Genomic DNA, 109849 nt, shown 5'->3' with positions numbered 1-109849 from the left:
CGGGCACCGGAACCGGTGCCGCAGGCGCCTCGGGTGTCGGCGCCGCCTCGGGCGACGGAGTCTTCTTCTTGAAAAAGCTGAACATGTGAATTCTTGGTGAGCCGATTGCCAAGCGTAGCCGGTTTCGTGGCTATAATGCGAGGCTGAGGCGCTTTAGCTCAGTCGGTTAGAGCGACGGAATCATAATCCGCAGGTCCGGGGTTCGAATCCCTGAAGCGCCACCAAACATCAAAGCCTCGCCGGTCCATGACCTGCGAGGCTTTCTGTTTTTCTCGCCTCGCGTCGCATGCGTCGCTCGACGGCGTCGCGCGTTCGCGGCCCCATCCGCACCGTCATGTGCATGGGCCCTCCCCCCGCGTCCCCGGGGGGCCAGCCTGCGCGAGTTCGGCAACGCGTGAGGAAGTTCACGGGGCTGCTGCGGGTTTCCACGTATCCTCGCGCCTCTTTCTGGAGGTGTCGAGATGAAACTGCTGTTGGGTGGCGCGCTGTGGGCAACGGCCCTGCTGTGGAGCGCCACCGCGCACGCCGAGGTGGCGGGAGCCGGGGCGTCCTTTCCGTCGAAGGTGTATGGGAAGTGGACGGAGCAGTACAAGCGTGAAGGCGGCGACACGGTGGTCTACAAGGCCACCGGCTCGGGCGACGGCCTGAAGCAGATCTCGGCCCGCACGGTCGCGTTCGCCGGCTCGGACAGCGCCTTGCAGCCGGCCGAACTGTCGAAGCGGCAGCTGGTGCAGTTCCCCATGCTCGTGGGCGGCATCGTGCCGGTGGTGAACCTCCCCGGCCTCGGTGAACGCGGCCTGCAACTCGATGGCCCGACACTCGCGGCGCTCATGCTCGGCACCGTGGCGCGCTGGGATGATCCGCGCATTGCCGAGCTGAATCCGGGTGTGCGCCTGCCCGCGCTGCCGGTGCGTCGACTCGTGCGCGCGGACAAGTCGGGCACGACCGACGGTTTCAGCCGCTACCTCGCGGAGGTCTCGAAGGACTTTGCCGGGCAGGTGGGTGCATCGCAATTGCCGAAGTGGCCGGGCGACGTGACCGCGGCCGAAGGCAACGATGGCATGGTCTCCGCGCTGAAGGCGACACCCGGCGCCCTTGCGTACGTGAGCTTTGATCGCGTGGCACGCGATGCGCTGGCGGCGGTGCGTCTGCGCAATGCCGCAGGGCAGTTCGTCAAGCCGTCGGAAGCGGGCTTCCGGTCGGCCATCCGCGAAAGCGAACTGGGTCGCTCCGGCAACGACCTCGCGAGCCTGCTCGACCGCCCGGGCGCCGAGACCTGGCCCATCACGACCGCGACCTTCGCGCTGGTGGACGCCAACCCCAAGTCGGCCGCTGGCGCAGCCCCTGCACTGCGATTCCTCTACTGGTGCTTCCTGCATGGCGACGACCTGACGCGCGGCACGGGCTTCGCGCCATTGCCCACGATCGTCCAGTCGCGGCTCGCTGCGCGATTCGCGAGCGTAAAGCCCCAGGACGGCCAGCCGCTGGACTACGTTCGCTTCAAGTGAGCCCGGGCGCCGGTGGCGCGCCCATGTGACCGGAGTCATGACGACACGGGCCGGAGCGGCAGTAGAGTCGCCGCTCCATCCACTCGGGTCGTACGCCATGTCCTCCTCGCAGCACGCAGTCCTGATCCTCGCGCTAGGCGCCGCCGTCCTGGCCAGCGCTTGCGGCAAGAAGGAGGCCGACAAGGCGGACACCGCGCCTGAAGCGCAAGCGCAAACGCCCGCCCCTGCTCCGGCCCCTGCGCCGGCGCCAGCCCCGGCGCCAACGCCCGCCCCGCCACCGGCTGCAGCCGCCTCGACGCCCGAGGAAGAGCAACGCGCCAAGCTGCAGGCCAAGCTCGACTACGCCACGATGGAAGACGGCTACCTGAACGACGCCCGCGCCCAATGGGCCCGCGCCGCCAAGGCCAGTTCGGGCCTGTCCGAGGAAGGCGATCGCCTGCCGAAGACGCCGGAGAAAAGCCAGGCCTGGCGGGCCACGGGCAAGGTGGACGGCAATTCATGGGTGAACAACACGCAGGACATCGGCTTCGATTGGCTCGAGCTGTCGTATGAGCGCCCCGTCAACGCCACCGAGGTCCGCATCGTTGCCGACGGCACCACGGTGGAGGCCATGTCCAAGCTCGAGGTGATCGACACCGACGGCAAGGCGCACACCGTGTGGTCCGGCCTCAGCGACGTGAAGCCCGAGAAGCGGGGTTCGCGCAGCTGGTTCGTCAAGTCGTTCGCGGCGACACCGTACAAGGTGCAGGCGGTCAAGCTCACGGTGGCGAACAACGTGTCGCGCGGCCACAAGCACGTCGACGCGGTCCAGCTCATCGGCGACTGACGCTTCACTCGATTCGCCGTCTCCGGCGTCTTCGTGACCGCGGCGCGCATGCCCATCGTCGGGCGATCGCATCTGCCGAAGTCACTCGGCAGGCCGCAGCGATTCGCGGGTGTGGGGCCGTCGCTGCTCGCGCCTGGCTGCTACCTGGCCGTGAACGGGTGGAGGGTGGCCGTGCGCGCCCTCAGTCGCCAACACGCGCGGCAGCAGCGGCGACGGCGCCGGGCTCAGCGCGCGTGAACGCCATCACCCCATCGTCGAGCCGGCCGAACCGCAGCGCCAGCAGGTCGCGCAGGTAGTTCTGGTGCAGGCGCCAAGGGGGCTGGGCGCCCTGGCGCGGCAGCCTGTCGGCGGCCCGCAGCACGTAGCCTGAACTGAAGTCGACGAAGGGCCGCGGCTCGATGTCAGGCCCCGCCGTGGGCGTGGCGATGGCCGTGCCCTGCCGGTCCATGTACCGCAGCAACCGGCACAGGTAGCGCCCGGTCAGGTCCGACTTGAGGGTCCACGAGGCGTTGGTGTAGCCGAAGGTCTGCACCAGGTTCGGCACGCCGCTCAGCATCATTCCCTTGTAGACGAAGCGGCGGTGCACATCGACCGACCGGCCATCCACCCGCAGCTCGACGTCGCCGAGCACGTTGAGCTGCAAGCCGGTGGCGGTGACGACGAGGTCGGCCTGCAGTTCCTCGCCGGTGGACAAGCGCAGACCAGTTTCGGTGAAGGCGGCGATCTCTCCGGTGACGACCGAAGCGCGCCCACCACGGATGGCCGTGAACAGGTCGCCGTCGGGGACCATGCACAAGCGTTGGTCCCATGGGTTGTAGTGCGGCGTGAAGTTGCGCGCCACCTCTTCCGGGCCGCCCAGGTGCCGGCCCGCCTCCGCGAGCAACCGGCGCCGCACCGGTTCGGGCCAGCGCCGCGCGAGCTTGAAGAACAGCAGGCTGAGCAGCACGTTCTTGGCCCGCACGATGCGGTAGGCCCACATGGCGGGCAGCCAGCGGCGCAGCCGCAAGGCCAGGGCATCTTGCGCCGGCAGCGCCACGACGTAGGTCGGCGAGCGCTGCAGCATGGTGACATGCGCGGCGTGCCGGGCCATCTCGGGCACGAGGGTCACGGCAGTGGCCCCACTGCCGATCACGACCACCCGCTGGCCTGCGTAGTCCAGGCCCTCGGGCCAGAACTGCGGATGCACGATGCGGCCACGATAGCTTGCCTCGCCAGGCCAGCTCGGTCGATGCGCCGCGTCATAGCGGTAGTAGCCGCTGCAGAAGTCGACCACCTGGCAGGTGAAGAGCAGCAGCTCGTCGCCGTGGCTCACCTCGAGTGTCCAGCGCGCCTCGGCCTTCGACCACGCGGCCCGGCGCACACGGTGCCCGTATCGCACCCGCGAGTCGATGCCGCGCTCCCGCGCCGTCTCCTCGATGTAGGCCCGGATGGAGCCGCCATCGGCAATCGCCTGCGCCCGCGTCCACGGCTTGAACGCGTAGCCGAGCGTGTGCATGTCGGAGTCGGAGCGGATGCCGGGGTAGCGGAACAGGTCCCACGTGCCGCCCATGGCCTCGCGCGCTTCGAGCAGCAGCACCTGCTTGTCGGGACAGCGCTGCTGCAGGTGCACTGCCGTGCCGACGCCGGACAGGCCGGCGCCGATGATGATGACGTCGGCATGGCCGGCGGGCCTCGCGGCGGGATCGGGGAATGGGGCCAGTGCCTGCGCATCAGTTCGCGATGCGTCCGGGGTCGGGTGTGGCAGCGGGCGCGGCGACACCTCCGCCGCTGCATCTTGCAGAAACCGGCAGGCCAGGGCCAACGATTCGCGTGACTCCGGCAGGCGCCACACCAACTGCCATCCGTGGTGCACCACCGGCCACACCTTCAGCGCCACCCGCACGCCGCTGGCCCGGGCCTTGTCGGTCAGGCGCAGCGCATCGTCGCGCAGCACCTCGTCGGCCCCGACGTGCACCAGCAACGGTGGCAGCCCGCCGAGATTGCCCAGCAGGGGTGACAGCTTCGGGTCAGCGGGTTCGGCAGCACCGCGGTACGCCGCGACCAGCGCTCTCACGTCGCCCTGCAGGACGGCATCGCGCCTCGCGTTCTCCCGCACGGAGGGACTGCTCGCGGTGAGGTCGGTGGCGGGTGAGAACAGCACCGCCGCCAACGGCAGGCGCGCGCCTTCGTCGCGCAGCCGCAGCATCAGGCCGAGTGCCAGGTTGCCGCCGGCGCTGTCGCCACCCAGGGCCAATGGCGCGTCGCGTTCGCTGTCGCACAGCGCCTGCCAGACGGCGCGTGCATCGTCCGGCGCTGCCGGGAACGGATGCTCCGGCGCCAGGCGGTAGTCCGGCACGAACACCCGCGCGCCTTCGAGCGCGAGCGCCGCGGTGATGGGTCGATGGGTGCGCGGCGACCCACCCACGAAGCCGCCGCCGTGCAGGTACAGCACGGTCAGCCCGCCGACCGTCGATCGTTCGGATTCCACCCACTCGCCCGCGACGCCGCCCAGCCGGGCCGGCGTGTAGCGCGCGCCGGGCGGCGGGGACAGCGGCGCGTCGAAGACGGCGCGGACGCGAGGGATGTCGCTCAGGTCGTCGAGCTGCCGCCGCACATGGCGTCGGACGATGAAGGTGGTGAGGCGCGCTTGCCAGCTCATGGCGTGTCTCCGACGGATCAAGGACGCGGGAGCCCACCCGCGGCACGCCGAGCCGGCCTGCGCGGAGCATTGTGCCGGCCCCGGCGGCCGTCCTCGGATCAAGCGCGCCGTGCGGGCAACGCGGCCGTCCAGGCGTTGGCGGCGAAGGCGTCGAAGAAGCGGGCCCGGGCCTCCGGTTCGAGCGCGTCGACGCCCGCGGCGCGAGGGCGGCCCGACCCGCCGAAGCGGGCGCACAGGAGATCCGAGCCGTAGGGCGAGGCCAGCGGTGCGCGCACGCTCACCATGTAGCCCTGTTGTCCATGCAGTCGCATGACCGCATGGGCGCGGTCCGGTTCGGCATTGGCCAGTTCATTGGCGTAGCTGCCCAGCACCCGACGGCTCCATGGCGCGTCCGGCAGCACGTGGATGCTGCCGGCCACCGACTCGGTGCGCTCGGCCAGCACACGCGCGCGCTCCAGGTCAGCGCGGCGCAGGTCGTCGATCTCGCCGGCGATGCTCTCGTGCACCAGCATCTCCCGCGGATCGGCGTAGCGCGAGAGGATGGTGTACAGGCGTGCCGGCGCGATGCGCACGTCGCCGGGGTCGTCGCCATAGGCGTTGTAGTTGATCGCCTCGCCCAGCAGCCGCAGCCGCGTGCGGTCGCCCGGGCCAATGTCCGACGCCTCCGCGAGCCGGTCCGCCACGTCGGGCAGGTTGTCGCCGTAGGCGCCGACCAGCGCCCATGCGCGGTAGGCGCCGCCCAGGTAGCGATCGACGAGCAGGCTGGTGCAGACATCGCTCGACCGGTCGACGTGGGCCTCGAGCAGCGGGTGGGCCGGGATGGCTTCCACCGTGTGGTGGTCGAAGTAGTTCACCCGCACGCCGGCATCGAGCAGCGTCTGCAGCGCCGTCAGGTTGCGCTGCATGGAGATGTCGAACACGTTGACTTCGGCGGGTGCCGCAGCGCCCGCGGGCACCTGCTCGAGCAGGGCGATCTCGCGTTTCAGCCCGGTCACCAACGTGGCGGCGCCGGGGCGATGCAATCGCCACTGCACCGCGGCACACAGGCCGTCGCTGTCACCGTTGCAGATGTCGTAGCGGCGTTCCATGGAAAGGCTCCTGGTGTGGAGCCGATCCCGCGGCGGGCCGAGCGGCCGGCCGGGAGGTCGGCGGGCCGGACCTAGGGGGCCGGCCGGGGTGGATCAGACGCGAACGCGGCGGACGGCGTCTTCCGCCTTTTCCTTCATGTCGTCGAGCTGGCGGCTCATGTCGTCGAAGGCGTCGCGCAAGGCGATGTAGACGTCCTCGTTGTGGACGCGGTCGACGTGGAGTTCCTGATGCGGCACGGTGACGCCGATGCGCACCGCGAACTCGCGACCTTGCTGCTGGTGCTTGGCGATCAGCTCGATCGTCACCTTGCAGGCCATGATGGAGGGATGGAACTGGTCGAGCTTGTCGGCCTTGGCCCGGGCGGCGGTGTCGATCGCTTCGGAAGATTCGAGGCCGAGGTAGGTGATCTGCAGAGGTTGTTTCATGGTCATCCGGTCCGTTATGGATCCAGTCTAGGAAGTTGGCGGCCGATCGTCTTGACCCAGAGCAAGCCCGGTCTATTCGTCCACGCCAGGGACAGCCAGCACCCGGCGCAACTTGCCGCCGCCGCCGAGCCGGTGGGCACGCCCGGGCTGGCAGTGCACCGAGACCCCGGCCACGCCGTGGCCGGCGAGGAAGCGCAGCAGGGCTTCACGCCCGCGCTCCAGCGCCGACTGCGCGTGAGGCCCGCAGGCGGGCGTACTGAGTCGCAGGCGGTCCGCCCCCTGCTGCAGCAGCTGGAAGTCGGCAAGCCCGGCCTCCTCCTCGAGCACGGTGGACAAGGCGAGCGGCAGCAGCCGCACGATCCGCCCGCCACGGCCCCTCAGGCCCAGCGTGTCGTCGCTGCGCCCCTCGACTTCGATCACCGGAAGGTGGGAGCCGCAGCCGCAGGCCCTCGAGTGCCAGCGCACCCGGTCTCCCAGGGGATAGCGGATGAGCGGTTGCACATGGTTGGCCAGGTGGGTGAGAAGCACCGAGGCCCCGGTCTCGCCTTCCGGCACGGGCCGCCCGGCGGCGTCGACCGATTCGAGGATCACCCAGTCGCTGTTGAGGTGCAGCGCGCCGCGCACGCACTCGGCTGCCAGCGGCAGGAACTCGGACGCGCCATAGCTCTGGACGACGCTGCAGCCGAAGCCTTCCTCTATGAGGCGTCGCATCCCCGGCGAGAGGGTCTCCCCGCCGGTCCACACCTCCTTGAGTCGCAGCTTGAGCCGCCCGGCCAGCTGTTCGCCGGCCAGCAGCACGGCAGCGCTGGGATAGGTGCTCAGCACGCTGGGCGACAGGGCGTGCAGTGAATCCACCAAGCGATCCACCGGCTGCAGGAAGGACACATCGTGCAGGCGCCGGGCCAGCGCGGGATTCAGGCGCCGCAATCGTTCGATCGACACCAGGCTGGCGAAGTGGCCGCCGGTGGCGCCCACGAAGGCAATGCACTCCCCGAGGTACAAGGGGTCGAGCAGGCGGGCCACCGGCGTGCGACGTCGCAGGGCCTCCAGAGCGTCGTACACCGCCAGGGCGGCGGCGTCCTGCACGAACACGCTCGGCTCCCCACTGCTGCCCGAGCTCTCCCAGACCGTGTAGCGGCCGAGGTACGGATCGGCGATGCGGGACGGGTCGGCGGTGAAGCGGCGCAGCCCGTCGAGGTGCAGTGCCGGATCGGTCACCCAATCGTCGAAGCGGGCCATGAGGTCGTGCTTCGAGAAGGTGGGCAGGTCCTGGAGCTGCGCTCGCGCTGCGTCCACGCCGCGCAGTTGCTGCGCATAGAGCGGCGACTCGCGCGCCGCCCGCGTCAGCAAGTTCGCGAGGCGGCGCGATCGTCGCGCCGCGAGACCCGCCGCGTCCGCATGCGTGGCGAGCAGCACCTCGCCCGCCGTTGTCCAGGTGAGCCAGGGATCGAAGGGGGGTGTGGACTTGAGCATGGCGGAGTGCGAACACCCGACGATCCGAACCTTGCAGGTCGTCTGTGGATGGGGCCGCGCCCGATGGTGCCACCGCCCGCGCGCCGGAGCTGTCGCTCACCCTTGCGGCGGGTCGACAACCCCTCGGCAGTCGAAGACCCGGAGCCACTCACTCGTGGCGAAAGACGGGCGGGCGCTTCTCGAGGAAGGCGGCCATCCCTTCCTTCTGATCGGCCGTGGCGTAGAGCGAATGGAACAGCCGACGTTCGAACATCACGCCATCGGACAGCGTGCCTTCGAAGGCCCGATTGACGGCCTCCTTGGCGGCCATCACCGCGATGCGCGATTGGCCGGCGATGAGCAGCGCCGCGGCCAGCGCCTCCTCGGCGAGCCGGTCCGCCGGCACGACGCGGCTGACCAGGCCCGACCGCTCGGCCTCGGCCGCATCCATCATGCGGCCGGTGAGCACCAGGTCCATGGCCTTGGCCTTGCCCACCGCTCTAGGCAGGCGCTGCGTGCCGCCCGCCCCGGGGATGACGCCGAGCTTGATCTCGGGCTGACCGAAGCGCGCGGTGTCGGCCGCGATGACGAGATCGCACATCATCGCGAGTTCGCAGCCGCCGCCCAGCGCAAAGCCGGCCACGGCGGCGATCACGGGCTTGCGCACGGCGCGGATGGTTTCCCAGTTGCGGGTGATGAAGTCGCCCTTGTATACATCGGTAAACGTGAAGCGCGCCATGGCGGCGATGTCGGCACCGGCGGCAAAGGCACGCTCGCTGCCGGTGAGGATGATGCAGCCGATGGTTTCATCGGCATCGAAGGCGCGCAGGGCAGTGCCCAGCTCGTCCATGAGGGTGTCGTTGAGGGCATTCAAGGCCTTGGGCCGGTTGAGCGTGATGATGCCGACCTGGCCGGCTTCGGTGCGAACGTCGAGGGTCTCGTAGGACATGGGGGCTCCGTGATCAGAAGGGGGCGTCATCGCCGTCGGCGCGCTGCAGCAGCGAGACGATGCTGGAGAAATCGAGATGGCCGTGGCCGGCCAGGCTGTGGGCTGCGTAAAGGCTGCGCGCCAGGCTGCCCAGCGGGGTTGCCGCGCCCACCTGCACCGCGTTGTCCTGGGCCAGGCCCAGATCCTTCAGCATCAGGTCGGTTCCGAAGCCACCGCTGTAAGCCCGCGATGCGGGCACGCCGTCCATGACGCCCGGGTACGGGTTGTACTTCTCGAGCGCCCAGTTGCCGCCGGAGCTGCGCCGCATGATCTCGGACAGCACCGTCGGATCGAGGCCGTTCGCAACGCCCAGGGCGAGTGCCTCGGACGTGCCGATCATCAGCACGCCCAGGAGCAGGTTGTTGCAGATCTTGGCGGCCTGCCCGGCACCGGCCGCACCGGCGTGAAACACGTTGCTGCCCATCTGCAGGAGCACCGGACGAGCCTGCTCGAGCGCATCGGCCTCGCCGCCGACCATGAAGGTGAGCGTGCCGGCGGCGGCACCGGCCGTGCCGCCCGAGACTGGGGCGTCGAGCACTGCCACCCCGCGCTGGCGGCCGGCCTCGGCCAGGCGACGTGAGGTGGCGGCGGCGATGGTGCTGCTGTCGACGACCAGGGTTCCCGCGGGCAGGTGGTCCAGCAGGCCAGGGGCCGCACCGTCGCCGAAGTACAGCGCCTCGACATGGCGGCTCGCAGGCAGCATGCTGATGACGAGGCGGGCGCCCTGCACTGCCGACGCAGGCGAGTCGGCGAGCACGAGGCCCGCGTCGGCGGCTCGGGCCCGCGCGTCGGGCGACAGGTCGCAGGCGCGCACGGCGTGACCCGCCCGGTGGAGGTTGAGGGCCATCGGCCCACCCATGTTGCCGAGGCCGATGAAGGCGATGTCCATGGCAGCTCCTTGTTTCGTCGAAGGCAGATCAGTCGAGATGGGCCAGCCGCGCCGGCAATTCGCCCCGCGGTTGCAGATGGTCTTCGACGAGGGCTTCGGTCACGTCGGCGAGTCGAGCGGGTTGCCACCTCGGGCGGCGGTCCTTGTCGATCAACAGGGCGCGGATGCCCTCGGGGAAGTCGGCATGGGCACAGCAACCGAGCGCGGCGTGGTACTCGAGGCGCAGCAGCTCGCCCAACGACCGACCCTCGGCGCGTTGCCACAAGGCGAAGGCCAGTGCGGCGGAGGTGGGAGAGCCGCGGGTGAAGGTTTCCCCCGCCGCCTGAAGCCAGGCGTCCTGACCCTGCATCGAGCCGAGGCGCGAGGCGATGTCGGCCAGCACCTCGTCGGCCATCAACGCGTCGATGGCCGCTCGATGCCGAGGAACCATCGCGTCCGGAAGGGCTGCGCCCTCGCCTGCCGTCCGCAGCAGGTCGGTGAGGCGCGCGCGATCGGCCGCCTCATCGCCCGCCCACTCGGCAGCGGCCAGCGCTTCGAGCACAGCGGCCTTGCGGGCGTGCGGCACGAAGGCGTCGGCAATGCCGACATGCAGCGCATCGGCGGCGTTCAGGGGCGCGGCCGTCAACGCGAGAAACAGTCCGACGCGTCCGGGCATGCGGCGCAGGAACCAGCTGCCGCCGACATCCGGGAACAGGCCGATGCCGATCTCGGGCATGGCCAGCCGGGTGGACTCGGTGACGACCCGGTGCGAGGCGCCCGCCATCAGGCCGACGCCTCCGCCCATCACGATGCCATGCGCCCAGGCGAGCACGGGCTTGGGGAAACGGTGGATCAGGTGATCGAGGGCGTATTCCTCGCTGAAGAAGGCTTCGGCCTCCGCGTTGCGCGCGGGGCCGGCCGCGCGGATAGCGGCGTACAGGCGGCGCAGGTCGCCGCCGGCGCAGAAGGCCTTGTCGCCCGCCGCGTCGAGCAGCACGCCCGCGATCTGGGGGTCGTCGCGCCAGGCGCGCAGCTGGGGGTCGAGCAAGCGAACCATGTCGGACGACAGCGCGTTCAGCGCCGAGGGCGCGTTGAGCGTGGCGACGCCGAAGCGATGGCCGCTGCGCGTGGGCAGTTCGCGGAAGCGGACCACCGGCTCAGGCGGTAACCGGGCGGTGCTCGATGTACCTGAGGTGGGTTCGGTCATGGAACAGTCGAAGGTGATTGGATGGAACGGACCGCGAGGGGCTCGCAGCAGCGGTCTGGCCGGCGCACGTGCGGCCCGTCGCCTTTCGCAGGCCGGCGCTCAGCGCAACTCGGCATCGTGGTCCAGCAGGCGACGGGCGACGATGAGCCGCATGATCTCGTTGGTGCCTTCGAGGATCTGGTGCACGCGCGTGTCGCGCACGAGCCGCTCGAGCGGAAATGCGTTGAGGTAGCCATAGCCGCCATGCAGTTGCAGCGCCTCGTTGCAGACCGTGAAGCCGGCATCGGTGGCGAAGCGCTTGGCCATCGCGCAATAGGCCGTGGCATCGGGACTGCCACGGTCGAGCTGGCTCGCGGCCAGCCTCACCATCTGTCGGGCCGCGACCAGCTCGGTGGCCATGTCGGCGAGGCGGAACTGCAAGGCCTGCTGACTGGCCAGGGGACGGCCGAACTGCTCGCGCTCGTGCAGGTAGCTTCTGGCCGTGTCGAGCGCCGCCTGGGCCGCGCCCACCGAACAGGTGGCGATGTTGATGCGCCCGCCATCCAGCCCTTTCATCGCGAGCCGGAAGCCTTCTCCCTCGGCGCCAAGCCGGTGGTCTTCCGGGATCTCGACGCCATCGAAGCTGACGCTGCGGGTGGGTTGGCTGTGCCAACCCATCTTGGGTTCGTTCTTTCCGTAGCCGACCCCCGGGGCGTCGGCCGGCACCACGAAGGCCGAGATGCCGCCTGCACCCGGCCCACCGGTGCGTGCCATGACAACCAGCACGTCGGTGGCACCGGCGCCCGAGATGAACGCCTTGCCGCCGTGGATGACGTAGCCCTGTGCCGTGCGCTCCGCGCGTGTCTGCAGCGATGCGGCGTCTGAACCGGCCCCGGGCTCGGTGAGGCAATAGGACCCCAGCTTGTCGCCGCCCGTGAGGGCCTCGCCCCAGCGGGCGCGCACCGCCTCGCCGCCCCAGGTGCCCAGCATCCAGGTCACCATGTTGTGGATGGTGAGGAATGCCGTGGTGGACGGGTCGGCGCCGGCCAGCGCCTCGAAGACGAAGGTGCTGTCCAGGCGGGACAGGGCGAGGCCGCCGATGGACTCGGGCGCGTACAGGCCGCAGAAGCCCAGCGCCGCGGCGCGGCGGATGGTCTCGCGCGGGAAGGTGGACTCGCGGTCCCAGGTGGCGGCATGCGGCGCCAGTTCGGCAGCGGCGAAGCTGCGAGCCGTCGCTTCGAACGCCTGCTGCTCTTCGGTCGGTTGGAAGTCCATGGTGCTCAGCGGAGGCGGATGGTGGTGTTGACGCCATCGGACACCATGGCGTCGTCGAACCAGCGGGCAGTGACGGTCTTGGTCTGCGTGTAGAACAGGACCACCTGCTTGCCGTAGGGGCCGAGGTCGCCCAGCTTGGAGGCGCGCGAGCCGGTGAAGGAGAACATCGGCGCGGGCACCGGGATGGGCACGTTGATGCCGACCTGTCCCACGTCGATGTCCTCTTGGAACCGGCGCGCCGCCGCGCCCGACTGGGTGAAGAGCGCCGTGCCGTTGCCATTGGGGTTGGCGTTGACCAGGGCGATGGCGTCGTCCAGCGTCGCGGCCTCGGCGAGGCACAGCACGGGGCCGAAGATCTCCTGGTCGTAGATGGCCATGCCGGGTCGCACGCCGGCAAAGACGGTGGGGCCGATGAAGTTGCCGCGTTCGAAGCCGGGCACCGAGGCCTCGCGGCCATCGAGCAGCAGCCGGGCGCCTTCCGCGACGCCCTGGGCGATGAAGGCGCTGACACGCTCGCGGGCCGCGCAGGACACGAGCGGCCCGACATCGACCCCGGGCTCGGTGCCGGCGCCGAGCGTGAGCGCGCGGGCGCGCGCCACCAGATCGGGAATCCAGTCGCGGGCGGCACCGACCAGCACTGCCACCGAGACCGCCATGCAGCGCTGCCCGGCCGCGCCGAAACCGGCGCCGACCAGCGCGTCGAGCGTCGGCCCCTTGCAGGCGTCGGGCAGCACGACGGCGTGGTTCTTCGCGCCCATCATGCATTGCACGCGCTTGCCGGCCAGGGTGGCGCGGCGGTACACCTCGGTGCCCACCCGCGTCGAGCCGACGAAGCTCAGCGCCTTGATGTCGGGGTGGTCGCACAGCGCATTGACGACCGACTCGCCGCCATGAACGACGTTGAGCACGCCCGGCGGCACGCCGGCCTGCAGCGCCAGCTCGCACAGTCGCATGGTCACCATGGGATCCTGCTCGGAGGGCTTGAGCACGAAGGTGTTGCCGGTGGCAATGGCCATCGGGAACATCCACAAGGGAATCATGGCGGGGAAGTTGAACGGCGTGATGCCGGCGCACACGCCGAGCGGCTGCAGCAGCGTGTAGGTGTCCACGCCGGTGGCCACCTGGCTTGCCATCTCACCCAGCTGCAGGTTGCCGATGGCGGCCGCGTGCTCCACCACTTCGAGCCCGCGGAAGACGTCGCCCTCGGCATCGGCCAGCGTCTTGCCCTGCTCGGCGGTGAGCAGGGCCGCAAGCTCGCTCATGTGCTCGCGGATGAGTTGCTGGAAGCGAAGAAAGACGCGGGCGCGTGCGCCAATGGGCGTCTTGCGCCAGGTGCGAAAGGCCTCGCTCGCGGCCGCGACCGCGGCCTGCACTTCATCCGGGGTGGCGAAGGGAACGCGCGCCAGCACGGTCTGGGTGGCCGGGTCGACGACATCGCGCCACTCGCTGGACCGCGACTCGACGAAGCGGCCTCCGATCAGCAGCTTGACGGTGGGAGAGGAGGCAGGCATCGGCGTCGCTCCAATGGGGTGTGACCCATCCTAGCGGCGCCCGATGCCCTTCACAATGCCCCCGGACCCGAGGGCGGAACTCAGGTCACTTCCACTCCGCCGCGCGCAGGAGCGGGTCCACCGGCAGGCCGAAGGTCGAGCCGACCTTCGCACCGATGGTGCCTGGCGCGGCCAGCGGCGCGCTGCCACAGTTGCCGACGGTGGGCTTGATGATCGCCCACAGCATGGCGCCGTCGCGCGGGTTGCGCTTCGAACTGCTGCTGGCGAGCACGGCGCCGGTGTAGCGCTCCACCGAGTACGGTGCGTTGATGACGGTGCCGTACTGGTCTTGCAGCAGGCGCGAGCCTTCGCATTGCGCATCGGCGTTGTTGATGACGAGGTTGGCACCGGCCCAGCCTTCGGGCGCGCTCTCGAGGCCCATCGAGACGATGGTGCGAGCCGGGAACAGGTTGCGGTAGTCGTTGTAGGCCACCACACCGTCGTAGTGCTCGAAGCGGGCGTCATAGCTCATGACGTTGACCATGTCGAGCATGCCGGCGATGGCCGGGTACTTCAACACCACCGCGCGTTCGCGGCCGGCGTTGCCGCCCCAGTACGACAGCTTGCCGGCGCAGGACGGGTCGGCCGCGGTCTGGGCGGTGCAGTCCGCGCCCGTCGACCAGCCGGCCAGCGTGAGCAGGCGGCCACCGCCCGCCTGGTCGACGGCGGCACGCAGCGCCTTGATCGAGTTGGCGTAGCGATCGACGTCGCCATCGACCTCGTAGTCAACGTCCAGTCCATCGAAGCCCATCTCGCTGATGAAGCGTGCCAGCGCGCTGGTGATGGGACCGCTGCCACGCTGGCCTTCGGCCGCGAGCGGGCCCCAGTTGCCGTACGTCGCACCGCCCACCGCCAGGATGACCTTCATGTTGCGCTGGTGGAGGACGTCGATGGCGGCCTTGATGTCCCGCGGCGTGGCGTTGAAGCTCATGCCGGTGCCAGAGAAGGAGTTGGCGGCGAGGCCCGCCCACGAGAAGTTCGGGTCCGCGAAGGCGGCCATCACGTGCGTGTACGTCCCGGGGATGCGGGCGAACTTGCTGGCGCGGTAGACGTCATTGGCCGACTTGCCGGTGGCGTCGAACCAGTTGTCGCTCCAGCTCGGGTAGTAGCCGACGTAGACGCGCTTGGTCTGGACGGCCTTGACCGCATCGCCCACGGTGAGCGGGTCAGACGGGCTGGGTGCCGGGGCCGGGGCGGGGGTAGGCGCGGGTGCAGGCGATGGCGACGGCGACGGCGACGGGGAAGGAGCGGGTGCCGGTGCAGGCGTGCCGGCGCAAGCGCTCAACACGGTCCACGGCTTGCCACTGCCGGAGGGACCGCTCTGCGTGGCGGGGTCATCGCCCTGGGTCCACCAGTTGGCGCGGTAGTTGGTCCCGCCACGGGTCACGGTGGCTCCGCCCGTGTAGGCGCTCGCGGCCGACCAGGCCGTGAAGCAGGCGCCCGGTGAAGGGGCGGGCGACGGGGCAGGCGAAGGCGACGGCGAAGGCGATGGGGCGGGCGCCGGGGCCTGGGCGCTGGCGCGCCAGAGCGATGCGGTGGCCGCCGGGTTCCAGCCCGAGCCGGCCCAAGCGGTATGGCTGACGAGGGCGACGTAGTCGCGGCCGGCGTAGGTGACGACGGTACCGGCGGCATAGGCGACGCCTTCACGCCACGCGGTGGCGGCCTGCACCTGGCCCCACAGGCTGACGAGGGCGACGGCGAGCGCGGTGGCGCCCAGACGGTTGCGTTTCATGCGATTTCCTTCGATGCGAGACAAGGGGGTGGGCTGCGCCAAGGCTGGCGGACGCAGCAACGCCGTGGAGCCATGAATGCCGCGGCGGTTCATGGCGTGGCACGCTGGTAGACACGCACGTGGTCGATCTCCATGCGCTGCGGGAAGACGGTGCCCGCGTTGGGCGAGCCCGGCCAGTTGCCGCCCACCGCCACGTTGAGGATCATGTGGAAGCGCTTGTTGAACGGCGCCGGGAAGGCGCCGCCGCTCGACCACCATTCGGTGGCCGTGTGGTACAGCGCGCCGTCGACGTAGAAGCGGATCTGGTTGGGTTCCCACTCGACCGCGTAGTCGTGGAAGTTGTCGGCCACGCTGGTGGCCGGCGTGGTCTGGCCGCCCTTGTAGGTGTTGTTCGGCCAGGCGCCGCCGTAGTGCAGCGTGCCGTGCACCACGTTGCCACCGCTGCCACCGGTGTTCACTGCTTCCATGATGTCGATCTCGCCACTGGCCGCCCAACCGCCGTAGGCGTAGTCGCTCGGCAGCATCCAGATGGCGGGCCACAGGCCCTGCCCTCGCGGCAGGCGGGCGCGCACCTCCATCCGTCCGTAAAGCCAGTCGCCCTTGTTCAGCGTGCGCAGCCGTGCCGACGTGAAGTCGCGGCAACCGTCGGTGCTGCAGTAGCGTTCGCGCAGGGCCTGGATCGTCAGGCGGCCGTTCGAGACGAAGGCGTTCTCCGGACGCGCCGTGTAGTACTGCAGCTCGTTGTTGCCGCCGCCCGCGCCGTTCACCTCGAAGCTCCATTTGGCGGCGTCGACCGCGCTGCCATCGAATTCGTCGCGCCAGACGAGCGACCACCCTCCAGCGGGCGGGGGCGGCGGTGTCGCGCCACCCGCCGGCTCGAAGGCCCAGCGCTGGTTGGCCTGGTCGCCGCAGTCCCACTGCTGGAGCGCGCCACCTGCCGACTTGCTCCAGTCGCGAAGGTCGATGCAACGCCCGCTGTGCTGCGCGACGATCTGGTAGCCGCTGCCGGTGGCCTTCACCGCAAACCGCTGGTTGAGCCCGGTGGTGTCATGCCATTGCACGAGCGGCACGCCATTCGCCGTGGCCACGTTGGCAACGTCGAACGACAGGTGCGACACGGCATGCGAGAAGCGGTACGTGCCGCCCGCGTCGGCCAGCACGTCGAAGCGCTGCGCCGCGCTGCCGTCGCACACCGCTTGCACCACGGGCGCTCCCGCCGGGACGTTGCCGCCGCCGGCCAGGCCGACACACAGGCGGGAGTGGTGCGAGCTCACCGTGTACTGACCGACCGGCAATACGCCCCGGCCGGAGGCGCTGTGCGGATGGGCATGGAACTGCTGCGCAGCCATGCCGTTGCAGGTGGCCTGCTGGATGTTGGCGCCGTCGCCCAGCGCGCCGCCCGCCACGTCGACGCACTTGCCGCTGTTGACGTTGGTCAGCACGAAGCGATTGCCCTGCACCCGCGTGATGCGGAAGCGCTGGGCGTTGGTGCCGTTGTCGTTCCACTGCTGCACGTTGGCGCCGTCGGCCTTCGATGCAGCCGCCACGTCCAGCGCCTTGCCGCTGCCGGCGTTGCGCAGCACGTGGCCCTGCCCTTCGGGACGGAGGACGTCGAACACCTGGGCCAGGCTGGTGTTGCAGTCGGCCTGCTGGATGTTGGCGCCGTCGGCCCCGCTGGCACCGGCCACGTCCACGCATTTGCCGCTGTTGGCATTGACGAGCACGTACCGCCCCGGCGGCAGCAGGTCCGTGGATGCACCCGTCACGGCGTTGCCGCCGGACTCGGCCGCGTCGGAACCGGCCAGGGCCTTGTCGATCGGGGACTCGGTACTGGCCGTGGACGCGGCGGCGGTGGTCGGCGCGTCGCCGTCCCCGGAGCCGCAGGCACTCACCGCCAGCACGCAGGCCAAGGCCAGGCCGGTTCGAAGGAAGTCGTTCATGGCGTCTCCTGGAAGGGTTCGGGAATGCGGCATCACCAGCCGACGGTGACCGTCAGCGACCGAGGGGCCGGGTGCTCGAGCAGGCTGCTGTGTCCGCGCACGTCGTCGTAGCAGAAGCCGTAGGCCAGCCCGTCGATGCTGTGGGCGTGCCAGAAGCGGGCGTAGTGGTTGGCGGGGTCGCGCGGGTAGTAGCTCGCGGGATTGCTCCATTGGGCCGGATCCACGTTGAGCAGCAGCCCGCGGTTGAACGCGGCGGTCATCTGGGCTTGAAGGACCTTCTCGAGCGAGCTGCCCGCAGCCAGGTTGCCCGAGCCTTCGAGGATGGCCTGGGTGCTGGGCTTGCCACGGATGGCAAGGTTCGCCGGGCCGCCATCCTTCGAGAAGATGAAATCGTTGCCGATCACACGGCCCCTGAACGTACCGGCCTCGGCAGTGAACACGAGCTCCTGCGCCGCGTGGTGGCGCCACACGGCGTCGACATAGGCATCGAAGTAGCCGGCCTGCGGACGGCCGTGGTTGAAGTCGCCCTTGCCGGGCGCCACGATGCGATACGGCCGACGCACGAGTGAGCGGAAGGCGGCCGGCACCTCGGCCTCGAAGGCGGCGAAGAGGGTCGCGCGCGATTCCGTTTCGCCGAGCGTCCGGTCGTACCCGTCCAGGCCCACGAGACGGGTGCGCACGGGGAAGCCGAACTGGTCGACTCGCGTGGTGTTGCCGTGATAGCCGTACTGGTCGAGCGTGAACTCGACCCACTCGAAATGCACGTCCTGGTTCGGGTCCGACGGATTGCCGAGGTCGGGGCCGGCAAAGCCGACGCTGCCATCACCGGCGCGGTTGACCTTGATGTACATCGGCGAGCCCAGGCTGATGAACAGCCGGCCGGAATCGATGCGGGGCAGCGACAGGCCGCGCAGATCGCTCAGCCGATGGAAGTAGTTGGCGTAGGTCTGGCCCTGCTTGACGAGCCGGTTGGGTGCGTCGTTGTCGGCAGGCGTGGCAGGCACCAGCCGGCCATTGCGGTCGACGTGGACGAGGGCCCGGGTGGCCGGGTCGTAGCCAAGGATGGCGAAGTGGACCTGGTCGTCGCGGTAGGCCCCGCCGGTTCCGTTGACGAGGTCGAGCGCCATCGCACCTGAGCCGGCCGGTGGCGGAACCGGGGCGGCGGCGATGCGCAGCGAGGATGCGAGGTCGTTGAAACCGCGGGCCGGCAGGTCCGGTGTGTCGGAGGTCAGCACCAGTTCGCGGCCGCCGTGGCTTGCGTGTTCATAGAGCCGGACTTCGCGGCCGCCACCCACCTTCACGGAGGAGATGCGGTCGTTCCAGGCGGCACCCACGTAGGCGGACGAAGCATCGGTGCAGAACGAGGCGCCCTGGAAGTTCACATGCTCGAAGAAACAGACCGCGCCTTGCGCCGGCGTTCCAGGCGACGGCGCGGCCCCGACGGTGTACAGGAAGCGGGCGGTGTCCGCGGCGCCCGCAGAGCCGCCGTGGGTGAACGAATAGCCAAGGCGGTGGCCCGTGCTGACCGGCACCTGCTGCTCATGGCGCCCGGCCGTTGCCACGTGCCGCATGCGGAAGTTCTGCAGTCCGCCGCCGTTGAGGTCGTAGTGGATGTCCACCCAGGCCGCCGTGGCGGCATCGCCCTTGAACCAGACGGTGGCCACCGGACCGGCCACGTCCACGCCGTGCGTGAAGGCGGCTGCTGGAGCGGTGGCCACGCAGCCCCAGAACAGAAGAAAGCCCAACCATCGCTTGAAGATGCTGCCCATGAAATTGACGCCCTCGTGAAGAAGTGCGCGAATTCTCTTGGTGGGGCACGAAACCTGGTGCCGGTCGCTTGCAACAAGCCGCAACGCAACGATACGTGGCCCGATGGCAAGCGCGACGGTTCGACAAGGACCTGCCTGCACGACCGTCACCGGGCCCGGGCCGCCGCGCGAAGCGAATCGACGGCCGCTTTCAGGATCGGCCGCGGTGCAGCGAATGTTGCCGGGGCATTAGCCTCCGGTTACCAAACTTGCGCCTTGGTCTGAAACCGGTTCCAGTGAAAGCGCTGCCCGGGTTGATCCCCGTCAATCCGGATGCGGCTGCGCGGGGAAACGGGGCGTGTCAGCGCCGGCGCTCGCGGGAGGGCACCCTGCTGGATGCCGGACCGCTGGCGCGGATGCGCGCCTGCCAGGTCTTGAATGCGCTGGGCGTCAGTTCGCGCTTCAGGAGTTGGACGACCTGTCCATGTGACAGGCCGTGGCTGCGCAGTACCGCCGGAAAGGGCGGACGGTCATCCCAGGCGACGGCAATGATGCGCTGGATCTCTTCAGGACTGAGGCGGGGAACCGGTTTGGCCATGGCGGATTGTGAGGCTGGAGGCGATGAAAGGGACGGACGGCCCGGCGGCGTGTTACTGTATGGAACCACAGTTCGCTCCGCACGCAAGCCCCATGAGCCACGAAGAACCCGACGCGCCCGTCCACCAACCCACCCTCTGGCAGGACGATGGCTGGACCGCACGCGTCATCAAGAACGAAGATGACGACGGCTGGGCTGTCTCGATGACCCAGGACGGCCAGGCCGAGCCCGCACTGGTGGGCCCGTGGACCATGGGCCGCGACAAGAAGAACCCCAAGCCGCTCGACGCGCCCGCCTTCTTCACGCTGGTGAAGACGGCATCCGAGGTGCTCCGTCGCCATGAGCAGCAGCGCCACGCGGCGCTGCACCGCGAGATCGAACTGGACACCGCCCAAGGCCGCATGAGGGTGACGCTCGACATCACGCCCGACGACGATCACCCGAGTGCCGTGCTTTCCGCTTTCGACGACGGCGGACAGACGCTGGCGCGCTTCACCGTTCCACCGGATTTCCGGCTGACCCGCGGCACCGCGGCGGGCTGGATCGAGGGTGGGCTGCGCCGGCCGGGCTAGGCGTTTCGGCGCGCCCAGGCGTCGGCGTCCTACTGACAACCGGACGCCAAGGCAGGATGATGGTGCTGCAACGGCCGCACCTGTGGCCGCCCCGATGGAGACTGCCATGCCGAATTCACCTGATCCGGACCTGACCCCACCCCCCAAGCCGCCGTCGGCCGACCGATCGACACCCGAGGCGCCCGTTGCGCCGGGAGGCGACGAACGTCATCCACCCGGCACAGGCACGCCCCTGCTCCACCGGCAGGCCCCCTCTTCGGGGCAAGGCGGCGCCAAGAAGGGTTGACGGGAGCGAACGCCGCAAGGCTCGTGTGGGTGCGATCGTGGCCCCGGGCCGCAGACGCGGCGGTGGCAGGCCGGTCCGGCCCGGTTCAGCCGCAGGCCCTCGCCCGACTGGCGACTGGCGACTGGCGACTGGCGACGGCCGACGGCCGACTGCCGACTGGCGACGTGCGATAGGCAACGAGCGAGGCGGGGAGCCGTCGCCGCACCTCGCCAAATGACCGCCGGGACGCACCCGTAGGCGCGAAGGGCGGCAGCATGCCGGCCACCGGCGCTCGGCGCGGGCGTGCCGGACCTCGCCCGGCGGCATTCAGCGGCGGGCTGGCAGCGGTTCAGTGGCGGCTGGACGCCGATTCAGCGACGCGAAGACGGGCCTGGGCCGCGGCCTTCGATGTGGCGGAACGTGATGCGACCCTTGCTCAGGTCGTAGGGCGAGAGCTCGAGCGACACGCGATCGCCGGCCAGGATGCGGATGTGGTGCTTGCGCATCTTGCCCGCGGTGTAGGCCACGAGCGTGTGGCCGTTCTCGAGCGTGACGCGGAACCGCGAATCGGGCAGCACGTCGTCGACCTTGCCATTCATTTCAATCAGATCTTCCTTGGACATGGGCGCTTTCGGAGTGAAGGTTGGGAGGAGTGTGGGAAGGGCGACCCGGTCACAGGGCCACGGCAGAGGGCTGCCGCAACGCGTCGGTGATCCAGGTGGTGGCCTGCTGGAGAGCGTACGCCAGGGCGTCGCCCTCGGAATCGAAGCGAGGAGCCAGGCGCACCACCCGGTCGGTGGAGGCGCTGCCCTGGCCGCGGCGGATGGACACGCTCGCGCTGAATGCCCCGTCATCGAGACGGCGCGACAGGGGCGAGAGACGGCAGCGGCCGTCGAGGAGAGGAAACGGATAGGACATCGATGAACCTGTGGCCGCGGCCAGGCCGCGGCAGAAATCGGGAGCGGACCGCCCGCGATCATGACGATCCTGCGTGACGGCTGCCGGCACGGGCCGGCAAAAGGCAGATGGGCCCCGGCGCACGGCAGCGGCGCTGGTAAGGGGCGGATCGTGAGGGTGGATTGGCGCCGTTCGGTCGACGCACCCCGCACGGGGGCAGGCAACGACGACCGGCTCTGCTGCCAGATACCAGGCTTCACGGGGAGGCGTGGGACGCCTGTGGAGGGTCGCTGCGATTTGAGGATTCTATCACCGGATGGCCAAGGATTGCAGGCGCTTCCCCGGCGCCCGGCACAAGGCCACGGTGCAGGCCGGTTCGGCAGCGTTTCCACCCGCCGCGGCAGGCACCGCCCCGGTACACTTCGGTCCTTCTCGCCGCCCGTGCACCGCCGGGTGCGCTCGCTCCCGCTCCCGCTACACAGCCACTGGACGCATACCATGTACCGCTGTTTCATCGCCGTGGCCGCTGTTGCCGCCACCACCCTCGCCGCGCCGGCCTGGGCCCAGGTCGCACGCCAGTTCCCGGAAAACGCCCTGCGCGGCATCATCGCCTTCGGCCAGCCCCCGGTGATCGCGCTCAACGGCAAACCGACACGGCTCGCCCCGGGTTCGCGGATCCGCGGAGACAACAACCTCCTCGTCATGTCGGGTGAACTGATCGACAAGAAGGCCGTGGTCCACTACACCCTCGACGCCTCGGGCCTCGTGCGGGACGTGTGGATCCTGCGCACCGAGGAAGCCCGCGTCCGCCCCTGGCCCACCTCCGTCGAGGAGGCGCAGGCCTGGCGCTTCGACCCCGCCGCCCAGACCTGGTCGAAGCCATGAGCGATACCCGCCAGGCCGGCGGCGCCTCCAAGAAGGTCTTCATCAAGACCTTCGGCTGCCAGATGAACGAATACGACTCGGACAAGATGTCCGACGTGATGCGGGCGGCCGAAGGCTACGAGCCGACGAACGACCCGGAGCAGGCGGACCTGATCCTCTTCAACACCTGCTCGGTGCGTGAAAAGGCGCAGGAGAAGGTCTTCAGCGACCTCGGCCGCGTGAAGCACCTGAAGGAGCGCGGGGTCCTGATCGGCGTCGGCGGATGCGTCGCGAGCCAGGAAGGCGCCGCCATCATTCAGCGTGCGCCCTATGTCGACGTGGTGTTCGGTCCGCAGACGCTGCACCGCCTGCCCGAGATGCTGGCCCGCCGACAGTCCCAGAGGCGCCCGCAGGTCGACATCAGCTTCCCCGAGATCGAGAAGTTCGACCACCTGCCGCCCGCTCGCGTCGAAGGCGCGAGTGCCTTCGTGTCCATCATGGAGGGTTGCTCCAAGTACTGCAGCTACTGTGTCGTGCCGTACACCCGCGGTGAAGAGGTGTCGCGCCCCTTCGACGACGTGCTGGTCGAGGTGGCGGGGCTGGCCGACCAGGGCGTGAAGGAAGTGACGCTGCTGGGGCAGAACGTCAACGCCTACCGCGGCCCGATGGGCGGTACGGGCGAGATCGCCGACTTCGCGCTGCTGATCGAGTACGTGGCCGAGATTCCCGGTATCGAGCGCATCCGCTACACCACGAGCCACCCCAACGAATTCTCGCAGCGCCTCATCGAGGTGTACGAGCGGGTGCCGCAGCTCGTGAACCACCTGCACCTGCCGGTGCAGCATGGCAGCGACCGCATCCTGATGGCGATGAAACGCGGCTACACGGCGCTCGAGTACAAGAGCACCATCCGCAAGCTGCGGGCGGTGCGGCCGAACCTCGCGCTCTCGAGCGACTTCATCGTCGGCTTCCCCGGCGAAACCGACGACGACTTCGCCCGCATGATGAAGCTCATCGACGACGTCGGCTACGACGCCTCGTTCAGCTTCATCTTCAGCAAGCGACCCGGCACGCCGGCCGCCTCGCTCGAGGACGACACGCCGCACGAGACCAAGCTTGCGCGCCTGCAGGTGCTGCAGGCCCGCATCGAGGAGAACGTCGAGCGGATCAGCCGCGCCATGGTGGGTTCCACGCAACGGCTGCTGGTCGAAGGGCCGTCTCGCCGGGACGCCGGGGAGCTGATGGGGCGCACGGAGTGCAACCGCATCGTCAACTTCAAGGCGCCGCCGAGGCTCATCGGCCAGATGATCGACGTCACCATCACTGCCGCCTACGCCCACTCGCTGCGCGCCGAGGTGCCGATCACCGACGGTGCACTGACCCCGACGGCGAGCTGAACCTGCCGGCCGGCGCTCAAGTCGAGCGCCCGGCGGCCGATAGCCCGAGGGAGGTCCGTGCCGCGGGCCCGCACGGAGCGATGTGAACCTCGACCCGCAGACCCTGTTCTTCTCGCTGATGATCAACGTGACGCTGATGAGCGTCGCGCTGACCCTCGGCGTTCGCTGGGACTCGCGCTCCGGCATCCGGGCGTGGAATGTCGCGCTGGTGCTCCAGGCCCTGGCGTGGGCGGCGCTGATTGCCTCCTACCGCGCCTGGCCCCGGTCGCTCGCCACCGTCGGGGTGGCCTGCATGGTGACCGGGTTCGGCTTCGTGCACGTGGCCGCCAAGGCGTACCTGCACGAACCGGTCTCCCGAGCCTGGGCCTGGGGGCTGCCTGCCGTCGTGACCCTGCTGCACTGGCTGCTCTTCGGCGACTACGTCGCGCGCATCGCCATCACCAATGCCGGGCTGTCGCTGCAAATGCTGTGGCTGGCCGTCGTGCTGCTGCGGCCCCGCCCGACCTCCACGTCGTGGCGGTGGCGCTGGCTGGCCGGCGTGGCGTTGGCGAGCTCGGGACTGATGGTGCTGGGGCGCTTCGTGCTCGTCGTCGGATGGCCGGAGGCATACCCCCGTTTTGACGCGGCCCACTGGATCAACACCCTCGGCCTGATCATCAACAACGCCAACCTGACCGTCGGCACGCTGGCCTTCCTGCTGGCGCACCGTGACGAGGCCGAACGCGAGTTGCAGCGCCTGGCCACGACCGACGGACTCACCGGGGTGCTGAACCGACGCCAGTGGCTCGCGGCCGGACTGGATCACCTCAGGCTGGCCGAACGCCACGGGCAGCCCCTGACCGTGATGATGCTCGACCTCGATCACTTCAAGCGCATCAACGACAACCAGGGCCATGCCGCCGGCGACAGGGCGCTCGTCCAGTTTTCCCGCGCCTTGCAGCACGTGCTGCGCGGCCCGGACCTGGTCGGCCGGTACGGCGGCGAGGAGTTCTGCGTGCTGCTGCCCCAGTCGGGCCTGGACGCCGCCGAGGCCGTGGACCGTCGTCTGCGTGAACTCGTGGCCCGCGAGGTGGTGCCGACGCTCGGGTTTCCCCTCACGTTCAGCGCCGGCGTGGCGCTGCGGGACGCCGGCGACGCGTCACTCGAGCGCCTGATGGCGTCCGCCGACGAGGCGCTCTACCGCGCCAAGGCGGCAGGCCGCAACCGCCTCGAACGCGCGGTCAGCCGGGACGCCGGCCGAACGCCGCCCACCCCAGGCTGACGGCGCAGGCGACGACCATGGCCGCATAGGTGACCATCTTGCCGTCGCGCCCGGTCCAGAGGAGGCCGGCCAGCAGCGCGGCGGCGCTTCCCGCCACGGCCCAGGCCGCCAGACGGGACCAACCCACCGAGCGCAACTCCTTCCACCACAGCAGCTTGGTGGCGGACGCGGCCAGCACGCCGACGGCCAGTGCCGGCGCAAAGAAGTTCAACAGGTGCCAAAGACCGTCGAGCACGCCCACGGGAACTCCTCAAAAGGGTGGGGCGCTTGTCGCGCCGGGCATTTGACGGTCATCATGTGGCCGTCCGATGCAGATTTTATAATTCGCCTCATGAGCGTCTTCGCCCTCGGCCTGAACCACACCACCGCCCCCCTGGACCTCCGGGGACGGTTCGCGTTCTCGCTGGAGCAGCTGGCCCCGACGCTGCAAGCCTTTCGCCAGCGCCTGAGCGCCGCGCCGGGCGCGCCCGAGGTCGCCCTGCTGTCCACCTGCAACCGCACGGAACTCTACTGCGCGGCCGAGCCGGCACTCGTGCAGCCGGCGGTCGACTGGCTCGCCGGCTTCGGCGGCGTCGCCCCGCACCAGCTGATGGACCATTCCTATGTACTGCAGGGCGAGGCGGCGGCACGCCACGCCTTCCGCGTGGCCAGCGGACTCGACTCCATGGTGCTCGGGGAACCGCAGATCCTCGGGCAGATGAAGCAGGCCGTCCGCGAGGCCGACACCGCGGGCACCCTCGGTACGACGCTGCACCAGATGTTCCAGCGCTCCTTCGCCGTGGCGAAGGACGTGCGCACCTCCACGGAGATCGGGTCGCACTCGATCAGCATGGCCGCTGCCGCCGTGCGGCTGTCGTCCCAGCTGTTCGAGGACCTGACCGAAGCCAAGGTGCTGTTCGTCGGCGCGGGCGAGATGATCGAGCTCGTCGCCACCCACTTCGCGGCCCGGCAGCCCAAGGCGATGGCCGTGGCGAACCGCACGCTCGAGCGCGGCGAGAAGCTGGCCGGACGACTGGGCGCCGAGGCCATCCGCATGGCCGACCTGCCCGCCCGGCTCGGCGAGTTCGACGCCGTGGTGTCGTGCACCGCGAGTTCAGTGCCCATCATCGGCCTGGGCGCCGTCGAGCGCGCCCTCAAGGCCCGCCGGCATCGCCCCATGTTCATGGTCGACCTGGCCGTGCCCCGTGACATCGAGCCCGAGGTGGCGCGCCTGTCCGACGTCTATCTCTACACCGTCGACGACCTCTCGGCCCTGGTGCAGACGGCCGGCGAGAAACGCCAGGCCGCCGTGGAGCAGGCCGAGGCCATCATCGATGCCGGCGTGCAGAGCTTCGTGCATTGGCTGGGCCAGCGCGGCACCGTTCCGCTGATCCAGGCCCTGAACGCACAGGCAGACCGCTGGCGCGCCGGCGAGATCGCCCGCGCCCGCAAGCTGTTGGCCAAGGGCGAGGACATCGAGTCCGTGCTGGAAGCCATGTCGCGCAGCCTGACCCAGAAGATGCTGCACGGTACGCTGGCCGAGTTGCACGCCGCCGATGGCGACCATCGCGTGCAGCTGGCCCATACCGTGTCTCGCCTGTTCCTGCGCGGCAGTCCCCGCGACCCCGCCGAAGAAACCCGTTAGCGGCGCTCCTCCGCCTTCCCGGTGCGCAGCGGCCCTCGAGGCCCCGCCCGGCGTCCCTGCATTTCTGGAGCCCCGCATGAAAGCCGCCCTTCGCCAGCAGTTCGAGCGCCTCGGCCTGCGCCTGACCGAACTCGATGCCACCCTGGCCGACCCGTCCGTCGTTGCCGACATGAACCGCTTCCGCGCGCTGACCCGCGAGCATGCGGAGGTGGCCGGCGTCTGTGAACGCTTCAGGCATTACGAACAACGCGAGCGCGACCTGGCCGCCGCCCGCGAGATGCTCGCCGACCCGGACATGGCCGAGATGGCGGCCGAGGAAATCGCCTCGGCCGAGGCGGACCTGCCGCGGCTGCACCTCGCGCTGCAGACCGCCCTCCTCCCGCGCGACCCGGACGACGCACGCAACGCGTTCGTGGAAATCCGGGCCGGCACCGGGGGCGACGAATCCGCGCTCTTCGCCGCCGACCTGCTCCGGATGTACCTGCGCTACGCCGAGCGCCAAGGGTGGCGCACGGAGATCATGTCCGAAAGCACCTCGGACCTGGGCGGTTACAAGGAAGTGGTGCTGCGGGTCGAGGGCGATGATGTCTACGCGCGATTGCGCTTCGAGTCGGGCGGCCACCGGGTGCAGCGGGTGCCGGCCACCGAAACGCAGGGCCGCATCCATACCAGCGCCTGCACGGTGGCGGTGATGCCGGAGGCGGACGAGGCGGATGAGGTCAAGCTCAATCCGGCCGAGCTGCGCATCGACACCTTCCGGGCAAGCGGCGCCGGCGGCCAGCACGTCAACAAGACCGACAGCGCCATCCGCATCACCCACCTGCCCACCGGCATCGTGGCCGAGTGCCAGGACGACCGCTCACAGCACCGCAACAAGGCCAAGGCCATGGCCGTGCTCGCGGCACGCCTGCGCGAGAAGGACCGCAGCGAGCGCGCGGCGGCCGTCGCGGCCACGCGCAAGAACCTGATCGGCAGCGGCGACCGCAGCGACCGCATCCGCACCTACAACTTCCCCCAGGGCCGCCTCACCGATCACCGGATCAACCTCACCCTCTACAAGCTCGGCGCCGTCATGGAGGGAGACCTCGACGACGTGCTGGCGGCGTTGCAGGCGGAGCGTGCCGCGCAGCAGCTGGCCGAACTCGAAGGGCGAGGCGCATGAGCACGGTCGCGGAGGCCTTGCGCGCCGCGGCAGCGGCCGGGATCGACCGCTTCGACGCCCAATGCCTGCTGGGCCACGTGCTCGATCGGCCCCGCAGCTGGCTGTTCGCCCATGACGACCATTTGCTCTCCGCGGATGAGCGCGCCCGCTTCGGCAGCCTGAGCACCCGACGGGCGGCCGGCGAACCGGTGGCGTACCTGCTGGGGGAGAAGGAATTCCACGGACTGACGCTCGAGGTGTCGCCGGCGGTGCTGGTGCCGCGGCCGGACACCGAGACGCTCGTCGAATGGGCGCTGGACCTGCTGGCCCGCCGCGACGGCGAGGCACCGGCCGAGGTGCTGGACCTGGGCACGGGGAGCGGTGCCATCGCCCTGGCCATCCGACGCGGCGCGACCGGCGCCGCCCGGGTCGTTGCGACGGACCTCAGCCCGGCGGCCCTGGCCGTGGCGCGGCGCAATGCGGCGAACCTGCGCCTGGACGTGGAGTTCATCGAAGGCCCCTGGTGGCAACCGCTCGCCGGGCGCCGCTTCACGCTGGTGGTCAGCAACCCGCCCTACATCGCCGGCGACGACCCGCACCTGGCGGCACTGACCCACGAGCCGCGCCTGGCGCTGACCCCCGAAGGCGACGGGCTGCAGGCGATCCGCGACATCGTGGCCGGCGCGCCCGAGCACCTGGCGCCTGGCGGCTGGCTCCTGTTCGAGCATGGGCACGACCAGGCCGACGCAGTGGCGGCGTTGCTGCAAGACCACGGCTTCATCGACGTGAGTACCCGCCACGATCTGGCGGGGCATGGCCGCTGCACCGGCGGCCGTCGACCCTAGGGTTCAGGGGGTCGGACGGCCGGATTTCAGGCCGTTCGCGGTTCGGTTTTGCCCGCCAATCACCGGCAGGACGCAGTCAGTGACACACGGTCGGAATCTTCCGGCGTAGCATTCCACTCAAGGGGCCGGTTCCACCCGAAACGGTTGCCTGAAGCGAATCTCCACAAGAAGACGTTCCGGGAACGACCATGCGCCACGCCTTGTCCCTCGCCGCCTCGTGCGCACTCTGCACCGTGTGCGGGCTGTCACCGGTCCGCGCCGAGACACCGCCCTCGCAAGCCCTGGCTTCCCTGCCGGCCGCCTCGGCGGCCGACGCGGGTTCCAGCAGCAGCCTCTTCGACCTGAGCTGGAACCGCGTCCAGGGGCGTCTCGCCTTCTCCACCCACTCCACCCCGCTGCGCAGCCGGCCGGACGACAACGACCACGCATTCGCCCTGTCGGGCTTGAGCGTGATGGGCGACTACTACCTGCGCCCCACGCCGAACGCATACAGCCTGAGCGGCCTTCGGGCCACCGGCGGCTTCGTCTTCGGCCCGCGCACGTCCCTGTGGGGCATGTCCGGCGGTTCGCGTGCGCTGAGCATCGACCAGCGCAGCGGCGGCTACGACCCCACCGGCAGCGCCGCCCACAACGACCCGATGAGCACGAGCACCTACCTCGGCATCGGCTACAGCGGCGCGCGACGCAGCTGGGGCTTCTCGGCCGACGTGGGCATCATGTCCACCAACCCGGGCTCCATCGGGCGCGTGGGCCGCGCGGTGAACGGCTCGCGCAGCTTCGACGAGGTCGTGCGCGACCTTCGCCTGTCGCCGGTGCTGCAGTTCGGTTTCTCCTACGAGTTCTGATCCGCCGCAAAGGGCAGCACCCCCGCCAAGCCCCCGGCCGCCATGGCGGGGCCGCGATGCCTTATCCTTGTCGGTCCGACACGTTTTCAACCGGTTCGACCGGCTTCAGACCATGAGCGACACCCAACAACGCATCGACGAACTCGTCAAAGGCAACCGCGTCGTGCTTTTCATGAAGGGCACCGCGCAGTTCCCGATGTGCGGCTTCTCCGGCCGTGCCGTGCAGATCCTGAAGGCCTGCGGCGTGTCCGACCTCACCACCGTGAACGTCCTCGACGACGCGGAAGTGCGCCAGGGCATCAAGGAATACGCCAACTGGCCCACCATCCCGCAGCTCTATGTCGACGGCGAATTCGTCGGCGGCTCGGACATCATGATGGAGATGTACGAGGCGGGCGAACTGCAGCAGGTCCTGGGCAGCAAGGCCGCCTGAGCGCCGCATGACCGACCCGCGCGCCCGCGTCGTGGTGGGCATCACCGGCGCGACGGGCGCCGTGTACGGCGTGCGCCTGCTTGAGCGGCTTCGCGCCGCCGGACGCGAGACGCACCTCGTCGTGAGCCCCGCCGGGGTGCTCAACGTGCACCACGAACTGGGGCTGGACCGCACCGCCCTGGAAGGCCTCGCCCACACCGCGTACCACCCGGGCGACGTCGGGGCTGCCATTGCCAGCGGCTCGTTCGCCACGGCCGCGATGGTGATCGCCCCCTGCTCCATGAAGACGCTCGCCGCGGTGGCCCACGGCCTGTCCGACAACCTGCTGAGCCGGGCTGCGGATGTCACCCTCAAGGAACGGCGACGCCTGGTGCTGATGGTGCGTGAGACGCCCTTCAACCTGGCTCACCTGCGCAACATGACGGCCGTCACCGAAATGGGCGGCATCGTGTTCCCACCTCTGCCCGCCTTCTACCACCGGCCGACGAGCATCGAGGCGATGGTCGACGAAACCGTCGAGCGCGTGCTCGAGCTGCTGGGCGTGGCGTCCGCCGCCCCCACGGCCTGGACCGGCCTCTGAACTTGCGCCGGAGCCCCTACGCGGGCTTCCATTCCCACGCCTTCCTCGCCCCGAACACGAGGTTGGGGTACTGCGGCTTGCCCCGGCTGCCGTTGTAGCGGCCGAGCGCCATGTACATGTCGCCGCGCTCGCGGTCGAGGTAGTGGCGCAGGATGACGCAGCCGAAGCGAAGGTTGGTCTGCATGTGGAACAGTCGGGCCGGTTCGCCGTCGCCGATCAGGCGCGTCCAGAACGGCATGACCTGGGTGTAGCCCCGGGCGCCAGCAATGCTGATGGCGTACTTGCGAAAGCCGCTCTCCACCTGGATCAACCCGAGCAGCAACGCCGGCTCGAGGCCGGCCCGCTTCGACTCGTAGTACACCGTCTCGAGGAACTCGATGCGGGTCACGTTCTCGGACTTGCGCTTCTTGAGCCGGTTGCTCATCTCGCCCAGCCAGCGCAGGTAGACGATGCGGTCCTGAACGTTGTCGAAGGTCGGCTTGGGCGGTGCGTTGTTGGCGATGGCTGCGGACAGCACCGACCGCACAGAGTCGGCCAGCGGCTCCTCCGCCTGGCGGCCCGCATGGGCCACGTCGGGCAGGAGCCCGGCACAGGGCATGGCCACCGCCGACAAGGCCAACCGCCGCCGGGTGATGCCCGGGGCGGCCGTGAACAGCCCGCTCATCGGCCCAGTCGGGCCTTCACGAAGGCCACGATGTCTGCCAGGGGCACGTTGGTGGCCGCAGGGTCACGACGGCCCTGGTACTCGACCTGCCCTTCCTTGAGCCCGCGGTCTCCCAGCACCACCCGATTCGGAACACCCACCAGCTCCCAGTCGGCGAACATGGCACCGGGGCGCTCACCCCGGTTGTCCAGCATGACGTCGATGCCGAGCGCCTGCAGTTCATCATGCAGGCGGTCGGCGGCGGCCTGGACCTCCGGCGAACGGTCATAGCTGATCGGGCAGAGCACGACCTCGAACGGCGCCATCGATGCCGGCCAGATGATGCCGCGCTCGTCGTGGTTCTGCTCGATGGCAGCACCGAGGATGCGGGTGACGCCGATGCCGTAGCAGCCCATCTCCATCAGCTGCGGCTTGCCCTGCTCGTCGAGGTAGGTCGCATTGAGCGGCTTGGAATACACGGTGCCAAGGTTGAACACATGGCCGACCTCGATGCCGCGCTGGATGGCCAGCGCCCCCTTGCCGTCCGGCGACGGGTCGCCCTCAACGACATTGCGGATGTCGGCGACCAGGTCGGGCTCGGGCAGGTCGCGGCCCCAGTTGAGGCCGGTGAGGTGGAAGCCGGCTTCGTTGGCGCCCGAGATGAAGTCGCTCATGTTGGCGACCGTGCGGTCGGCCACCACCTTGACGGGCGCCTTGAGCCCGACCGGGCCCAGGTAACCCGGCTTGCAGCCGAAGTGCTGCTCGATCTCGGCCGTGGTCGCGAAGCGGAAGCCGCCGTTCAGGCCCGGCACCTTGCCGGCCTTCACTTCATTGAGGTCGTGGTCGCCACGCACCAGCAGCAGCCAGACGGTGGTGCCGGCGGCGTCGCCCTTCTCGGTCTTGTCGTCGGTCGCGAGGACGAGTGACTTCACGGTCCGCTCCAGGGGCACGGCCAGCAGTTCCGCCACGTCGGCGCAGGTGCTCTTGCCGGGCGTGGCCACTTTCTCCATGGCGGCCGTCGCGGCCGCGCGCTGGGCGAGCAGGGGCAGGGCCTCGGCCAGTTCGATGTTGGCCGCGTAGTCGGACTGCGGGCAGTAGACGAGCGCGTCTTCGCCGGTGTCGGCGATCACCTGGAACTCGTGCGACAGCGCGCCCCCGATCGCGCCGGTGTCGGCCGCCACGGCGCGGTAGGTCAGACCCAGGCGCTCGAAGATGCGGCAGTAGGCCGTGTACATGGCCTCGTAGCTCTTGATCGCCGCCTCGGGGTTGCGATCGAAGGAGTAGGCGTCCTTCATCGTGAACTCGCGGCCCCGCATTACGCCGAAGCGCGGGCGACGCTCATCACGGAACTTGGTCTGGATGTGGAAGAAGTTCTTGGGCAGCTGGCGGTAGCTGCGCAGTTCCTGGCGGGCGATGTCGGTGATGACCTCCTCGCTCGTCGGCTGGATGATGAAGTCACGGTCGTGGCGGTCCTTCACCCGCAGCATCTCCGGGCCCATCTTGTCCCAGCGGCCGGACTCCTGCCACAGCTCGGCCGGCTGCACGACCGGCATGAGGAGCTCCACCGCACCGGCCCGCGTCATCTCCTCGCGGATGATGTTCTCGACCTTGCGGATGACACGCAGGCCCATCGGCATGTAGCTGTAGATGCCGGCGCCCAGCCGCTTGATGTAGCCCGCCCGCATCATCAGCTTCTGGCTGACGACCTCGGCTTCTGCGGGCGCTTCCTTCAGGGTGGAGATGAAAAACTGGGACGCTTTCATGGGCAGGTCGCGGGGGTGATCATGGGTTCGGTGGAGGCACGGCGCTCCGTGCGGAGCGGGGTTATGCGGGGTTGATTCCCGTCATACCGGTGCAATAATGATTTCAACTAGAGATTTCGAGGTGATTATGCTCGACCGGGATGGGTTCAGACCCAACGTCGGCATCATCCTGCTCAACCCCCGGAACCAGGTGTTCTGGGGCAAGCGGATCCGCACCCACTCCTGGCAGTTTCCGCAGGGCGGGATCAAGTACGGGGAGACGCCCGAGCAGGCGATGTTCCGCGAACTTCACGAGGAAGTCGGGCTGCTGCCTGACCACGTGCGCATCGTCGCGCGCACCCGCGACTGGCTGCGCTACGAGGTGCCCGACCACTTCATCCGCCGCGATGCCCGCGGCCACTACCGCGGACAGAAGCAGATCTGGTTCCTGCTGCAGCTCATCGGCCGCGACAGCGACATGAACCTGCGCGCCAGCGACCACCCGGAGTTCGACGCGTGGCGGTGGAACGAGTACTGGGTGCCGCTCGAGTGGGTCATCGAGTTCAAGCGGGAGGTCTACCAGATGGCCCTCACCGAGCTCGCCCGCTACCTGCCGCGCAGCAGCGCGCACCACAACCGCTACCTGCGCTCCGGCATGCGCACCCACCATCGCGACGAGCCGCCAGCTGAGGAAGCCGCCCCGCGCGAGGGCGGAATGGTGCTCCCGCACGCGCCCCAGGACGAGGGCGACCCGTCGGGCTGAACCCTGCGGCCTGCGAGAGGCCGCGCACGACGTCAGGCATGGCCGGCGCCAGCCGGGCACTGCCGCGTCGTCACGCTCAGCTGAGGATCAGGTTGTCGCGGTGGATCATCTCGGGCTCGCCCGTGAATCCGAGCAGGCGCTCGAAGTCGGTCGAGGGATGGCGGGCGATGAGCCGCGCCTCGGACGCCGAGTAGTTCGCCAGGCCGCGCGCCACTTCGGCGCCCGCCGCATTCCGCACCGCGATCACGTCGCCCCGCAGGAACTCGCCGGCCACGCTCACGATGCCGATGGGCAGAAGGCTCTTGCCACCATCGCGCAGCTTGGCGACGGCGCCATCGTCGACCGTGACGGCCCCGCGCATCTGCAGGTGATCGGCCATCCACTGCTTGCGGGCCGTGGTCTTGGCCGTGCTGGCCGTGAGGGCCGTGCCGATGGATTCGCCGGCCGCGAGGCGGATCAGCACATCGGGTTCCCGGCCCCATGCAATGACGGTGGAGGCCCCGCTGCGTGCAGCGCGCTTGGCCGCCAGGATCTTGGTGATCATGCCGCCGCGTCCGAGGTTCGATCCGGCGCCGCCGGCCATGCGCTCGAGCTCCGGCGTGCCGGCGCGCGCCTCGTGGATGAACTCGGCGTTGGGGTCCTTGCGCGGGTCGGCCGAGTACAGGCCCTTCTGGTCCGTCAGGATGACCAGCGCGTCGGCCTCGATCAGGTTGGCGACCAGGGCACCCAGGGTGTCGTTGTCGCCGAACTTGATCTCGTCGGTGACGACCGTGTCGTTCTCGTTGATCACCGGCACGACGTTCAGCCGCAGCAGGGTCAGCAAGGTGGAGCGGGCGTTCAGGTAGCGCTCCCGATCGGCCAGGTCGGCGTGCGTCAGCAGCACCTGTGCGCTGCCCATGCCGTAGGTGCGCAGCTGCGTCTCGTAGATCTGGGCGAGGCCCATCTGGCCGACGGCCGCCGCCGCCTGCAGCTCATGGATTTCCTTCGGACGGCTGCTCCAGCCCAGGCGCTTCATGCCTTCGGCAATGGCACCGCTCGAGACCATCACCACCTCGCGCCCCTGTGCGGCCAGCGCCGCCATCTGGCGGCACCAGGTGCCGATCGCCTCGGCATCCACCCCACGCCCTTCGTTGGTGACGAGGGTGGAGCCCACCTTCACCACGATGCGGCGGGCGTTCTTGAGCGCGTCAGTCATGGGCGGCGTTCGGCTGGGCCCCTTCCGCGGCGGTCGGGGCATCGGGATCGGCAAAGCGGGGATCCGGATCGTCCGGCACCACGTTCTTGAGCTTGGACACGTGCTGGTAGACGGCATGAACCAGGCCTTCGCAGCCTTCGCGCGTGAGGGCCGAGATCTGGAACACCGGGCCTTTCCACTTGAAGCGCTTGACGAAGTCCTTCACCCGCTGCTCGCGCTCGTCGGCGGGCACCATGTCGAGCTTGTTGAGCACGAGCCAGCGCGGCTTGTTGTACAGCTGCTCGTCGTACTTCTTCAGCTCGGCCACGATCGCCTTGGCTTGCGCCACGGGGTCGACGGAATCGTCGAACGGCGCCATGTCGACAAGGTGCAGCAGCAGGTGGGTGCGCTGCAGGTGGCGCAGGAAGAGGTGGCCGAGGCCCGCGCCTTCCGAGGCCCCTTCGATGAGACCCGGGATGTCGGCCACGACGAAGCTCTGCTCTGCCGCGACGCGGACCACGCCCAGGTTCGGGTGCAGCGTGGTGAACGGGTAGTCGGCGATCTTCGGCCGCGCATTCGAGATGGCCGCGATGAGCGTGGACTTGCCGGCGTTGGGCATGCCCAGCAGGCCGACGTCGGCGAGCACGCGCATCTCGAGCTTCAGCTTGAAGGCCTGCCCCGGCCAGCCGGGTGTCTTCTGGCGCGGCGCCCGGTTCGTGCTGGTCTTGAAGTGCATGTTGCCGAAGCCGCCGTCGCCCCCCTTGGCCAGCAGCACCCTCTCGTCCGGCACGAGGAGTTCGGCGATCACGTTGCCCGTTTCCAGGTCGGTGATGATCGTGCCCATCGGCATGCGCAGGACGATGTCCTCGGCGGCAGCGCCGAACTGGTCGGAGCCCCGGCCGTTCTCGCCCCGGCGCGCTTCATGGCGTCGGGCGTAACGGTAGTCGATCAGGGTGTTGAGGTTGCGGTCGCCCACGGCGTACACGCTGCCGCCGCGACCACCATCGCCGCCGTTCGGCCCACCGAAGGGCAGGAACTTCTCGCGGCGAAAGCTCATGCAGCCGTTGCCGCCATCGCCTGCGACGACGTCGATCGTGGCTTCGTCAACGAATTTCATGACTGTTTGTCCACACACGGCGCCCCGGTGGGCCACCGTTCAAAAGAGGAAGCGGGGCTCGCGCCGATCGGCACGGGCCCGTGCGAATCGTAAGCCACCGGCTCCGTCTTCCGCAAAAAACAAAGCCCCGGCGAACCGGGGCTTCGTTCGGTCTGGCTGGCCGGGGCTGCAGAACAGCCCCGAAGCCCGCCTCAGGCCGCCTTGATGTTGACGGTACGGCGGTTGGCCGAACCCTTGACCGCGAACTCGACGGTGCCGTCGGTCAGTGCGAACAGGGTGTGGTCCTTGCCGATGCCGACGTTCACGCCAGGGTGGAACTGCGTGCCACGCTGACGAACGATGATCGAGCCGGCCGAGATGGCCTCGCCGCCGAACGCTTTCACGCCCAGCATCTTCGGTTGAGAGTCGCGGCCGTTCCGTGTGGAACCGCCGCCCTTTTTCTGTGCCATGGTTTAACTCCTAGAACTCGGATGGACTGCCAGACTCAGGCGTTGACGGCGCTGATCTGAAGCTCGGTGAAGGCCTGGCGGTGGCCTTGACGCTTCTGATAGTGCTTGCGGCGACGCATCTTGAAGATGCGCACCTTGTCGTGCCTGCCTTGAGCCACCACGGTGGCCACAACGGTTGCGCCAGCTACCAAGGGAGTCCCGACCTTCAGATCGGCACCGGCTCCAACAGCCAGCACCTGGTCGATCGTGATCTCTTGGCCAACGTCCGCAGCAATCTGTTCTACCTTGATTTTTTCGCCAGCAGCAACCTTGTATTGCTTGCCACCGGTTTTGATGAGCGCGTACATATCAGCCTTTCAGTGAATCGGCTCCGGGCGCCTGAACGCCCTGGAACTGCCCTGCTTGACACGCAGAGCCGAACATTCTAGCACGGCAGCCGGGGCCCGTGCCGAAAAATCGTGCACCCGGGCGGAGGTCTGCACGGGTGCGACGGCCACACCCCCAGGGCTGGGGGTCAGCGCCCGCTCTTCCTATAATTTGCGATACCCAATTGAGCCCAACGTGCAGCCGTCACCCTCCTCCCCTTCCGAAGTTTCCTCCAGCCACGCTGCGTTCGTCGCGGCGGAGATGCGTGAGGTGGATGCCGTCATCCGCCTGAGGCTCGCGTCCGAGGTTGTCCTCATCAACCAGATCTCGCACTACATCATCAGCGCCGGCGGCAAGCGCCTGCGCCCGATGCTCGTGCTGCTGTTCGCGAACGCGCTGGGCTTCCAGGGACGCGAGCGCTACGAAATGGCCGCGACGGTGGAGTTCATCCACACGGCCACCCTGCTGCACGACGACGTCGTCGATGAATCCGACCTGCGCCGCGGTCGCCAGACCGCCAATGCCCTGTTCGGCAACGCGGCCAGCGTGCTCGTCGGCGACTTCCTCTACTCGCGCGCCTTCCAGATGATGGTCTCGGTCAATCGCATGCGGGTGCTCGAGGTGCTGGCCGACGCGACCAACGTGATCGCCGAGGGCGAGGTCCTGCAGCTGATGAACATGCACGACGCCGACCTGGCCGTCGAGGACTACCTGAAGGTCATTCGCTTCAAGACCGCCAAGCTCTTCGAAGCCAGCGCTCGCCTGGGCGCCGTGCTGGCCGGCGCCAATGCCGAGGTGGAAGACGCCTGCGCCTCCTATGGTCGTTCACTGGGCACCGCCTTCCAGCTTGTCGACGACCTCCTCGACTACGAAGGCTCCACGTCGCAGCTCGGCAAGAACGTTGGCGACGACCTGCGCGAGGGCAAGCCCACGCTGCCGCTGCTCGTGGCCATGGAGCGCGCCAGCGAGGAAGACCGCGCCCTCATCCGCCATGCGATCGAGCACGGCGAGGTCACCCGGCTGGCCGAGATCGTCGAGATCGTTCGCCGAACCGGCGCACTGGAAGTGACGCGCGAAGCCGCCCGCGCCGAGGCCGAGAAGGCCCGCCTCAGTTTGTCGCTGCTGCCCCCTTCCGCCCACAAGGAAGCTCTGATAGAATTCTGCGTTCGGTCGGTGGACCGCTCTTCCTGAGAGCGCCAACCGCACCGTTGCGAACCACTGATGCGAGCGATGGACCCCGGCAACCGCGAGTGCGCCGCCAGAGCAGAACAACGCAAAGAAGAACGCAGAGAAATACGAAAAAACATCGGGGTGTAGCTTAGCCTGGTAGAGCGCTACGTTCGGGACGTAGAGGCCGGAGGTTCGAATCCTCTCACCCCGACCAATATCTGAAAGAAGCCCAAGTGCCCTCGGTGCTTGGGCTTCTTTGCTTTCCGGTAAGCAGTCAGGAGGCCCACGGAAGCACCTGCTCCGGAACGATTGCTCCAGCCCGCAGCATGAGCCGGACCAGCGGGAGCGCCAGCGCTTCGGCCTCGCTGCTGGCGTCGACAACCACGAAACGGGTCTGCGTGGGCGGCAATGTGAAGAACGCTGAACTCAGAACGCCGCAGCGGTTGGACGGCAGCAGCTTCGCCATCAGCAGCACCTCGAGCGGCACCTGCGCAGGAACCTCGAGCACGTCCTCTCCAAGCGCTCGACGCAGCGCATCGTTGTAGGCCGGATTCGCAGGATGCGCCTTGAAGCCGATGCGCGCTCCTTCGGGCAAGCGCCCTGACTCGCGCAACGCTTGCACGGTGCGCAATTGCGCCTTGCCGAGCCGCTCGTTGGGCGCCGCATCCCACGTGGCCGTTCCAGTGAAGAGCCACGCCTTCGGGTCGGACGCCCAGGACTGCAGTGCCGCACGCTCCGCCTCGCCGATACCGAACATCGACAGATACAGCCATCGCTGCGTCTCACTCAGTGATGCCCACTGATCCAGTTGCATGTCTTGCGCGCAGGCGGCGAACGCCTGATTCACCCGTCGTCCCGCCTCATCGCTGCACAAGAGATCGCGACGCAGCATGTGGTACGTGGTGTCGAACAACAAGTGCCATGCATGACTCTGGAGCACGTTGTTGGACGGCGCGGCCAGGCCCTGTATCGCGCGACCCAGGTCCAGCGCGGCGCGGCGCAACGCCTCGTCGAGGCCAGCCTCCGACTTGAGGGTCTCGCGCTGCATCACGCTCAATGATCCGTCGTCGTACAAATGCAGCCGAAGGGCGATGCCTGCCGCCTCGAGCGGGCCGACAAGGGCACGCATCAACGGCACGACCCCTCTCCACGCGTGGGTCTGGTTCGAATGGATCTCCACGAGCCTGATTGGATTGCCGACCACCAGGCTTCGCACGGAATCGACGAAGTCCGCCGACACGGCTGCCATCTGGGGCACATAGGCCGCGTTGTGCAGGATCAGATGGCGCTCCGGCACAGCGAGTCGAAGCCACGTGATGATCTTGAAGACGTTCGGGTCCTCAGCGCATTGAACGTAGTCGAACATCTGCTCAACCAAGGACAAGGACGTCGAGTCGACGTAGAGCTTCAAGATGTTGCCGTGGGCACCATCAGCGAGTGCAGGGGAGTCCATGGGCGCGTCTCATATTCCGGTGGTGCGGGCGCCAAGTGCGCCCCGATGGAGGCCAGTGTACGCACCGTCGGATGCAGGCTCCGACCAACACCCGCACACGGTTCGCCACGGATGAGGGCACGCGGCTTGCCGCCAGGGCATGCACATAGAAAGGAGTTTCCGCATGGCAGCCCGTTCCAATCCCTCCGCTCCTGACGTTGAAACACGCCCGTCAGAGGCCGGCAACGACACCGACGACAGCCCGCTCGACTCCCTCGGCAAGGCGATCGTCGACCCGGTCCTGTCCTCCCAGCCCACGACGCCCGCCGACATCGTTCACGACCAGCGGCACCCGGACGAGAAGAAGCGCTGACACGGCGCCCGGGGTCCGTGAGGACGGTCGGGCCGACGGATGCATTTCGTTGCAGGAAATCACCGGCCGAAAGCTGCTTTTTCTGGCAGTTCGTGAGGGTGGGCGATGTTTACAGGGTGGATCGAATCAGCGATCATGGCTCGGTACGCCCATTTCACGTTGTGACATCACGCCCTGCCTGTGGACACTCTTGCCGAAGCCCCTCAATCGTCCCTTTCCGGCGTCGCGCGGGTCCTCGTCCATGCGGGCAAGCTGAACGCCAAGACGGCTGAAGACCTCGTCAAGTCGGCCAAGGAAAAGAAGACCAGCTTCATCGCCTCGGTCATCGCCGGCGGCGCCATCTCGTCGGCCGACCTGGCCCACACCCTGGCGAGCGCCCTCGCGCTCCCGGTGATGGACATCAACGCCGTCGACCTGCAGCGCCTGCCGCGCAACGTCATCGACGCCAAGCTGACCGCGCAGTACCAGGTCCTGATCCTCAGCAAGCGCGGCAACCGGCTCTTCGTCGGCGGGGCAGACCCGACCGACCAGGAAGCCATCGAGCGCATCAAGTTCGCCACCCAGCTGTCGCCCGAGTGGGTCGTGCTCGAGCACGACAAGCTGACCAAGATTCTCGAAGCGGCGGGCGCCAGCGCCACTGAGTCGCTCGAGAACATCGTGGGCGGCGACTTCGAGTTCGACGTCAACGACGAGGAGAACTCGGCGCCCGAGCAGCACGAGGTCACGGTCGACGTGGAAGACGCGCCGGTGGTGCGCTTCCTGCAGAAGATGCTGATCGACGCGATCAACGCCCGGGCGTCCGACCTGCACTTCGAGCCCTACGAGTACCACTACCGGGTGCGCTTCCGCGTCGACGGCGAACTGCGCGAGATCACCCAGCCGCCGATCGCCATCAAGGACAAGCTCGCCTCGCGCATCAAGGTCATCTCGCGCATGGACATCGCCGAGAAGCGGGTCCCGCAAGACGGCCGGATGAAGCTGAAGTTCGGCAACAAGTCGATCGACTTCCGGGTGAGCACCCTGCCCACGCTCTTCGGCGAGAAGATCGTGATCCGTATTCTCGACTCCTCCAGCGCCAAGCTCGGCATCGAGGCCCTGGGCTACGAGAAGATCGAGAAGGACCGGCTGCTCAAGTGCATCCAGCGGCCCTACGGCATGGTGCTGGTGACGGGCCCGACCGGTAGCGGCAAGACGGTGTCGCTCTACACCTGCCTCAACATCCTGAACCAGCCCGGCGTCAACATCTCGACCGTCGAGGACCCGGCTGAAATCAACCTGCCCGGCATCAACCAGGTCAACGTGAACGACAAGGCGGGCCTCACCTTCGCGGCCGCCCTCAAGTCGTTCCTGCGCCAGGATCCGGACGTGATCATGGTCGGCGAAATCCGCGACCTCGAAACCGCCGACATCGCCATCAAGGCCGCCCAGACCGGCCACATGGTGATGTCCACCCTGCACACCAACGACGCGCCGACCACCCTCACCCGGCTGCTGAACATGGGCGTCGCGCCCTTCAACATCGCCTCGAGTGTGCTGCTCATCACGGCACAGCGGCTTGCGCGTCGGCTTTGTGAGTCATGCAAGGCGCCAGCCGAGTACCCTCGCGAGGCCATGCTCAAGGCGGGTTACCGGGAAACCGACCTCGACGGCTCCTGGAAACCGTACCGCGCTGTGGGCTGCTCGGCGTGCACGAATGGCTACAAAGGCCGGGTCGGCATTTACCAAGTGATGCCCATCACCGAGGAAATCCAGCGCATCATCCTCGCCGAGGGGACGTCGATGGACATCGCCGTGCAGGCGCAGCGCGAAGGGGTTCGCGACCTGCGCCAGTCCGGCCTGATCAAGGTACGGGCAGGCGCCACGACGCTGGAAGAGGTGATCGCCTGCACCAACGAGTGACGGTCAGGCCGCACTCCTTGAGGCATAGGCGCAACACCGAACGACAACCAACGGGACGAGGATAGAAGTTTCCTCGGAGAGATCATGGCAACTGCAGCCGTCAGAGAGAAAGAATTCGTTTTCGAGTGGCAAGGCAAGGACAAGAACGGGAAAACGGTTCGGGGCGAGCTGCGCGCTGGGGGCGAGGCCATGGTCAGCGCCACGCTGCGCCGCCAGGGCATCCTCATCACCAAGGTGAAGAAGCGCCGCACCAGCGGTGGCAAAGCCATCAAGCAGAAGGACATCGCCGTCTTCACCCGGCAGCTCGCCACCATGATGCGGGCGGGCGTGCCCCTGCTCCAGGCTTTCGACATCGTCGCCCGCGGCAGCTCCAATCCGCGCATGACCAAACTGCTCACCGACATCCGCACTGACGTCGAGACAGGCACCAGCCTCTCGTCGGCCTTCCGGAAACATCCGCTTCAATTCGACGCGTTGTACTGCAACCTCGTCGAAGCCGGTGAAGCCGCGGGTATTCTGGATACGCTCCTCGATCGCCTGGCCATCTACCAGGAAAAGACGATGGCGCTGAAGAACAAGATCAAGTCGGCGCTGATCTACCCGGTGGCCGTGCTGGTGGTCGCCTTCATCGTCATCTGCGTGATCATGCTGTTCGTGATCCCGGTGTTCGAGAACGTCTTCGAATCGTTCGGCGCAGACCTTCCCGCACCGACGATGTTTGTCATCGGCATGTCAAAGGTGTTTACCCAATACTGGTGGGCGATCTTTGGTTTCCTGGGCGGCGGCATCTACTTCTTCCTGGAATCCTGGAAGCGTTCCGAGAAGATGCAGCGCACGATGGACCGACTGCTTTTGAAAGCGCCCGTATTCGGCAGCCTGGTGAACAAGGCGTCCGTTGCGCGTTGGACGCGTACGCTGTCAACGATGTTTGCCGCCGGCGTGCCTCTCGTCGAGGCCCTCGACTCCGTGGGCGGTGCCGCCGGCAATGCGGTCTTTAAGGACGCCACAGAACAGATCCAGAAAGACGTCTCGACCGGCGCAAGCCTGACGGCCTCAATGGAAACCACCGGGGTATTTCCGGTCATGGTGCTGCAGATGTGCGCCATCGGCGAGGAATCCGGGTCGCTCGACGGCATGCTAGGCAGGGCGGCGGAGTTCTACGAAGATGAGGTCGATGAAGCCGTTGCCGGCCTATCGAGCCTGATGGAGCCCTTCATCATCGTGATCCTGGGCACCTTGATCGGTGGCATCGTCGTGTCGATGTACCTGCCGATCTTCAAGCTCGGCGCCGTCGTCTGATCGACGCCGATGGAATGGTTCGCGCTTGACATCGCCGCCACCCCCTGGCTCCTGGGCCTGGTAGGACTGTGCATCGGCAGCTTCCTGAACGTGGTCGTGCACCGGCTCCCGCTGGCGCTCGACCGCGAATGGAAGCAGGACAGCGCCGAGCTCCTCGGCGTCACCGTCGAGCTGCCCCCGCCCATCACCCTCTCCACCCCGCGGTCTCGCTGCCCGTCCTGCGGCCACCCGATCGCCTGGTACGAGAACATCCCGGTGCTGAGCTACCTCGCGTTGCGGGGGCGTTGTTCGGCGTGCAAGACCCGCATCTCGCCGCGCTACCCCTTGGTCGAGCTCGCCACCGGTCTGCTGTTCGCGGCCGTGGCGTGGCGCTTCGGCGAGCAGCCGGTGGCCTGGCTCTGGTGCGGCTTCGTCGCCGTGCTGCTGGCCTTGACCGGCATCGACTGGGACACCACCCTGCTGCCGGACAACCTCACCCTGCCCCTGCTCTGGGCCGGCCTCGTGGCCAGCGCCCTCGGGTGGACGGTGCCGCTGAGCCAGTCCCTGTGGGGTGCCGTCGTCGGCTACCTGTCGCTGTGGAGCGTGTACTGGCTCTTCAAGCTCACCACCGGCAAGGAGGGCATGGGCTACGGCGACTTCAAGTTGCTGGCGGCGCTCGGCGCCTGGCTGGGCGTCCAGATGATCCTGCCCATCGTGCTCGGGGCCTCGGTCATCGGTGCGATCGTGGGCATCGGCATGAAGATGGCGAGCAACCTGCGCGAAGGCCGCTATGTGCCGTTCGGCCCCTTCCTCGCCGGCGGCGGCATCGTCGTGATGCTGGCCGGCCCTGAACGCGTGCTGGGCTGGCTCGGCTGGCGCTGACACCATGCCCGCGCGTCCGCCGTCCGCCGCTCGGCCGCGCCGCCCGCTGCAGATCGGGCTGACGGGGGGCATCGGCAGCGGCAAGAGCACGGTGGCCTCCCTGCTGGTGGCCCAGGGCGCCGCACTGATCGACACCGACGCCATCTCGCGGGCCCTCACCTTGCCGGGCGGCGCCGCGATCGACCCGCTGCGCGCGGCGTTCGGCGACGCCATGATCGGCCCCGATGGCGCACTCGACCGTGCCCGCATGCGCGAACAGGTGTTCGCCGACCCCTCCGCCAAGGCGCGGCTCGAAGCCATCCTGCACCCGCTGATCGGCCTCGAATGCAACCGGCAGGCCGAGGCCGCCGGTGACCGCGTGCGGCTGTTCGACGTACCGCTGCTCGTCGAATCGACCCGGTGGCGCGCCCGGGTGGATCGCGTGCTGGTGGTCGATTGCCCGGAGGAGGTCCAGGTCGAGCGCGTGATGGCCCGCTCCGGCTGGACACGAGAGACCGTGCTGGCCGTCATCCGGCAGCAGGCGCCCCGCGCCGCCCGTCGCGCGGCGGCCGACGCCATCATCTGCAACCACGGCATCGGGTTCGACCAGCTTGCCGACGAGGTGGGCGCGCTATGGCGCCACTGGTGCCCTGTGGAACAATGTCACGGAAGCCCTCCGCGTTGATTCAACAGGAAGCCCACCCTTGGTCCTCTACGAATACCCCTTCAACGAAAGCATCCGCACGATGCTCCGCCTCGAACACCTGTTCGACCGGCTGGGCCGGCTGCTGCCGCGTGACGAAGCCGTGGACCACCACTACGCGCTCGCCACGCTGTTCGAGATCATGGACGTGTCGTCGCGCGCCGACCTCAAGTCCGACGTGCTCAAGGACCTCGAACGCCAGCGTGCCCAGTTCAACAGCTACCGCGGCAACCCGTCCATTGCGGAAGACGCCCTCGACGACGTCATCCGCCGCATCGACCATGCCTTCGACGGCCTCAACAAGCTGACCGGCAAGGCGGGGCAGTCGCTCAACGCCAACGAATGGCTGATGAGCATCCGCAGCCGCATCAGCATCCCCGGCGGCACCTGCGAGTTCGACCTGCCCGCCTACTACGCCTGGCAGCAACTGCCCGCGGCACGCCGCCGGGCCGACCTGAACCACTGGATCGGCACCTTGATGCCGCTGGCCGAGGCGCTCAAGCTCGTGCTCGCGCTGCTCCGCGATTCCGGCGTTCCCCACAAGGTGATGAGCCAGGGCGGCCAGTACCAGCAAAGCCTGCCGGCCGGCCGCGTGTACCAGCTGCTCAGACTGCGCATCGACCCGACCCTGCAACTCGTGCCCGAGATCAGCGGGCACCGCCTGATGGTGCTCGTGCGCCTGATGCGCCAGGACGCCGAAGGACGCCTCAAGCCCGCCGGCACCGACACCAGCTTCGAACTGACCCTCTGCACATGAACCCGCAAGCCCCGAGCACCGGCCTGCGTCGCATCGTCAAATGCCCCCGATGCCGGGGCGACAGCGTCTACGCACCGGAAAATGCCTTCCGTCCCTTCTGCAGCGAACGCTGCAAGAACGCCGACTTCGGCGCGTGGGCCAGTGAAGCCTATCGGCTGGATGCCAAGCCACCAGCCCCCGAGGACGACGACCCGGACGCTCCGGTCCACCCGTTGCGCTGAGCCCGCCCGATGGGGCGCGCCCCCTGCGAAGCCGGGCGCCCGCCCTGACGCTGTACCCTCGTGACCCTGCGGGCGACCCATTGCCCGTGCGACCTTTCTCCCAGGACCCCGCATGGCCTACGACTACAGCTCCGAATCGAAGCGGCTGGAACTGCCCAACCCCTACCAGTTGCAGAATCGCCTGCTGTGGTTCTGCGCTGCCGTGCTCGTCGTGGCCGGCGTGGTCGCCCTCTGGTGGGCGCGCGACGCCGTCCAGGCGCAGTCGCTCGGCCGCACGGTGGCACCCTTGCTGGCCGGCGTGTTGTTGCTGGTGGCGGGCCTCGCCTGCGCCGCCACGGCGGCGCGACGGCTGCGCTTCTTCTTCGGCCGAGGGCGGCCCAGTTCCCTGGCACCCGAAATCCCGAACGGTGCCGTGGGCAATTCCGCCGCGGCGGAAGCGCTCAAGGAAATGCTGCGCCAGGGCGGGATCTCGTACCCCGAGCCGCAGGGGGCGGTCGAGGGCCTGCTCTACCACCTCTCGCCCGCGCTCATTACCGCGCCTCATGAGGTGCAGTACCTCGCCCGCCGGCATGTGTTCAACCTCGCCGCCATCACCGCGACCCTGATCAGCTTCCTGATCTCGTGGTGGCTCTTCGGCGACGAGACCACGCGCCCGTGGATCGGCTTCCTCTACTTCGCCTTCGGCCTGTTCTTCCTGCTCAAGCCGCTGTTGAGCCAGCAACGCGCTCGCGTGAGCACGGCCTCGCTGGTCACGCTGATCGCCGGCGCGATCGTCGGCCCGGTGCTGGTCGCCCTGGTCGCGCCATCGCTGCCCTCGACGGGTGGGTTCTCGCTCAACACCCAAACCTTCGTGATGCTCGGCACCGCGCTCGTGGCCAGCGGCCTGGCCATGGCCGCCGTGCTCGCGCAGGTGGACCCCGCGCCGCAGACACGGGCCAGCGTGGAGCAGGGCCGCTTGTCGATGAACGCGCCACCGGCCTCCCTGATGGATGAGCTCGACCGCACGCTGCAGGACGAATGGACCGAGCGCATTCCCAACCGCCGGTACGCGCGCACCGAGCCCCTCACCCCCGCGTCCACCCCGTCGGGCAGCTTCGCCGGCGAGTTGTTCGAGGAAACGCAGCCCTTGCCGGTCTCCGGCACCAAGCCGCCCACCTTTGCCGAGGCGCTCGCCGGCCGCCGTCACCGCACGGTGCTGTTGCTGGACCTCTACGCCCTCGTCCTCGTCTGCATCGCCGTCGGGCTGGCGCTGCACTTCGTGCGCGGCTTCGAGGCCTTCGCCGGGGGAGCCGTCAGCCGGTTGTCACCGCTCGGCAGCGCGGTCATCCTGGCCTTCGTCGCCGCCTTCTGCTTCCAGTCGGCCGGTCGGCTCTGGGGCCGATTCAACTTCGAGTCGGTCCTGGTGTGGGTCGAGATGGCCGGCAACTGGCAGACCTCGCGGGTGGGCACGGGCAACAACTTCACGAGCCGGCTCAACACCGAGAACGACGTCGTGCGCACGGAGGCCATGACCCTGCGCGTCTGGCGCGCCCGGATCGAATCGGTGGTGTTCGGCAAGGACGCCGAGCGGCAGGTCACGGCGATGTTCTCGACCGAGCGCGAGGCCAAGGCCCTCGCCGCTCACCTCGCCCAGTTCGCACGTGGCCAGAGCGTGCTGGTCACGCCCGGCTCGGCCGAGGACCAGGCCCGCTTCGCCACCTTGCAGGCCGGTGAACAGGCGCTGGGTGCGCCCAACGCCGCCTTGCTGGCCCACCAGCAGCACATCGCCGCGGCGCTCACCGGAGACGGCGGCGGCAGCGGGGGCAGCGAAGCGGCGATCACACGCCACTGCACCCAGTGCGGTGCTGCCGCGGCAAGCTCGGAGGCCAAGTTCTGCGCCCGGTGCGGCGCGGCCCTGCCCACCTGAGACGCGGCCGGTCGCGCGTCTCCCGACCCGGCCCGCATGGCGCCTGCGTCGGCCTGCCCCCGGACGTGCACGGGGAAGATCCAAGGCCGCCCACCCGAACGGCCGCAAGGAACTCAGGCGCGTCGACGATCCAGCTGCAGGGCCTGTCCGGGCCACTGGCCGCCGAGCGAGCGCGTCGCGGTTTCAGCAGCGTTCACGAGCAGGCCGCTCATGCGTTGCACCGCCAGTTCGGAGAAGCGCTCCAGCGGGCCTGACAACGACAGCACGCCAAGCAGCAGGCCCGAGGGTCCGAACACCGGGCTGGCCGCCGCGCCACACAGCGGGTCGCGTTCGCCGAACGAGGTGAACACCAGCGGCGCAGGCGTCGAGGCGCCTTGCGAGGCGAAGGCGAGCAAGGCGCGGCCCCCCGCGCCCTTGTCGAGCGGCAGCACATCGCCCTCGCGCACGTGGTCGAGCGTCGAATGATTGGAGTTGATGCGGAACAGGCACAACCGCGTTTCCTTGCCGTGGATGACATGGAAGGAGGCGCTCTCGGTGCCGTGCTCCACCAGCCATTCGAGCACCGGGTGGATGCCTTCGCGCAGACCATAGGTCTGGTCGAAGGCTCGTCCGAACAGGAACGCCTGGGGCCCGAGCGCGTAGCGCTTGTCCGCCCGGTGCACCACCAGGCCGCTGCGCTGCAAGGAGGCCAGGAGCCGCAGCAGCGTGCTCTTGTACATGCCGGTGACGCGGGCAAGCTCGGCGAGCGTCAGCGTGGCATTGGCCTGCGCCAGGGCGGTGGCAATGGTCAGCGCGCGATCGACGGCAGCCACGCCGTCTCCGGGCACGAAGGTCACATCGAGAGGGGTCTTGGGCATGGCACCGTCCGGCTTGAAGGTTGCGTCCGCTCCGGAGAGTGAACGGGTGTCCAAAAATCAAGAATGCCAGACGCGGCGCTCCACTTCCCTCGGGACACACCCTGATGCGCTGCCGTCGCCAGTCCGCTCTCAACCAGCGCCGCGCGGGCTGAAGGTGCGGGGAAACACCACCGGTGCTTCCCGGTTCGCCAGGCGGTAACCCATGGGCGGTCGGCGGCTCCCGCGCGGAACGAGCCCCGCCTCGACCAGAAACCCGCCAGCGAGTATGCGTGTCCGGAAGCCGCTCTTGTCGACCGGCCGGCCCAGCACCACTTCGTAGGCCCCTTGCAACTCCGGCAGCGTGAAGGGTTCGGGCAGCAGGAAGGCCGGCAGCGAGGTGTACTCCACCTTCCCGCGCAGCCGTTCCACGCCGGCTCGCACGATCCCGGCATGGTCGAAGGCCAAGGGGTGGGCGCCACCGGTGCCGGCCAGCAGCTCGTCGGCCGTGAACCAGGCGGCGTCCGAGGCATTGGCCCCATGCCGCAGCGCCATGCCCTCGGTCGGGATGAGGGCCATGTAGGCATGGGTGGCCGACCAGCCGCGGGGATCACGCCGCGCACCGCCCCAACTGCCAAGCTGCTCCAGATAGGGACTCTGCACGCCGGCTTTCTCGTGGAGCTTGCGCCGTGCGCACGCTTGCAGGTCCGCGTCGAGGTCGATGTCGACGAAACCACCCGGCAGCGCCCACTGGCCCGCGAATGGCGCCTCGGCACGGCGCACCAGCAGCACCTGGAGCGCATCATCCCGAACCGTGAAGATCACGAGGTCGACGGTGGTGAGCGGGCGTGGGAAGTCGGGCATCTCCCCCGCGTCGGTCGGCGGAGCGCCCGAGCGCCGCCTGGATCCTGCTGCTGGCATGGCGTCAGTCGGCCGTGAGGTCGAGGAAGTGGTCCAGCATGTGGAAGTGGTCGTCGTGGAACTGGTCTTCCATCGCCGTGAGCGAGTGGATGGGCACCCAGTCCACCGCCTCCGCGTCGTCCGCCGCCTGCACCTCGGGCAGTTCGCGTTCGCCCAGGTCGAAGTAGTGCGCGTGCGTGATGGTCCGACCGCGTTGGCTGCGGTCGGGGTGGTCGAACACGGCCACGGACTTCAGCGCCTGCCGCATGGCGGTACCGAGCAGTTGCAGGCCGGTCTCCTCACTCAGTTCGCGCAGTGCGGACTGGTAGGCCGTCTCCCGTTGTTCGATGAATCCCCCTGGCAACGCCCACAAGCCCTTGCCCGGCGCCTGGCCTCGGCGGATGAGCAGCACGCGCTTCCCGCAGCGCACCACGGCATCGACCGTCACGAACACCGGCGGATAGGGCGCGACCGCCCAGGACGCACGGTAGTCGCGCATGGCGCGCCACTCCTGCGCCAAGGGCTCGAAGTGCGGCAAGGCGACCCAGGCGCGCAGGAAGTCGAGCGTGGAGGGGGGCGCCTGGTCCACCAGCGCCGCGAGGGTCGCATCGATGGGATGGCCCGCCGCGCCAAAGACGGCATCGCGCACGCCGGTGCCGTCGGCCAGACCGACGCGAGGAAGCGGCACCACCTGCCAGCCGACGAAGGCGCGCAGGTAGTCGCTCGTCGCATCCTTGAAGTGGCCGACGAGCGCGACGGCTGCGGAATTGCCCACCTGGGCCCGCACGCCAGTCTGCACGGCCGCGACCCAGCGGGCTTCGTCGTAGTGGTCACGCACGGGCAGGAAGTCGACGCGGGCGCGGTCGGCTTCGTCCAGCGCCAGCCGGACCATCTCCGCTCGCTCCCGCCAGGTGAAGGGGTTCTTGGGGGAGCGCGCCTGGTGGGCTGATCCAATCACTACCACGACCCGGGGCGCGAGCCGCAAGGCATGGTGCAGCAGGCCCAGATGGCCGAGGTGAAAGGGCTGGAACCGGCCGACGAGCACGGCCACGTCGCACGGCGTGGCCAGCGTGGAAGGGGATGAGGGTGTGGGGCTCATGGACGCTCAGACGTGGAAGGCGGCGATGGGCATCTGGCGCCCGCTGCCGAAGGCGCGCGACCGCACGCGAACGATGGGAGGCGACTGGCGGCGCTTGTATTCGCTGCGGGCGATCATCGCCCGCACGCGCTTCACCAGCGCCTGGCCTTCCGGCTGCTCGACAAGGCGATCGACGAAAGCCTGCGCCGCCGCCCGCTCCGCGGCCGGCAGCCGGTTGCCCTCGATCTCGATCTTGAGGATCTCGTCGAGCACGGGGTACGGCGGCAGGCTGTCGGTGTCCTGCTGGCCGGGTGCGAGTTCGGCCGACGGCGGCTTGTCGATGACGGCCTGGGGAATCAGCTCGCGTCCGGCCACCTCGTTGACATGCCGTGCCAGGGCGAAGACCTCCGTCTTGTACAGGTCGCCCAGCAAGCCGAGCCCGCCGTTGGTGTCGCCGTACAGCGTGCAGTAGCCGACCGAGATCTCGGACTTGTTGCCGGTCGTGAGCAGCAGGTGCCCGAAGTGGTTCGAATGCTCCATCAGGATGGTGCCGCGGATGCGCGCCTGCAGGTTCTCGAGCGGCAGTCCGCGCAGCGGGGTGGCGAAGGTCGCCTCGAAACCCCGCGCATAGCCCTCGACCAACTCCGCAATGGCATGCCGGTGCAACCGGATGCCGAGGTTGTCGCACAGCTGCACCGAATGATCGACCGACCCGGCCGAGGAGAAGGATGACGGCATGGTGATCGCCTCGACGTTCTCCGCGCCGAGCGCGTCCACGGCCAGCACGAGGGTCAGCGCGCTGTCGATGCCCCCGGACGACCCGACCACGGCCTGCCGGAAGCCGCAGCGGCGCGCATAGTCGCGCAGCCCGAGCGCGATCTGCGCCCGGTAGAAGGCGGAGGGCTCCAGCCCCTTGGGATTGACCGGCGGCAGGGCACTGCCATCGCGCGCGAGGAAGGCGCCGTTCTCGAAACGCAGGGTACTGACGTGCTCGACGAAGCGCTCTGCTTCGAAGGTCACCCCTCGCCCGGGCTCGACCGCGAACGACGCGCCATCGAACACGATCTGGTCCTGCCCACCCACCTGGTTCACATAGAGCAGGGGCAGGCCGTATCGGGTGCTGGCCTGCCCGAACACCGCATGCCGCTGCTCCCGCTTGCCCACGTTGGACGGGCTCGCGTTGATGGAGACGATGAGGTCCGGTGCCGCATCGGCCATGCGGGCGAAGGGGTTGACGAGGTAGTCCTGCCCTTCGTCGTTCCAGCCGTCCTCGCAGATCATCAGACCGACCTGATTGGTGCCGATGCGCAGCACGCGGGCAACGTCCGGACCGGGTGAGAAGTGACGGTGCTCATCGAAGACGTCGTAGGTCGGAAGCAGCTGCTTGGCGTACTGCGCGACCTGGCGCCCGCCCGCGAGGACAACCAGCGCGTTGTGAAGCTTCTTGCCCGGCCCCTCGCGCTGCAGCGGCGCCCCGAACACCCAGTGCAGTGCCGGCATCTCGCGCGACGCCTCAAGCAAGGCGGCAAGGCCGGCCTCGACGCGGTTGAGGAAGCCGGGCTCGTCGAGCAGGTCCCCCGGGTAGTAGCCCGTGAGCGAGAGTTCGGAGAACACGACGAGTTCGGCGCCGTCGAGCGCCGCACGGCGGGCCGCGTCGATCATCTTGCGGGTGTTGCCCTCGATGTCGCCGACGAAGTAGTTCAGCTGGGCCACGGTGATGTTCAGCATGGGAGCTCCTTCAGGTTCTGACGTTGAAGACCTGCCGCAGGTAGGCCAGGAAGGTCTCGTCCTCGCACAGCGTCTTGCCCGGGCTGTCCGACAGCTTGGCCACGGGCTGGCCGTTGCAGTGGGTGAGCTTCATCACGATGTTCAGCGGCGAGAGCCCGACATCGTTGCTCAGGTGGGTGCCGATGCCGAACCCGAGCTGCACCCGGTCGGCAAAGTGACGGTACAGGCGGAACGCCTCCGGCAGGTCGAGGCCGTCCGAGAACACGAGGCGCTTGGTGTTGGCATCGATGCGCAGCCGGGCATAGTGGGATAACGCCTTCTCGCCCCAGGCCACCGGGTCACCCGAATCATGCCGAAGCCCGTCGAAGAGCTTGGCGAAATACAGGTCGAAGTCGGCGAGGAAGGCGTCCATGCCGACCACGTCGGTGAGGGCGATGCCGAGGTCGCCCCGGTACTCCTGCACCCAGTTCTCCAGGGCGAAGCGCTGGAAATCGCGCAGCCGCACGTCGAATGCCTGGTAGGACTGCAGGTACTCGTGCGCCATGGTGCCGATGGGCACCAGGCCGAACTCCTGCGCGAGCCGCACGTCGGAGGTGCCCTTGAACCAGGTGGGCGCCCGGCGCTGCAAGGTGTCCACCACCTCCCGGTGCCACGCGCGGGAGAAGCGACGGCGCACGCCGAAGTCGAAGAACTCGAACGGATGGCGGCGTGTCGCTTCGGCTCCGAGGCCCTCGAGCAACGTGATCTTGGCCTCGAGCCGGCGGCGTCCCTCGGCCAGCGCCGACGTCTGGTCGAAGCGGCGGAAGTACAGCTCGTTGACGATCGCCAGCACGTAGATCTCGAATGCCATCGCATGGACCTGCGGTCCCTGCGCCACGATGCGCAAGGTGTCGCCGTCCGCCTCCGCCCGGATGAAGCGGCGCTGGAAGCGGAAGATGCGCAGGAAGTCGACGAAGTCGGACTTGATGTAGCGAAGGCCCGCCAGGTAGGCGAGTTCTTCCTCCGTGAAGGCCAAGGAGCACAGGTGGTCGAGCTGCGCGTTCACCTCGGGCAGCAGTTCGGCCAGCGGCCAGGCCGGGGCATTGCGGCACACGAAGCGGTACTCCGCCTGCGCCTGCGGATGCCGGTGCAGCATGGTCTGCCACATCGTGAACTTGTAGAGGTCGGTGTCGAGCAGGCTGTGGATGATGGGCGTCATGGAATTTCCGTCGGGCTCCGGTGGGCGGCGGCGTCAGCCGAGCAGTTCCTGCAGGACCTCGGCGCTGGTGGCAAGCCGTGCGCCCCGTTCGGCCATGCGCCGCAGGAAGTCATCGTGCTGGCGCTCGAAGCCGCTCACCGGGCTCATGCAGTCGGTGAGCAGCACCAGGCGTTCAGGCGCACCGCCCGGCAGGTGATCGGCCAGGTCTTCGGTGGTCGCCTTCACGCAGTGGCTGCCGGCTTCGCCGGCGATGAGCAGGCGCCCGGCGCGGTCCAGCGCGGCGAGCAGGGCCCGGTCCAGAAGCGTGGCAGCGTCGGCGGGATCAGGGACTTCGGCTTGCAGCGCGCTGTAGTGCTCGGTCCACAGGTTGGAACCCTTGCTCACCTTGCGCACCACCTTGAGCTCGCGCACTTCCCATTCGTTGTAGGCCGCGCGCAAGGCCGGGTGGACGCCGTGCCCCCAACTGCCGATCTCGCAGTGCACCGGCCACACCATGAGGGTGTAGCGGCCACGCGATTCGAGGGCATCGAGGTAGTCGAGCGCCCGGGCCAGAGCTTGCGGGTCACGCGGTCGGTACTGCCCTCCCCTGACCTGCCGCGCCGTGATCGGCGTAAACGGCTGCACGTCGGCACCGTCCCCGCGTTGCCAGAAGGTCGGGTGGGCGATATGGAGGCGGTTGTGGCTGTCGAGGGTGACCGTGATTTCGTCCAGTTGCTCGCCCGTTGCCCGCACGAAGTCGGCCAGGCGCAGCATGTCGGCATGGGCACCGGGAACCGGCAGCGCGGGCGCCACGGTGCCGTCGCGGAGCGGGTCGGCCGGACACCAGCCCGGCGGCAGGTCGCAGAAATCGTTCTGGGGATCGATGATGAGCAGTTGGGTCGAAAGCGACATGAAGGCTCCTGGTTGGCAATCGCAGTTTAACCAATAAGTTGTTCAGTGCCACTTATCTTTGCGCTGCGCACGGTCATTCGCACGCGACGTGGGCAAGCCCCGCGCCCGGGGCCGGCGGTACAGTGCCTCATCCCCCAGCCTGAGCCGCCATGACCGAGATCGAACTCAAGTTCCAGGTGCCCGATGCTTCCCGAAGCGCGCTGCTAAGCGCCGTGGCCACCAAGGGTGCCCACCTGACCCGATTGCAGGCCGTCTACTTCGACACGCCCGATCGACGGCTCGCCGCGGCCGGCATCGCGGTGCGCATGCGGCTGGAGGGCGACCATTGGGTCCAGACCGCCAAGGCGGGGGACCCGCATGCCATGGTCCGCCACGAACACAACGTGCCGGTTTCGGCCGCCCCCGATGGCGAGCCACCGGCACTCGACCTCGCCCGGCATGACGGCACACCCGCTGGTGCGCTGATCGGCCGCGCGTTGCGTGACGCCACGCCGGTGCCTCTGTTCCGCACCGACATCGAACGGACGCACCGCGTGCTGCGACTGAAGGAGGGGCGCGTGGAACTGGCGCTCGACATCGGCCGCATCACCGCCGAGGACCGCGAATGGCCGGTGCATGAACTGGAGATCGAACTCGTCGACGGCGACCCGCGCTGCGTGATCCAGGCGGCCTCCGACTGGGTGGCGCGGCATGGGCTCTGGCTGGATGTGCGGTCGAAGGCCGAGCGCGGAGACCGCCTGGCGCGCAATGAGCCCGGCAGCACGCCGACGCATGCGGCGCCCGTGCGCCTGATCGCGCGTCCGGACGGCCCCGCCCTGGTCCAGGCCCTGGTGAAGGAAGGCCTGCGCCACCTGCTTCCGAATGTCGCCGAAGTGGCGGGCGGCTCCGCCTCGGCCGAGCACTTGCACCAGGTGCGCGTGGCATTGCGTCGGCTGCGCCATGCCCTGCGCCTTGCCGAGGTGCTTCACGGCGGGGTCGGCTCGGCGTGCCTCGCTGCCCTGGCGGACGCCTATCACGGCTTGTCGGGTCTGCGTGACCGTGACGCCGTCGCGGCTTCGTGGTCGCCCCTGCTCGCGCAAGCCGGCGGGCCGGCCGTGGACCTGCCGCCCCTGCCTCAAGGTCCGTCGGCCGCATCGGTGCTGCGGGCGCCCGAGTTCACCCGGGCGGTGCTGGCCCTGCTGGCGCTCCAGCTTCGTCCCGATGCCGTCGCCGATGGGTCCGCGGTCCCCCACCCCAAGCGCGCCGCGCATGCCGAAGCGATCGATGCCCTCGCCGGGCAGCTCTCGCGATGGCACCGCCAGGTCAGGCGCGCCGCCCGCCATCCGAAGGAACTGGACGATGCGGAGCGCCATCGCCTGCGGCGTCGCGTGAAGCGGTTGGCCGACATCACGGAATTCGTGGCGGCGCTGTATCCCGGAAAAAAAGTGCGCCGCTACCTCAGGCGACTCGAAGCAGCGAAGCAGACCCTGGGCCAGCTGACCGACATCCAGGTCGCCAGCGCGCTGTACCGCTCCGCAGCAACGGACGATCCGCGGGCCTGGTTCGCCGTGGGATGGCTGGGCGCCCGGCAACAGGCCGGAGTTGCAGCCAGCACCGCCGTGCTCAAGCGGCTGGCGCGGGCCGAACCGTACTGGTGAGACAAGCGCCGGCGCCCGGCGAGCCGACGCGGCTCAAAGTCCGAAGGTGTGCAGCGCGCGCTGCAGCAGGGACAGGCGCGTGGGGCACACCGAGGCGCGGCCCGTGCCTGCCGTGTGCATGCCGCGGGACGCTGCGGCCATGCGGTGGTAGGTGGCGCTGCGACGGCATCGTCCGGGGCGGCGCTCGGAAAAAGCGGAGGCAGTCGTCGTCGGGTACCGGGTCATCGCTCACTCCTTGATGGCGCGAGCGATTCTGCTGGTGACACGTGTCAAGCTGATGACCGGCCGCGCGGCCCGACGCCGTGAGCGCAACGGTTCACGGCAGGCCGGCGCTTTGACGCTGGACCCGGCCGGCCGTCATGACGCGTTGGTTCTTGCTCGGGTCGGTGGTCAACTCGGTGCTGCTGTCGAGGTGCAGCCCGTGTGCGGGTCAGCCGGCCAACGCGGCCCGCTTGTCCTCGAGCCATCGGGGGAGGGACTGGGCGAGTTCGGTCACGTCCATCGGTTTGATGAGGTGCCGGTCGAAGCCCGCCTCCAGGGCGCGGCGGCGATCCTCTTCCTGACCCCAACCCGTGGCCGCTACGAGCAGCATCGCACGGCCCCAGGGCTGCGCACGGATTCGCCGCGCCACCTCGTAGCCACTGGTGCCCGGCATGCCGATGTCGAGGATGGCCACGTCGGGAGGCTCGATGGCTGCCATCGACAAGGCCTCCTCGCCATCATGGGCCACGGTGGCGGTGTGCCCCTCGAACTCGAGCAGCATGGCCAGGCTTTCGACCGCGTCCCGGCTGTCATCCGCAACGAGGATCCTCAATGCCCCGCTTGCTCCGCTGTCCACTGAACTGCTCCCGGCCTTGGGCGCCCGGCGGGCGCATGTTGACAATCGGCGGCGCCGGCCGCACGCTGTCTCGCTTTTGGGGACCGACTTTAACCCCGCCACAAACCGACAAATCAACTGAATGCGGGACGCATTGCACAACCGGGTCGACCTTCCCAGGGCCATCGCCGAACGCTGGCTGCGCCGGCGCTTTGCTTTTCCGGCGCTGGTGCTCGCCGCCGCGGCCTTGCTCATCGTGAGCGAACTGACCTACGAGCGGGCGACCGCCACCATGCGCGGCGCCATGGACTGGACCGAAGCCCGCGCTGCGTCGGACCGCCTGCTGCAGCGCATGAGCGAGGCGGAGGCCGCTCAACGAACCTGGCTGCTCACCGGAGACCCTGCGGACCGGGCGACCAGTGATGCCGCCCGAGCGGCCATCCCTGCCGCGCGGGACGCGATGGTCGCGCAGTTCGGCCGCCTCGGCGAGGACGGCCGCACGACGGCCGACGATCTGGTCTCCGCCACGGACGCGGCACTGTCGGAAGGGGACGCGCTGCTCACCCTGGCGCGCGACGGCCGTCGTGACGAGGCCATCGCCCGCCTCAGGAACCCCGCCTCCCGCGAGCCCATGACCGCTCTGCGCTTGGCCCTGCATGACCAGTTGCGGCACACGAGCCGCCTCCAGGGTGCATCGCGCCGCAGCCTCGACCAGGCGCTGCTCGTCAACCGCGTGGGCGTCGGCGCGCTGGCCGTGGCCAGCGTCTTCGGACTCTTCGTCTTCATGCGCCAGATCCGGCTGCAGGACGCCGAACGCACGCAGCAACAGGCGCTGCTGGCCAGCGAGCGCACCCGCCTTGCCCACGAGGTGCAGCGCCGAACCGCGGAACTGCGCGAGCTGGCGCGCCACCTCCAGACCGCGCGCGAGGACGAGCGGGCGCACCTGGCCCGCGAACTCCACGACGAACTGGGCGGCTTGCTGACCGCGCTCAAGCTCGACGTGGCGCGGCTGCGCATGAAGATCGGGGAACAACCGGACCTGCGCGAGCGGCTCGACCACATGGGCAAGTCCCTCAACGATGGCATCGCCTTCAAGCGCCGCGTGGTCGAGGACCTGCGACCGTCGGCGCTCGCGAACCTCGGCCTGAAGGTGTCGCTCGAAGGTCTGTGCACCGACATGAGCGCCCGGCTCGATGTCCCGATCGACACGGCCCTTGACGAAGTGCGCCTGGCCCCCGGCGCCGAGATTGCGGTCTACCGCTTCGTGCAGGAGGCTTTGACCAACATCGGCAAGCACGCGGCCGCGTCGCACGTCGAGGTCACCCTGCGCCACGACTCGGAGCAGGTCGTGGTGGCCGTGCAGGACGACGGCCAGGGTTTCGATTCCTTGCGGCCACGGCCGGGGCACCACGGCTTGACGGGCATGCGGTTCCGGGTGGAATCCCTGGGCGGGGCAATGACCGTGCAGACCTCCCCGGGCCAGGGCACCACCTTGCGGGCCGAGTTTCCCTTCGAGCGGGTCGGGCCCGCTGCCGCGCCCGAATCGCCGCTCACCGAACCGGCTCCACCCGAGACGGCATGACCCCAGTCCACCGGCGGCGCGCGGCCGGTGGCACCATCACGCGTTTTCCCGTTCACTGGAGGCTCACGATGCCCGTCACCCGATCCACCTCGCTCACCGCTCGCCTGGCAGCCCTGATGGCCGGCCTCGTCATGGGGGCCGCAGCGCAGGCGGCCGACCTGCTCGACGACGTTCGCGAACGCGGCACACTGCGCGTGGCGGTCGAAGGGACCTACCCCCCGTTCAACTTCAAGGATGCCCAAGGCCGCCTGACGGGCTTCGATGTGGAGATCGCCGAGGCACTGGCCGCCAAGCTGGGCGTCAAGGCCGCCTTCTCCACCACGGAGTGGAGCGCCATCCTCGCCGGCCTCCAGGCAGGGCGCTATGACGTCATCGTCAACCAGGTGGCCGCCACCGACGAGCGACGCAAGACCTTTGACTTCACGCGTCCGTACGTGGTCTCCAGCGCCCAGTTGATCGTGCGCGCCAACGAGACCCGCCGCTTGTCCACCCCTGAAGACCTGCGCGGCAAGCGCATCGGCGTGGGCCAGGGCAGCAACTACGCCACCCTGGCGCGCGGCATCGCCGGGGCCGACGTGCGGGTGTACCCCGGTGCGCCGGAGTACCTCCAGGACCTGGCCGCAGGCCGCATCGACGTGGCGTTGAACGACAGCCTGCTGATTCCCTACCTGGCTGAAAAGACCCGGCTGCCCGTGAAGGCCGGTGCGCCTTTGGGCCCGGTCGAGCGCAACGCCATTCCCTTCCGCAAGGGCAACCCCAAGTTCGCCGAGGCCCTGGACAAGGCCCTGGCCGACATCCAGGCCGACGGCAGCTTCGGAAAGATCTCGATGAAGTGGTTCGGCCGCGACGTGAGCCAGCCGCCCGCGGCGCCCTGAGACCCCATGGACTTCGCGCTCTTCGAACAGGCGGCGCCCGTCCTGTTGCGGGCCACGCTGCTGACCGTGGGTTTCGCCGCGGCGGCCATGGTGCTGGGCCTGGCCCTCGGCGCGGTCATCGCGCTGATCCGGGTGCTGCGCCTGCCCGGGCTCGAACCGCTCGCCCGGGTGTACGTGAGCCTCTTCCGCGGCACGCCTTTGCTGGTGCAGGTCTTCTTCATCTACTACGGCCTGCCCGCAGTGGGGCTCGAGTTCACGCCGACGACGGCGGGCGTGCTGGCGCTGACCCTGAACGTGGCCGCCTACCTGTCCGAGAGCCTGCGCGGCGCCGTGCTGGGCATCGGCGAAGGGCAGTGGATGGCCGGCGCGAGTCTCGGTCTCACCCGCACCCAGACGCTTCGCCATGTGGTGGCGCCACAGGCCCTGCGCATGGCGGTGCCGAGTCTGTCGAACAGCCTCATCGGCCTCATCAAGGACACCTCGCTGATCTCGGTGATCGCGGTGACCGAGCTGATGCTGGCGACGAAGGAACTCATCTCGACCACCTTCCAGCCCTTCCCGCTCTACCTTGCAGCGGCCGGCATCTACTGGGGCCTGAGCCTGGCCTTCGAGCGCCTGCAGCGGCACATGGAGCGAAGGCTGGCGTTCCCGCATTGAGCGGCTGCCGGCCTGGCGGGCGCCCTGCCACCAGGCCGCCCGCCACAGTTCAGGCCTCGGCGGTCTCGGCGCATGCGTGCGCAGGCACGGCGGCAGGGTCCATGTACATCACTTCCCACAGGTGGCCGTCGAGGTCCTGGTAGCCGTGCTGGTACATGAAGCCGTAGTCCTTCGGCGGGCGCGGCGTGGTGGCGCCGCCGGCCACGGCCTTGCGCACGAGCGCGTCGACCGCCTCGCGGCTCTCGGCCGACACGCACAACAACACCTCCGTCGCGCGATGCGCATCGGCCACCGGCTTTGGCGTGAAGGTCTGGAAGAACTTCTCCACCAGCAGCATCACGAAGTTGTTCTCGCCCAGCACCATGCAGGTGGCGTTCTCGTCGGTGAACTGGGGATTGAAGGTGTAGCCAAGCCCCTTGAAGAAGGCGACTGAGCGATCGAGGTCGCGCACGGGCAGGTTGACGAACAGCTGGGTCGGCATGGGAACTCCTGGTGAGACATGGATGACAGCGAGGTCGTCGTGTTTTGTGTACGACGTCCACAAACAATAGCAGAGCATGTGGACAGTGTCCATATCGACAAGCGAGCGGGCGAAGGGGTGCAGTCGTCGCACAATCCGGCACCGCCCTTGCTATTCACCGCCGATGACATCCTTCTTCCCCCGCTGGACCCTCAAGACCCATGGCGACGTCGCGCCCGACGAGCGCCTGCCATGGCCCCAGACCGTCGTGATGGGCATCCAGCACGTCGTGGCCATGTTCGGCTCCACGGCACTGGCGCCGATCCTGATGGGTTTCGACCCGAACACCTCGGTGTTCTTCTCCGGCATCGGCACGCTGATCTTCTTCCTGATGACCGGCGGGCGGCTGCCCAGCTACCTGGGGTCGAGCTTCGCGTTCATCGCGGTCGTCATCGCCGCGACGGGCTATGCCGGCAGCGGCCCCAACGCCAACATGGGCCTTGCGCTGGGCGGCATCGTGGCGGCGGGCGTGCTGTACGCGCTGATCGGCGTGCTGGTCCAGGCCTTCGGCACCGGCTGGATCGAACGCCTGATGCCGCCGGTCGTCACCGGCGCGATCGTCGCGGCCATCGGACTGAACCTGGCGCCCGTGGCCGTGAAGAGCGTCTCGGCCTCCACCTTCGACACGCTCGTCGGTCTGTTGACGGCGCTGGCCGTGGGGCTGGTGGCCGTCAATGGTCGAGGGGCCGTGGGACGCCTGCCCATCCTGCTGGGCGCCGTGTTCGGCTACGCGGTCTATGCGCTCGGGGCCAACGGTCTTGGCTACGGCAAACCGATCGACTTCAGCGGCATCGGCCAGGCCGCCTGGTTCGGCTTGCCGCGCTTCACCGCCCCCGAATTCTCGGCCTCGGCGATGGTCCTCATCGCACCGATCGCCGTCATCCTGGTGGCGGAGAACCTCGGCCACGTCAAGGCACTGGCGGCCATGACGGGCCGGGACTTCGATCCCCTGATCGGTCGCGCCTTCATCGCCGACGGCGTGGCGACGGCCGTCTCCGGCATGGGGGGCGGCACCGGCGTCACCACCTATGCGGAGAACATGGGTGTGATGGCCGTGACCCGCATCTACTCGACGCTGGTCTTCGTCGTGGCCGCAGGCGTGGCCCTGCTGCTCGGCTTCTCGCCGAAGTTCGGCGCCCTCATTCTCACCATCCCGGGCCCGGTGATCGGCGGCCTGGCCCTGGTGGTGTTCGGCTTGATCGCGGCCACGGGCGGGCGCATCTGGGTGCTCAACCGCGTGGACTTCGCGGAGCCGCGCAACCTGCTGGTGGCGGGCATCGCGCTCACTGCGGGCGCAGGTGACCTGTCATTGCGCCTGGGCAGCTTCACGATGGGCGGCATCGGCACCGCCACCTTCGGCGCCATCCTGCTGTACCAGGTGCTCCGCGGCCGGCGTTCGACGCCCGCGTGAAGCCGGCGTGACGCCCGTCCTTCAGTGGGCGGGCTCGTCCACCGCATGGAGGCGCACGGTCCAGGCCACGCCCACCGCCAGCAGCGCCATGGCCGCCCACTCGAGCGGCCGCGGCATGGCACCGGCCAGCACGAAACCGTAGGCCAGCGCAAAGAGCGTCTCGAAGACGATCAGCTGGCCGGAGAGCGTGACCGGCACGCGCCTGCAGGCGATGTTCCACAACTGGTTGCCCACCAGCGAAGCGCCGACGGCCAGGAACAGGCACACGGCCCAGAAGACCGCGGGGTCGCGAACTTCCGAAGCCGGAGCGGGCCGCCCGCCGGCCAGGGCCCAAAGGCCACCGGCCAGCAGCACCAGCACGCCGCTGGAGAGCCCGTAGAGGGCGGACCACTCCCGGTTCGAGAACTTCGGAACCCGCTTCAGGTAGCGCGAATTGTCGACGGCGTACCACGTCCAGCAGGCCAGGGCACCGGCCGCGCACAGCACCCCGAGCAGCCGGGCACCGATGGACGCCGCACCGGCATCACCTTGGTGCAGGAAAAGGTCGGCATTGATGCAGGCGATGCCCGCGGCGACGACCAGCAGCGGCCACTTGAGCGTCGCCAGCGGCACGGCGCCGTGGTCGCGCCGCCCCATCAGCGTCACGCTCAACGGCAGCACGCCGATGATGAGCGAGGTGAGCGTCACGCCGGCGAGCTGCACGCCGTAGCCGAGGAGCACGTAGTAGACGACATTGCCTGCCGCGCCCTGGCGGAGCATCGCCCGCAGGTCGCCCGCGTCGACCTTGCGCCAGGTGCCGCGCCAGGTGGGAAGCAGGGTCAGCCCCGCGACGGCCGCATAGGCCAGGTAGCGCCCGAAGGCCAGCTCCCAGGGCGAGAACGCGGCCAGCCATTTGGGCGCGATGAAGACGGTGCCCCAGAAGGCACCGGCCAGCACGCCGCACAAGACTCCCCAACCCATGGGGGGCGATTATCAATGCAGCCGCCGATGGGCATTGCGTCACGCCTGCGTCGCGCAGGGCCGCGGTAGGATGCCGCGGGCCCTCGGGGCAACAACAAGAATCGGATCGGGAGGGCGTCGGCATGACCACCGCCACGCAGGTGCAGCTCGTCTTCGGTGGCGAGGTGCTGGAGGGGTTTCGAGCGGACGATGTTCGCCGACGGATCGGCGAGAAGCTCAAGCTCGACGACCAGGGCACGGAACGGCTCTTCGCCACGCCGCGCACCGTGCTGAAGCGGGCCATCGCGCCCGACGAGGCGCAGCGCTACGTGAAGCTCTTTGCGGGTCTGGGCGCGCGGCTGCACGTCGAGGCCCTGGCGCCCCCGCCGGTGCAAACCACGCCGGCTTCGCCCATGGCAGCGGCCACCGCGCCCGCAGCACCGGTCTTCGGCCCTCCGCTCACCTCCGATGTCGAGGAGATCGTCTGCCCCAATTGCAGCGAGCGCCAGCCCAAACGCATCCTCTGCCGCAACTGCGCCACCGACATGCCGATGGCGATCGCCCATCGGCAGGAAGCCCTGGAAACGGAGCGGGCGGCGCGCCGGGCGCAGTTTCAAGCGCGGCACAAGCTGAAGTCCCTGAAGGACACGCCGCCGCCCACCCACGACGGGACCGACGCACCGCGCCTGTGGGGCCTCGGGTTCTCCGGCCGCATGGGTCGGTTGGTGTACTGGACGGGCGGCACCCTCGTCCTGCTCATGCTCTACCTGCTGCTCGTGTTCGCCCTGATGAAGCCAGGCAGCGGGCGGTGGACCCTCTTCGGCGTCGGGCTGCTGGTCTTTCTCTTCAGCTCATTGCGCATGACGGTGCTGCGCCTGCACGACCTGAATGCCAGCGGCTGGTGGAGCGTGCTGATGCTGGTGCCCACGGTTGGGTCCGCCGGGGCCCTGGTGGTCTCCTTCGTGCCGGGCTCGATGGGTGACAACGACCACGGCGAGCCCGCACGCCGGGGACGCTGGCTTCATCTGCTGGCCGCGGTGGCCATCTCCGGCCTGTGCATGACCTTCACGCTGCCGGACGCGCTGGCCGATGCGACCCAGCTCATGGTCGAGGCCGCCGGCGAAGAGGCCCTGGCCGAGGGCGGTGACGAGAGCGAGCCGGCCATGCACGCACGACTGCCCTCGGCTGCGGCGGCTGAAGCCTTCTACGGACCCTACGTCGCCTCCCCACCGTTCAAGGCGTTCGCCATGTCGCCCTCCGGGCCCTGGGGCTGGAGCGCGGGCGCTCCGTCGCTGGAACGCGCCGTGGCGGCGGCGATCGACAACTGCGAGAGGTACCGGCGGCCCGGCATGGCCACCTGCGAAGCCATCGACTCCCGGGCGCGCTGACCGCCGCGCGGCTGCCGGCGGCGCCGGTTCGGGTAGGCTTCGGAACTCCGCTTCTCCAGGTCGGCCCATGTCACTGCGCGAACTGCTCGGCATCGAACACCCGCTCATCCAGGCGCCGCTCGCCGGCATCCAGGGCCACGCGATGGCAGCGGCCGTTTCCAATGCGGGCGCTCTTGGCTCGCTGCCTTGCGCGATGCTGGCGCCCGAGGCCCTGCAGCGCGAACTCGCCGCCCTCTCGGCCGCCACGCCGCACTCGTACAACGTCAACTTTTTCTGCCACACGCCTCCCGCGCCGGACGCCGCCCGCGAGACACGCTGGCGCAACACGCTCCGTCCCTATCACGCGGCATACGGCCTCGACGTGGACAGCATCCCGGCCGGCGCCGGGCGACTGCCCTTCAGCGACGCGTCGGCCGGGCTGCTGGAGGCCTTCCGCCCTCGCGTGGTGAGCTTTCATTTCGGCCTGCCCTCGGCCGAGCTCCTGGCGCGCGTGCGCCAGTGGGGCGCACGCATCCTCGCTTCAGCCACCACCGTGGACGAGGCGCTCTGGCTGGAAGCCCGCGGCGTGGACGCGATCATTGCGCAAGGGCTGGAAGCCGGCGGACACCGCGGGATCTTCCTGAGCGACGACCTCACCACCCAGGTGCCGACCTTTGCGCTGCTGCCCCAGGTGGTGCGTTCCGTACGTGTTCCGGTGATCGCCACCGGTGGCATCGCCGATGCCGCGGGCGTGGCGGCCGCGATGCGGCTCGGCGCGGCCGGCGTGCAGGTGGGCACGTCGTACATGCTGTGCGACGAGGCCTTCACCAGCCCGCCGCACCGTCGGGCGCTCCAGAGCGAGGCGGCACGTCACACCGCCTTGACCACGCTGTTCACCGGCCGTCCGGCCCGCGGCATCATGAACCGGCTGATGCGCGAACTGGGGCCGCTCTCGCCCGAGGCGCCTCCCTTCCCGACGGCAACGGCAGCGTTGGCGCCCCTGCGCGCCAAGGCGGAGGCCGAGGGCAGCGGCGACTTCTCGCCGCTGTGGAGCGGGCAGAACCCGACCGGCTGCAAACCGATCGGGGCTGCCGCACTCACCCGCGAACTGATCGCGGGCTTCACGGGCTGAACGGGGCTACACCCGCCCTGCCTCCTCGAGCCAGGCCCACTCGGCCTCGGTGAACAGGCGCGAGCGGGTGAGGAACCGAAGGCCCTCGGGCCCTTCGAGCGAGAACATGCCGCCCCGGCCCGGCACGACGTCGATCGTCAGCTGGGTGTGCTTCCAGTACTCGAACTGCGGCCCGCTGATGTAGAACGGCGCCCCGCCGATGTGCCCGAGCAGCCGGTCCCGGTCGCCAACGATGAAGTCGCCGGCCGGGTAGCACATGGGCGAGCTGCCGTCGCAGCAGCCGCCGGACTGATGGAACATGACCGGACCGTGCCGCGCCACCATGCGCTCGATGAGTTCGAGCGCCGCCGGCGTGGCCGCGACCTGCAGCACGCCGGTCCCTTCGGCGGCTTCCATGCTCAGAAGAACCCGAGCGGGTTGTCGCTGTAGCTCACCAGCAGGTTCTTCGTCTGCTGGTAGTGGTCGAGCATCATCTTGTGGTTCTCGCGCCCGATGCCGCTCTGCTTGTAGCCACCGAAGGCCGCATGGGCTGGATAGTGGTGATAGCAGTTCGTCCACACGCGGCCGGCCTGGATGCCGCGGCCCATGCGGAAGGCGGTGTTCATGTCACGGCTCCACACGCCGGCGCCCAGCCCGTAGAGCGTGTCGTTGGCCAATGCAAGTGCCTCTTCCTCGTCCTTGAAGGTGGTGACCGACAGCACAGGGCCGAAGATCTCCTCCTGGAAGATGCGCATCTTGTTGTGGCCCTTGAACACCGTCGGCTTCACGTAGTAGCCGCCTTCCAGTTCCCCGGGGTGCTTCTGCCGCTCTCCTCCGATCAGGCATTCGGCGCCCTCCTGGCGACCGATGTCGAGGTACGAGAGGATCTTCTCCATTTGCTCGTTCGAGGCCTGCGCGCCAATCATGGTCTGCGGGTCGAGCGGGCTGCCCTGCTTGATGGCGGCCACGCGCTGGATGGCCTTCTCGATGAAGCGCTCGTAGATCGACTCCTGCACCAGGGCGCGCGACGGGCAGGTGCAGACCTCGCCCTGGTTGAGGGCGAACATGGCGAAGCCTTCGAGCGCCTTGTCGAGGAAGCTGTCGTCCTTGGACATCACGTCCTCGAAGAAGATGTTCGGCGACTTGCCGCCCAGTTCGAGCGTGACCGGAATGATGTTCTGGCTCGCGTACTGCATGATGAGCCGGCCGGTGGTCGTCTCGCCGGTGAAGGCGATCTTGGCGATGCGGTTGCTCGATGCGAGCGGCTTGCCGGCCTCCACCCCGAAGCCGTTCACGACGTTGATGACGCCCGGGGGCAGCAGGTCGCCGATCAGCTCCATCAGCACGAGGATGGAGGCCGGCGTCTGCTCCGCGGGCTTGAGCACGACGCAGTTGCCGGCCGCGAGGGCCGGCGCCAGCTTCCACACCGCCATCAGGATGGGGAAGTTCCACGGAATGATCTGTCCCACGACACCCAGCGGTTCATGGAAGTGATACGCATAGGTCTGGTGGTCGATCTCGCTCACGCCGCCCTCCTGCGCGCGCACGCATCCGGCGAAGTAGCGGAAGTGGTCGATGGCGAGCGGCAGGTCGGCCGCCATGGTCTCGCGGATGGGCTTGCCGTTGTCCCAGGTCTCGGCCGTGGCCAGCATGGCGAGGTTCTGCTCCATCCGGTCGGCAATGCGGTTGAGCACCTGGGCGCGCTCGGCCGGCGACGTCTTGCCCCAGGCCACCTTGGCGGCGTGGGCAGCGTCGAGCGCGCGTTCGATGTCGTCTGCCGTCGAGCGCGGGATCTCGCAGAAGGCCTTTCCGGTGACGGGCGTGATGTTCTCGAAGTAGGCGCCGCCCGAAGGGGCCACCCACTGGCCGCCGATGAAGTTGGCGTAGCGCTTCTTGAACGGCACCGCGAGGCCGAACTTGCCGGGTTCCATCATGTCCATGTGTCTCTCCAGGTTGCAGGGATGTGCCGCGACGGCGGCGCCCCTTCCGGCGCAAGCGCCGGGCCCGAAAACCTTGGGAGTTTCCCGGGGTGGGCTGTGACGGGGCGAGGCCCGGGCGCACACTGGCAATCCCCGGCCGCACCGACGGCGCCCGAGTGCGGGGTGTCGCAGGCTGCGACATGGCGGGCGCGACAACGTCGCATGCGGCGAGCGCCGTGCGACACCGAGGAGATGCCATGTCCGACATCGCGCTGAGCGTGTCGCAGGTCCAGCAGGCCCGCGACATGTTCTTTGTGCAGGGCCGTGCACCGGAAGGCGTGCTGCCGCCTCACATCACCCGCTCGTGGATGCGCTGCCAGACCGCGGGGCCCGACCCGGACCTGTGGGTGCCCATGGCGACCACCGTCGTGCGGGAGCGCCGCGACGGCGCCCGGACCCTGCTGGCCTGCGCCCAACCGGAACTCGACGGCCTGACCGAGCACCTCACCGAAACCGGCTGTGTCGCGGTCATCTGCGACGCGCAAGGCGTGATCCTCGACGAGGTGGGCAGCACCGATTTCGTTCCCAAGGCCGAACGACTGGCCCTGCGGCCGGGAGCCGACTGGTCCGAGGGGGCCCGGGGCACCAATGCGATCGGCACGGCGCTCGTCGAGCGTGCAGCACTGGCGGTACGCGGTGGCGAGCACTACCTCGACGGCAACGCCATCCTGGCGTGCGCTGCCGCACCGATCTTCGATGGACGGGGCTCGGTGGCCGGCGTTCTCGACATGTCGGGCGAGCCGGCTCGCCTGGACTTGCATGCGCTCGGCCTGGTGCGAATGGCGGCACGGCAGATCGAGCACCGGTTGCTGGTGGGATCGGCGCCGGGTCAGCTGCTGCGCTTCCACCTCAAGCCGGCCCTGCTGGGAACGCCGAGAGAGGGAGTCCTGGCCGTCGTGGATGGGCGGGTGGTGGCTGCGAACAGCGTCGGCCTGTCCCTGCTGGGCGAGACCTGGAACTCCCTGCTCGACCGGCCGGTCGAGGAAGTGCTTGGCCGCCCGTGGTCCCGGATGGACCCGCGTGGCGTGCTGATCACGCTGCCGGGAGGCCGGTCCATGGTGGCCACCATCGATACCGGCGCTGCGGTCCATCGGTCGATGCGGCCCACGCCAGCGCCGGCGGCCGCGCCTGCATCTCCGGTCACCGACCCGCTGGACGCGCTCCTCGGGCCGGCAGTGCGGGTGGCGGACGCCGGCGTGCCGGTCCTCGTGACGGGTGAGACCGGGGTGGGCAAGGAGGTCTTCGCGCAGCGGCTGCACCGCAGCGGGCGCCGCCGCAGCGGCCCGTTCGTCGCGGTCAACTGCGCGGCCTTGCCCGAGTCGCTCATCGAGGCCGAACTGTTCGGCTACGAGGATGGCGCTTTCACCGGCGCACGCCGCCGCGGCATCCCCGGGCGCATCCGGGAGGCGCAGGGCGGTGTCCTGTTCCTCGACGAAATCGGCGACATGCCGGTGGCCATGCAGACGCGGCTGCTGCGGGTGCTGGAGACGCGCAGCGTGACGCCGCTCGGCGGAGGGCGGGCGATCGCCGTGGACTTCGACCTCGTCTGCGCAACCCACTGCGACCTCCCTGCGCTGGCCGCGCGCGGCGACTTCCGCAGTGACCTGCTCTACCGCATCGCCGGCTACTGCGTGGCCCTGCCCGCCTTGCGTGATCGACCCGACCGGCGCGCCTTCATCGAGCAGCTGTTCGCCGACGTCGGTGGCCGGGCGCACGGGCTGCGCCTCGCCCCCGAGGCGCTGGACCTGCTGGACCGGCAGCCGTGGCCCGGCAACGTGCGCGAGTTGCTCAACTGCCTGCGCACGGCCGCGGCCCTGGCCACGCCGGGGAGCACGGTGACGGAGGTGACGCTGCTCCCTGTCGCGACAGGCGCTGCCCTCGAGGTGCGGGCCACGCCGCCTTGCGCGGAGGACGGCGGTGCCTCAGTGGCCGTGCCGCTCGGCGACCTGACGGCACGGGCCATCGCCCGCACGCTCGAATCCTGCGGCGGACGGGTCGCCGAGACGGCACGGCGCCTGGGCATCCACCGCAGCACGGTGTACCGGCACCTCGCGCAGCGGCGCAACGGCTGACCCTTCCAGCTGCGCCAGCATCAAGCGGCCGGCAATCGGGCGAGTACTGCAACCTTGCCTCGCGAGTCGGGCGCCAGGACGAGGCCCTCGCCCGAGTCGGCATGGGTGTCCAGGAGGGCACTGAGCACGAACATGTGAGTGACCCAGACGTCGAAGCGCCCCTTCTGACGGGCTGCTGCGACCACGGCCTGGCGAAGCGCCGCGAGCGGCTCCGGACCGGTGACTTCCACGCCACCGCGTGGCGACCCGAGGGCGGCCCAGGGCTCGGCCCGACCGAAAGCGAGTTCAGCCGTTTCAATGCAGCGGCACCAGGGGCTCGACCTCACGGCGGCCGGCACGAGACTCGCCGCGCGCAGGCGCTCGCCGAGCGCGCGGGCCTGCGCCCGACCCTCGTCACTGAGGTTGCGCTGGGTGCTGCAGTCACCCAGGCGAAAACCGGGGGGATCGAAGTTGCCGGGGGCCAGTGCATGCCGAATGACAAGCACCACGCCGCCTTGCCGGAGCAACGAAAGCGCCTGATCCGATGCCTGCGCGCGCACTGTCGCGGCGAGGACCCCGCCCAGCGAACCCAGAACAACTGAACGACGCTTCATGGTGACCTCTCGCCGTGAACGGCACGTTCGCCAGACGAACGTTCCAGGGCAGGCAGTGTGGCAGCGGTGCGGACGCCGGTTCGTCAGAGGGGCATCGAGCTTCTTCGGCCGGAAGATAGGCGACAAATGAACCCGGATTTAATTGCGGGGTTTATTTATCCGGGTGAAAATGAGACCCTTTGGACCATTGACCATGACCGAGACCCTTCCACCCGTCGCCACCCTCGACACGCAGGGCATCAGCCTGCTCCCCCGCCACTGGGAATGGCTGCGCACTCAGCCCCGCAGTGCCAGCGCCACGCTGCGGCGAATGATCGATGAGGCCCGTCGCGATCCGCAGGGCGTCCAGCGCCGGGCGTCGGCCCGGGATGGCTGCTACACCTACCTGCGTGACGCGGCTGGTGACCGAGCCGGCTTCGAAGACGCCGTGCGTGCGCTGTATGCCGGGCGGCCTGCCGACTTCACTCACCACACGGCAACGTGGCCTTCGGAAGTCCGCACCCGCGCGGCCGCGCTGGCGGCCGCGGCGTGGTCGTCCGAGGAAAAGTCGTGACCAGCCCAGAGCGGCGCAAGGCGCTGAAGCTCGCCTACAAGCTGACGCCACCGCCGATGGGGCTCTTCGCGATCCGCAACCGGGTCACCGGTCGGCTGCTGGTAGCCACGAGCCTGAACCTCACCGCCGCCATCAACCGGCATCGCGTGGAATTGCAGCGCGGAGTGCACCGCCATCGCGACCTGATGGCGGACTGGCGCCAGTACGGTGAAGCGCAATTCACCTTCGAGGTGCTGGAGCGGATCGAACCCCGGGACGATCCGGGCTTCGACCCGGTGGCGGCCCTTGAAGCCCGCTTTGCGGCGTGGCGCGCCGGCAGCAACGCCGAGCTCTATTCCTGAGATTCCGGCGCCGCCTCGGCGGCAAAGGAAGCCAGCGCGAGCGCCAGGGCGTGCTGGCGGACATCGACGGGCCAGGCCCGCACCAGATCCTGGAAGCGAGCCCCCTGTTTGGCGAACAGGGCGCGCGAGGCTTCCTCGAAGGTGTCGAACCCGCTGGCCATCGCGGACATGAACCGATAGGCCGACTCCCGGGACTGCCGGGCCCCATCGGCCGCGGCATGGGTGCGACGTGCCACCTCGACCAGCTTGCGCAGGGCGACCGACGCGCCGCCGGGCTGCGAGGCGAGCCAGTCCCAGTGCCGAGGCAGCAACGTCACCTCGCGCGCGACCACCCCGAGCCGGGGACGACCGCGTCCCCGCGGCATGTCGACCGCCGGCGCCTGCGCCGGCACCTCCACCGACGACGAGGGTGCAGCGGGAAGGCGTGCCACCACGTCGGCCACCGTGCCGCGGAAGTCGAGTTCCACCGGCTCGCTCGTCATGTCGTCGAAGATCAGGACCGGGCCTTTCGCCCCTGCGTCGATCGCCTGCTTGGTCTGGGCGGCCACCTCTGCGAGGGGCCCGATGGCAATGCGACGGAGGCCGTCGAAAGCAATGCAGGAGGATTGGGCGTGAGGAGGCATGTGCTTCACCGAGCGGGAGGGTGCACTATTTTTACCCGGCTCTATTGTTGCGTCAACGCACCAGCGCCGCGGCGGACCCGGACGCGACCAAGGCCTCGCCTCTCACCGCCCGGGCCATCAAGGGCCACACCGCCTGATGGGATTGCCTGAACCAGTCGAGGTGCCCGAGCCCGCGCAAACCGTGCGCGCGCGGCTCGACCTGCAGCACCTCGCTCGTCACGGCCGGTAGGGTGCGCAACAGGTCGGCGACGGTGGCCGGGGTGGCGATGTCGTCGTCCTCCGCATGCAGGACCGTGACGTGCGAGGTGACCTGCGCATGGAAGTCCTGCTCGGGACGACCTCGCACGGCATTGGTGGCATATCCGCCGGCGGCGCACCACTCGCCCCATTGCCGCCCGACCTCGGCCGGCAGGTTCTCGCCCAGGCCGAGCGCGGCCGTCGGCGCATAACCTTTGAGACGAATGCCGAGCGGCACGAGGACGCGCAGCCCGAGGTGAGCCTTCAAGGCGAAGGAGCGACGCATGCCCTTGAACCATCCGGTCGAGGCGGCCACGCCCACCAGGCGAGCGATTCTCCGGTGGTTGGGCAGCAGGCCGATCATCTGCCCGCCGGCGCTGTGTCCGACGAGGACGAGCGACTGCGCCCCGCTGCGTGCCAGGAGCCAGTCGATGGCGGCCACCTGGTCCACCTGTCCCCACTCGGCGAGCGTTGCTTGACATTGGGCCAGCGGCCCCTCGAGCGAAAGCCCGATGCCGCGGTAGTCGAACACCAGCACGTCGTGGCCCTGGTTCGCCAGCCAGCGGGCGAAGCGCAGATAGAAGTGCTGCTTCACGCCGGTCGCCGGAGAGATCAGCACCGGCAGGCCGCCGCAGTCGCCAGCAGCGGGAATGAAGTGGCCGCGCAGGCGCTGCCCGTCGGCGCAGGCGATGTCGACAAGTTCGGGCGCAGGACCGTCGGCAGGAGGAGTGGGGTTCATGGCAGCGTCCCGTGTGGTCAGTCGGAGGAAGGAAGCCCCAGCCGCTGCACGTGCTGCAGCCACCGGGCGATGGTCGCGAGTTCGTCTTCGTTGAAGCCGTCGGTCAGTTGCGCGTTGATGCGCGACAGCGCCTGGCGAAGGGCCGGCAGCTGCTCGCGACCGGGCGGCAGCAACCACACCCGCTGCGTGCGGGCGTCGCGCTCGCAACAGGCGCGCTGCACCCAGCCGAGCGCTTCCATCCGCTGCACCAGGCCCGAAACGGCGGACGGCACGAGATCGAGTGCCTGTGCCAGTTCGCCCATCGTGGCGCCATCGGTCTTCGCCAGGATGAACAGCACGCCGCCCTGGGCCGGCGACGGCGTGGCCTCGGTGCCACGGGCCAGCCGCGCCTGTTCGGCGGCGACCCACAGCTGAAGCCGGCGCTGCGCGCTGTTGAGCAGGAAGACGAACCGGTGGCGTGGGGGCATGGCGGACAAGTTCCGAATCATTTCGCATGTGAAGTATATCGAGCCGGCATTTGCCCGGACATCACGTCGGATGCGATGGCGCCCGCCCGGCCGCCGGCCAGGGCTTAAAGTCCGAGGCCTCGTGCCTCGACCGCGCCGGCGGCTTTCCATGTTGATCACCACCCTTCTCCTGGCGGCGGCCATCGGCTCGGCCTGGTTGCCCGACTGGCGCCTGCCACGCGGTGGAACGTTGTCGCCCGCCTTGCCGCTCGGGGCGCTCGCCCTGGCGTGCGCCGCGTTCACTGGCGTCGCCGATGCCCGCGGCGTGGTGGCTGTCGCGGCCGTGGCCGGGCTGGGCCGGGCATGGCAGACCGCGACCTCGGCGGGCATCCGGCGGGCGGCCGGATCGCTCGCCGTGCTGGGCGCCTTCGCGCTCGGCTTGCACCTCTTGCCCGGTTTCCGGCCGGTCGTCTTCGCCGAGGGCGTGCAACTGAGCGCCGATGCCGAACCGATGCGGTTCAGCGCGCACTTCGACGCCGGCATGGCCGGCCTGCTGCTGATCGTCTTCTTCTGCCGGCGCGTGCGTTCCCTCGCCGAATGGCACCGGGCACTGTGGGGCGCCTTGCCGGTGGCCGCGGTCACGACCCTCGGCGTCGTCGGCCTCGCCTGGGGGATCGGCCATATCCGTCCGGAAGGAAACCTGCCGCCCTTCACGGCCGCCTTCCTCGGCAAGATGCTGCTCTGGACCTGCGTGCTGGAGGAGGCCTTCTTCCGCGGCGTGGTGCAGCACGGGCTGACCCGCGTGCGGTTCCTCTCCGGCCCGACGATCGGCCGCTGGGTGCCTCTGCTGCTGGCGAGCGCGCTGTTCGGCCTTGCCCATGCCGCCGGGGGATGGGCCTATGTCGGCCTGGCTGCGCTGGCCGGCCTCGGCTACGGCTGGGCGTATGCGCGCACCGGTTGCATCGAGTCGGCCATCGCGGTGCACTTCCTGCTCAACGCGACGCACTTCCTCGCTTTCACCTACCCTCGCCTGGCAACGTGATCGGTCAGCCCAGGCCGTGGGCTTCGCGGTAGTGCTGCGCCTCCTGGGCAAGCCAGCGGCGGAAGGCGGCGAGCAGCGGACGTTCGGATCGTTGCTGAGGGTAGATGAGGTAGTACGCGCGGTGGCTCAGGTGTTCGTGGGGGAGCACCGGAACGAGGCGTCCGCGCGCCAGTTCGTCCTCCACGAGGAGCCGCGGAATCAACGCCACGCCCATGCCGTGGATCGCGGCCTCGGTCAACATCGAGAACAGTTCATAGCGGGGCCCGGCCATGTCGTTGGCCGCACGGACGCCGACCGATTCGAGCCATTCGCGCCAGGCGTAGGGCCGGGTGCTCTGCTGCAGCAGGGGCAGCCGTGACAGTTCCTCGGGGGTGATCCGCCCCTGGCGCCCGCCCAGCAGCTCCGGTGAAGCGACGGCCATCAGGCTTTCCCGCATCAGGAAATGGGCCTCGGTGCCGGGCCAGCCGGCCTCCCCCGCGTAGATGGCGGCGTCGAAGGGCGTGCCCTCGAACAGGAAGGGACGGGTGCGCGGAATGAGGTTGACAAGCACGCCTTCGTGCTCGCGCTGGAAGGCGCCCAGGCGGGGCAGCAGCCACTTGGTGGCGAAGGTGGGCACCACGCCCAGTTCCAGCGTGCCGCCCTGGCCACGGCTGGCCATCAGTTCCAGCGTGTCACGCTCGATTTCCTGCAACCGCAGGCCGACCTGGGTGCCGTAGTGCAAGCCCGCTTCGGTGAGCACCACCCCGCGCTTGGTTCGCCGGAAGAGTTTGACGCCGAGAAAGGCCTCGAGCCCGGCAATCTGCCGGCTGACCGCGCTCTGCGTCATGGCCTGCTCCGTTGCGGCCAGCGTGAAGCTGCGGTGCCGCGCGGCCGATTCGAAGACGCTCAGGGCCGCGGTGGTGGGGATCTTCCTGCGCATGAGGGGCTCTCGGAGTTCCGGAAACGCATGGATGCGTGCAAACAAAGCGATTGCCGAGTGGGGCTTCGGATTCTATATTTCGCAGGGGTGTGGGCGGCAGAGAGAAGGGCTCGCGTTGGCCCTGCAAGGGGGCGCCGGATAGGCGCAAAGCGCAGCCGGGTTGTACACCCGGCGAGCATTTGCAACGACGCCGACGCCCCCTTGCAGGGCCAACCCTTCGGGCCGGGGCGATTCGCTGCGCCATCCTTCGTTGCCGACTCGTTGTGTGGCTCGCCACACCGCCTCGCCGGCGCCTCGTCTGCCACCGCGACTCGCCCCGGCGCGAGCCCTTCTCTCTGCCGCCCACACCCCTAGCAGCGCCTCGACGCTCCCTTGGCTTAACCGGGACCCCTCATGAGTTCAAAGAATGCAAAAGCGGCTTTCCAGTGGGACGACCCGCTGCTCCTCGACCAGCAACTGAACGACGACGAACGGCAGATCCGTGACGCCGCCCGCGCCTACTGCCAGGGCAAGCTGGCGCCGCGCGTGCTCGACGCCTTTCGCAACGAGAAGACCGACCCGGCCATCTTCCGCGAGATGGGCGAACTCGGCCTGCTCGGCCCCACCATCCCCGAAGCCTATGGCGGCGCCGGCCTCAACTACGTGGCCTACGGCCTGATCGCCCGTGAAGTGGAGCGGGTCGACTCCGGCTACCGCTCGATGATGAGCGTCCAGTCCTCGCTGGTGATGGTGCCCATCAACGAATTCGGCAACGAGGCCACCAAGCAGAAGTACCTGCCCAAGCTGGCTTCGGGTGAGTGGATCGGCTGCTTCGGCCTGACCGAGCCCGACCACGGCTCCGACCCGGGCAGCATGGTGACGCGCGCCAAGAAGGTGGCCGGCGGCTACAGCCTCACCGGCGCCAAGATGTGGATCAGCAACAGCCCGATCGCCGACGTCTTCGTGGTGTGGGCCAAGGACGACGAAGGCGCCATCCGCGGCTTCGTGCTCGAGAAGGGCGCCAAGGGCCTGTCGGCCCCGGCCATCCACGGCAAGGTCGGCCTGCGCGCATCCATCACCGGCGAGATCGTGCTCGACAACGTCTTCTGCCCCGAGGAGAACGCCTTCCCCGAGGTGCGCGGCCTGAAGGGCCCGTTCACCTGCCTGAACAGCGCCCGCTACGGCATCGCCTGGGGGGCGCTCGGTGCGGCCGAGGACTGCTGGTTCCGCGCTCGCCAGTACGTGCTCGACCGCAAGCAGTTCGGCCGGCCGCTGGCCGCCAACCAGCTCATCCAGAAGAAGCTGGCCGACATGCAGACCGAGATCACCCTCGGCCTGCAGGGCTGCCTGCGCCTCGGCCGCATGAAGGACGAAGGCACGGCGGCCGTGGAAATCACGTCCATCATGAAGCGCAATTCCTGCGGCAAGGCGCTCGACATCGCCCGTCTGGCGCGCGACATGATGGGTGGCAACGGCATCAGCGACGAGTTCGGCGTGGCGCGCCACCTGGTGAACCTGGAGGTGGTGAACACCTACGAAGGCACGCACGACGTGCACGCGCTGATCCTCGGTCGTGCCCAGACCGGCATCGCCGCCTTCTCCTGAGCCGCGGGGCGCGCACGAGGAGTGTGGGCGCGCCCTTTCCACACCCTCCGGGACGGTCGGGCGAGCACCGGATGTGGCACGATCGCCCCCTCATCCGGGAGACATCATGGTGAAAGACATCTGGGTCGTCGGCGCAGCGCGCACGGCCATCGGCAGCTTCGGCGGCGCACTCAAGGAAGTGCCCCCCACGCAACTCGGCTCGACGGTGGTTCGCGAGGCGATGGCCCGCGCCGGCCTCGCGCCCGATGCGGTCGGCCACGTGGTGATGGGCAACGTCATTCCCACCGAGCCGCGCGACGCATACCTGGCCCGCGTGGCCGCCATGGACGCAGGCATCCCGAAGGAAGTCCCCGCCTTCAACGTCAACCGCTTGTGCGGCTCGGGTCTGCAGGCCATCGTGTCGGCCGCCCAGTCCATCGCCCTCGGCGACACCGACATCGCGATCGGTGGCGGCGCGGAATCGATGAGCCGCGGTCCCTACATCGTGCCGGCGGCCCGCTGGGGTGCCCGCATGGGCGACATCACCATGGTCGACTACATGACGGCCATCCTGCACGACCCCTTCGGCAAGTTCCACATGGGTGTGACCGCCGAAAACGTCGCCGCAGAGCACGGCATCTCGCGCACCATGCAGGACGAACTCGCCCTCGAAAGCCAACGTCGCGCCATCCAGGCCATCGACGAAGGCCGCTTCAAGGACCAGATCGTTCCGGTGGAGATCGCCGGCCGCAAGGGCACCATCGTGTTCGACACCGACGAACATCCGCGGCGCGATGCGTCGCTGCAGGCCCTTGCGCAGATGCGGGCCGTGTTCAAGAAAGACGGCACGGTCACCGCGGGCAATGCCTCCGGCATCAACGACGGCGCTGCCGCGGTGGTGCTGGCCGATGCCGAGCGCGCCCGCGCGCTGGGCTTGAAGCCGCTGGCTCGCCTGGTGGCCTACGCCCATGCCGGCGTGGACCCGGCGCTGATGGGCATCGGCCCCGTTCCCGCCACCCGCAAGGTGCTGGAGAAAGCCGGCCTGCGGGTGAGTGACCTCGACGTCATCGAATCGAACGAGGCCTTCGCCGCCCAGGCCTGCGCCGTGTCGCGCGCGCTGGAGTTCGATCCGGCCCGGGTGAACCCCAACGGCTCCGGCATCTCGCTCGGCCATCCGGTCGGGGCAACCGGCGCCATCATCACCACCAAGGCCTTGTACGAACTCCAGCGCACCGGCGGGCGCTATGCGCTGGTGACGATGTGCATTGGCGGCGGGCAAGGCATCGCGGCCATCTTCGAACGGGCCTGATCGCCCGCACCGGCCAAGGCGTCGCGGCCGGCGCGACAATGGGCCGGCGATGCCCGCTCCTGCACTTCCCTCCGCCCGACTGCCCGGCCTGACGCGCGCCCACCGGACGCGCCTCATGCAGCTGTGGCGCTCGGCCGGTTGGCCGAGCCGCGATGGCCTCGAACTGGACCTGCTCGCCGCCGGCCTGGTGGCCGTCCGACGCGATGCCCAGGACCGCGAGAGCCTCCAGCTCACCGGGGCCGGCATCAGCTGGCTGGCGCAGGCCCGCCAGCAGGCACGCCGGGCCGACAGCGCACACGACCGTCTGGCAGACCGAGTGGCCGGCATGCTGATGGACGCGGGCCGGATCGTGTGGCGCGAGCTGTCGCTGCGTGCCGTCGCCGATCCGCCAGCTCCGCACACGCCCGATCCAGGTCCGGTTTCCCCGCCCTCGCCCACCGAATGGACCGGACTGACGGCGCCGGCCGCGCCCTCCCGCAGCACCTGGCGCATCGCCCGGCCCGACGTCTTCTCGATCCGCAACACCACGCTGGAGGCGTACCTGCACCCCATCGTCCACGAGGTGAAGGTGAGTCGCGCCGACCTCCTCTCGGACCTGCGGCACGCGGCGAAGCGCCAGTCGTACCAGTGGCTTTGCAGCGAGTGCCACTATGTATTTCCGGCCGGCTTGGCCGACCCGGAGGAAGTGCCCGAAGGGTTCGGCGTGTGGCTGCTCCACGGCGACATCGACTCCGGCCGGCTCGAGCTGGCCCGGCCCGCCCGGCATGTCAGTTGCGAATTGCCCTTTGCGGTGTGGATGTCCCTCGCGCGCGCCACGCCGTTGCGCGCCGAAGACGGCGACGAGGCGCCGCGTCAGGCCGCGCTGCGCGATGGCGGCAGGTCACCCACGGACAAGGCACCGGGTCGGGACGAGCCTCAGGCCGGTGACGACACGCCGCCGGATGATCCGGCGGCGCCCTGATCGCTCACAGCATCGCCAGTGGTTGCTTGCGCACCGGCGCCGGGTGGGCGGATTCGAGTGCCTGCAGGTCTGCTGCATCGAGCACCTGTTCAGCCGCTGCCAGGTTCTCTCGTTGGTGGGTCTCGCGTGCAGCCTTGGGAATCGCCATCACGCCCTCGCGCGAGAGCACCCAGGCCAGGGCCACCTGAGCGGGTGTCAAGCCCCGCCGCCGTGCCACGCCCAGCACCGCGTCGTCGTCGAGCAGGCCGCCCTGGTCGATCGGGCTGTAGGCCATCAGGGGCATCCCACGCTCACGCATCCAGGGCAGCAAGCCATACTCGGCGCCGCGTTGGCCGATCGACAGGTACACCTGGTTGGTGGCGCAAGGCGGCCCCCCGGCACGCACGGCTCGCAGGGACTCCAGCTCCGTCATGTCGTCCACATCGAAGTTGCTCACGCCCCAGTGGCCGATCGCCCCCTCGGCGACGAGCGACTGCAGGGCCTGCACGGTGTCTTCCAACGGGTGCTGGCCGGGCCAATGGAGCAGGTAGAGGTCGATGTGATCCAGCATCAGGCGGCGACGGCTGCGATCACAGGCGGCCGGTGTGCCGCGCAGGCTGGCATTGTGGGGATAGACCTTGCTGACGACGAAGACCTCGTCGCGGCGCACGTCGCCCGCACGTACGGACTCGTCCAGGGCCTGGCCGACCACCTCTTCGGCACCGCCCTCGCCGTACATCTCGGCGGTGTCGATGAGCCGGTATCCCGCCTCCAGGGCCGCACGCACGATGCGCACTTCCGCAGCGCGGCGCGCCGGATCTTCGCCGAGGCCCCAGGTGCCCAGGCCAAGTACGGGCAACGAGGCACCGCCTCGAAGCGAAAGGGTTCGCATCAGCGTCGCTCCTTCGTGGATGTGGCGTGACGGGTGACTGTAAGCCATCCCTCCGCCCGCAACGTCGGTCGCGACTTTTCAGATCGCGTCCTACAGCCGGCGCCGGCCGCTTCATTTAATGTGCCTGACAGTTCCATCGATTGTCCGGAGATGCCATGAGCCCCCAACCCCGCCTGAACAACCGCATCGACATCTGCCACGAAGACGATGTGGCCTATTGGACCGACACCCTCGGCATCACCGAGGAGCAGTTGCGGCGCACAATCGCCGAAGTGGGCGACACCGTCGACGCGGTGTGCGAGCGCCACCCGCAGGGCGTCAGCGCAGCGCTGGCCTGAGTCCGGCCAGGCGCTCACGCAGTTCCTGCATGCGGCGACGCAAGTCGCCGATCTCCTCAAGTGACATCCCTGCCGAGCCGGCAATGGCCACCGGCAGGGCTTGCGCGCGCTCCCTCAGCGCGCGTCCCGCGGGCGTCAGGGTCACCAGCACCCGGCGCTCGTCCTCCTTCGCCCGCTCGCGAACCAGCAAGCCGCTGGCCTCCATGCGCTTGAGCAGGGGCGTGAGCGTGCCGGAGTCAAGGAAGAGCTGTTCGCCAAGTTCGCCCACGGTGCGCCCTTCGCGCTCCCACATGGCCATCATCACCAGGTATTGCGGGTAGGTGAGCCCCAGCTCGTCGAGCAGTGGCTTGTACACCTTGGTCATCGCCAGCGAGGTGGAATAGAGGGCGAAACAGAGCTGGCTGTCGAGGCGGAGGAGGTCCCGCTCGGTGTCGGACGCGGCGTCCGGAGGCGCGGGGGTCTTGGCCATGGCGAGATGCTAATCCTCAATTAAATTGCACGCAATTCGAAAGCCCTGCTGGCGACAGACCACCAGCGGCGCGTGACTGCGTGTCGAGGCGGAGCCGCAACACTCGGGCGATCGGCGTGCCCGGATGTCAGGGAAACCCGAACAAGGGATGGACAGAACGGCGTTTTGGGATTAATTTCCCAAATGTGACGACACCATCTTTCCCCTCCCGCGCGCTCGACGAGGCCATGGCCCGGCTGATGCGCCCCCTTTTCCGCCTGCTCCTGCGGCACGGCGTCCCCTTTGGTGCATTCGAGGAACTGGCCAAGCGAACTTATGTCGACGTGGCCTTCGCCGATTTCGGCATCGGTGGAAAGCGCCCCTCGGCGTCCCGCGTCTCCATCCTTTCGGGACTGAGCCGCAAGGAAGTCCAGCGCCTCGCCCATGAGCCTTTGCTGCCCGAGAGCGACGCGGGCGTCCGGTACAACCGCGCGGCCCGCGTGTTGACCGGCTGGGTGCGCGACCGCGACTTCTGCGAGGACAACGGCCAGCCGCGCGCGCTCGACCCCGAAGGTGATCTGGGCTTCGCCGGTCTCGTGAAGCGCCACAGCGGGGACGTGCCGTCGCGCGCCATCCTCGACGAACTCGAACGCGTCGGCGCCGTGCAGCAACTCGCCGACGGCCGCATCGAGCTGCTCGCCCGGGCCTACGTACCGCGGCAGAGCGCCAACGACAAGCTGCACATCCTCGGCACGGACGTGGCCGACCTGATCAGCACCATCGACCACAACCTGGAACACGGCGATACCTTGCCGCGCTTCCAGCGCAAGGTGCTCTACCACAGCGTGCCCGACGCCGCAGTGCCGGCTTTCCGGACGCTCGCCGAACGCGAATCGCAGGCGCTGCTCGAACGCCTGGACGCCTGGCTGGCCGAACGCGACACCCCGAACCCCGTCGATCGCCCCGACCTGCCTCGCGCACGCGTCGGCCTCGGCATCTACGCCATCGAGCAGACGCTCGCCCGCACTCCTACACAGTCCCGAGGTACCCCATGAACATCCATCCTCTTGCTCCGGCCAGCCTTGTGGCGGCCTCCCTGATGCTGGCCTCGTGCGGCGGTGGCGGCGGCGGCGGCGGCATCGGCGGCACCGGCACCGGTGACTCCGGCACGATGCGCATGGCGCTGACCGACGCACCCGCCTGCGGCTTTGACGCAGTGAACGTGACCATCGAACGCGTTCGCGTGCACCAGAGCGCAGGTGCCGCCGAGGGGGCCGGCGGCTGGCAGGAAATCGTCGTCAATCCGCCGCGCCGGGTCGACTTGCTGTCGCTCACCAACGGCGTGCTCGAGGAGCTCGGCGAAACCGCGCTCCCGGCAGGCCGCTACACCCAGATGCGGCTCGTGCTCGCAGGCAACCAGGGCAACGGCCCGCTGGCCAACAGCGTGGTGCCCACCGGCGGCAGCGAGTTGCCGCTGACCACGCCGAGCGGCCAGCAGAGCGGCCTCAAGTTCAACATCGGCATCGATGTGGCGGCGGACCAGGTAGCCGACGTGGTGCTCGACTTCGACGCCTGCAAGTCGGTCGTCGCACGTGGCAATGGCGGCTACAACCTGAAGCCGGTGATCGCCGTGATCCCGGTCGTCTCCGACGCAGGCCAGCGCGTGGTGGGCACGGTCGACCCGTCGACCACGGCGGGCAGCGCCACCGTGTCGGTGCAGTTCAACGGGGTGCCGGTGAAATCCACCGTGCCCGACGCGACGGGACGTTTCGTGCTCTACCCGGTTCCCGCCGGCACCTACGACCTGGTCGTCTCCGCCTCCGGCCGCGTGAATGCCGTCGTCACCGGCGTGCCCGTCACGACGACCGCGCATACCGTGCTGGCCACGGTCACGCCGCCCGCGGCGACAGCCAGCCGCACGGTCGCTGGCGTGGTGACGCCGTCCAGCGCCACGGTGCGCGCCCTGCAGAAGCTCACCAACGGTCCCTCGGTCGAGGTGGGCTGGGCCGCACCGAACGCCACATCCGGCGCATTCTCGTTCAGCCTGCCGGTCGACCCGCCCCTGAGCGCTGCCTATGCCGCCGCGCCTACGGCGCTGCAGTTCACGGCCGACACGGCGGTGGGCGCGAAGTACACGCTGGAAGCCGATGCCGCCGGTGTCATCAAGACGCAGCCGATCGACGCCGCCGTCGCCGTGCCGCCGGTCAGCTTCACCTTCCCCTGATCACCTTTCACACCGGCCACCCCATGCAGTACTCCGCCCTCGTTCTTCTTGTCGCCGCCGGCGCGGCTCATTCGGTCGCGCAAGCGCAGACCTCGGTGGGGGTGTCCATCGGCATCCAGCAGCCGGGGGTCTATGGCCGCATCGACATCGGCAACCATCCGCCGCCGATGGTGGTGTACCCCGAGCCGATCATCGTGATGCCGGCCCGGGTTCGCCACGAGCCGCTGTACCTGTATGTGCCGCCCGGCCACCAGAAGAAGTGGGACAAGCACTGCGCCCGCTACGACGCCTGCGGCCGGCCGGTGTACTTCGTGCGCGAGGAATGGGTCAGGGACCGCTACGAAGAGCGCCACGGCCACGGCGACAAGCACGGCGGCCGGGGCAAGGGCCGGGACCGGGGTGACGACGATCGCCATGGCAACAAGCACGGGGACAAGCATGGTCGCCACAAGGATTGAGCGGAGAGCCTCCATGCTGACCAACTCCGACATGCCCGTGGCGCTGATGCAGCCCGAGCGCTTCTGCTTCACGGCAGGCAGCGCGCGACGCCCGCCAGCGTTGTCGCGGCCGCGCTCCTCGCCCATCCGTGGACGCGAACGCGTACTCATCGTCGACGAGCGACCGCACCTCGCGGCCATCTCCGCCACCATGCTCTCCGACCTCGGGCATTCGGCCCGCTGGTGCCTCGACGGCCGTGACGCGCTGGACCTCCTGGCGCAGGGCGAACGGTTCCACCTGCTCGTGCTGCCCCTGGTCACCGCCTCCGGCGACGACGGCACGACGCTGGCGCACGCCGCGCAGCGCCTGCAGCCCGGCCTGCGGGTGCTGCTGACGTCGGGTTCGTCACGCAACGGCATGGACCGGGATGCGCCACCGCCCTACGAGGTACTCGCCAAGCCGTACGGCCAGGCCAAGCTCGGCATGAAGGTTCGCCAGCTCCTCGACAGCCCGGCCCTTCCGCCCTGATCGCCACCTGAAGGTCGTGGCCCCCGGTTGTCCCTGGGCGTCCTGGGGCCAGTCGAAATGGCGGGGCAGGTTCCCGACGCTTAAACTTGGCCGATGGAGGACGATTCCGAACTCGCATTCATGGCCGGGGCGTCGCGCCTGGCCGCGCTGATGCGCCAGCACGACTGGTCGCGGTCCGAACTGGGCTCGCCGCGCGACTGGCCCCAATCGCTGCGGTCCATCGTGCAGCTGATGCTCGGCTCGGCCTTCCCGATGTTCGTGGCCTGGGGCCCCTCGTTGAACACGCTGTACAACGATGCCTACGCCCAGATCATGGGCGACAAGCACCCCCGCGGCCTGGGGCGCCCGTTCCTCGAGATCTGGGCCGAGATCCATGATGACCTGCATCCCCTCACCCTGCGGGCACTCGGCGGTGAGGCGTTCTACATGGAGAACCTGCCGCTGCGCATGCGGCGGCATGGCTACGATGAGGACACCTGGTTCACCTTTTCATGGTCGCCGGTGATCGACGAAGCAGGTCAGAACGCCGGCATCTACTGCGCGTGCACGGAGACCACCCGCATGGTGCTCGCGGAGCGCCACCTGCGTGCGCGGGAGGAATGGTTGCAAGGCCTCTTCGATCAAGCCCCGGGGTTCGCGGCCGTGGTCAAGGGACCTGAACATGTGTTTGAGATGGCCAATGCGGCCTACCTGGACGTCACCGGCAACCGCCCGCTCATCGGCCTGCCGCTCGCCCGTGCCTTGCCCGAAATCGTCGAGCAGGGCTTCGCCGCGCGGCTGGATGAAGTACTCCGAACCGGCGTGGCCGACGTCGGGCGTTCCGTGGAGGTGCTCGTCAACCACCCCGACGGAGGCCCGCCGGTGCTCCGCCATGTCGACTTCATGTACCAGCCGCTGCGCGACGCCGAGGGCGCGGTGCAGGGCGTGTTCGTGCAGGGGAACGACGTCACCGAGCAGTACCGTGCCCAGGAGGCGCTGCGGCAGGCCGATCGCAACAAGGACGAGTTCCTGGCCACGCTCGCGCACGAGTTGCGCAACCCCCTGGCACCCATTCGCACGGCTGCGCACCTGCTGGCCCGGCCAGGGGTCGCCGAGGCCAAGCGGGAGCAGGCCACCGGCATCATCCTGCGCCAGGTGGTGCACATGTCGCGCCTGCTGGACGACCTGATCGACATTGCCCGCATCACGCAGGGCCGGCTGCTGCTCAGGAAGGAGGCCGTGTCGATCGACAGCGTGGTGGACGTGGCCCTGGAAGCCGTCCGCCCCCTCGCGCAGGCGAAGGGTCACGCCCTGGATCGCAGTCTCGCCGACGGCGGCCGCCACGTGATCGTCGATCCGGTGCGGATGGCGCAAATCCTGACCAACCTGCTGGGCAACGCCGTCAAGTACACCGATCCCGGCGGCCGCATCACCGTCGAGGCGTCGGTCGACGGGGAGCGGGCGCACTTCGTGGTCACCGACAACGGCATCGGCTTGTCGCCGCGAGCGCAGCAGAACCTCTTCGTCATGTTCGCGCAGGACAAGGCGGCTCTTGACCGTTCGGAGGGCGGTCTGGGCATCGGTCTGGCGCTCGTCAAGGCGCTGGTGGAACTGCACGGCGGCGCTGTCTCGGCCGCCAGCGAAGGCGAGGGCCGCGGTTCACGGTTCGACGTCTGGGTGCCGGTCGGAGTGAGCGCGGATGCCACCGTGCCAGCGGATCGCGCGAAGACCACCGGCCCCCTCTCGGCATCCTCGCCGCTCGTGATGGTGCTCGCGGATGACAACCGCGATGCCTGCCTGATGCTGGCCGAGCTGCTGCGCCTGCAGGGGCATGTCGTCCATACGGCCCACGACGGGGCCCAGGCGGTGGCCTTGGCGGAGAAGGTGCGTCCTGACGTGCTGGTGCTCGACATCGGCATGCCCGGGCTCAATGGCTATGAGGTGGCCCGCACGTTGCGCGCTGCCCCCTGGGGCGCTGCGCCGCTGCTGGTCGCGGCCACGGGATGGAGCCAGGCGCAGGACCGCGAGCGGGCGCTGGCCGCCGGCTTCGACGCCCATCTCACCAAGCCCTTGGACCCGACGGTGCTCGATGACCTTCTGGCGCGGCGCCTGGCCGAGACCGCCCTGTCCTCACCCTGACCGTCCCCGGGCGATGAGGCTCGCATAGGTTCGCATGAGCGGCGTGACCGACACGCCGTGCAACACGTTCGAGAGCACCACCGTCGACAAGGTCAATGCGACCAGGCTGGTGGCGAGCGGTTCCTCGAGCCCGTGGTCACAGGCATAGGCGAGGTAGTAGAGCGAACCGATTCCCTTGATGCCGAACCAGCCGATGAAGCCGGACTGCACGGGCGTGGACGCCGATCCGGCAAGGCCGATCAGCACTGCCACCGGCCGGACGACGATGAGCATGGCGATGGCAAAAAACCAGGGCACGTCATACCAGTCGACTGTCCAGAGCAAGGCGCCGAGCATCACCACGGCGACCATCTCGCCCAGGTGCTCGATCTGCTCGTTGAAGGTGAGCACGGCGTGGGCCATGAAGCCCGCGGCCTGCGTGTCATCCGTCGCCAGCGCGTCGAGGGTGGCCGCCGGGTTGCCCTCTTCGGCCACGGCCGCCACGCCCGCCGCCGTGGCGACCTTCGATGCGCCGGTGGCCGCCGCGGTGGCGGCAGGGTGACGAAGGCTGTGCCGACGTTCGATCTGACGAAAGGCGACGCCGGCGGCAAAGACCGCCAGGAAGCCGTAGGCATGCGCGGCCACCGCCACGCCGTAGGAGAGCGCGATGACCCCGAGGCCGATGAAGTTGTCCAGCCCGAGCGCATGCTTGTGGATTCTGCGCAGGTAGAGCACCAGAGCCCCCACGCCATGGCCCACCGCCGCACCACAGGCGATGCCGGCGCTGACCGCCCAGACGACATCCACCGCCACCCAGCGCCAGCCCGCGTCCCCGAGAGAGTGCAGTCCGAGCAGGCCGAGGCCCAGCATGACCACGGGGAACGCCGTGCCGTCGTTCAGGCCACCTTCGCCCGTGAGCGCGAATCGCAGCTCATCCCGGTCATGCGCGTTGGCCACCTGGACGTCGGCCGCAAGCACCGGGTCGGTCGGCGCAAGGATGGCGCCCAGCAGGACGGCTGCACCGAGCGACAGACCGAGAAGCCCCACGCCGACGAGCGTGATGAGCAGCACGGTGACCACCATTGACACGCTGGCCAGGCGCAACGGCCGTGTCCACCGGCGCGTGGTGAGCGGCGCCCGGAGCTTCAGGCCGGAAGTGAACAGCGACGCCAGTACCACCACCTCGGCCACGCCTTCGATCAGGCCCGCGTTGTCAGTGAAGCTGATGCGCAGCCACCCGAAGCCGATGGGGCTGATGGCCACGCCCACCAGCAGGTACAGGATCGCGCGACTGATCGGCAAGCGGTTGAGCAGGCTGGTGGAGATCGCCATGACGATCAGCAACAGTCCCGCGACGATGGCCCACAGCGCGACCGTCATGCCGAGGCCTTCCCAGGCACGTGACCTGATGTGCCGCGACGCCGGCCATGGAACGACGTCAACGGCGTTGTCACGGGGTCAGCGCCTCGCGGATCCGGGTTCGGTCATGCGGCGGTGCTGTTCGGCCAGCACCTCATCGGGCGTCACGTGGGCCATCGCGGCCGTAAGCTTGTTCTTCCAGCCGGCGACCACATCGCTCTCGCCGTCAAGCATGGCCTGGAACCCGATGCGCGCCACTTCGGCCGCATCCTGCTTGTGCTCGCTGGCGCCCATCTTGGTGTCGGTGAGCCCGGCGCGTTCGAAGAAATCGGTGTCCGTCGGGCCCGGCATCAGGCAGGTCACGGTGACACCCGTGTCCTTCAACTCGTTGCGCAGCGCATAGGCGAAGGAGTCGATGAAGGCCTTGCTGGCGTTGTAGACGGCCTGGAACGCACCCGGCATCAGGCCCGCAATGGAGCCCGTGATGAGGATCCGGCCCCGCCCGGCGGATCGCATGCGCCCGCCGACGCGGTGGATCAGATCGAGCGTGCCGGTGATGTTCGTGTCGATGACGTGGCGGGCGGCCGTGAAGTCCTGATCGAGAAACGCGCCGCCCAGGCCGTGGCCTGCGTTGGCCATCAGGACTTCAACGGGTCGATTGCCGATCAGGGCCATGAGCGCGTCGACACCCGCCTGCGTCGCCAGGTCGGCGGCGAGCGGTTCGACGGCCACGCCCGAAGAACGCAAGGACACGGCCGCACCTTCGAGCGGGCCCTGGTCGGCGACGATGACGAGATCATGGCCGTGGTCGGCGGCCAGTCGCGCAAGTTCGAGGCCGATGCCGGACGACGCACCGGTCACGACCGCGAGGGAACGGGACATGGAAGACATGAGATCACTCCTCGGAGTTGTTCGGAACAAGTCCCCGCAGCAATCGGCGATCCTCACGGGTTCAGCCGTTCTTGAACAAGCCTTTCTCCTTCATGCGCATCAAGCGCGAGCGAGAGGCCGGCTTCAGTGCCAGGGCCGGCAGGTGCGTTGCGCCATCGGCAGGCACGAGCGGCGCCTCGTGGAGCGCTGCCTGCGCCACGGACCCGTCCGGCGCATCGGCGCCTGAGGCAGTGCGATCGGTTCCAGACTCAGGTGCACCCACCCGGAGGGAGCGCGCCTCGTCATCGGACCCGTCGGCCGCCTCCGCGACGATGTCGAGCAACACGGGCAACTCGCGCTCGACATAGTCGCCCAGGCGAGGCGCCGCACGGGCGCGGCGACGTTCGGTTGCGGGGGGCGCAGGCACGGCGTCGATGGCCAGGTCGACAAAGTGCGGATCGCCTCGGTCGTCAGCCGCAGCGACGGGCGCGGCGGGAGCCGATCGGGTGCGGGACGTGCTGCGTCGCTCCGCCGGCGGCGACCGTTCGGCACGGCCCGGGGCGGGGCTTCGGCGTGGGGGGACGTCGGTGGGCATTTCCGGCGGCGCGCTCGGACCGATGGCTGAAGCCCCGTGGATGCGGACGTTCTCCCACACGAGGCCGGCCGCCGCGAGCTGACGCATGCGCTCGCCGCGCGCCCGCGTGCTGCCGAGCCGCGACAAGGCGGCGTGGAGCTCCGGGTAGAGCTCGCTGTCGACGTCGAACTCCAGGCGAATGGTGGGCATGCGCGGCTGCGGGGGCCGAAGCTCAGCCTTCGGCCAGCGCCTCACCGATCATCTGGAAGCCCCGCACGTTGGCCGCCATGGACTCGGGCATGACGAACACCGGGATGGCGGGGAATCGCTTGACCAGCACGTCGCGGTAGCGGTCCGGGTGGCCACCCACGAGCACGATCAGGTCGATGATTTCGTGGGCGTCGCGCAGGCCATCGACCATGCGGTTGATGGAGTCCTCGATGACGCTCATGATCACGGGTTCATAGCGCCCGAGGTCGTGCGCCACACCGGCCAGCTTCACCGGCGCGTTCTTGCGCAGCGCGTCGTTGATGCGCGGCATCACCGCCGGGCCGAGCGGCCGCCCGACCTCCGCCGCGAGGGATTCCTGGACCGCCCGCACCACGCGATGGCGACCGGCATCCGACGCCGCACCGCTGGCGCGCGGGTTGATGGAGCCCTGCTGGATGAGCAGCCAGTCGAGCGTGTGCTCGCCCGGATCGACCATCAGCACGGAGAGGTCGTCCAGCACCTCGCCGCTCGCCAGCGGCTCGAGGGCGCCACCCGTGCGCGAGATGACCGCATTCAGTTCGTCGAGGTGATCGTCGAGCGCGGCGTACCCGCCCATGGGTTGCGCCTGCACCACCACCTTGGCCACGCTCACCGTCTTGCCGTCGCCGACGTCGATGTCGCCCTGGTAGTGGTCGCGCAGGTAGTCGCGGCGCTTGGCGTCGTTGTACTGGTTGACCGGCAGGCCGAGCACCAGCACGTCGATGCGCGTGTCGCCCGCTTCGGCCATGTAGCGCAGCGCGCCCTTGGTGAGAGCTTCGTAGATGGTGCCGCGGTAGAACTCGTCGGTGACGTCGCGACCGAAGCTGCCGCCGGCTTGCGCGAGCCCGACGTCGCGGCCCACTTCGTAGAGAGCGCCATTGACGGGCACATCGTAGGTGTCGCGTCGGCGGGTGCCCAGCGAGCGAACCGCGCTCGCATCGGCCGGGATCGCCATCGACGGGAAGTTCATGATGGCCACGCCGTCGCCTTCGCGCACGGTGAGCTTGACCAGGCCGAAGCCGACGTCGATGGCGCGCACGACGGGCGCTGCGGCGCTGTCCTCGGCCGTGACTTCGCGTAGCTTGGATGAATTGGGGGACGGCATCGTGCTCCTCTCGGGGTGGGGACGGCAGGTTGGCGCGAAAGGCCACCTGCTGCAGGCAGGAGCGTGCAACAGGCGGCGACTCCGACACCATGCGGTGTTCCGTCGTTTATAGCCCCCACGGGCAGACGCGGTCGCAATCCAACACCCGCGGCAAGGACATGCGGGCCGGACCGCGCACGCCTGCCGCAGATGCCGCAGCCGGGTCAGTCGAGCACCACCACGTGTCCGAGGTTCGGATCGACCCGGCCGGTACCGAGCGCGTCCACCAGGTCCTGTGCGGCGGACAGGCCGCGGTGCTCACGCACCTTCATCCACGGCGCGCTGGCGTCGTTCACCCGGGTGATGAAGGCGAGCTGCGCCGCATTGAAACGACGCGTCACCTCGGCCGCGCCCCAGTCCGCGTTGCGCTTCCTGATCTGGTTCGGCGCGAAGTAAGGCTGCGGCGCCGGGCCCGGCAGGGCGACCTTCGACTCGCTGATGTGGGCATGGGTCTGCGCCGAGCCGGCATAGCAGTCATGAACGAGCGACGCTCCGAAATGGGCGTGCACCCGGCTGCGCAACGCCGCGTCGCCCGAGAAGTCGACATAGAGCGTCGGGACGGCGGGGTCGAGCGATTCGAGCTCGTCGTAGGTCACGGCGCGGCCATAGCAGCCCAGGCCCTCGACGAAGGCCCGGTTGCCGCCAGAGGTCAGGCCGACGCGCTGCACGTCGCGGCCTTCGAGGCAGAAGGCCGTGCCATAAGCCGTCTTGCTGGACGCGCTGGAGAACACGATCTGGCGGGCGCCGAAGAACGCGTTGTCCTCCAGGAAGTCCGCGAGCATGAAGGAGGTGATGAACAACGGGCGCAGCAGCATCTGGAAGTTCTCCAGCTCGGCCCGGTAGGCCGCGTCGGTGGTGGTGCGCTGGTACTGGTTGTAGGCGGAGGTGAGGTCGAGGCGGTGCGGCGTGCCGTCATAGAAACCGCGCTCGCCGACGCGCACCGGCTGCACGATCAGGTGGCTCGCGATGGGCCAGTAGCCATAGAAGCGCTCGCCTTCGGCCAGGCCGTCGACGGTCGAACGCACGACTTCGGCGAAGCCCCAGGCCGGCATGTGGCCCCAGCCTTCGGCGCCGGTGGGAAAGAAGCTCCAGTAGCGCAGGTGCGGGGTGTCGCCGAACGCGGCGTAGGTGATATTGTTCGTCGTCACGGCCAGCCGGTCGATGCGCATCAATGCCTCGCCGGGCTGCAGGCTGCCGAGCGGCGCGCTCACGAGCCGCGTGCGGTGCAGCGCGGTCTTGTCGGTCTGGAGGCTGGTCAGCAAGGTCATCGGGAACTCTTTCGTGATGGGGATGGCGAAGAAGAATCACTGTAGGTCGGGATGGCAATGAGCGGGTTCGGTTTCCGGTGGCACTGACCGCCTCCCCGCCCTCGCCCGGCAACAAGCCGCTGAAGCGACCGCGCCAGGCCCGCGCCAAGGCCACCGTGCAGGCCGTGTTCGACGCCTTTGTTCGGATTTGGCAGCGCGACGGTTGGCAGCGTCTCACCACGCGCGCCGTCGCCCTCGAAGCCGGCATCGCCATCGGCACGCTGTACGACTACTTCCCCAGCAAGAAGGCGCTGCTCTCGGGCTACGTGCGCCATGGCATCGAGGCGCTGATCCGCGCCGTCGACGCGCAGGCGGTGGAGCCCGCAGGCCTCGACTGGCGCGAACGCCTGCACCGCCTGGTGAGCCTGGCCTGCGGCAGCCAGGCGGACGCCCTGCCCTGGTTCCACCGGGACATGATGCTGCTCGAAGCGGAGATCGCCGAGCCCAAGCACCAGCGCCGCGCCCACGAGGAGCTGGCCGCCATGTGGCAACGGGTGTTCGATGCCTGCACCGACCTGTCCCACCCGCCCTCGCCGGAGACGGTGCGGGCGCTGCACCTTGCGGCCTGGGGCGGCCGTCGCTACGCCGTGCTCGTTCAGCTCACCGAGGCGGAGCGCCGGCAGTGGGCGGCCGAGATGGAGCGGCTCTGTCTCGCGGCCGTGCTCGATCGGCAGGCCGAGGCGCCTTGAGCGCACCTCGGCCTGGAGGGATGACGGGCCGGCTCAGGGAAACGCCGTCTGCAGTCCCGTGCGAACCGTGGGCTGCGCCCCGGGGCCGATCTCCACGAAGGCATCGCTTTGCAGCGTGTACGCGGGCCAGGCGAGTGCGGGGGTGCTCGGGTTGCCGGTGCGGGCGAACTGGGTCCACATCGTGAGGACGCTGTCCACCGTGGCGGTGTCGGCGGCGCCCCAACCCATCGAGGCGTAGACATCGGCAGCGTCGCCCGCGGTGCCCGTGACGCCGTTGCCGTTCAAGTCGCCGATCGGGGGCTTCGTGCCGTCCGGCCGGAGTACGAGGTTGAGGCTGTAGTTGCTGACCATGCCCATCGGGTAGTTGAAGAGGTACGGCACCTCGCCGCCGTGGGCGCTCAACAGGCCCATGGCGGCCCAACCGTCGGGCACGCGGCTGAACCGGTAGACGTACTGGTTGGCCTTGTAGGTGGGCGTGCGCTGGGCCATGAAGATCGGCAATGCGGCTCGCAGCGACGCGTAGTCGCCCGAAGTGGCACCGGCCATCAGGGGCACGTCGCTCGGCATGCCTTCCACCATGTTCTGTTGGTAGGTCTTGGTCAGGTAGTGGAAGTCGACGTTCGGGCGATACGTTTCGCGGGGAATGCCGGCATCCAGGTCGGCCTGCACGAAAGCCGTCCAGGGCAGCGCACGCGCTTCAGCCAGCGTCGTGATGCCGAGCCGCTGGAACATGGCGGCTCCCACGGACTCGCTGGCGGCCAGCGAGGTCTGCGGGGTGCCGGTCGACGGGATGGCGTTGGCGCCGCTTTGCACGATGGCCTTGTGGAACAGGCCGACGGCCTGCGGCGAGTTCATCAGCGAGTAGGTCTTGCCGCCGCCACCGGACTGGCCGAAGAGGGTCACGTTGGCCGGGTCGCCGCCGAAGCGGGCGATGTTGTCCTTCACCCATTGCAGCGCGAGCACCAGGTCCATCTGGCCATAGTTGCCGGAGCCACCGTAGCCGCTCTCCGCGCTGAGCAGTGGATGGGCCATGTAGCCGAAGGGGCCGAGGCGGTGGTTCACCGTCACGAGCACGACGCCCTTGGTGGTGAGGCCGGCGGGATTGTTGTACTGCTTGGAGTTCGCGGTGAGGATGGCGAATGCACCGCCATGGAACCAGACCATCACCGGCAGCTTGGCCGCGTTCTTCGGCGCAGTGACGTTCAGGTACAGGGAGTCCTCGCTCATCCCGCCTTCCCCGATGGATTCGAGCGTGGGGTTCTGGGCGGACTGGTTGCTCCACGCGACCGCCTCGCGCACCCCGCTCCAGGGCTGCACCGGTTGCGGCGGGCGCCAGCGCAGGTCGCCCAGGGGCGGACGACCGTAGGGAATGCCGAGGAACTGCCAGGTGTCGGCATTGGCCTCGAAACCCTTCACGCGACCGGCGCTCGTCTCGACCGTGTGGCGAACGCTGGTCGAGCGCGCGAAGTGCTCCAGTGCGGCAGCCGCAGGGCGTGCCGTGCGCGGGCGCGGATCGGTGTCGGTGAAGACGCCGGCCTCGTTGAGCGCCGTCAGCATCGGGGTCAGTGCCGCGCGGAAGTCCGCGGGCGGCTGCTCGAAGTTGACCGACGCCGCATGGGCCGACACCACGCCCTTGATGGCCGCGGTGAGCTGGATGCCGTTGTTCAGGTCGCCATCGGCGTCGAGGGTCTGCAGGAGGATGAGCTTGTTGTGCACCCGCACGTCGCTCGCCTCGGTGGCGCCGGGGGTGATGTGGAGCGGCGTCACGACGGCCGCGCCTGGCGCGGAGCCCAGCACAAGGCTGCCGATCGAGAAACGCAGCGTTTCGCCCGGCGCGTGGCTGAACTGCCCGGCCGCATCCGTGCTGCCGGCCGGCGTGCTCGCCGTGCCGGCGTAGTCAAGCCCGGCGACCGGGCTGTCGATGAACGTGCCGGTGCTGGACGCGATCGTGTCGTCGTCGCCGCCACAGCTGGCAAGGAGGACGGCGGCCGCCAGCACGGAGGCGCGGGCGATGCTGCGTGGACGGACATGGCGTTGAGGCATGGGGTTCTCCGATGGCTGCATGTGGGGTTCAGGGGAACACGGCGGACAGACCGGTGCGCGGGACCGGCGTGGCGCCCAGTTCGACGTACGCATCACTGGCGGGCGTGTAGACCGGCCAGTCGGCCAGTGACGCGGCGCTCGGCTTGCCCGTGCGGGCGAACGAGGTCCACAGCGTCATGGTGGTGTCGGCCACCGTCGCATCGGTGGCGTCGTAGCCGGCGGAGGCCAGCACGTCGGCGCTGTCGCCGGCCGAGCCCGTGATGCCGTTGCCGTTCAGGTCGCCCACCACGAGCCGCGCGTTGGTGGCCGGGTCGATCACGAGATTGAGCTGGAAGTGCGCCACCACGCTCTCCGGCGCATTGAAGACGTAGGTCAGCTCGCCGCCGTGGTAGGTCTTCAGGCCCTGGGCCCGCCAACCGGCCGGCACGTGGCTGAAGAGGGCCGCGTAGTGCGGCTGCGCGCTGTGGGTGGTCATCCAGGGCAGGACGTTCCTGACGGTGGCGATCGGATCCGGCGTGTCATTGGTGTTCACGACCATCATGAACGGGACGTCGTTGTGCCGCCGCGATTCGAAGCTCACCCGCTCGGTGTCCGGCAGGTAGTGCTTGTCGACGTTGGTGTAGGGGACGAGCGTCGCCGCGGCGGCGGCGATCTCGGTCCACGGGCGTGCGCGCATCTCGGCGAGCGTCGTGGCGCCGAGATTCGTGGCGAGGGTCGTGCCGATCGCTTCCGCTGCGGCCAGGCTGCGGGTGTCGGGGATGAGCGTGCCACTCTGGCTGATGGCGCGGTGGAAGAGGCCCGCGGCGCGGGGCGACGCCATCAACGAAAGCACCTTGCGGCCTCCCCCGGACTCCCCGTAGATGGTGACGTTGTCGGGGTCGCCTCCGAAACTCGCGATGTTCTGCTTCACCCAGTTCAGCGCCATGATGAGGTCCATCTGCCCGTAGTTGCCCGAACCGCCATAGCCGGATTCCTGGCTCAACGCGGGATGAGCGATGTAGCCGAACGGGCCCAGCCGGTGGTTGACGGACACCTGCACCACGTCCTTCGTGACCGGACCGGCCGGGTTGTTGAAGGCCTTGGTGTTGCTGGTGAGCGAGGTGAAGCCCCCGCCATGGAACCAGACCATCACCGGCAGCTTCGCCGCCGTCTTGGGCGTGGTCACGTTGAGGTACAGGCTGTCCTCGCTCATGCCGCCTTCTCCGAAGCGCTCGAGCGCCGGGTTCTGCGCGGCCTGGTCGCCCCAGGCCACCGCGTCGCGCACGCCCGTCCAGGCCTCCGGCGCCCGCGGCGGCCGCCACCGGAGCTCGCCCACCGGGGGCTTCGCGTAGGGGATGCCGAGGAACTGCCATGTCCCCGCAGTGGACTGATGACCGCGCAGCGTGCCGGTGGCGACGGTCACCTCATGACGCGGGCTGGCCGCGCGCTGGAACAACTCCAGCGCCGCCACGGCAGAGGGCGCGCTGCGCGGCCGCGGGTCCGGGTCGGAGAATCCGCCGGCGGACTCGATCGCCGCCAGCAGCGGCGAAAGAGCGGCGCGGAAGGCGGCCGACTCCTGGTCGAAGTCCAGTGGCGTCGGCAGGGTCGCCGCGGCGGCGCGAGCGGCAGCATGGATCTGGATGCCGTTGTTCGGGCTGCCGTCGGCGTCCAGCGCCTGCAGCAGCACCAGCTTGTTGGTCACCCGGCGATCGGAGGCCGCGGTTGCCTCCGGCGTGATGGTCAAGGCGCTGGTCAGCCCGGTGGCCGCGGCCGCGCCCAAGGCGATCCGGCCGATGCTGAACTGCAGCCGCTCACCGGCCTGCAGGCGGAAGTTGCCCCCGGCGTCCGTCTGCTGCGCGCCGGTCTGCGCACCAGAGACCTCGAGCCCGGCCACGGGGATGGGACCGAAGGTGCCGGTCTGTTCGACCACGTCATCCCCACCGCAAGCCACCATGCCCGCGACCATGGGCGCGAGGAACCACGCCGCGGTCGTGCGGCGCGAAGGACGTGCCAAGCGCCGCGAGGCTCGAAGTCTTGAAGGCATGGGCGGGCTCCTGTCTCGGTGAGTCGTTCGGTTTTTGATGTATCTATTCGCGCATCTGATATTTTTCAGAAGCGAGGCGACACCGGTATCGGGTCAAACGATCAGGCATCGGACGTAAAACGGCTAGCGTCCGCCCGGCGTCCGAATGCTCAGGGACGCGTCTTCGCGCGCCGCGGCGCAGCAGGCTGCGGACGAGCGGTGCGGCGCAACGGTGCGTCCAGTGCGGGCGAACCGGCCGTGCCGAGTGCATGCGCAGCAAGCACCAGGCGCACCATGGCCTCGCCCCCGAGGTTGATGTGCAGGCGCATGCAGGCGGCGGCTTCGCCGGCGTCTCCGGCCATGATCGCGGCGACGATGGCACGGTGCTCGGCGTCCGACGCCGTCAGCCGGCCCGGATGATGGGTGCTCCGCTGACGGTACACGGAGAGTCGACGCCGCAGGCCACGGACCGTGTCCACCAGCACCGGGTTGCCGCTGGCGCCGTAGATCGCTTCATGCAGGGCCATGTTCGCCTTGTCATAGCCGGAGAGGTCGTCGGCCTGCGCACACGCGGAGGCCGCCTCGAGCGCGGCTTCGAGCGCCACGCGTTGCTCCTTGCCGGCGCGCTGTGCCGCCATGCCGGCCAGCACCGCCTCGAGCTCCATCACGGCTTCGAGCGTGGCCACCAGCTCGGCCACGCTGGCCCGGCGCACGTAGATGCCCGAGCGCGGCGCGATCTGCACCAGCCCCTGGGCCGCCAGCACCAGCAAGGCTTCGCGCACAGGGGTTCGCGACGCCTGGAATCGAGACGCCAGCTCCCGGTCGTCGATGGCGCTCCCCGGCGGGCGTTCGCCCGACAGGATCTCCCGCTCGACCGCCAGGCGGATGCGGTCCTGGAGGCTGCCGGACAGGACGGCGGGAGGCGGCTCGGTGGTCATGCGCGCAATGTAGCAATCCGGCCCGGCGGTGCAAGGGACGGACTGCACGGTCCCGTCATCAGGAACGCCGGTTGCCCGGCGCGCTCACTTCGCCACAAGGAGACGCACCGTGAACCGATCCCTCTCGTGCCTCGCCCTGGCCGCAGTTGCGGCCCTGGCTGCTGCCGTGCAGGCCGACCCCCTGCCCGCCGACATGACCTACCGCCCATTGCCCACCCAGCCCTTCTCGGATGTGAAGCGCATGGACGAAGCGGCCAAACCCAAGGTGATGCAGCGCCAGAGGGCCTTGCTGGAAAGCCGCTACGACCTCGCCAACAAGCCCGTGCCTGGCGTGATGATGTCGGGCGGCCGCCGTGCCGTGCAGGGTGGCGTGCGGGTAAAGCTGCCGGCCGGCATGACCTGGGACAAGCTGGCCGGCATGAGCCCGGCTGAGATCCGTGAGAAGAACTTGCTGCCCGAGGGCTTCAAGCCCCTGCCTCACGCGAAACAGGCCACGGGCGGCCAGGTGTTTCCGCAAAACCAGATCGACGTCATCGCGCAGCAGGAGCAGCGCGACCTGCGCCGCTTCGACGTGGATTTCGACCTGCCCGATCACTTCACTCCCGAGTTCCCGGCACCGATCTTCCTCACCACCCACCCGGAGCTGGGCGATGTATCGCGCGGCCAGGCACTGACCATCCGCAACTTCTACGAGATGATGAACGGGATCATCACGCCGGTGCAGATGGAAGGCCTGCGCCTGCTGCTCACGCCCTTCCCGCAGGAGGAGTTCAACCAGACCGAGGACCGCAAGGTCGCCCACCAGAGCATGGGCGTGGCCTGCCTGGACTGCCACACGAACTTCCACAGCAACGGCGCCTTCCACCTCACGCCCGACGTGCGGCCCCAGGCCGCCCGGTTCCGCCTGGACACGACGAGCCTGCGCGGCATGTTCAACCAGCAGATCCACGGCTCCAAGCGCTCGCTGCGCTCGGTCGAGGACTTCACCGAGTTCGAGCAGCGCACCGCCTATTTCAACGGTGATCACGTCAGCGCCACGCGCAAGGGCCCGCACCTGCCCGACCGGACGAACCAGGTGGCGATGATGGCGCAGATGCAGAACATCATCGACTTCCCGCCCGCACCCAAGCTCGACTGGCGCGGGCGGTTGAACCCGGAGGTGGCGACCGCACAGGAACTGGCCGGCGAGAAGGTCTTCTTCGGCAAGGGCCAGTGCTCGCAGTGCCACGTGGCGCAGACCTCCTTCCTCGACAACAACATGCACGACCTGAAGCTCGAGCGCTTCTACAAGGTCGGGCAGGTGAGCAACGACCTCGTGCTTCTGCCCGACGGGCCGATCAAGACCTTCACGCTGCGGGGCATCAAGGATTCGCCGCCGTACCTGCACGACGGTCGCCTGCTGACGCTTGCCGACACGGTGGAGTACTTCAACCTGGTGTTGGGCCTGAAGCTCACGGCCCAGGAGAAGGAAGCCCTCAACGCCTACCTGCTCACCCTGTGACCGCGATGGCCACGCCACTTCAGGAGCCCTCGATGCACACGCCACTCTCCCGATCCGCACTGGTTGCGGTACTGCTCGCCAGCGCCTTCGCGGCAACCCCGGCCCGGGCCCAGTTCGGCAACCCCGCCGGCATGCTGCCGGGCACGGTGGAGGCGCAACCCGGCGTTCCCGCCAGCGGCCAGCCCAACGTGCAGGACCGCCTCTTCATCAAGCTGCTCGGCATGGGCAACTCCGGCGAGGTCGACGCCGCAAAGCTGGCAGACAGCCGGGCCAGCCATTCGGCGGTGAAGGCGTTCGCACGGCAGATGGTGAAGGACCACAACGATGCGGGCAGCAAGCTCGCCGCGGTGGCAAAGCCCTTCAACATCGCTGTGCCGAACGAACCGGATCCGGACCAGAAGGTCACCCGGTCGCGTCTGGAAGGCCTGCGCGGTTCGGCCTTCGATGCGGCCTATCTGCAGGCACAACTCGTCGACCACCAGAAGACGGTGCTGCTGCTGACCTGGGTGATCTCGAACGGGCAGGAGGCGTCGGTGCAGGCGTTTGCCAAGGAGACCCTGCCGACCGTCATGGGCCACCTGCAGCATGTGCAGGCCTTGCTCGCCGAGGTGACGGCGGCCGGGCCGCAGGGCCTCGCACGCAACGACAACCCCACGCCCGCGCCTGCACGCTAGGCGTGCGGGCGGCAGAGAGAAGGGCCTGCGCCGGGCCCGATCGTATGGTCTGAAAGGAAGCGCCGCCGCGGGCGTCGATCGGTGGGCGTCCGGCGTCAGCCGCGACTCAACGGAAGACCGGCGCGCGCTTTTCCAACCCGGCCAGCGCGGCTTCGCGCTGGTTGGGGCTGCCGATCAAGGCCTTCTGCTCATGCGCCTCGGCCAGCAGCACGTCCTTCGCGTTCACTGGTGAGGCCCCGTTGAGCAGGCGCTTGGCCGCACGGATGGCATCGGGGCTCGACGCCGCGATGCGGGCCGCGAACTCACGGGCCTCGGCCAACGGGTCTTCGGCGACGCGGGTGGCCAGGCCAATGGCCTGGGCCTCCACCCCCTCGACGATGCGGCCGCTGAAGGTCAGCTCGCGCAGCACATCGGCCCGCACGAGTTCCGTCATGAACACGCAGCCCGACATGTCCGGCACCAGGCCCCATTTCACCTCCATCACCGACATCCGGGCCTGCGGATGGACGATGCGGACGTCCGCCCCGAGAGCGATCTGCAGGCCACCTCCGAAAGCGACGCCCTGCACCGCCGCGATGACGGGCACCGGCAGCTCGCGCCAGCCCCAGCCCACGTGCTGCGCGGCATTGGCCAGCCCATGGGTGCGGTCCAGCAGGTCGGCACCGAGCGTGCCGGCCGTCTTGCCTTCGCCCATCTGCTGGAACCGTCCCATGTCGAGGCCGGCGCAGAAGGCGCGGCCTTCGCCATGCAACACGACCGCACGCAAGCCGGCGTGGTCGCGGAGCTGGAGGATGGCCCGGTTGAGCGCTTCGAACATGGCCGCATCGATCGCGTTCATCTTGTCGGCGCGCACCATGGCCACCTCCGCCACCCCGTGCTCGTTCACCGTGACCCGCACCCGCTCTTCGCTGTTGCTCATGGCTTCTCCGTGGTAGTTCGCCGCCCGATTGCGGCCCGTTCGACGGCACATTCTGCCGGGCGCTGACCTGTCGGCACGTCGCCCGCGTGTCACCTGTCCGGGGTCCGGGACGCCTGGAATTCCGCAGCGGACGAGACACCGCCCGTGCACGATTCCGCGATTGGCCCGGGCAGACACACTTGGAATCGATTCCAGACAACGTTCAGGCTTACGCTCCGCCTCCGTGAACTCTTCCTTTCCTCCCTCTCCGACGCCCTGCCCCGAGCCAGCGTTCCCCGCGGACGTCCAGTCCGGTTCCTCCACGGATTCCGTTGTGTCACGTCGGCATGTGCTTGCACTCGCTGCCAGCCTCCCGCTGACCGCCTGCGGTGGTTCGGACGGTGGCTCGCCTGCCACCGGTACGCCGCCCGCCGGCAAGAGCGCCAAGCGCGGCATCGCCTACGACCTGCGCGACGCCGCCGACCTGGCGGCCCTCGCCCCGGGCCTTAGCTGGTGGTACAACTGGAGCCCCCGCACGACCCTCTCGCCCGACACGGCCCAGGCCAACGCCATGGACTTCCAGCCCATGCTCTGGAACGGCGATTTCGACGACGCGGCGATCGAAGCCGAACTGAAGGCGCGGCCGACGGTCAAGTACCTGCTGCTCCTCAACGAACCCAACCTGAACGACCAGGCGGTGATGTCGCCCGCTGCCGCGGCAGCGCTGTGGCCACGCTACGAAGCGCTCGCCACCAGGACGGGCGTGCAACTCGTTGGTCCGGCGATGACCTGGGGCACGCTGGCGGGCTACGCCGATCCGGTGGTCTGGCTGGACGCCTTCTACGCGGCCTACCGGTCCAGCCACGGCAACCGCGACCCGCGCATCGACTACCTCGCCTTCCATTGGTACGACTATGGGCTCGGCGATCAGCTTGATCGCCTGCTGAAGTACGGCAAACCATTCTGGGTGACCGAGTTCGCCAACTGGCACAGCCAGGCCGATGGTGCACAGATCGACAGCATCGCCAAGCAGAAGGCGCAGATGACGGCGATGGTCGCCACCTGCGAGCGACGCACCGATGTGTTCCGCTACGCCTGGTTCACCGGGCGATGGGCGAACGACGTGCACCACACCAGCCTGCTCGGCGCCAAGGGGGAACTCACGGAACTTGGCCGCCACTACCTGTCGTTGCCGTACGGCGGCTGACCGGTTCGGCACCGGGCGCGGGCCGCACCACGGGGGCGTGCTCGGCCATCAGCGATGCCACCCAGTCGATGAATACCCGCAGCTTCGCGCTCACGTGCCGGTTCGGTCGGAAGGCGATGTGGAGCGGCATGGGCTCCAGCTGCCACCCTTCGAAGAGCGGGAGCAGGTCGCCGCGGGCTCGCGGGATGCGCGCCATGTAGTCAGGCAACCAGAGCACGCCCAGGCCGGCCAGACCGGCTTCCAGGTAGGCATTGCCATCGTCGACCGACACGACGTACCGGCCGTGCACGAGCACCTGTTCGTCACCGCGTCGCATGGCGTAGGGAAAGGGCTTGCCGGCACGCGACCAGAGGAAGCCGACCACGCGGTGGTGAGTGCCCTCCAGCTCGCCCGGGTGTGAAGGCTTGCCCGAGCGGGCCAGATAGTCGGGCGCCGCGTAGACCCGCAGTTGCAGGTCGCCGACCTTGCGGGCGATGAGCGACTGGTCGGAGAGCGCACCACCGCGCACCACGCAGTCGACGTTCTCCCCGATGAGGTCGATCATGCGGTCACTCACGCCGAGGTCGAGCTGGATCTCGGGGTACTGGCGGTGGAATTCGGGCAGGGCCGGAACCAGGATGAAGCGGGCGAGCGGGCTCGGCACGTCGACCCGCAGGCGGCCTCTGGGCGCGCTCGACGCGTTGGACAGGCTGGTCTCGGCGTCGTCCATGTCGGCCAGCAGCCGCAGCACGCGCTCGTAGTAGGCGGCACCATCGGCCGTGACGTTCACCCGCCGCGTCGTCCGGTTGAGCAGCCGCACCCTGAGCCGGGCTTCGAGTTGCTGCACGAGCTGCGTCACGCTCGTCTTGCTCATGTGCAGCGTGGCCGCCGCCTTGGTGAAGCTGCCGGTCTCCACCACGCGCGCGAATGCCTGCATCGCGTCGAACCGATCCATCGCGCCTCCGTCGCCGCCCTTTGATTGTTTGGATTCTACAAACAGTCAAAGGTGGACCTGCCCGTTTATCGGCCGGGGACGTGTGCCTACAGTCACCTCATCGATCAACAACAGGAGTCCATCGATGTCTCAGCGTGATGTGGTGTTCCCGGCAGGACGCCGGGCCCTTTACGAACGCAACCGCTACTCGCCGGCCATCCGGTCCGACGGCTTCCTCTTCGTTTCCGGCCAGGTCGGCAGCCGCGAGGACGGCTCGCCCGAACCCGACTTCGAAGCGCAGATGCGCCTGGCGTTCGACAACCTGAACGCCGTGCTGGCCGCGGCCGGCTGCAGCTTCGACCATGTGGTGGACGTCACCCTCTTCATCGTCGACCCGGAGTCCAGGATGGACGCCATCTGGAAGGTACTTCCGGACTACTGGGGCGCTGCACCCCATCCCACGCTGACGGCCGTCGGCGTGACGTGGTTGTACGGCTTCCAGTTCGAGATCAAGGTGATTGCGAAGCTGCCGGCCTAGCACCCCCGCCGGTCGTGTGGAAACCGGCGCCGGACCACCGGTTGCGGCGGTCCGGCGCGCGGCGGGCATTGCCGCTTAACGAGGCCACGCGCTCTGGAATTGCGCGTTGCGCTCGAACACCCAGGTGGGCGCCGTGCACAACCCGCAGGTGGCGCCGGTGAACAGGGCCTTTGCCTGCGCGTCATCGGCCAACTGCCAGCGCATCCAGGCGGTGGCCGCCGCGCGGAAGTTGCCTCCGTTGTAGGTGCCTTCGAAATGCGTGGCGCCCTGCAGCTCGGCGTAGGCGGCGCGCGCTCGCGACGCACGGCTGTAGGCACTGCGCACGAGCGTCGGCGACACGATGGTGTCGTTCTGGCCGGCGAAGAACAGGATGCTGGCCGTGCTGCCGACCGAATAGGCGCCACCCTGCAGCGGCGCGGCGGTGCGAACCCGCGGATCGCGGGCGGCGGCGACGGCACCGAAGCCGCCTTGCGAATGGCCACTCGCGCCGACGCGCGACAGATCCACCTTGCCCTGGAAGGGGCTGCCGGCGGTGGCATTCAATGCGGTCAGCTGATCGAGGCCGCGCAGCATCTCTGCACCGCTGCCGGCGTTGCTGGTGTTGGCGGCCGCCACGATGAAGCCATGCGACGCCCAATGGCGCAGCAGTGCATCGTAGGCACTTGGCGTCGTGCCCGTGCCGTTGCCCCAGAGGATGACGGGATGGCGCAAGCCGTTGGCCCCCATCGCGCTCGGGTGGTAGTAGGTGTGCTCGGCGGCGCGGACCACGCTGACCGCGTATGCGCCGCGTGCGCCGAAGGCGGTTCCCACCGACGGCAGGCCGCCCGGCACCGCGGGCGGGTTGGTCGGGGCCGGATCCACCGGAGGGAGCGGGGTGGGCGGCGTCACGGGCGGCACCGGCGTGGCCGGTGCGCCGGCGCCGGGGTTCGCCGTCTGGAAGGCGCCGTTGCGCTCGAACACCCAGTCGGCGGAGCCGCACAGGCCGCAGTTGCTGCCGACGAAGGTGGGCGCCGCATTCACGTCGGCGGCCAGGGCCCAGCGCAACCAGGCCGTCGCGGGCCCGCGGAACCCACCCGCGGTGTTGATCGCGGTGAAGTGGGTAGCCGACTTGAGCTCGGCATAGACGGCGGGCGCGGCGCCGATGGCCTGGTACGCGCGCCGCACATTCGCCGCCGGAACGATGTTGTCCGCGCCGCCGGCGAGGAACAGTACGCTGGCCCGCGCTCCGCGGGCGAGGCCCCCTCCCTCGATCGGCACGGCCGTCGTCACGCGCGCATCCGCAGTGGCAGCCACGGCGCCATAGGCGCCTTGCGAATGGCCGCTGGCGGCCACGCGTGTCGTGTCGACCCGACCGAAGAAGGCATCGCCGGCCGTGGTGTCAAACGCCACCAGCTGGTCCAGACCGCGCAGCATCTCGGCGCCGCTTCCGGGGTTCGTCGTGTTGGCCGCCGCCACGATGAAACCATGGGACGCCCAGTGGCGGAGCAGGCCGTCATAGGTGCTCGGCGATGTGCCGGTGCCGTTGCCCCACAGCACCACCGGGTGACGCACGCCGGTGGCACCGGCCGTCGGGTAGTAGTAGGTGTGCTCGGGCCCGCGGCGCACGCTCACCGTGAAGGGGCCGCGCGCCTCGAAGGCGGTGCCCACCGAGGGCACGCCGGGATGCGCCGACACCATGGCATCGGCGCTTGCCGCGGCCGCGCTGGCGGTCGACGTATCGGTCGCCACGGCTTCATCGGCCTCGTGTTCGATCGCCTCGTCGGCGGCAGCGCTTGTTGGCGCAGCGGCCTGGGTGCCGCCTTGCGGTTCGGTACCGCCTCCGCAAGCGGCGAGAAGGAGCGAGAGTGCGAGCGCGGGCAACCGTCGCCGGGATGGGGTCGTCATCAGGAACTCCGTTCAAGGCTGAACGCCGCGGCGATGGCACATGCTGCACGGACGTTCAAAAACAAGGGACGCGGCGGACTGTAGGCGCCAGACCGCCATCCGTGAACTGCTTCACACCATTCGATACTTCTGCGGGTTCCTGATACGTACGGCAGCGGCCACCTCGCCGAGGCGCGACGCCGGCCGGCGCTCATGTGGGGACGCGGCACCAGGTTCCAACCCGGGCATGTCCTACACCGCCTCGGGAAGCGCGTTTGGCGATTTGGGCGCATCATTGCTGCACTGCAACATAGCCCACGGATCAGCAATGAACCCCTCACACATCGCCGACACCATCCAGCAGGCCTTGACCGCCGCCGGCCTGCATCCCACCCACCGGCCAGGCGGCGTGGACGTCCACGGCGTCATCGCCAGCGCGCTCAGCGCTGCCGGATTGACGCCCGGATCGCCTGCCGACTTGCGGTTCAAGCACCCGTACGCCGAGCAGGGCATCGCCGTCCCGGCTTCACGGCACGATCTGCCCGGCCGCTTTCTCTGGGAGCAGCACAGTAGCCCGCGCGGCAGCCGCAGATATCGGCTCTACGTGCCCACCGCAGCACAGGCCGGCCGCCCGCTCCCCTGCGTGATGATGCTGCACGGATGCAAGCAGGACCCCGATGATTTCGCCGCCGGCACCCGCATGAACGCCCTGGCCGAGCGGCATGGCTTCTACGTCGTCTACCCCGAGCAAACCCGACGCGCGAACGGATCGAATTGCTGGAACTGGTTCGAACCGACGCAACAGCATCCAGACGGCGAGGAGCCCGGCGTCCTCGCCGCCATCATCAGCGACGTCGCGGCGACCCACGCGGTCGATCTCGACCGGGTGTACGTGGCGGGCTTGTCGGCCGGCGCCGCGATGGCGGTGATCCTGGGCCAGACCCATCCCGAGGTGTTTGCCGCCGTTGGCGCGCACTCGGGCTTGCCCAAGGGCGCGGCGCATGACATTCCTTCCGCCTTCGCGGCGATGCAGTCGCGGGGGGCGTCGCGCGCTCACGGCACCCCTGCGCGGGCCGTCCGCACGATGGTCATCCATGGCGATGCGGACGCGACGGTGAACATCCTCAATGGCGCCACGATCGCCGGCCAGGCGGTGGCAGCCCACGAGCACAGCGGCGCGCGTCTGCAGCGCCCACCCGCCACCACCTTCGAGCGCGGGGGCCGGCGCTGCACGGTCGCGGTGGTGTGTGATCCGCTCGGCCACCCGCTGGTGGAAGAATGGGTGATTCATGGCGGTGGTCACGCCTGGGCGGGCGGAGATCCAGCGGGCTCGTTCGTCGATCACTCGGGGCCGGACGCCTCTGCCGAACTCGTGCGCTTCTTCCTCGGCGCCCATGCGGCGATCTCTATTCCGACCAGCAGCTGACGCGCCGCGCAACATCCGGCCGGGCGGCCCGGAGGTTTGCCGGCTCGGCGACATCGCCTCCACTGCCTTGAAACAAGCTGGGCGCTCGTTCCCGCGACATCCGGCACGTCCCGCTGGTGCCCTCGCGTTGAGCAGCGCCCGCCGTCTCCGCTATGCGCAGCCAGCGATCGGCGATGGTGCTGGTCGGCCCGATCCCGGGCGCCCGCGTCGGCGTCGTCCGGAGGGGACGCGCGCCCCCCCGGCCGCCTGCCCGTGAACTCGAGGGATGCCCGGACACTCGCCGTTCCCTGACGAGGCCGTCACTTCTTCTCCGGTCCCATCACGTAGTTGGGAAGCCAGGTGACGACCTCCGGAAACACGGTGATGACGGCGATGCAGACCACCAGGCAGGCGAAGAACGGAAGGGCCGCGCGAGCGATGGTGTTGCTGTCCTTGCCCGTCATGCTTTGCAGCACGAAGAGGTTGAATCCGACCGGAGGCGTGACCTCGGCGATCTCGACCAGCAGCACGACAAATATGCCGAACCAGATCAGGTCGAAGCCGGCCAATTGCACCATCGGCAGCACCACGGCGCTCGTGAGCACGATCATGGAGATGCCGTCGAGTGCGGTGCCGAGCACGAGGTAGACGACCACGAGGGCGGCAATCAGCGCGTACGGGCTCAGGTGCATCGAGTTCACCCATTCCGCAAGCTCTCGGGGAATGCCGGTGAAGGCCATCGTCTTCGTGAGGAAGGCCGCACCCGCCAGGATGAACATGATCATGCACGACAGGCGCGTGGCCCCCACGAGGCCTGCCTTGAAGTTCTCCCAGGTCAGGTTGCCGCCGGCAGCGGCGATCACCAGCGCGCCGAGAACGCCGTAGGCAGCGCACTCCGTGGCGGTGGCCCAGCCGGCGATGAGCACCCACACGATGAAGACGATCAGCAGAACGCAGGGAATCAGCGCGGCGCTCAAGCGCAGCTTCTCCGCCAGGCTGTAGCGCGGCTCCGCCGGCGGCATCAGGTGCTTGTTGCGCACGCTCCACCAGGCGATGTAGCCGCTGAACAGCAGCATCAGGATCGCGCTCGGGATGAACCCGGCAAGGAAGATCCGGATGATCGACGCGTCCGCGGCGACGGCGTACACGACCATCGTGATCGACGGCGGTATGAGAATGCCCAAGGTTCCTGCAGTCGCGAGCGAACCCAGCGCCAGCTGCTCGTTGTAGCCTCGCCGCTTGAGCTCGGGCAGCGCCACCTTGGCGATCGTGGCGCAGGTGGCGGCGGAGGAGCCCGACACGGAACCGAACACGCCGCACCCGAGAATGGTCGTGTGCATCAGGCGCCCGGGCACGCGGCTCAGCCACGGCGCGAGTCCCTCGAACATCTGCTCGGACAGCTTGGTGCGGAACAGGATCTCGCCCATCCAGACGAACAAGGGCAGTGCCGCCAGCTCCCAGGAAACATTCGATTCCCAGAATGCCGAGAAGAGGTTCATCCCCGGGGGGGTGCTGGTGAACAGCGCCTGGCCGATCCACCCCGTGATGCCCAGCGTGATGCCGATCCACACACCGCTGGCCAACAGCACCAGCATCGCGATCAACAACAGTCCGCCAACCGATAGCAACATGTGGCGTCCTTAAACGTCGTTGGAAAAGTCGCCGCGCGCGTGGCGCTCTTCCACCAGCGCGACATACGTGGGGCGCAGTCCTTGCAACACGCGGACCCATTCGTCGAGGATGGCGAGGCAGAGGAGGAACGCGCCCAGAACGAAGCTCAGCTGGGGGATCCAGAGCGGAATGACCACCAGCCCACCCGCCATGTCGTTGAACTGGTAGCTGTCCCAGGTCGAGGCGGCCGCCCAGTAGGTGAGGTAGGCGCTCGACACCGCGGCGATGGACAGCGACAGCATCTCGAACAGCCGCCGGCTTCTGGGGCCGAGCTTCTCGAGCATCAGGGTCACCCGCACGAAGTCACCCTGCTTGAACGCGTGCGCCATCGCCAGGAAGGCGGCCCCCGCGCTGAGCCACGCGACGATGTCGTTGATGCCGCCGACGCGCCAGCCGAGCATGCGCCCGACGGACGCGGCGATCATCAGCACGAAGACGGCCAGCACGCACGCCGCAGCGAGGTCACAGGCCCATGAGAAGAGCCTGTCGAGGATGCCGCGCATGGGTCAGTTCCGGAACGCGTCGACGATCGCCTTGCCGTCGTCCCCGGCCTTGCGTAGCCAGTCGACGAGCATCAGGTCGCCCATCTTCTTGAAGTCGGCGGCGAGTGCGGCCGGCGGCTCCGACACCGTCATGCCCTTGGCGGCCAGCTGCTCGAGGTACCACTTGTTCTTCTCTTCGCTGAGCTTCCAGCCACGCTCTTCGGCTGCGGCGGCGGCCTTGAGGACGGCCTCCTGGGTCGGCTTGTCCAGCGCATCGAACGCCCGCTTGTTCACCAGCACCGCGTTCTTGGGCAGCCACGCCTTCGTGTTGTAGAAGTACTTGACGTGTTCGTACGTCTTGGAGTCATAGCCGGTCGAGCTCGAGGACATGTATGAGTCCACCACCCCGGTGGCCAGCGCCTGGCTCAGCTCCGCCGCCTGGATCTGCACGGGCTGGGCCTTGGCCAGTTCGGCGAGCCGCGCGGTGGCCGGGCTGTACGCACGCCACTTCAGGCCGGCCAGATCGGCGCCACTTGCCAGCGCCTTGTTGACGTAGACACCCTGCGGCTGCCATGGCACCGAATAGAGCAGGCGCAGGTTGCTGCCCGCAAGCAGCTTCTCGAGCGCCGGACGCTGGGCCTTGTACAGGCGCAGCGCCGCGGGGTAACCCGTTGCGAGGAATGGCACACCGTCCAGCCCGTAGATCGGGTTCTCGTTCTCGTAGTTGCCGAGGATGATCTCGCCCGCCTGCACCTGGCCGCTCTGGACTGCACGCTTGATCTCCGGCGCCTTGAAGAGCGAGGCATTGGCATGCGAGGTGATCTTGAGCTTGCCACCCGTGGCCTTGTCCACGTCCGCGATGAACTGATTCAGGTTCTCGGTGTGGAAGTTGGTGACCGGATAGGCCGACGGCAGGTCCCACTTGGTTTGGGCGAGGACAGCGGACGAGGCGGACACGGCCGCAAGCACGAGCAGAGCATTCTTGAACATAGGGCCCCCGTATGACGACTGGAAACAGGATTGAAGAGAACAAACCGACCTTTGCAATAGGTATGCCAGTCTAGATTGTTCAACAATCCCAGGGATACGGGAAAACTCTAGGGCCCGATGCACCCAAGCCGGGTGGCCGGCTGGCTGCTGCGCCAACACGGGGCACAAGCGAACCAGAAGCGGGCGGTTCGCTGGCGGTCGACAGCGGCCGTCCGGGGTGGGTCGGTGCGGCTGCCGACGGACAGCCGCTTTCGCCTCAGGGCCGCGCCACGCCGTGCTCCTGCTCGGCCATCCGGCGCGCGTAGACCGCTAGCACGATCCGCTCAGAGTGCGCGAGGTATTCCTGGAGGGTGGTCGCTGCGCGAGCGTAGTCCCCCGCCTCGACCATTTCGAGCAGCTTCACGTTCATCTCGACGTAGGGCGCGTGCAGGAACTCGGGGTCCTGCAGCAGCCCGAAGGCCAGGCGAAGCTCCGCCAGCACGGGGGCGAACATCTGATTGAGCCGCTCGCTGTCGGCCAATTCGACGACGGCCATGTGGAACTGCATGTTGGCCGTTCCCGCCGCCGCCCAGTCGCCGGCGTCCCGGTGGCGCAGCGCCTCTTCCACCGCGGCGCGCATCCGCTTCTTCGCCGGGTGCCGCGGGTAGGCCTGCGCCAGCGCCTGGCATTCGATCAGGCGACGCACGCGGTAGATGTCGATGATGGACGCGATGCTCGGGACCGCCACGAACACGCCGCGGTTGGGGGTGTGCTTGACGAGGCCGTCCTTGGCGAGCACCCGGAAAGCCTCGCGGAGGGTGTTGCGCGAGACGCCCAGCGATTCGCTGAGCGCCTGCTCAGACAGGCGCTGCCCGGGCGCAAAGACCCCCTCGGTGATCTGGCGCCGAAGTTGTTCACCGACGCGTTCGCTGAGCGTTTCCGCAGGGGAACCGGGACTTTTCATAGGGGGGAGGGGGTAGTCGGCAAGAAAGCCTCGCATTGTTCAAGGCGGCAGTCGGCGTAACGCTCGACAGGATAGCTCACGGTGATATCATTCCTTAGATTGTTCAACAATCCATTTTGATCGTGGATCAATCGCATCAGAGAATCGTGCCGGCCTAGCCGCGCCCAGATTCCCTGGCGAGCGACTCCCTCCACCGCCGGCGACAGCATGCACATCGATTTGAACAGCGATCTGGGTGAGAGCTTCGGCCCGTGGGCCATGGGCGAGGACGAAGCGATGCTCGACGTCGTGACGAGCGCGAACGTCGCGTGCGGATTCCATGC

Annotated in this window: 107 protein-coding genes, 2 tRNA genes and 1 pseudogene (2 of these 110 running past the window's edge); 51 read left to right on the top strand and 59 right to left on the bottom strand. The window is 69.0% G+C overall.

Annotated features, from left to right (window positions below):
* Nucleotides 1–85, bottom strand: the start of a protein-coding gene (ftsY, locus tag ACSQ2F_RS01315) for a signal recognition particle-docking protein FtsY (protein WP_436018986.1). It extends 1184 nt beyond the left edge of the window; the window shows 85 of its 1269 coding nt (coding positions 1–85); its start codon is at nt 83–85; its stop codon lies off the left edge, out of view.
* A gap of 62 nt (nt 86–147) precedes the next feature.
* On the opposite strand from ftsY, the gene ACSQ2F_RS01310 reads away from it, so the two are divergent.
* The 3 genes from ACSQ2F_RS01310 (at nt 148) to ACSQ2F_RS01300 (ending at nt 2334) form a co-directional block, all read left to right on the top strand.
* Nucleotides 148–224 (top strand) — tRNA-Met (locus tag ACSQ2F_RS01310).
* 237 nt (nt 225–461) lie between these two features.
* A complete protein-coding gene (gene pstS, locus ACSQ2F_RS01305) occupies nt 462–1508 on the top strand; it encodes a phosphate ABC transporter substrate-binding protein PstS (RefSeq protein ID WP_436018984.1) in 1047 nt (348 codons plus the stop codon).
* A gap of 97 nt (nt 1509–1605) precedes the next feature.
* Nucleotides 1606–2334, top strand: coding sequence for a hypothetical protein (locus tag ACSQ2F_RS01300; protein WP_436018982.1), 729 nt, complete (start codon nt 1606–1608; stop codon nt 2332–2334).
* A 181-nt stretch (nt 2335–2515) separates the two neighbouring features.
* Here the strand turns inward: ACSQ2F_RS01300 and ACSQ2F_RS01295 are convergent, their stop codons facing one another.
* The 14 genes and pseudogenes from ACSQ2F_RS01295 to ACSQ2F_RS01230 all read right to left on the bottom strand — a co-directional run bounded on the left by ACSQ2F_RS01295 (nt 2516) and on the right by ACSQ2F_RS01230 (nt 19823).
* Entirely contained in the window at nt 2516–4033 is a 1518-nt protein-coding gene (locus ACSQ2F_RS01295; RefSeq protein ID WP_436026693.1) for a flavin-containing monooxygenase, read from the bottom strand.
* A 147-nt stretch (nt 4034–4180) separates the two neighbouring features.
* Nucleotides 4181–4972, bottom strand: a pseudogene (locus ACSQ2F_RS01290) (alpha/beta hydrolase); the annotation flags it as partial.
* A gap of 98 nt (nt 4973–5070) precedes the next feature.
* The gene (locus tag ACSQ2F_RS01285; RefSeq protein ID WP_436018980.1) at nt 5071–6060 is read right to left on the bottom strand and encodes a hypothetical protein; all 990 of its coding nucleotides are present in this window, start codon (nt 6058–6060) and stop codon (nt 5071–5073) included.
* A gap of 93 nt (nt 6061–6153) precedes the next feature.
* A complete protein-coding gene (locus ACSQ2F_RS01280) occupies nt 6154–6486 on the bottom strand; it encodes an HPF/RaiA family ribosome-associated protein (protein WP_436018978.1) in 333 nt (110 codons plus the stop codon).
* A 72-nt stretch (nt 6487–6558) separates the two neighbouring features.
* Entirely contained in the window at nt 6559–7959 is a 1401-nt protein-coding gene (locus ACSQ2F_RS01275; RefSeq protein ID WP_436018976.1) for a phenylacetate--CoA ligase family protein, read from the bottom strand.
* A 148-nt stretch (nt 7960–8107) separates the two neighbouring features.
* On the bottom strand, nt 8108–8887 hold the full coding sequence (locus ACSQ2F_RS01270; protein WP_436018974.1) for an enoyl-CoA hydratase: 780 nt from the start codon (nt 8885–8887) through the stop codon (nt 8108–8110).
* 13 nt (nt 8888–8900) lie between these two features.
* The gene (gene mmsB / locus ACSQ2F_RS01265; RefSeq protein WP_436018972.1) at nt 8901–9815 is read right to left on the bottom strand and encodes a 3-hydroxyisobutyrate dehydrogenase; all 915 of its coding nucleotides are present in this window, start codon (nt 9813–9815) and stop codon (nt 8901–8903) included.
* Nucleotides 9816–9843: 28 nt separating this feature from the next.
* On the bottom strand, nt 9844–11001 hold the full coding sequence (locus ACSQ2F_RS01260) for an enoyl-CoA hydratase/isomerase family protein (protein WP_436018970.1): 1158 nt from the start codon (nt 10999–11001) through the stop codon (nt 9844–9846).
* A gap of 99 nt (nt 11002–11100) precedes the next feature.
* Nucleotides 11101–12255: an acyl-CoA dehydrogenase family protein gene (locus ACSQ2F_RS01255; protein ID WP_436018968.1), complete on the bottom strand. Its 1155-nt coding sequence runs from the start codon at nt 12253–12255 to the stop codon at nt 11101–11103.
* 5 nt (nt 12256–12260) lie between these two features.
* Nucleotides 12261–13766 carry a CoA-acylating methylmalonate-semialdehyde dehydrogenase gene (locus ACSQ2F_RS01250; protein WP_436018966.1) on the bottom strand — a complete coding sequence of 502 codons (1506 nt, stop codon included), beginning with the start codon at nt 13764–13766 and terminating at the stop codon, nt 12261–12263.
* 85 nt (nt 13767–13851) lie between these two features.
* Nucleotides 13852–15537: a carbohydrate-binding protein gene (locus tag ACSQ2F_RS01245; RefSeq protein ID WP_436018964.1), complete on the bottom strand. Its 1686-nt coding sequence runs from the start codon at nt 15535–15537 to the stop codon at nt 13852–13854.
* An 89-nt stretch (nt 15538–15626) separates the two neighbouring features.
* Entirely contained in the window at nt 15627–17477 is a 1851-nt protein-coding gene (locus tag ACSQ2F_RS01240; protein WP_436018962.1) for an RICIN domain-containing protein, read from the bottom strand.
* 32 nt (nt 17478–17509) lie between these two features.
* The gene (locus ACSQ2F_RS01235; protein ID WP_436018960.1) at nt 17510–19246 is read right to left on the bottom strand and encodes a beta-1,3-glucanase family protein; all 1737 of its coding nucleotides are present in this window, start codon (nt 19244–19246) and stop codon (nt 17510–17512) included.
* Nucleotides 19247–19586: 340 nt separating this feature from the next.
* On the bottom strand, nt 19587–19823 hold the full coding sequence (locus ACSQ2F_RS01230; RefSeq protein WP_436018958.1) for a DUF2805 domain-containing protein: 237 nt from the start codon (nt 19821–19823) through the stop codon (nt 19587–19589).
* A gap of 92 nt (nt 19824–19915) precedes the next feature.
* On the opposite strand from ACSQ2F_RS01230, the gene ACSQ2F_RS01225 reads away from it, so the two are divergent.
* Nucleotides 19916–20395: a hypothetical protein gene (locus ACSQ2F_RS01225; protein ID WP_436018956.1), complete on the top strand. Its 480-nt coding sequence runs from the start codon at nt 19916–19918 to the stop codon at nt 20393–20395.
* 636 nt (nt 20396–21031) lie between these two features.
* Here ACSQ2F_RS01225 and infA read toward each other — a convergent pair.
* Together infA and ACSQ2F_RS01215 are read right to left on the bottom strand one after the other, a co-directional pair.
* The gene (gene infA, locus ACSQ2F_RS01220; protein ID WP_436018954.1) at nt 21032–21283 is read right to left on the bottom strand and encodes a translation initiation factor IF-1; all 252 of its coding nucleotides are present in this window, start codon (nt 21281–21283) and stop codon (nt 21032–21034) included.
* Between the two features lie 49 nt (nt 21284–21332).
* A complete protein-coding gene (locus ACSQ2F_RS01215) occupies nt 21333–21578 on the bottom strand; it encodes a hypothetical protein (RefSeq protein WP_436018952.1) in 246 nt (81 codons plus the stop codon).
* Between the two features lie 477 nt (nt 21579–22055).
* On the opposite strand from ACSQ2F_RS01215, the gene ACSQ2F_RS01210 reads away from it, so the two are divergent.
* From ACSQ2F_RS01210 to ACSQ2F_RS01200, 3 genes are all read left to right on the top strand, one after another.
* Nucleotides 22056–22442 (top strand): hypothetical protein, encoded by a 387-nt coding sequence (locus ACSQ2F_RS01210; protein ID WP_436018950.1) that lies wholly within the window; start codon nt 22056–22058, stop codon nt 22440–22442.
* Nucleotides 22439–23818 carry a tRNA (N6-isopentenyl adenosine(37)-C2)-methylthiotransferase MiaB gene (miaB, locus tag ACSQ2F_RS01205; RefSeq protein WP_436018948.1) on the top strand — a complete coding sequence of 460 codons (1380 nt, stop codon included), beginning with the start codon at nt 22439–22441 and terminating at the stop codon, nt 23816–23818. The genes ACSQ2F_RS01210 and miaB overlap by 4 nt, the downstream gene beginning before the upstream one ends.
* Before the next feature lie 82 nt (nt 23819–23900).
* On the top strand, nt 23901–25079 hold the full coding sequence (locus ACSQ2F_RS01200; RefSeq protein WP_436018946.1) for a GGDEF domain-containing protein: 1179 nt from the start codon (nt 23901–23903) through the stop codon (nt 25077–25079).
* On the opposite strand, the gene ACSQ2F_RS01195 is transcribed toward ACSQ2F_RS01200, so the two are convergent.
* Entirely contained in the window at nt 25039–25320 is a 282-nt protein-coding gene (locus tag ACSQ2F_RS01195) for a hypothetical protein (RefSeq protein ID WP_436018944.1), read from the bottom strand. The genes ACSQ2F_RS01200 and ACSQ2F_RS01195 overlap by 41 nt on opposite strands.
* 90 nt (nt 25321–25410) lie before the next feature.
* Here ACSQ2F_RS01195 and hemA point away from each other — a divergent pair, with 90 nt between their 5' ends.
* From hemA to ACSQ2F_RS01165, 6 genes are all read left to right on the top strand, one after another.
* A complete protein-coding gene (gene hemA, locus ACSQ2F_RS01190; RefSeq protein ID WP_436018942.1) occupies nt 25411–26703 on the top strand; it encodes a glutamyl-tRNA reductase in 1293 nt (430 codons plus the stop codon).
* A gap of 76 nt (nt 26704–26779) precedes the next feature.
* Nucleotides 26780–27865 (top strand): peptide chain release factor 1, encoded by a 1086-nt coding sequence (gene prfA / locus ACSQ2F_RS01185; protein ID WP_436018940.1) that lies wholly within the window; start codon nt 26780–26782, stop codon nt 27863–27865.
* Nucleotides 27862–28689 carry a peptide chain release factor N(5)-glutamine methyltransferase gene (gene prmC, locus ACSQ2F_RS01180; RefSeq protein ID WP_436018938.1) on the top strand — a complete coding sequence of 276 codons (828 nt, stop codon included), beginning with the start codon at nt 27862–27864 and terminating at the stop codon, nt 28687–28689. The genes prfA and prmC overlap by 4 nt, the downstream gene beginning before the upstream one ends.
* 188 nt (nt 28690–28877) lie before the next feature.
* Entirely contained in the window at nt 28878–29534 is a 657-nt protein-coding gene (locus ACSQ2F_RS01175) for a hypothetical protein (RefSeq protein ID WP_436018936.1), read from the top strand.
* Between the two features lie 112 nt (nt 29535–29646).
* Nucleotides 29647–29967 (top strand): Grx4 family monothiol glutaredoxin, encoded by a 321-nt coding sequence (gene grxD / locus ACSQ2F_RS01170; RefSeq protein ID WP_436018934.1) that lies wholly within the window; start codon nt 29647–29649, stop codon nt 29965–29967.
* Nucleotides 29968–29974: 7 nt separating this feature from the next.
* Nucleotides 29975–30547 carry a UbiX family flavin prenyltransferase gene (locus ACSQ2F_RS01165; RefSeq protein WP_436018932.1) on the top strand — a complete coding sequence of 191 codons (573 nt, stop codon included), beginning with the start codon at nt 29975–29977 and terminating at the stop codon, nt 30545–30547.
* Nucleotides 30548–30563: 16 nt separating this feature from the next.
* On the opposite strand, the gene ACSQ2F_RS01160 is transcribed toward ACSQ2F_RS01165, so the two are convergent.
* Together ACSQ2F_RS01160 and ACSQ2F_RS01155 are read right to left on the bottom strand one after the other, a co-directional pair.
* On the bottom strand, nt 30564–31211 hold the full coding sequence (locus tag ACSQ2F_RS01160; RefSeq protein ID WP_436018930.1) for a lytic transglycosylase domain-containing protein: 648 nt from the start codon (nt 31209–31211) through the stop codon (nt 30564–30566).
* Nucleotides 31208–32953: a proline--tRNA ligase gene (locus ACSQ2F_RS01155; RefSeq protein WP_436018928.1), complete on the bottom strand. Its 1746-nt coding sequence runs from the start codon at nt 32951–32953 to the stop codon at nt 31208–31210. The genes ACSQ2F_RS01160 and ACSQ2F_RS01155 overlap by 4 nt, the downstream gene beginning before the upstream one ends.
* A 127-nt stretch (nt 32954–33080) precedes the next feature.
* Here ACSQ2F_RS01155 and ACSQ2F_RS01150 point away from each other — a divergent pair, with 127 nt between their 5' ends.
* Nucleotides 33081–33695, top strand: a complete 615-nt coding sequence (locus tag ACSQ2F_RS01150) for an RNA pyrophosphohydrolase (protein ID WP_436018926.1) — start codon at nt 33081–33083, stop codon at nt 33693–33695.
* Nucleotides 33696–33771: 76 nt separating this feature from the next.
* Here the strand turns inward: ACSQ2F_RS01150 and proB are convergent, their stop codons facing one another.
* The 4 genes from proB to rplU all read right to left on the bottom strand — a co-directional run bounded on the left by proB (nt 33772) and on the right by rplU (nt 36782).
* Nucleotides 33772–34890 (bottom strand): glutamate 5-kinase, encoded by a 1119-nt coding sequence (gene proB / locus ACSQ2F_RS01145; protein WP_436018924.1) that lies wholly within the window; start codon nt 34888–34890, stop codon nt 33772–33774.
* Nucleotides 34883–35986 carry an Obg family GTPase CgtA gene (gene cgtA / locus ACSQ2F_RS01140; RefSeq protein WP_436018922.1) on the bottom strand — a complete coding sequence of 368 codons (1104 nt, stop codon included), beginning with the start codon at nt 35984–35986 and terminating at the stop codon, nt 34883–34885. Before cgtA ends, proB begins: the two co-directional genes overlap by 8 nt.
* A 191-nt stretch (nt 35987–36177) precedes the next feature.
* Nucleotides 36178–36435, bottom strand: a complete 258-nt coding sequence (rpmA, locus tag ACSQ2F_RS01135) for a 50S ribosomal protein L27 (protein ID WP_436018920.1) — start codon at nt 36433–36435, stop codon at nt 36178–36180.
* Nucleotides 36436–36470: 35 nt separating this feature from the next.
* On the bottom strand, nt 36471–36782 hold the full coding sequence (gene rplU, locus ACSQ2F_RS01130) for a 50S ribosomal protein L21 (RefSeq protein WP_436018918.1): 312 nt from the start codon (nt 36780–36782) through the stop codon (nt 36471–36473).
* Between the two features lie 214 nt (nt 36783–36996).
* Here rplU and ispB point away from each other — a divergent pair, with 214 nt between their 5' ends.
* Nucleotides 36997–37992 carry an octaprenyl diphosphate synthase gene (gene ispB, locus ACSQ2F_RS01125; RefSeq protein WP_436018916.1) on the top strand — a complete coding sequence of 332 codons (996 nt, stop codon included), beginning with the start codon at nt 36997–36999 and terminating at the stop codon, nt 37990–37992.
* 116 nt (nt 37993–38108) lie between these two features.
* A tRNA-Pro gene (locus tag ACSQ2F_RS01120) sits at nt 38109–38185 on the top strand.
* Between the two features lie 60 nt (nt 38186–38245).
* On the opposite strand, the gene ACSQ2F_RS01115 is transcribed toward ACSQ2F_RS01120, so the two are convergent.
* Nucleotides 38246–39382 carry a hypothetical protein gene (locus ACSQ2F_RS01115; protein WP_436018914.1) on the bottom strand — a complete coding sequence of 379 codons (1137 nt, stop codon included), beginning with the start codon at nt 39380–39382 and terminating at the stop codon, nt 38246–38248.
* Nucleotides 39383–39587: 205 nt separating this feature from the next.
* Between ACSQ2F_RS01115 and ACSQ2F_RS01110 the strand changes: the two genes are divergently transcribed.
* The 8 genes from ACSQ2F_RS01110 (at nt 39588) to ACSQ2F_RS01075 (ending at nt 47401) form a co-directional block, all read left to right on the top strand.
* Nucleotides 39588–39776 (top strand): hypothetical protein, encoded by a 189-nt coding sequence (locus tag ACSQ2F_RS01110; protein ID WP_436018912.1) that lies wholly within the window; start codon nt 39588–39590, stop codon nt 39774–39776.
* A 174-nt stretch (nt 39777–39950) separates the two neighbouring features.
* The gene (pilB, locus tag ACSQ2F_RS01105; protein WP_436026691.1) at nt 39951–41675 is read left to right on the top strand and encodes a type IV-A pilus assembly ATPase PilB; all 1725 of its coding nucleotides are present in this window, start codon (nt 39951–39953) and stop codon (nt 41673–41675) included.
* A gap of 84 nt (nt 41676–41759) precedes the next feature.
* On the top strand, nt 41760–42974 hold the full coding sequence (locus tag ACSQ2F_RS01100) for a type II secretion system F family protein (RefSeq protein WP_436018910.1): 1215 nt from the start codon (nt 41760–41762) through the stop codon (nt 42972–42974).
* Nucleotides 42975–42983: 9 nt separating this feature from the next.
* On the top strand, nt 42984–43835 hold the full coding sequence (locus ACSQ2F_RS01095; RefSeq protein ID WP_436018908.1) for a prepilin peptidase: 852 nt from the start codon (nt 42984–42986) through the stop codon (nt 43833–43835).
* 4 nt (nt 43836–43839) lie between these two features.
* Nucleotides 43840–44499, top strand: a complete 660-nt coding sequence (gene coaE, locus ACSQ2F_RS01090; RefSeq protein ID WP_436018906.1) for a dephospho-CoA kinase — start codon at nt 43840–43842, stop codon at nt 44497–44499.
* Nucleotides 44500–44518: 19 nt separating this feature from the next.
* A complete protein-coding gene (zapD, locus tag ACSQ2F_RS01085; RefSeq protein ID WP_436018904.1) occupies nt 44519–45274 on the top strand; it encodes a cell division protein ZapD in 756 nt (251 codons plus the stop codon).
* Complete coding sequence (locus tag ACSQ2F_RS01080; RefSeq protein WP_436018902.1) at nt 45271–45495, top strand: DNA gyrase inhibitor YacG; 225 nt, start codon at nt 45271–45273, stop codon at nt 45493–45495. The genes zapD and ACSQ2F_RS01080 overlap by 4 nt, the downstream gene beginning before the upstream one ends.
* Before the next feature lie 112 nt (nt 45496–45607).
* Nucleotides 45608–47401: a hypothetical protein gene (locus ACSQ2F_RS01075; protein WP_436018900.1), complete on the top strand. Its 1794-nt coding sequence runs from the start codon at nt 45608–45610 to the stop codon at nt 47399–47401.
* Between the two features lie 113 nt (nt 47402–47514).
* Here ACSQ2F_RS01075 and ACSQ2F_RS01070 read toward each other — a convergent pair whose 3' ends face one another.
* The 6 genes from ACSQ2F_RS01070 to ACSQ2F_RS01045 all read right to left on the bottom strand — a co-directional run bounded on the left by ACSQ2F_RS01070 (nt 47515) and on the right by ACSQ2F_RS01045 (nt 54029).
* Nucleotides 47515–48258, bottom strand: coding sequence for an IclR family transcriptional regulator (locus ACSQ2F_RS01070; RefSeq protein ID WP_436018898.1), 744 nt, complete (start codon nt 48256–48258; stop codon nt 47515–47517).
* A gap of 129 nt (nt 48259–48387) precedes the next feature.
* Complete coding sequence (locus ACSQ2F_RS01065; RefSeq protein WP_436018896.1) at nt 48388–49098, bottom strand: NUDIX hydrolase; 711 nt, start codon at nt 49096–49098, stop codon at nt 48388–48390.
* Between the two features lie 61 nt (nt 49099–49159).
* The gene (locus ACSQ2F_RS01060) at nt 49160–50233 is read right to left on the bottom strand and encodes a bifunctional nicotinamide-nucleotide adenylyltransferase/Nudix hydroxylase (RefSeq protein ID WP_436018894.1); all 1074 of its coding nucleotides are present in this window, start codon (nt 50231–50233) and stop codon (nt 49160–49162) included.
* A 6-nt stretch (nt 50234–50239) separates the two neighbouring features.
* On the bottom strand, nt 50240–51940 hold the full coding sequence (locus tag ACSQ2F_RS01055) for an NAD+ synthase (RefSeq protein WP_436018892.1): 1701 nt from the start codon (nt 51938–51940) through the stop codon (nt 50240–50242).
* A 10-nt stretch (nt 51941–51950) separates the two neighbouring features.
* Nucleotides 51951–53138: a nicotinate phosphoribosyltransferase gene (pncB, locus tag ACSQ2F_RS01050; protein WP_436018890.1), complete on the bottom strand. Its 1188-nt coding sequence runs from the start codon at nt 53136–53138 to the stop codon at nt 51951–51953.
* Between the two features lie 33 nt (nt 53139–53171).
* Nucleotides 53172–54029 (bottom strand): cysteine hydrolase, encoded by an 858-nt coding sequence (locus ACSQ2F_RS01045; protein ID WP_436018889.1) that lies wholly within the window; start codon nt 54027–54029, stop codon nt 53172–53174.
* A 149-nt stretch (nt 54030–54178) separates the two neighbouring features.
* On the opposite strand from ACSQ2F_RS01045, the gene ACSQ2F_RS01040 reads away from it, so the two are divergent.
* Nucleotides 54179–55666, top strand: a complete 1488-nt coding sequence (locus ACSQ2F_RS01040) for a CHAD domain-containing protein (RefSeq protein WP_436018887.1) — start codon at nt 54179–54181, stop codon at nt 55664–55666.
* Nucleotides 55667–55699: 33 nt separating this feature from the next.
* Here the strand turns inward: ACSQ2F_RS01040 and ACSQ2F_RS01035 are convergent, their stop codons facing one another.
* Both ACSQ2F_RS01035 and ACSQ2F_RS01030 read right to left on the bottom strand, forming a co-directional pair.
* Nucleotides 55700–55891: a hypothetical protein gene (locus ACSQ2F_RS01035; protein ID WP_436018885.1), complete on the bottom strand. Its 192-nt coding sequence runs from the start codon at nt 55889–55891 to the stop codon at nt 55700–55702.
* 205 nt (nt 55892–56096) lie between these two features.
* Nucleotides 56097–56480, bottom strand: coding sequence for a response regulator (locus ACSQ2F_RS01030; RefSeq protein WP_436018883.1), 384 nt, complete (start codon nt 56478–56480; stop codon nt 56097–56099).
* A gap of 145 nt (nt 56481–56625) precedes the next feature.
* Between ACSQ2F_RS01030 and ACSQ2F_RS01025 the strand changes: the two genes are divergently transcribed.
* From ACSQ2F_RS01025 to ACSQ2F_RS01015, 3 genes are all read left to right on the top strand, one after another.
* Nucleotides 56626–58065, top strand: coding sequence for an ATP-binding protein (locus ACSQ2F_RS01025; protein WP_436018881.1), 1440 nt, complete (start codon nt 56626–56628; stop codon nt 58063–58065).
* Between the two features lie 68 nt (nt 58066–58133).
* Complete coding sequence (locus ACSQ2F_RS01020) at nt 58134–58940, top strand: transporter substrate-binding domain-containing protein (RefSeq protein WP_436018879.1); 807 nt, start codon at nt 58134–58136, stop codon at nt 58938–58940.
* A 6-nt stretch (nt 58941–58946) separates the two neighbouring features.
* The gene (locus ACSQ2F_RS01015) at nt 58947–59597 is read left to right on the top strand and encodes an amino acid ABC transporter permease (protein ID WP_436018877.1); all 651 of its coding nucleotides are present in this window, start codon (nt 58947–58949) and stop codon (nt 59595–59597) included.
* A 49-nt stretch (nt 59598–59646) separates the two neighbouring features.
* Here ACSQ2F_RS01015 and ACSQ2F_RS01010 read toward each other — a convergent pair whose 3' ends face one another.
* Entirely contained in the window at nt 59647–60078 is a 432-nt protein-coding gene (locus tag ACSQ2F_RS01010) for a VOC family protein (protein ID WP_436018875.1), read from the bottom strand.
* Nucleotides 60079–60241: 163 nt separating this feature from the next.
* Between ACSQ2F_RS01010 and ACSQ2F_RS01005 the strand changes: the two genes are divergently transcribed.
* A complete protein-coding gene (locus ACSQ2F_RS01005; protein ID WP_436018873.1) occupies nt 60242–61528 on the top strand; it encodes a solute carrier family 23 protein in 1287 nt (428 codons plus the stop codon).
* 21 nt (nt 61529–61549) lie between these two features.
* Here the strand turns inward: ACSQ2F_RS01005 and ACSQ2F_RS01000 are convergent, their stop codons facing one another.
* The gene (locus ACSQ2F_RS01000; protein ID WP_436018871.1) at nt 61550–62488 is read right to left on the bottom strand and encodes a DMT family transporter; all 939 of its coding nucleotides are present in this window, start codon (nt 62486–62488) and stop codon (nt 61550–61552) included.
* Between the two features lie 122 nt (nt 62489–62610).
* On the opposite strand from ACSQ2F_RS01000, the gene ACSQ2F_RS00995 reads away from it, so the two are divergent.
* Nucleotides 62611–63855, top strand: a complete 1245-nt coding sequence (locus ACSQ2F_RS00995; RefSeq protein WP_436018870.1) for a DUF805 domain-containing protein — start codon at nt 62611–62613, stop codon at nt 63853–63855.
* 67 nt (nt 63856–63922) lie between these two features.
* Complete coding sequence (locus ACSQ2F_RS00990; RefSeq protein WP_436018868.1) at nt 63923–64966, top strand: NAD(P)H-dependent flavin oxidoreductase; 1044 nt, start codon at nt 63923–63925, stop codon at nt 64964–64966.
* Nucleotides 64967–64972: 6 nt separating this feature from the next.
* Here ACSQ2F_RS00990 and ACSQ2F_RS00985 read toward each other — a convergent pair whose 3' ends face one another.
* Nucleotides 64973–65362 (bottom strand): DUF779 domain-containing protein, encoded by a 390-nt coding sequence (locus ACSQ2F_RS00985; RefSeq protein ID WP_436018866.1) that lies wholly within the window; start codon nt 65360–65362, stop codon nt 64973–64975.
* 2 nt (nt 65363–65364) lie between these two features.
* The gene (adh, locus tag ACSQ2F_RS00980; protein ID WP_436018864.1) at nt 65365–66885 is read right to left on the bottom strand and encodes an aldehyde dehydrogenase; all 1521 of its coding nucleotides are present in this window, start codon (nt 66883–66885) and stop codon (nt 65365–65367) included.
* A gap of 236 nt (nt 66886–67121) precedes the next feature.
* Here adh and ACSQ2F_RS00975 point away from each other — a divergent pair, with 236 nt between their 5' ends.
* Nucleotides 67122–68996, top strand: a complete 1875-nt coding sequence (locus ACSQ2F_RS00975) for a sigma-54-dependent Fis family transcriptional regulator (RefSeq protein WP_436018862.1) — start codon at nt 67122–67124, stop codon at nt 68994–68996.
* Nucleotides 68997–69016: 20 nt separating this feature from the next.
* Here ACSQ2F_RS00975 and ACSQ2F_RS00970 read toward each other — a convergent pair whose 3' ends face one another.
* On the bottom strand, nt 69017–69589 hold the full coding sequence (locus ACSQ2F_RS00970) for a histidine phosphatase family protein (protein ID WP_436018860.1): 573 nt from the start codon (nt 69587–69589) through the stop codon (nt 69017–69019).
* Between the two features lie 193 nt (nt 69590–69782).
* Here ACSQ2F_RS00970 and ACSQ2F_RS00965 point away from each other — a divergent pair, with 193 nt between their 5' ends.
* Together ACSQ2F_RS00965 and ACSQ2F_RS00960 are read left to right on the top strand one after the other, a co-directional pair.
* Nucleotides 69783–70142 (top strand): DUF2239 family protein, encoded by a 360-nt coding sequence (locus ACSQ2F_RS00965; RefSeq protein WP_436018859.1) that lies wholly within the window; start codon nt 69783–69785, stop codon nt 70140–70142.
* Entirely contained in the window at nt 70139–70483 is a 345-nt protein-coding gene (locus tag ACSQ2F_RS00960) for a GIY-YIG nuclease family protein (protein WP_436018857.1), read from the top strand. Before ACSQ2F_RS00965 ends, ACSQ2F_RS00960 begins: the two co-directional genes overlap by 4 nt.
* Here the strand turns inward: ACSQ2F_RS00960 and ACSQ2F_RS00955 are convergent.
* From ACSQ2F_RS00955 to ACSQ2F_RS00945, 3 genes are read right to left on the bottom strand one after another with little or no spacing between them, the layout of a single operon-like run.
* Complete coding sequence (locus tag ACSQ2F_RS00955; RefSeq protein WP_436018855.1) at nt 70474–71106, bottom strand: DUF2239 family protein; 633 nt, start codon at nt 71104–71106, stop codon at nt 70474–70476. The genes ACSQ2F_RS00960 and ACSQ2F_RS00955 overlap by 10 nt on opposite strands.
* A 52-nt stretch (nt 71107–71158) precedes the next feature.
* Nucleotides 71159–72082 (bottom strand): alpha/beta hydrolase family protein, encoded by a 924-nt coding sequence (locus ACSQ2F_RS00950; protein WP_436018853.1) that lies wholly within the window; start codon nt 72080–72082, stop codon nt 71159–71161.
* Nucleotides 72083–72099: 17 nt separating this feature from the next.
* The gene (locus ACSQ2F_RS00945) at nt 72100–72549 is read right to left on the bottom strand and encodes a MarR family winged helix-turn-helix transcriptional regulator (protein WP_436018851.1); all 450 of its coding nucleotides are present in this window, start codon (nt 72547–72549) and stop codon (nt 72100–72102) included.
* A gap of 148 nt (nt 72550–72697) precedes the next feature.
* Between ACSQ2F_RS00945 and ACSQ2F_RS00940 the strand changes: the two genes are divergently transcribed.
* A complete protein-coding gene (locus ACSQ2F_RS00940; RefSeq protein ID WP_436018849.1) occupies nt 72698–73570 on the top strand; it encodes a CPBP family intramembrane glutamic endopeptidase in 873 nt (290 codons plus the stop codon).
* 4 nt (nt 73571–73574) lie between these two features.
* Here ACSQ2F_RS00940 and ACSQ2F_RS00935 read toward each other — a convergent pair whose 3' ends face one another.
* On the bottom strand, nt 73575–74489 hold the full coding sequence (locus ACSQ2F_RS00935; protein WP_436018847.1) for a LysR substrate-binding domain-containing protein: 915 nt from the start codon (nt 74487–74489) through the stop codon (nt 73575–73577).
* Between the two features lie 393 nt (nt 74490–74882).
* Between ACSQ2F_RS00935 and ACSQ2F_RS00930 the strand changes: the two genes are divergently transcribed.
* The 3 genes from ACSQ2F_RS00930 to ACSQ2F_RS00920 all read left to right on the top strand — a co-directional run bounded on the left by ACSQ2F_RS00930 (nt 74883) and on the right by ACSQ2F_RS00920 (nt 78322).
* Nucleotides 74883–76073, top strand: coding sequence for an acyl-CoA dehydrogenase (locus ACSQ2F_RS00930; protein WP_436018845.1), 1191 nt, complete (start codon nt 74883–74885; stop codon nt 76071–76073).
* Nucleotides 76074–76179: 106 nt separating this feature from the next.
* Complete coding sequence (locus ACSQ2F_RS00925; RefSeq protein WP_436018843.1) at nt 76180–77361, top strand: acetyl-CoA C-acyltransferase family protein; 1182 nt, start codon at nt 76180–76182, stop codon at nt 77359–77361.
* A gap of 49 nt (nt 77362–77410) precedes the next feature.
* Nucleotides 77411–78322 (top strand): hypothetical protein, encoded by a 912-nt coding sequence (locus ACSQ2F_RS00920; protein ID WP_436018841.1) that lies wholly within the window; start codon nt 77411–77413, stop codon nt 78320–78322.
* A 4-nt stretch (nt 78323–78326) separates the two neighbouring features.
* On the opposite strand, the gene ACSQ2F_RS00915 is transcribed toward ACSQ2F_RS00920, so the two are convergent.
* A complete protein-coding gene (locus tag ACSQ2F_RS00915) occupies nt 78327–79193 on the bottom strand; it encodes an aldo/keto reductase (RefSeq protein WP_436018839.1) in 867 nt (288 codons plus the stop codon).
* Between the two features lie 155 nt (nt 79194–79348).
* Here ACSQ2F_RS00915 and ACSQ2F_RS00910 point away from each other — a divergent pair, with 155 nt between their 5' ends.
* Nucleotides 79349–79531 (top strand): DUF3606 domain-containing protein, encoded by a 183-nt coding sequence (locus ACSQ2F_RS00910; protein ID WP_436018837.1) that lies wholly within the window; start codon nt 79349–79351, stop codon nt 79529–79531.
* Here the strand turns inward: ACSQ2F_RS00910 and ACSQ2F_RS00905 are convergent.
* Entirely contained in the window at nt 79512–80000 is a 489-nt protein-coding gene (locus ACSQ2F_RS00905) for a MarR family winged helix-turn-helix transcriptional regulator (RefSeq protein ID WP_436018835.1), read from the bottom strand. The two genes, ACSQ2F_RS00910 and ACSQ2F_RS00905, sit on opposite strands and share 20 nt — an antisense overlap.
* Before the next feature lie 185 nt (nt 80001–80185).
* Between ACSQ2F_RS00905 and ACSQ2F_RS00900 the strand changes: the two genes are divergently transcribed.
* The 5 genes from ACSQ2F_RS00900 (at nt 80186) to ACSQ2F_RS00880 (ending at nt 85287) form a co-directional block, all read left to right on the top strand.
* Nucleotides 80186–81034, top strand: coding sequence for a DUF6502 family protein (locus ACSQ2F_RS00900; protein ID WP_436018833.1), 849 nt, complete (start codon nt 80186–80188; stop codon nt 81032–81034).
* Nucleotides 81031–82203 carry a DUF4382 domain-containing protein gene (locus ACSQ2F_RS00895; protein WP_436018831.1) on the top strand — a complete coding sequence of 391 codons (1173 nt, stop codon included), beginning with the start codon at nt 81031–81033 and terminating at the stop codon, nt 82201–82203. The genes ACSQ2F_RS00900 and ACSQ2F_RS00895 overlap by 4 nt, the downstream gene beginning before the upstream one ends.
* Nucleotides 82204–82226: 23 nt before the next feature.
* Nucleotides 82227–82661 carry a hypothetical protein gene (locus ACSQ2F_RS00890; RefSeq protein ID WP_436018829.1) on the top strand — a complete coding sequence of 145 codons (435 nt, stop codon included), beginning with the start codon at nt 82227–82229 and terminating at the stop codon, nt 82659–82661.
* Between the two features lie 13 nt (nt 82662–82674).
* Entirely contained in the window at nt 82675–83169 is a 495-nt protein-coding gene (locus ACSQ2F_RS00885; RefSeq protein WP_436018827.1) for a hypothetical protein, read from the top strand.
* A gap of 93 nt (nt 83170–83262) precedes the next feature.
* Nucleotides 83263–85287: a hybrid sensor histidine kinase/response regulator gene (locus tag ACSQ2F_RS00880; RefSeq protein WP_436018825.1), complete on the top strand. Its 2025-nt coding sequence runs from the start codon at nt 83263–83265 to the stop codon at nt 85285–85287.
* On the opposite strand, the gene ACSQ2F_RS00875 is transcribed toward ACSQ2F_RS00880, so the two are convergent.
* The 5 genes from ACSQ2F_RS00875 to ACSQ2F_RS00855 all read right to left on the bottom strand — a co-directional run bounded on the left by ACSQ2F_RS00875 (nt 85279) and on the right by ACSQ2F_RS00855 (nt 90730).
* Nucleotides 85279–86646 (bottom strand): cation:proton antiporter, encoded by a 1368-nt coding sequence (locus ACSQ2F_RS00875; protein ID WP_436018823.1) that lies wholly within the window; start codon nt 86644–86646, stop codon nt 85279–85281. The genes ACSQ2F_RS00880 and ACSQ2F_RS00875 overlap by 9 nt on opposite strands.
* 78 nt (nt 86647–86724) lie before the next feature.
* On the bottom strand, nt 86725–87516 hold the full coding sequence (locus tag ACSQ2F_RS00870) for an SDR family NAD(P)-dependent oxidoreductase (protein ID WP_436018821.1): 792 nt from the start codon (nt 87514–87516) through the stop codon (nt 86725–86727).
* Nucleotides 87517–87577: 61 nt separating this feature from the next.
* Nucleotides 87578–88279 (bottom strand): hypothetical protein, encoded by a 702-nt coding sequence (locus ACSQ2F_RS00865; protein WP_436018819.1) that lies wholly within the window; start codon nt 88277–88279, stop codon nt 87578–87580.
* A gap of 22 nt (nt 88280–88301) precedes the next feature.
* Nucleotides 88302–89423, bottom strand: a complete 1122-nt coding sequence (locus tag ACSQ2F_RS00860) for a hypothetical protein (RefSeq protein WP_436018817.1) — start codon at nt 89421–89423, stop codon at nt 88302–88304.
* Nucleotides 89424–89626: 203 nt separating this feature from the next.
* The gene (locus ACSQ2F_RS00855) at nt 89627–90730 is read right to left on the bottom strand and encodes a DUF2855 family protein (protein WP_436018815.1); all 1104 of its coding nucleotides are present in this window, start codon (nt 90728–90730) and stop codon (nt 89627–89629) included.
* 77 nt (nt 90731–90807) lie between these two features.
* On the opposite strand from ACSQ2F_RS00855, the gene ACSQ2F_RS00850 reads away from it, so the two are divergent.
* Nucleotides 90808–91458: a TetR/AcrR family transcriptional regulator gene (locus ACSQ2F_RS00850; RefSeq protein WP_436018813.1), complete on the top strand. Its 651-nt coding sequence runs from the start codon at nt 90808–90810 to the stop codon at nt 91456–91458.
* 33 nt (nt 91459–91491) lie between these two features.
* On the opposite strand, the gene ACSQ2F_RS00845 is transcribed toward ACSQ2F_RS00850, so the two are convergent.
* From ACSQ2F_RS00845 to ACSQ2F_RS00835, 3 genes are all read right to left on the bottom strand, one after another.
* Nucleotides 91492–93501, bottom strand: a complete 2010-nt coding sequence (locus ACSQ2F_RS00845) for a carboxylesterase/lipase family protein (protein ID WP_436018811.1) — start codon at nt 93499–93501, stop codon at nt 91492–91494.
* A 28-nt stretch (nt 93502–93529) separates the two neighbouring features.
* A complete protein-coding gene (locus ACSQ2F_RS00840) occupies nt 93530–95524 on the bottom strand; it encodes a carboxylesterase/lipase family protein (RefSeq protein ID WP_436018809.1) in 1995 nt (664 codons plus the stop codon).
* 149 nt (nt 95525–95673) lie between these two features.
* Nucleotides 95674–96441, bottom strand: coding sequence for a GntR family transcriptional regulator (locus ACSQ2F_RS00835; protein WP_436018807.1), 768 nt, complete (start codon nt 96439–96441; stop codon nt 95674–95676).
* Nucleotides 96442–96550: 109 nt separating this feature from the next.
* Here ACSQ2F_RS00835 and ACSQ2F_RS00830 point away from each other — a divergent pair, with 109 nt between their 5' ends.
* Nucleotides 96551–97942 carry a hypothetical protein gene (locus ACSQ2F_RS00830; protein WP_436018805.1) on the top strand — a complete coding sequence of 464 codons (1392 nt, stop codon included), beginning with the start codon at nt 96551–96553 and terminating at the stop codon, nt 97940–97942.
* Nucleotides 97943–97974: 32 nt separating this feature from the next.
* Nucleotides 97975–98616: a DUF4142 domain-containing protein gene (locus ACSQ2F_RS00825; protein ID WP_436018803.1), complete on the top strand. Its 642-nt coding sequence runs from the start codon at nt 97975–97977 to the stop codon at nt 98614–98616.
* Between the two features lie 106 nt (nt 98617–98722).
* On the opposite strand, the gene ACSQ2F_RS00820 is transcribed toward ACSQ2F_RS00825, so the two are convergent.
* Nucleotides 98723–99535, bottom strand: a complete 813-nt coding sequence (locus ACSQ2F_RS00820; RefSeq protein ID WP_436018801.1) for a crotonase/enoyl-CoA hydratase family protein — start codon at nt 99533–99535, stop codon at nt 98723–98725.
* A gap of 313 nt (nt 99536–99848) precedes the next feature.
* On the opposite strand from ACSQ2F_RS00820, the gene ACSQ2F_RS00815 reads away from it, so the two are divergent.
* The gene (locus ACSQ2F_RS00815) at nt 99849–100721 is read left to right on the top strand and encodes a glycosyl hydrolase (protein ID WP_436018799.1); all 873 of its coding nucleotides are present in this window, start codon (nt 99849–99851) and stop codon (nt 100719–100721) included.
* Here ACSQ2F_RS00815 and ACSQ2F_RS00810 read toward each other — a convergent pair.
* Nucleotides 100675–101655, bottom strand: coding sequence for a LysR substrate-binding domain-containing protein (locus ACSQ2F_RS00810; protein WP_436018797.1), 981 nt, complete (start codon nt 101653–101655; stop codon nt 100675–100677). The genes ACSQ2F_RS00815 and ACSQ2F_RS00810 overlap by 47 nt on opposite strands.
* Before the next feature lie 124 nt (nt 101656–101779).
* On the opposite strand from ACSQ2F_RS00810, the gene ACSQ2F_RS00805 reads away from it, so the two are divergent.
* Nucleotides 101780–102172 (top strand): RidA family protein, encoded by a 393-nt coding sequence (locus tag ACSQ2F_RS00805; protein ID WP_436018795.1) that lies wholly within the window; start codon nt 101780–101782, stop codon nt 102170–102172.
* A 75-nt stretch (nt 102173–102247) separates the two neighbouring features.
* Here the strand turns inward: ACSQ2F_RS00805 and ACSQ2F_RS00800 are convergent, their stop codons facing one another.
* On the bottom strand, nt 102248–104056 hold the full coding sequence (locus ACSQ2F_RS00800; RefSeq protein WP_436018793.1) for a poly(ethylene terephthalate) hydrolase family protein: 1809 nt from the start codon (nt 104054–104056) through the stop codon (nt 102248–102250).
* A gap of 226 nt (nt 104057–104282) precedes the next feature.
* Between ACSQ2F_RS00800 and ACSQ2F_RS00795 the strand changes: the two genes are divergently transcribed.
* Complete coding sequence (locus ACSQ2F_RS00795; protein ID WP_436018791.1) at nt 104283–105461, top strand: extracellular catalytic domain type 1 short-chain-length polyhydroxyalkanoate depolymerase; 1179 nt, start codon at nt 104283–104285, stop codon at nt 105459–105461.
* 299 nt (nt 105462–105760) lie between these two features.
* On the opposite strand, the gene ACSQ2F_RS00790 is transcribed toward ACSQ2F_RS00795, so the two are convergent.
* From ACSQ2F_RS00790 to ACSQ2F_RS00775, 4 genes are all read right to left on the bottom strand, one after another.
* Entirely contained in the window at nt 105761–107071 is a 1311-nt protein-coding gene (locus ACSQ2F_RS00790) for a TRAP transporter large permease (RefSeq protein ID WP_436018789.1), read from the bottom strand.
* A gap of 9 nt (nt 107072–107080) precedes the next feature.
* The gene (locus ACSQ2F_RS00785) at nt 107081–107614 is read right to left on the bottom strand and encodes a TRAP transporter small permease (protein ID WP_436018787.1); all 534 of its coding nucleotides are present in this window, start codon (nt 107612–107614) and stop codon (nt 107081–107083) included.
* 3 nt (nt 107615–107617) lie between these two features.
* Nucleotides 107618–108583, bottom strand: coding sequence for a TRAP transporter substrate-binding protein (locus ACSQ2F_RS00780; RefSeq protein ID WP_436018785.1), 966 nt, complete (start codon nt 108581–108583; stop codon nt 107618–107620).
* A 256-nt stretch (nt 108584–108839) separates the two neighbouring features.
* Nucleotides 108840–109526 (bottom strand): GntR family transcriptional regulator, encoded by a 687-nt coding sequence (locus ACSQ2F_RS00775; protein WP_436018783.1) that lies wholly within the window; start codon nt 109524–109526, stop codon nt 108840–108842.
* Nucleotides 109527–109733: 207 nt separating this feature from the next.
* Between ACSQ2F_RS00775 and ACSQ2F_RS00770 the strand changes: the two genes are divergently transcribed.
* Nucleotides 109734–109849: the 5' end (the start) of a LamB/YcsF family protein gene (locus tag ACSQ2F_RS00770; protein WP_436018781.1), read on the top strand. The gene runs 649 nt beyond the window's last position; the window shows 116 of its 765 coding nt (coding positions 1–116); its start codon is at nt 109734–109736; its stop codon lies off the right edge, out of view.

Source organism: Rhizobacter sp. LjRoot28 (genome assembly GCF_964253025.1).
In the GTDB taxonomy this organism is placed as follows: domain Bacteria; phylum Pseudomonadota; class Gammaproteobacteria; order Burkholderiales; family Burkholderiaceae_C; genus Rhizobacter.
The sequence above is the reverse complement of the archived record's forward strand: the minus strand, read 5'-3'. Positions and strand labels throughout refer to the sequence as shown.

Bases quoted from the DNA above. Each gene is read 5' to 3' on its own strand.
- ACSQ2F_RS00835 (WP_436018807.1), bottom strand. From the start codon at position 96,441: ATGACCACCGAGCCGCCTCCCGCCGTCCTGTCCGGCAGCCTCCAGGAC.
- ACSQ2F_RS01165 (WP_436018932.1), top strand. From the start codon at position 29,975: ATGACCGACCCGCGCGCCCGCGTCGTGGTGGGCATCACCGGCGCGACG.
- ACSQ2F_RS00995 (WP_436018870.1), top strand. From the start codon at position 62,611: ATGACCACCGCCACGCAGGTGCAGCTCGTCTTCGGTGGCGAGGTGCTG.
- ACSQ2F_RS01240 (WP_436018962.1), bottom strand. From the start codon at position 17,477: ATGAACGACTTCCTTCGAACCGGCCTGGCCTTGGCCTGCGTGCTGGCG.
- rpmA (WP_436018920.1), bottom strand. From the start codon at position 36,435: ATGGCACAGAAAAAGGGCGGCGGTTCCACACGGAACGGCCGCGACTCT.
- ACSQ2F_RS01300 (WP_436018982.1), top strand. From the start codon at position 1,606: ATGTCCTCCTCGCAGCACGCAGTCCTGATCCTCGCGCTAGGCGCCGCC.
- proB (WP_436018924.1), bottom strand. From the start codon at position 34,890: ATGACTGACGCGCTCAAGAACGCCCGCCGCATCGTGGTGAAGGTGGGC.
- ACSQ2F_RS01095 (WP_436018908.1), top strand. From the start codon at position 42,984: ATGGAATGGTTCGCGCTTGACATCGCCGCCACCCCCTGGCTCCTGGGC.
- ACSQ2F_RS00905 (WP_436018835.1), bottom strand. From the start codon at position 80,000: ATGGCCAAGACCCCCGCGCCTCCGGACGCCGCGTCCGACACCGAGCGG.
- pstS (WP_436018984.1), top strand. From the start codon at position 462: ATGAAACTGCTGTTGGGTGGCGCGCTGTGGGCAACGGCCCTGCTGTGG.
- ACSQ2F_RS01270 (WP_436018974.1), bottom strand. From the start codon at position 8,887: ATGTCCTACGAGACCCTCGACGTTCGCACCGAAGCCGGCCAGGTCGGC.
- ACSQ2F_RS00990 (WP_436018868.1), top strand. From the start codon at position 63,923: ATGTCACTGCGCGAACTGCTCGGCATCGAACACCCGCTCATCCAGGCG.
- ACSQ2F_RS01005 (WP_436018873.1), top strand. From the start codon at position 60,242: ATGACATCCTTCTTCCCCCGCTGGACCCTCAAGACCCATGGCGACGTC.
- ACSQ2F_RS01020 (WP_436018879.1), top strand. From the start codon at position 58,134: ATGCCCGTCACCCGATCCACCTCGCTCACCGCTCGCCTGGCAGCCCTG.
- ACSQ2F_RS01260 (WP_436018970.1), bottom strand. From the start codon at position 11,001: ATGACCGAACCCACCTCAGGTACATCGAGCACCGCCCGGTTACCGCCT.
- ACSQ2F_RS00805 (WP_436018795.1), top strand. From the start codon at position 101,780: ATGTCTCAGCGTGATGTGGTGTTCCCGGCAGGACGCCGGGCCCTTTAC.
- miaB (WP_436018948.1), top strand. From the start codon at position 22,439: ATGAGCGATACCCGCCAGGCCGGCGGCGCCTCCAAGAAGGTCTTCATC.
- ACSQ2F_RS01250 (WP_436018966.1), bottom strand. From the start codon at position 13,766: ATGCCTGCCTCCTCTCCCACCGTCAAGCTGCTGATCGGAGGCCGCTTC.
- grxD (WP_436018934.1), top strand. From the start codon at position 29,647: ATGAGCGACACCCAACAACGCATCGACGAACTCGTCAAAGGCAACCGC.
- ACSQ2F_RS00865 (WP_436018819.1), bottom strand. From the start codon at position 88,279: ATGCCCACCATTCGCCTGGAGTTCGACGTCGACAGCGAGCTCTACCCG.
- ACSQ2F_RS00785 (WP_436018787.1), bottom strand. From the start codon at position 107,614: ATGCGCGGCATCCTCGACAGGCTCTTCTCATGGGCCTGTGACCTCGCT.
- ACSQ2F_RS00985 (WP_436018866.1), bottom strand. From the start codon at position 65,362: ATGGAAGCCGCCGAAGGGACCGGCGTGCTGCAGGTCGCGGCCACGCCG.
- ACSQ2F_RS00955 (WP_436018855.1), bottom strand. From the start codon at position 71,106: ATGCCTCCTCACGCCCAATCCTCCTGCATTGCTTTCGACGGCCTCCGT.
- ACSQ2F_RS00920 (WP_436018841.1), top strand. From the start codon at position 77,411: ATGCCCGCTCCTGCACTTCCCTCCGCCCGACTGCCCGGCCTGACGCGC.
- ACSQ2F_RS01070 (WP_436018898.1), bottom strand. From the start codon at position 48,258: ATGCCCAAGACCCCTCTCGATGTGACCTTCGTGCCCGGAGACGGCGTG.
- ACSQ2F_RS01015 (WP_436018877.1), top strand. From the start codon at position 58,947: ATGGACTTCGCGCTCTTCGAACAGGCGGCGCCCGTCCTGTTGCGGGCC.
- ACSQ2F_RS01275 (WP_436018976.1), bottom strand. From the start codon at position 7,959: ATGCTCAAGTCCACACCCCCCTTCGATCCCTGGCTCACCTGGACAACG.
- ACSQ2F_RS01110 (WP_436018912.1), top strand. From the start codon at position 39,588: ATGGCAGCCCGTTCCAATCCCTCCGCTCCTGACGTTGAAACACGCCCG.
- rplU (WP_436018918.1), bottom strand. From the start codon at position 36,782: ATGTACGCGCTCATCAAAACCGGTGGCAAGCAATACAAGGTTGCTGCT.
- ACSQ2F_RS01175 (WP_436018936.1), top strand. From the start codon at position 28,878: ATGCGCCACGCCTTGTCCCTCGCCGCCTCGTGCGCACTCTGCACCGTG.
- ACSQ2F_RS00970 (WP_436018860.1), bottom strand. From the start codon at position 69,589: ATGAAGCGTCGTTCAGTTGTTCTGGGTTCGCTGGGCGGGGTCCTCGCC.
- ACSQ2F_RS01160 (WP_436018930.1), bottom strand. From the start codon at position 31,211: ATGAGCGGGCTGTTCACGGCCGCCCCGGGCATCACCCGGCGGCGGTTG.
- ACSQ2F_RS01055 (WP_436018892.1), bottom strand. From the start codon at position 51,940: ATGCTGAACATCACCGTGGCCCAGCTGAACTACTTCGTCGGCGACATC.
- ACSQ2F_RS01035 (WP_436018885.1), bottom strand. From the start codon at position 55,891: ATGACCCGGTACCCGACGACGACTGCCTCCGCTTTTTCCGAGCGCCGC.
- ACSQ2F_RS00875 (WP_436018823.1), bottom strand. From the start codon at position 86,646: ATGACGGTCGCGCTGTGGGCCATCGTCGCGGGACTGTTGCTGATCGTC.
- ACSQ2F_RS00860 (WP_436018817.1), bottom strand. From the start codon at position 89,423: ATGCCGTCCCCCAATTCATCCAAGCTACGCGAAGTCACGGCCGAGGAC.
- mmsB (WP_436018972.1), bottom strand. From the start codon at position 9,815: ATGGACATCGCCTTCATCGGCCTCGGCAACATGGGTGGGCCGATGGCC.
- ACSQ2F_RS00855 (WP_436018815.1), bottom strand. From the start codon at position 90,730: ATGACCTTGCTGACCAGCCTCCAGACCGACAAGACCGCGCTGCACCGC.
- ACSQ2F_RS01000 (WP_436018871.1), bottom strand. From the start codon at position 62,488: ATGGGTTGGGGAGTCTTGTGCGGCGTGCTGGCCGGTGCCTTCTGGGGC.
- ACSQ2F_RS00890 (WP_436018829.1), top strand. From the start codon at position 82,227: ATGCAGTACTCCGCCCTCGTTCTTCTTGTCGCCGCCGGCGCGGCTCAT.
- ACSQ2F_RS00935 (WP_436018847.1), bottom strand. From the start codon at position 74,489: ATGCGCAGGAAGATCCCCACCACCGCGGCCCTGAGCGTCTTCGAATCG.
- ACSQ2F_RS01100 (WP_436018910.1), top strand. From the start codon at position 41,760: ATGGCAACTGCAGCCGTCAGAGAGAAAGAATTCGTTTTCGAGTGGCAA.
- ACSQ2F_RS00800 (WP_436018793.1), bottom strand. From the start codon at position 104,056: ATGACGACCCCATCCCGGCGACGGTTGCCCGCGCTCGCACTCTCGCTC.
- coaE (WP_436018906.1), top strand. From the start codon at position 43,840: ATGCCCGCGCGTCCGCCGTCCGCCGCTCGGCCGCGCCGCCCGCTGCAG.
- ACSQ2F_RS00880 (WP_436018825.1), top strand. From the start codon at position 83,263: ATGGAGGACGATTCCGAACTCGCATTCATGGCCGGGGCGTCGCGCCTG.
- ACSQ2F_RS01215 (WP_436018952.1), bottom strand. From the start codon at position 21,578: ATGTCCTATCCGTTTCCTCTCCTCGACGGCCGCTGCCGTCTCTCGCCC.
- ACSQ2F_RS00895 (WP_436018831.1), top strand. From the start codon at position 81,031: ATGAACATCCATCCTCTTGCTCCGGCCAGCCTTGTGGCGGCCTCCCTG.
- infA (WP_436018954.1), bottom strand. From the start codon at position 21,283: ATGTCCAAGGAAGATCTGATTGAAATGAATGGCAAGGTCGACGACGTG.
- ACSQ2F_RS00950 (WP_436018853.1), bottom strand. From the start codon at position 72,082: ATGAACCCCACTCCTCCTGCCGACGGTCCTGCGCCCGAACTTGTCGAC.
- ACSQ2F_RS00940 (WP_436018849.1), top strand. From the start codon at position 72,698: ATGTTGATCACCACCCTTCTCCTGGCGGCGGCCATCGGCTCGGCCTGG.
- ACSQ2F_RS01150 (WP_436018926.1), top strand. From the start codon at position 33,081: ATGCTCGACCGGGATGGGTTCAGACCCAACGTCGGCATCATCCTGCTC.
- ACSQ2F_RS01075 (WP_436018900.1), top strand. From the start codon at position 45,608: ATGGCCTACGACTACAGCTCCGAATCGAAGCGGCTGGAACTGCCCAAC.
- ACSQ2F_RS01045 (WP_436018889.1), bottom strand. From the start codon at position 54,029: ATGTCGCTTTCGACCCAACTGCTCATCATCGATCCCCAGAACGATTTC.
- ACSQ2F_RS01065 (WP_436018896.1), bottom strand. From the start codon at position 49,098: ATGCCCGACTTCCCACGCCCGCTCACCACCGTCGACCTCGTGATCTTC.
- ACSQ2F_RS00840 (WP_436018809.1), bottom strand. From the start codon at position 95,524: ATGCCTTCAAGACTTCGAGCCTCGCGGCGCTTGGCACGTCCTTCGCGC.
- ACSQ2F_RS00930 (WP_436018845.1), top strand. From the start codon at position 74,883: ATGAGTTCAAAGAATGCAAAAGCGGCTTTCCAGTGGGACGACCCGCTG.
- hemA (WP_436018942.1), top strand. From the start codon at position 25,411: ATGAGCGTCTTCGCCCTCGGCCTGAACCACACCACCGCCCCCCTGGAC.
- ACSQ2F_RS00915 (WP_436018839.1), bottom strand. From the start codon at position 79,193: ATGCGAACCCTTTCGCTTCGAGGCGGTGCCTCGTTGCCCGTACTTGGC.
- cgtA (WP_436018922.1), bottom strand. From the start codon at position 35,986: ATGAAATTCGTTGACGAAGCCACGATCGACGTCGTCGCAGGCGATGGC.
- ACSQ2F_RS01225 (WP_436018956.1), top strand. From the start codon at position 19,916: ATGAGCCACGAAGAACCCGACGCGCCCGTCCACCAACCCACCCTCTGG.
- adh (WP_436018864.1), bottom strand. From the start codon at position 66,885: ATGGACATGATGGAACCCGGCAAGTTCGGCCTCGCGGTGCCGTTCAAG.
- pncB (WP_436018890.1), bottom strand. From the start codon at position 53,138: ATGACGCCCATCATCCACAGCCTGCTCGACACCGACCTCTACAAGTTC.
- ACSQ2F_RS00965 (WP_436018859.1), top strand. From the start codon at position 69,783: ATGACCGAGACCCTTCCACCCGTCGCCACCCTCGACACGCAGGGCATC.
- ACSQ2F_RS00825 (WP_436018803.1), top strand. From the start codon at position 97,975: ATGCACACGCCACTCTCCCGATCCGCACTGGTTGCGGTACTGCTCGCC.
- ACSQ2F_RS01010 (WP_436018875.1), bottom strand. From the start codon at position 60,078: ATGCCGACCCAGCTGTTCGTCAACCTGCCCGTGCGCGACCTCGATCGC.
- ACSQ2F_RS01040 (WP_436018887.1), top strand. From the start codon at position 54,179: ATGACCGAGATCGAACTCAAGTTCCAGGTGCCCGATGCTTCCCGAAGC.
- ACSQ2F_RS01155 (WP_436018928.1), bottom strand. From the start codon at position 32,953: ATGAAAGCGTCCCAGTTTTTCATCTCCACCCTGAAGGAAGCGCCCGCA.
- ACSQ2F_RS01245 (WP_436018964.1), bottom strand. From the start codon at position 15,537: ATGAAACGCAACCGTCTGGGCGCCACCGCGCTCGCCGTCGCCCTCGTC.
- ACSQ2F_RS00810 (WP_436018797.1), bottom strand. From the start codon at position 101,655: ATGGATCGGTTCGACGCGATGCAGGCATTCGCGCGCGTGGTGGAGACC.
- ACSQ2F_RS01230 (WP_436018958.1), bottom strand. From the start codon at position 19,823: ATGGCCAAACCGGTTCCCCGCCTCAGTCCTGAAGAGATCCAGCGCATC.
- ACSQ2F_RS00910 (WP_436018837.1), top strand. From the start codon at position 79,349: ATGAGCCCCCAACCCCGCCTGAACAACCGCATCGACATCTGCCACGAA.
- prfA (WP_436018940.1), top strand. From the start codon at position 26,780: ATGAAAGCCGCCCTTCGCCAGCAGTTCGAGCGCCTCGGCCTGCGCCTG.
- ACSQ2F_RS01210 (WP_436018950.1), top strand. From the start codon at position 22,056: ATGTACCGCTGTTTCATCGCCGTGGCCGCTGTTGCCGCCACCACCCTC.
- ACSQ2F_RS00975 (WP_436018862.1), top strand. From the start codon at position 67,122: ATGTCCGACATCGCGCTGAGCGTGTCGCAGGTCCAGCAGGCCCGCGAC.
- ACSQ2F_RS01285 (WP_436018980.1), bottom strand. From the start codon at position 6,060: ATGGAACGCCGCTACGACATCTGCAACGGTGACAGCGACGGCCTGTGT.
- ACSQ2F_RS00775 (WP_436018783.1), bottom strand. From the start codon at position 109,526: ATGAAAAGTCCCGGTTCCCCTGCGGAAACGCTCAGCGAACGCGTCGGT.
- ACSQ2F_RS00885 (WP_436018827.1), top strand. From the start codon at position 82,675: ATGCTGACCAACTCCGACATGCCCGTGGCGCTGATGCAGCCCGAGCGC.
- ACSQ2F_RS00845 (WP_436018811.1), bottom strand. From the start codon at position 93,501: ATGCCTCAACGCCATGTCCGTCCACGCAGCATCGCCCGCGCCTCCGTG.
- ACSQ2F_RS00945 (WP_436018851.1), bottom strand. From the start codon at position 72,549: ATGCCCCCACGCCACCGGTTCGTCTTCCTGCTCAACAGCGCGCAGCGC.
- ACSQ2F_RS01280 (WP_436018978.1), bottom strand. From the start codon at position 6,486: ATGAAACAACCTCTGCAGATCACCTACCTCGGCCTCGAATCTTCCGAA.
- ACSQ2F_RS00870 (WP_436018821.1), bottom strand. From the start codon at position 87,516: ATGTCTTCCATGTCCCGTTCCCTCGCGGTCGTGACCGGTGCGTCGTCC.
- ACSQ2F_RS00790 (WP_436018789.1), bottom strand. From the start codon at position 107,071: ATGTTGCTATCGGTTGGCGGACTGTTGTTGATCGCGATGCTGGTGCTG.
- ACSQ2F_RS01025 (WP_436018881.1), top strand. From the start codon at position 56,626: ATGCGGGACGCATTGCACAACCGGGTCGACCTTCCCAGGGCCATCGCC.
- prmC (WP_436018938.1), top strand. From the start codon at position 27,862: ATGAGCACGGTCGCGGAGGCCTTGCGCGCCGCGGCAGCGGCCGGGATC.
- ACSQ2F_RS00780 (WP_436018785.1), bottom strand. From the start codon at position 108,583: ATGTTCAAGAATGCTCTGCTCGTGCTTGCGGCCGTGTCCGCCTCGTCC.
- ACSQ2F_RS00795 (WP_436018791.1), top strand. From the start codon at position 104,283: ATGTCCTACACCGCCTCGGGAAGCGCGTTTGGCGATTTGGGCGCATCA.
- ACSQ2F_RS01255 (WP_436018968.1), bottom strand. From the start codon at position 12,255: ATGGACTTCCAACCGACCGAAGAGCAGCAGGCGTTCGAAGCGACGGCT.
- ACSQ2F_RS00820 (WP_436018801.1), bottom strand. From the start codon at position 99,535: ATGAGCAACAGCGAAGAGCGGGTGCGGGTCACGGTGAACGAGCACGGG.
- ACSQ2F_RS01235 (WP_436018960.1), bottom strand. From the start codon at position 19,246: ATGGGCAGCATCTTCAAGCGATGGTTGGGCTTTCTTCTGTTCTGGGGC.
- ACSQ2F_RS00925 (WP_436018843.1), top strand. From the start codon at position 76,180: ATGGTGAAAGACATCTGGGTCGTCGGCGCAGCGCGCACGGCCATCGGC.
- ACSQ2F_RS01060 (WP_436018894.1), bottom strand. From the start codon at position 50,233: ATGAGCCCCACACCCTCATCCCCTTCCACGCTGGCCACGCCGTGCGAC.
- ACSQ2F_RS01080 (WP_436018902.1), top strand. From the start codon at position 45,271: ATGAACCCGCAAGCCCCGAGCACCGGCCTGCGTCGCATCGTCAAATGC.